The 115,343-nt window shown below is 73.7% G+C and carries 77 protein-coding genes, 1 pseudogene and 2 riboswitches (2 of these 80 running past the window's edge); of the genes and pseudogenes, 26 read left to right on the top strand and 52 right to left on the bottom strand.

Annotated elements, in window-relative coordinates:
- Both AC6JBM_RS04060 and AC6JBM_RS04055 read right to left on the bottom strand, forming a co-directional pair.
- Positions 1-630: the start of a tetratricopeptide repeat protein gene (locus tag AC6JBM_RS04060; protein WP_497982273.1), read on the bottom strand. The gene continues 1,179 nt to the left of window position 1, outside the view; 630 of the gene's 1,809 nt are visible here — the first part of the coding sequence; the start codon lies at positions 628-630; its stop codon lies off the left edge, out of view.
- Between the two features lie 207 nt (positions 631-837).
- On the bottom strand, positions 838-7,608 hold the full coding sequence (locus tag AC6JBM_RS04055; protein WP_497982272.1) for an NIDO-like domain-containing protein: 6,771 nt from the start codon (positions 7,606-7,608) through the stop codon (positions 838-840).
- An 839-nt stretch (positions 7,609-8,447) separates the two neighbouring features.
- On the opposite strand from AC6JBM_RS04055, the gene AC6JBM_RS04050 reads away from it, so the two are divergent.
- Complete coding sequence (locus AC6JBM_RS04050; protein ID WP_497982271.1) at positions 8,448-9,581, top strand: alpha/beta hydrolase family protein; 1,134 nt, start codon at positions 8,448-8,450, stop codon at positions 9,579-9,581.
- 29 nt (positions 9,582-9,610) lie between these two features.
- Here the strand turns inward: AC6JBM_RS04050 and qcrB are convergent, their stop codons facing one another.
- Positions 9,611-11,236, bottom strand: a complete 1,626-nt coding sequence (qcrB, locus tag AC6JBM_RS04045) for a cytochrome bc1 complex cytochrome b subunit (protein WP_497982270.1) — start codon at positions 11,234-11,236, stop codon at positions 9,611-9,613.
- 64 nt (positions 11,237-11,300) lie between these two features.
- The gene (locus AC6JBM_RS04040) at positions 11,301-11,492 is read right to left on the bottom strand and encodes a hypothetical protein (protein ID WP_497982269.1); all 192 of its coding nucleotides are present in this window, start codon (positions 11,490-11,492) and stop codon (positions 11,301-11,303) included.
- A 320-nt stretch (positions 11,493-11,812) separates the two neighbouring features.
- Here AC6JBM_RS04040 and AC6JBM_RS04035 point away from each other — a divergent pair, with 320 nt between their 5' ends.
- Both AC6JBM_RS04035 and AC6JBM_RS04030 read left to right on the top strand, forming a co-directional pair.
- Complete coding sequence (locus tag AC6JBM_RS04035) at positions 11,813-15,022, top strand: hypothetical protein (protein ID WP_497986771.1); 3,210 nt, start codon at positions 11,813-11,815, stop codon at positions 15,020-15,022.
- Positions 14,932-15,285, top strand: coding sequence for a hypothetical protein (locus tag AC6JBM_RS04030; RefSeq protein WP_497982268.1), 354 nt, complete (start codon positions 14,932-14,934; stop codon positions 15,283-15,285). The genes AC6JBM_RS04035 and AC6JBM_RS04030 overlap by 91 nt, the downstream gene beginning before the upstream one ends.
- Before the next feature lie 91 nt (positions 15,286-15,376).
- On the opposite strand, the gene AC6JBM_RS04025 is transcribed toward AC6JBM_RS04030, so the two are convergent.
- The 4 genes from AC6JBM_RS04025 to AC6JBM_RS04010 form a co-directional block, all read right to left on the bottom strand.
- Positions 15,377-16,195, bottom strand: a complete 819-nt coding sequence (locus AC6JBM_RS04025; protein WP_497982267.1) for a carbohydrate ABC transporter permease — start codon at positions 16,193-16,195, stop codon at positions 15,377-15,379.
- Positions 16,192-17,121, bottom strand: coding sequence for a carbohydrate ABC transporter permease (locus AC6JBM_RS04020; protein ID WP_497982266.1), 930 nt, complete (start codon positions 17,119-17,121; stop codon positions 16,192-16,194). The genes AC6JBM_RS04025 and AC6JBM_RS04020 overlap by 4 nt, the downstream gene beginning before the upstream one ends.
- Before the next feature lie 69 nt (positions 17,122-17,190).
- Complete coding sequence (locus AC6JBM_RS04015; RefSeq protein ID WP_497982265.1) at positions 17,191-18,513, bottom strand: ABC transporter substrate-binding protein; 1,323 nt, start codon at positions 18,511-18,513, stop codon at positions 17,191-17,193.
- 51 nt (positions 18,514-18,564) lie between these two features.
- Positions 18,565-21,210, bottom strand: a complete 2,646-nt coding sequence (locus AC6JBM_RS04010) for a family 78 glycoside hydrolase catalytic domain (RefSeq protein ID WP_497982264.1) — start codon at positions 21,208-21,210, stop codon at positions 18,565-18,567.
- A gap of 265 nt (positions 21,211-21,475) precedes the next feature.
- Here AC6JBM_RS04010 and AC6JBM_RS04005 point away from each other — a divergent pair, with 265 nt between their 5' ends.
- Positions 21,476-22,516, top strand: coding sequence for a LacI family DNA-binding transcriptional regulator (locus tag AC6JBM_RS04005; protein WP_497982263.1), 1,041 nt, complete (start codon positions 21,476-21,478; stop codon positions 22,514-22,516).
- Between the two features lie 31 nt (positions 22,517-22,547).
- Here the strand turns inward: AC6JBM_RS04005 and AC6JBM_RS04000 are convergent, their stop codons facing one another.
- The 10 genes from AC6JBM_RS04000 to AC6JBM_RS03955 all read right to left on the bottom strand — a co-directional run bounded on the left by AC6JBM_RS04000 (position 22,548) and on the right by AC6JBM_RS03955 (position 35,243).
- Positions 22,548-23,216, bottom strand: a complete 669-nt coding sequence (locus AC6JBM_RS04000) for a VOC family protein (RefSeq protein WP_497982262.1) — start codon at positions 23,214-23,216, stop codon at positions 22,548-22,550.
- Between the two features lie 140 nt (positions 23,217-23,356).
- Complete coding sequence (locus AC6JBM_RS03995; protein ID WP_497982261.1) at positions 23,357-24,280, bottom strand: phosphotransferase; 924 nt, start codon at positions 24,278-24,280, stop codon at positions 23,357-23,359.
- A gap of 128 nt (positions 24,281-24,408) precedes the next feature.
- Positions 24,409-25,650 (bottom strand): RCC1 domain-containing protein, encoded by a 1,242-nt coding sequence (locus AC6JBM_RS03990; RefSeq protein WP_497982260.1) that lies wholly within the window; start codon positions 25,648-25,650, stop codon positions 24,409-24,411.
- Between the two features lie 211 nt (positions 25,651-25,861).
- Complete coding sequence (locus tag AC6JBM_RS03985) at positions 25,862-26,839, bottom strand: ribonucleotide-diphosphate reductase subunit beta (protein ID WP_497986408.1); 978 nt, start codon at positions 26,837-26,839, stop codon at positions 25,862-25,864.
- A 17-nt stretch (positions 26,840-26,856) separates the two neighbouring features.
- Positions 26,857-29,205 (bottom strand): ribonucleoside-diphosphate reductase subunit alpha, encoded by a 2,349-nt coding sequence (locus AC6JBM_RS03980; RefSeq protein ID WP_497982259.1) that lies wholly within the window; start codon positions 29,203-29,205, stop codon positions 26,857-26,859.
- A gap of 118 nt (positions 29,206-29,323) precedes the next feature.
- Positions 29,324-29,534: riboswitch (cobalamin riboswitch) on the bottom strand.
- Positions 29,535-29,623: 89 nt separating this feature from the next.
- Positions 29,624-30,358: a hypothetical protein gene (locus AC6JBM_RS03975; RefSeq protein WP_497982258.1), complete on the bottom strand. Its 735-nt coding sequence runs from the start codon at positions 30,356-30,358 to the stop codon at positions 29,624-29,626.
- A complete protein-coding gene (locus tag AC6JBM_RS03970; RefSeq protein WP_497982257.1) occupies positions 30,355-31,101 on the bottom strand; it encodes an ABC transporter ATP-binding protein in 747 nt (248 codons plus the stop codon). The genes AC6JBM_RS03975 and AC6JBM_RS03970 overlap by 4 nt, the downstream gene beginning before the upstream one ends.
- Positions 31,088-32,734, bottom strand: a complete 1,647-nt coding sequence (locus AC6JBM_RS03965; RefSeq protein WP_497982256.1) for a dipeptide/oligopeptide/nickel ABC transporter permease/ATP-binding protein — start codon at positions 32,732-32,734, stop codon at positions 31,088-31,090. Before AC6JBM_RS03965 ends, AC6JBM_RS03970 begins: the two co-directional genes overlap by 14 nt.
- Entirely contained in the window at positions 32,731-33,708 is a 978-nt protein-coding gene (gene nikB / locus AC6JBM_RS03960; RefSeq protein WP_350623902.1) for a nickel ABC transporter permease, read from the bottom strand. The genes AC6JBM_RS03965 and nikB overlap by 4 nt, the downstream gene beginning before the upstream one ends.
- Positions 33,693-35,243: an ABC transporter substrate-binding protein gene (locus AC6JBM_RS03955; protein WP_497982255.1), complete on the bottom strand. Its 1,551-nt coding sequence runs from the start codon at positions 35,241-35,243 to the stop codon at positions 33,693-33,695. Before AC6JBM_RS03955 ends, nikB begins: the two co-directional genes overlap by 16 nt.
- Positions 35,244-35,281: 38 nt before the next feature.
- Positions 35,282-35,461: riboswitch (cobalamin riboswitch) on the bottom strand.
- 130 nt (positions 35,462-35,591) lie between these two features.
- On the opposite strand from AC6JBM_RS03955, the gene AC6JBM_RS03950 reads away from it, so the two are divergent.
- Both AC6JBM_RS03950 and AC6JBM_RS03945 read left to right on the top strand, forming a co-directional pair.
- Positions 35,592-36,089, top strand: coding sequence for a SigE family RNA polymerase sigma factor (locus tag AC6JBM_RS03950; protein ID WP_497982254.1), 498 nt, complete (start codon positions 35,592-35,594; stop codon positions 36,087-36,089).
- Positions 36,086-37,111 carry a hypothetical protein gene (locus tag AC6JBM_RS03945; protein ID WP_497982253.1) on the top strand — a complete coding sequence of 342 codons (1,026 nt, stop codon included), beginning with the start codon at positions 36,086-36,088 and terminating at the stop codon, positions 37,109-37,111. The genes AC6JBM_RS03950 and AC6JBM_RS03945 overlap by 4 nt, the downstream gene beginning before the upstream one ends.
- Before the next feature lie 52 nt (positions 37,112-37,163).
- Here the strand turns inward: AC6JBM_RS03945 and AC6JBM_RS03940 are convergent, their stop codons facing one another.
- The 14 genes from AC6JBM_RS03940 to AC6JBM_RS03875 form a co-directional block, all read right to left on the bottom strand.
- Positions 37,164-37,994 (bottom strand): phosphate ABC transporter ATP-binding protein, encoded by an 831-nt coding sequence (locus AC6JBM_RS03940; protein WP_497982252.1) that lies wholly within the window; start codon positions 37,992-37,994, stop codon positions 37,164-37,166.
- A gap of 55 nt (positions 37,995-38,049) precedes the next feature.
- Entirely contained in the window at positions 38,050-38,985 is a 936-nt protein-coding gene (locus AC6JBM_RS03935) for a class E sortase (protein WP_497982251.1), read from the bottom strand.
- Between the two features lie 128 nt (positions 38,986-39,113).
- Positions 39,114-39,980 carry an Ig-like domain-containing protein gene (locus AC6JBM_RS03930; protein ID WP_497982250.1) on the bottom strand — a complete coding sequence of 289 codons (867 nt, stop codon included), beginning with the start codon at positions 39,978-39,980 and terminating at the stop codon, positions 39,114-39,116.
- Between the two features lie 52 nt (positions 39,981-40,032).
- Positions 40,033-40,329, bottom strand: coding sequence for a hypothetical protein (locus AC6JBM_RS03925; protein WP_497982249.1), 297 nt, complete (start codon positions 40,327-40,329; stop codon positions 40,033-40,035).
- Complete coding sequence (locus AC6JBM_RS03920) at positions 40,326-41,480, bottom strand: WxL protein peptidoglycan domain-containing protein (protein WP_497982248.1); 1,155 nt, start codon at positions 41,478-41,480, stop codon at positions 40,326-40,328. The genes AC6JBM_RS03925 and AC6JBM_RS03920 overlap by 4 nt, the downstream gene beginning before the upstream one ends.
- Before the next feature lie 80 nt (positions 41,481-41,560).
- Complete coding sequence (locus AC6JBM_RS03915; RefSeq protein WP_497982247.1) at positions 41,561-42,988, bottom strand: Ig-like domain-containing protein; 1,428 nt, start codon at positions 42,986-42,988, stop codon at positions 41,561-41,563.
- Between the two features lie 223 nt (positions 42,989-43,211).
- Positions 43,212-44,324 carry a hypothetical protein gene (locus AC6JBM_RS03910; RefSeq protein WP_497982246.1) on the bottom strand — a complete coding sequence of 371 codons (1,113 nt, stop codon included), beginning with the start codon at positions 44,322-44,324 and terminating at the stop codon, positions 43,212-43,214.
- Between the two features lie 161 nt (positions 44,325-44,485).
- On the bottom strand, positions 44,486-47,191 hold the full coding sequence (locus AC6JBM_RS03905; protein WP_497982245.1) for a hypothetical protein: 2,706 nt from the start codon (positions 47,189-47,191) through the stop codon (positions 44,486-44,488).
- Positions 47,188-48,822 (bottom strand): phosphate ABC transporter substrate-binding protein PstS, encoded by a 1,635-nt coding sequence (locus tag AC6JBM_RS03900; protein WP_497982244.1) that lies wholly within the window; start codon positions 48,820-48,822, stop codon positions 47,188-47,190. The genes AC6JBM_RS03905 and AC6JBM_RS03900 overlap by 4 nt, the downstream gene beginning before the upstream one ends.
- On the bottom strand, positions 48,819-50,180 hold the full coding sequence (gene pstA, locus AC6JBM_RS03895; RefSeq protein ID WP_497982243.1) for a phosphate ABC transporter permease PstA: 1,362 nt from the start codon (positions 50,178-50,180) through the stop codon (positions 48,819-48,821). The genes AC6JBM_RS03900 and pstA overlap by 4 nt, the downstream gene beginning before the upstream one ends.
- A 1-nt stretch (position 50,181) precedes the next feature.
- Positions 50,182-51,189 (bottom strand): phosphate ABC transporter permease subunit PstC, encoded by a 1,008-nt coding sequence (pstC, locus tag AC6JBM_RS03890; RefSeq protein WP_497982242.1) that lies wholly within the window; start codon positions 51,187-51,189, stop codon positions 50,182-50,184.
- A 141-nt stretch (positions 51,190-51,330) separates the two neighbouring features.
- On the bottom strand, positions 51,331-51,660 hold the full coding sequence (locus tag AC6JBM_RS03885; protein ID WP_497982241.1) for a hypothetical protein: 330 nt from the start codon (positions 51,658-51,660) through the stop codon (positions 51,331-51,333).
- A 611-nt stretch (positions 51,661-52,271) separates the two neighbouring features.
- The gene (locus AC6JBM_RS03880; RefSeq protein ID WP_497982240.1) at positions 52,272-53,312 is read right to left on the bottom strand and encodes a cellulase family glycosylhydrolase; all 1,041 of its coding nucleotides are present in this window, start codon (positions 53,310-53,312) and stop codon (positions 52,272-52,274) included.
- 80 nt (positions 53,313-53,392) lie between these two features.
- Positions 53,393-54,139: a class I SAM-dependent DNA methyltransferase gene (locus AC6JBM_RS03875; RefSeq protein ID WP_497982239.1), complete on the bottom strand. Its 747-nt coding sequence runs from the start codon at positions 54,137-54,139 to the stop codon at positions 53,393-53,395.
- 267 nt (positions 54,140-54,406) lie between these two features.
- Between AC6JBM_RS03875 and AC6JBM_RS03870 the strand changes: the two genes are divergently transcribed.
- From AC6JBM_RS03870 to AC6JBM_RS03860, 3 genes are read left to right on the top strand one after another with little or no spacing between them, the layout of a single operon-like run.
- Positions 54,407-56,293, top strand: coding sequence for an ABC transporter ATP-binding protein (locus AC6JBM_RS03870; RefSeq protein WP_497982238.1), 1,887 nt, complete (start codon positions 54,407-54,409; stop codon positions 56,291-56,293).
- Positions 56,290-58,074: an ABC transporter ATP-binding protein gene (locus AC6JBM_RS03865; RefSeq protein WP_497982237.1), complete on the top strand. Its 1,785-nt coding sequence runs from the start codon at positions 56,290-56,292 to the stop codon at positions 58,072-58,074. The genes AC6JBM_RS03870 and AC6JBM_RS03865 overlap by 4 nt, the downstream gene beginning before the upstream one ends.
- 27 nt (positions 58,075-58,101) lie before the next feature.
- Positions 58,102-59,790, top strand: a complete 1,689-nt coding sequence (locus AC6JBM_RS03860) for a condensation domain-containing protein (protein WP_497982236.1) — start codon at positions 58,102-58,104, stop codon at positions 59,788-59,790.
- A gap of 20 nt (positions 59,791-59,810) precedes the next feature.
- Here AC6JBM_RS03860 and AC6JBM_RS03855 read toward each other — a convergent pair whose 3' ends face one another.
- On the bottom strand, positions 59,811-60,839 hold the full coding sequence (locus AC6JBM_RS03855; RefSeq protein WP_497982235.1) for an aldo/keto reductase: 1,029 nt from the start codon (positions 60,837-60,839) through the stop codon (positions 59,811-59,813).
- Between the two features lie 118 nt (positions 60,840-60,957).
- Here AC6JBM_RS03855 and AC6JBM_RS03850 point away from each other — a divergent pair, with 118 nt between their 5' ends.
- The 5 genes from AC6JBM_RS03850 to AC6JBM_RS03830 are packed head-to-tail and all read left to right on the top strand — an operon-like array spanning position 60,958 to position 68,063.
- A complete protein-coding gene (locus AC6JBM_RS03850) occupies positions 60,958-62,454 on the top strand; it encodes an AMP-binding protein (protein WP_497982234.1) in 1,497 nt (498 codons plus the stop codon).
- Positions 62,451-62,675 (top strand): acyl carrier protein, encoded by a 225-nt coding sequence (locus AC6JBM_RS03845; protein ID WP_497982233.1) that lies wholly within the window; start codon positions 62,451-62,453, stop codon positions 62,673-62,675. The genes AC6JBM_RS03850 and AC6JBM_RS03845 overlap by 4 nt, the downstream gene beginning before the upstream one ends.
- A gap of 5 nt (positions 62,676-62,680) precedes the next feature.
- Positions 62,681-63,538, top strand: a complete 858-nt coding sequence (gene surE, locus AC6JBM_RS03840; protein ID WP_497982232.1) for a 5'/3'-nucleotidase SurE — start codon at positions 62,681-62,683, stop codon at positions 63,536-63,538.
- The gene (locus AC6JBM_RS03835) at positions 63,535-64,911 is read left to right on the top strand and encodes a condensation domain-containing protein (RefSeq protein ID WP_497982231.1); all 1,377 of its coding nucleotides are present in this window, start codon (positions 63,535-63,537) and stop codon (positions 64,909-64,911) included. The genes surE and AC6JBM_RS03835 overlap by 4 nt, the downstream gene beginning before the upstream one ends.
- Positions 64,908-68,063 carry an AMP-binding protein gene (locus AC6JBM_RS03830; RefSeq protein WP_497982230.1) on the top strand — a complete coding sequence of 1,052 codons (3,156 nt, stop codon included), beginning with the start codon at positions 64,908-64,910 and terminating at the stop codon, positions 68,061-68,063. Before AC6JBM_RS03835 ends, AC6JBM_RS03830 begins: the two co-directional genes overlap by 4 nt.
- Positions 68,064-68,104: 41 nt before the next feature.
- On the opposite strand, the gene AC6JBM_RS03825 is transcribed toward AC6JBM_RS03830, so the two are convergent.
- The 3 genes from AC6JBM_RS03825 to AC6JBM_RS03815 all read right to left on the bottom strand — a co-directional run bounded on the left by AC6JBM_RS03825 (position 68,105) and on the right by AC6JBM_RS03815 (position 72,214).
- Positions 68,105-69,028, bottom strand: coding sequence for a TauD/TfdA family dioxygenase (locus tag AC6JBM_RS03825; protein WP_497982229.1), 924 nt, complete (start codon positions 69,026-69,028; stop codon positions 68,105-68,107).
- Positions 69,025-70,236, bottom strand: coding sequence for an SDR family oxidoreductase (locus AC6JBM_RS03820; RefSeq protein ID WP_497982228.1), 1,212 nt, complete (start codon positions 70,234-70,236; stop codon positions 69,025-69,027). Before AC6JBM_RS03820 ends, AC6JBM_RS03825 begins: the two co-directional genes overlap by 4 nt.
- 307 nt (positions 70,237-70,543) lie before the next feature.
- The gene (locus AC6JBM_RS03815) at positions 70,544-72,214 is read right to left on the bottom strand and encodes a condensation domain-containing protein (RefSeq protein WP_497982227.1); all 1,671 of its coding nucleotides are present in this window, start codon (positions 72,212-72,214) and stop codon (positions 70,544-70,546) included.
- Between the two features lie 128 nt (positions 72,215-72,342).
- Here AC6JBM_RS03815 and AC6JBM_RS03810 point away from each other — a divergent pair, with 128 nt between their 5' ends.
- Entirely contained in the window at positions 72,343-73,077 is a 735-nt protein-coding gene (locus AC6JBM_RS03810; protein ID WP_497982226.1) for an SDR family oxidoreductase, read from the top strand.
- A 53-nt stretch (positions 73,078-73,130) separates the two neighbouring features.
- Here the strand turns inward: AC6JBM_RS03810 and AC6JBM_RS03805 are convergent, their stop codons facing one another.
- Complete coding sequence (locus AC6JBM_RS03805) at positions 73,131-73,847, bottom strand: phytanoyl-CoA dioxygenase family protein (RefSeq protein WP_497982225.1); 717 nt, start codon at positions 73,845-73,847, stop codon at positions 73,131-73,133.
- A 334-nt stretch (positions 73,848-74,181) separates the two neighbouring features.
- Between AC6JBM_RS03805 and AC6JBM_RS03800 the strand changes: the two genes are divergently transcribed.
- The 4 genes from AC6JBM_RS03800 to AC6JBM_RS03785 are packed head-to-tail and all read left to right on the top strand — an operon-like array spanning position 74,182 to position 79,283.
- A complete protein-coding gene (locus AC6JBM_RS03800; protein WP_497982224.1) occupies positions 74,182-74,913 on the top strand; it encodes a phytanoyl-CoA dioxygenase family protein in 732 nt (243 codons plus the stop codon).
- Positions 74,914-74,917: 4 nt separating this feature from the next.
- Entirely contained in the window at positions 74,918-76,186 is a 1,269-nt protein-coding gene (locus AC6JBM_RS03795) for a MupA/Atu3671 family FMN-dependent luciferase-like monooxygenase (RefSeq protein WP_497982223.1), read from the top strand.
- Entirely contained in the window at positions 76,183-78,351 is a 2,169-nt protein-coding gene (locus AC6JBM_RS03790) for a penicillin acylase family protein (protein WP_497982222.1), read from the top strand. The genes AC6JBM_RS03795 and AC6JBM_RS03790 overlap by 4 nt, the downstream gene beginning before the upstream one ends.
- Positions 78,348-79,283, top strand: coding sequence for a TIGR03621 family F420-dependent LLM class oxidoreductase (locus tag AC6JBM_RS03785; RefSeq protein ID WP_497982221.1), 936 nt, complete (start codon positions 78,348-78,350; stop codon positions 79,281-79,283). The genes AC6JBM_RS03790 and AC6JBM_RS03785 overlap by 4 nt, the downstream gene beginning before the upstream one ends.
- A gap of 12 nt (positions 79,284-79,295) precedes the next feature.
- On the opposite strand, the gene AC6JBM_RS03780 is transcribed toward AC6JBM_RS03785, so the two are convergent.
- The 5 genes from AC6JBM_RS03780 to AC6JBM_RS03760 form a co-directional block, all read right to left on the bottom strand.
- Positions 79,296-81,086, bottom strand: coding sequence for a 1-deoxy-D-xylulose-5-phosphate synthase (locus AC6JBM_RS03780; protein WP_497982220.1), 1,791 nt, complete (start codon positions 81,084-81,086; stop codon positions 79,296-79,298).
- The gene (locus AC6JBM_RS03775) at positions 81,083-85,609 is read right to left on the bottom strand and encodes a type I polyketide synthase (RefSeq protein WP_497982219.1); all 4,527 of its coding nucleotides are present in this window, start codon (positions 85,607-85,609) and stop codon (positions 81,083-81,085) included. Before AC6JBM_RS03775 ends, AC6JBM_RS03780 begins: the two co-directional genes overlap by 4 nt.
- On the bottom strand, positions 85,606-90,906 hold the full coding sequence (locus AC6JBM_RS03770) for an AMP-binding protein (RefSeq protein ID WP_497982218.1): 5,301 nt from the start codon (positions 90,904-90,906) through the stop codon (positions 85,606-85,608). The genes AC6JBM_RS03775 and AC6JBM_RS03770 overlap by 4 nt, the downstream gene beginning before the upstream one ends.
- A gap of 117 nt (positions 90,907-91,023) precedes the next feature.
- Positions 91,024-91,761 carry a thioesterase II family protein gene (locus AC6JBM_RS03765; protein WP_497982217.1) on the bottom strand — a complete coding sequence of 246 codons (738 nt, stop codon included), beginning with the start codon at positions 91,759-91,761 and terminating at the stop codon, positions 91,024-91,026.
- A gap of 3 nt (positions 91,762-91,764) precedes the next feature.
- Positions 91,765-92,907 (bottom strand): phosphotransferase, encoded by a 1,143-nt coding sequence (locus AC6JBM_RS03760; protein WP_497982216.1) that lies wholly within the window; start codon positions 92,905-92,907, stop codon positions 91,765-91,767.
- A gap of 372 nt (positions 92,908-93,279) precedes the next feature.
- Here AC6JBM_RS03760 and AC6JBM_RS03755 point away from each other — a divergent pair, with 372 nt between their 5' ends.
- From AC6JBM_RS03755 to AC6JBM_RS03740, 4 genes and pseudogenes are all read left to right on the top strand, one after another.
- Positions 93,280-95,028, top strand: coding sequence for an AMP-binding protein (locus AC6JBM_RS03755; protein ID WP_497982215.1), 1,749 nt, complete (start codon positions 93,280-93,282; stop codon positions 95,026-95,028).
- The gene (locus AC6JBM_RS03750) at positions 95,025-96,365 is read left to right on the top strand and encodes a condensation domain-containing protein (RefSeq protein ID WP_497982214.1); all 1,341 of its coding nucleotides are present in this window, start codon (positions 95,025-95,027) and stop codon (positions 96,363-96,365) included. The genes AC6JBM_RS03755 and AC6JBM_RS03750 overlap by 4 nt, the downstream gene beginning before the upstream one ends.
- A gap of 22 nt (positions 96,366-96,387) precedes the next feature.
- Complete coding sequence (locus AC6JBM_RS03745) at positions 96,388-97,719, top strand: condensation domain-containing protein (RefSeq protein ID WP_497982213.1); 1,332 nt, start codon at positions 96,388-96,390, stop codon at positions 97,717-97,719.
- Positions 97,713-98,789, top strand: a pseudogene (locus tag AC6JBM_RS03740) (MFS transporter); the annotation flags it as partial. The gene AC6JBM_RS03745 and the pseudogene AC6JBM_RS03740, both read left to right, overlap by 7 nt.
- Positions 98,790-98,960: 171 nt before the next feature.
- Here AC6JBM_RS03740 and AC6JBM_RS03735 read toward each other — a convergent pair.
- Genes AC6JBM_RS03735 through AC6JBM_RS03710 form a run of 6 tightly spaced genes read right to left on the bottom strand, consistent with a single transcriptional unit; the run spans position 98,961 to position 107,191 of the window.
- On the bottom strand, positions 98,961-100,820 hold the full coding sequence (locus tag AC6JBM_RS03735) for a CocE/NonD family hydrolase (RefSeq protein ID WP_497982212.1): 1,860 nt from the start codon (positions 100,818-100,820) through the stop codon (positions 98,961-98,963).
- 9 nt (positions 100,821-100,829) lie between these two features.
- Complete coding sequence (locus AC6JBM_RS03730; protein WP_497982211.1) at positions 100,830-101,831, bottom strand: LacI family DNA-binding transcriptional regulator; 1,002 nt, start codon at positions 101,829-101,831, stop codon at positions 100,830-100,832.
- Positions 101,824-102,726 carry an ABC transporter ATP-binding protein gene (locus AC6JBM_RS03725; RefSeq protein ID WP_497982210.1) on the bottom strand — a complete coding sequence of 301 codons (903 nt, stop codon included), beginning with the start codon at positions 102,724-102,726 and terminating at the stop codon, positions 101,824-101,826. The genes AC6JBM_RS03730 and AC6JBM_RS03725 overlap by 8 nt, the downstream gene beginning before the upstream one ends.
- Entirely contained in the window at positions 102,723-104,672 is a 1,950-nt protein-coding gene (locus AC6JBM_RS03720; protein WP_497982209.1) for a dipeptide/oligopeptide/nickel ABC transporter permease/ATP-binding protein, read from the bottom strand. The genes AC6JBM_RS03725 and AC6JBM_RS03720 overlap by 4 nt, the downstream gene beginning before the upstream one ends.
- Positions 104,669-105,619: an ABC transporter permease gene (locus AC6JBM_RS03715; RefSeq protein ID WP_497982208.1), complete on the bottom strand. Its 951-nt coding sequence runs from the start codon at positions 105,617-105,619 to the stop codon at positions 104,669-104,671. The genes AC6JBM_RS03720 and AC6JBM_RS03715 overlap by 4 nt, the downstream gene beginning before the upstream one ends.
- Before the next feature lie 24 nt (positions 105,620-105,643).
- Positions 105,644-107,191, bottom strand: coding sequence for an ABC transporter substrate-binding protein (locus tag AC6JBM_RS03710; RefSeq protein WP_497982207.1), 1,548 nt, complete (start codon positions 107,189-107,191; stop codon positions 105,644-105,646).
- A gap of 165 nt (positions 107,192-107,356) precedes the next feature.
- Between AC6JBM_RS03710 and AC6JBM_RS03705 the strand changes: the two genes are divergently transcribed.
- The 3 genes from AC6JBM_RS03705 (at position 107,357) to AC6JBM_RS03695 (ending at position 110,662) form a co-directional block, all read left to right on the top strand.
- Positions 107,357-109,309, top strand: coding sequence for a CocE/NonD family hydrolase (locus tag AC6JBM_RS03705; RefSeq protein WP_497982206.1), 1,953 nt, complete (start codon positions 107,357-107,359; stop codon positions 109,307-109,309).
- A 36-nt stretch (positions 109,310-109,345) separates the two neighbouring features.
- On the top strand, positions 109,346-110,326 hold the full coding sequence (locus AC6JBM_RS03700) for an AraC family transcriptional regulator (protein WP_497982205.1): 981 nt from the start codon (positions 109,346-109,348) through the stop codon (positions 110,324-110,326).
- Positions 110,327-110,443: 117 nt separating this feature from the next.
- A complete protein-coding gene (locus tag AC6JBM_RS03695) occupies positions 110,444-110,662 on the top strand; it encodes a CsbD family protein (RefSeq protein ID WP_497982204.1) in 219 nt (72 codons plus the stop codon).
- A 68-nt stretch (positions 110,663-110,730) separates the two neighbouring features.
- Here AC6JBM_RS03695 and AC6JBM_RS03690 read toward each other — a convergent pair whose 3' ends face one another.
- The 4 genes from AC6JBM_RS03690 to AC6JBM_RS03675 all read right to left on the bottom strand — a co-directional run.
- A complete protein-coding gene (locus tag AC6JBM_RS03690) occupies positions 110,731-111,528 on the bottom strand; it encodes a hypothetical protein (protein ID WP_497982203.1) in 798 nt (265 codons plus the stop codon).
- Positions 111,529-111,643: 115 nt separating this feature from the next.
- Positions 111,644-112,600: a formylglycine-generating enzyme family protein gene (locus AC6JBM_RS03685; RefSeq protein WP_497982202.1), complete on the bottom strand. Its 957-nt coding sequence runs from the start codon at positions 112,598-112,600 to the stop codon at positions 111,644-111,646.
- Complete coding sequence (locus AC6JBM_RS03680; protein WP_497982201.1) at positions 112,597-114,069, bottom strand: sulfatase family protein; 1,473 nt, start codon at positions 114,067-114,069, stop codon at positions 112,597-112,599. The genes AC6JBM_RS03685 and AC6JBM_RS03680 overlap by 4 nt, the downstream gene beginning before the upstream one ends.
- Positions 114,066-115,343: the 3' portion of a glycoside hydrolase family protein gene (locus AC6JBM_RS03675; protein ID WP_497982200.1), read on the bottom strand. Its footprint extends 333 nt past the window's final position; only the last 1,278 of its 1,611 coding nucleotides appear in the window; its start codon lies off the right edge, out of view; it ends in the stop codon at positions 114,066-114,068. The genes AC6JBM_RS03680 and AC6JBM_RS03675 overlap by 4 nt, the downstream gene beginning before the upstream one ends.

Here is a 115,343-nt window from a genome sequence, read left to right as displayed (position 1 = left end):
GGCAAGGTCGGTCTCGGGTGTGACGGCGGCCCGGCCGCGCCGCGCGATACGCACGGCGTGGTGGTAGAAGCCGCGCGCCAGACTGTCGCCCAGCATGGCCCGTAGGTTGGCCGGCCGGGATTCGACCTCCGGCTCGGGCGCTCCCCCGTCGTGCAGGTGCAGGTCCATCGGAGTCGACGCGAGCTGGCGCGTGAGCGTCGCGAGGAGTTCCGCGGTCGTCTCGTCGGCCGCGCCGGCGTGGACGAAGTGGACGGTCAGGGGACGGCGTACGGCGCACGCGGCCACGAATTCCGCCGCCCCGAACGAGAGGGCGGCCGTACGCCGGGCGGGGTGGAACCGGATCGGCTGCTCGTCCGCCGCGGCCACCGTGGCCGGATTCAGCGCCGGGACGATGGCGTGCAGCTCAAGGGCATGGCGGGCGGCCTGCCGGGGATGATCGCGGGCGAGGTCGGCGAGGAATGCGTCGGCCCCCGCATACGGGCCGAGGTCGCGGTGGCAGTTGTAGGGCGGACGCCCGGAGGCGCCCGCCCGGCCGCGTCTTACCAGCACCATTCCAGCCAGAGCCGCCGCGCTCCGGACAACAGGCGCACGGCACTCTTGTGTCGGATCGTCATTTTCCGCACTGGCCACCTCCGGCAGGGATCACAATGAAGTGATCAGCATCATAGAGCGGTTTATCGATGGATGGGAAGATCGCTCCGCGAGTTCGGTGGTGCTACGAGCGCCGATGGCGATCTGCACCTGCGCGGACCTGGCGCCGGGGTGGTGCCTGCAGTCGCCTGCGGACACCCACCCCGGCATATGGACGGTCGTCAAGCCGTCATCGTCGTCGGTCCATCACCGGCAACGGAGGGACCAGTACAGGACCCGCCCCCGGTGTCTGCGCTTGTCGATCGACACCGCGACATCGACGACGAGCCCGTCCTTCCTCCTGCAGAAGTACCAGTAGACGAATGTGCCCACGCCGGCGATCGCGGCGAAGATCGCGGCGGCTACGCCGAAGCCCACGCTACCCGGTAGCCCCACGACACTCGTCGCAAGAATCGCCGAGACCGCCCAGGCGACGCCGCTGAGTGCGGCGAAGCCGAAAATTACCGCCCAGACGGCCCAGTCGCTGAAGCTGCAGCGGATGCCGATCTGGGCGTAGCGCCCCCACCAGGGGTTGCTCGACCACATGCGGCGACATGGGGACTGACCGTTCGTGTCCTTGCAGTTGACGGCGTCGCCCCGGCAGTAGTCGTACGGGTTGGCGTTGCCGCCGTAGACCGGGTCGGTGGACAGGAACCGGCCGGTGCCCGGGGAGTAGACGCGCGCCCCCATGAGCACCATGCCGCCCGGATTGTTGGACCAGCGCTGGTCCGCCCCCAGCCAGCCGTAAGGCCGGTCGGTGTCGGACGGCGAGTGCGGCTGGCCCTGCTCGGTGAAGTCGCCGGCGAAGGTCAAGCCGGACCCGGTCGGTGCGACGCCGCCGACGAGGTCACCCTGCAGGTTCGCGATCTGCCAGGTCATCCCGGTCGCCGTGGTGTAGATGCCGACCACGCGGCCGAGCCCCTTCACCGTTCGCAGGACGGCACCGTCGGCGACCGTCCAGATCGGACTGTCCGAGTCGTCGCCGTAGTGCTGAACCTGCGTCAGCGTGCTGGCGCCGTCGCTGTCCGCGAGGGTGGCGAACCGGTTGGGCAGGACGTCGAGGGTGTATGTCGACGTCCGGGTGTCCTGCGCGATCGTGCGCACCATGTCGTTGGCGTGGTACGTCAGTGTCGTCGCGCCACCGCCGGCGACGGTGGTGTCGGCACCGGGGACCGTCGAGGTCCGGCCCAGCGAGTCATAGGCGTATCCGGTGGTGTTGACCCGGCTGGCCGTGTCGTAGGTCCAGTTCGTCGTCGACGCCGGTGTCGACGTCTGGCAGGCGCCACCGGCCGCGGCGGCATAGGTCGTCGCGGCGGTGCGGTTGGATGCGGTGTTGTAGGTCTGCACCCGGCTGGTGCACACCCCGGCGACCGTGTCGCGGACCGTGGTGACCCGCCCGGCGTTGTCGTAGACGAACGACTGGCTGGACTGCGATGAGGTGCGGTCGCGGATCTCGTCGTGCACCGAGCTCTGGAAGCTCTCGGTGAACAGGACGCAGCTGCTCTGACCGCAACCCGGCTGGTTGTAGGTGATCGTGTTGGCCGCGCCGTCCTCGCGGTACCCCGTGGTGACGACGACGCCGTTCGCCCACGACTCCGAGACCAGGTTGCCGTCGGCGTCGTAGGTGCCGGAGATGATGCCCGCCTGGCCGTCAGTGACCTGGGTCGCAAGGCTCCGGCGCTCGGTGCCGCCGTCGTAGACGTAGGCCCGGCTCGCCTGGCCGTCCGACGACGCCGAGACGCGGGAGAGCAGGTCGTAGCCGCGGGTGGACACCGTACCGGCGGCGTCCGTGTAGGACGTCAGCCGGCCGAGGGTGTCGTAGGCGCGGATGATCTGCGCGGTCACGTTGCCGGAGCCGTCGAGGCTCTGGGTCCGTACCGCCTGGCCGCTCGCGTTGTCGTAGACGGTCTTCGTCGTCGCGACGGCCTGTCCGGTGCCGGCCCCGCCGGTGACGGACATCGTGGAGCTGCGCCCGGCGCCATCGTAGGCCGTGGTCGTGGTCCGCTGGACCCCGGCGCCGGTCTTCTCGGTGACGACGCGCGGCTGGTTGTAGATGCTGTAGGTCGTCACGCTGACCGGCAGTTCGGGGCCACTCGCCGGCTGACCGCCGGGCTGAACCCGGCACGGCAGGTTGGCCCACTCCGGGTGGCTGTCGCACTCGGTGTAGCCCGAGCCGGTACCGGCCCGGTAGTAGACGGTCACCCGGGTCGCCGGGGTGTTGGTGGTGGCCCCGCCCGCCGGTTCGGTGGTGCTGGTGACCTGGCCGGTCGTCGCGTCGTAGGTCGTGCGGGTGGCCAGGGCCAGCCCGCCCGGGTCGACCGTCGTGATGACCTCGCTCTTCAACGCCCAGTCATACCCGGTCGTCACCGTGTGCGCCTCGGCCGTGGTGCACTGGCCGGTGCCGTGGCAAACCGAGGTGGTCTCCGTCGTCACCAGGTCGAACGGTCCGCCGGTGTTCGGCGCCCCCTGGTCGTAGGCCCGGGTCGTGTGGGTGCGTCCACGCACGACCGACCCGCTGGACAGCATCACGTCGTGCTGGGGGCCGAGCGTGTCGAGCAGGAGCCGCCCGTCGGCACTGTAGGTGCTCTGGGTGCTCAACGTTCCGGCGAGCGCGGCCTCCTGGGTGGCGGTGTCGCTGCCCGACGCGTTGAGTGCCCTGGCCCGGTTGCCGGCGGTGAGCTCGCGGATCGTGTTGCCGGAGCTGTCGAACCAGTTGGCCGAGGTGAAGCCGCCCGGGCTGACGGTGTTCACCAAGCGGCCGTTGGCGTCCATGTAGGCCAACTGGGCCCGGTCATAGGAGCCGGGCAGCGAGCCGGTGGCCTGGTTGCCGGTCGGGATCTGCCCGGCGTCGAAGATGGCCGTGGCGTCGACCGGTTGTTCGGTCTGACCCCAGCGACTGGTCTGCGCCGCGGACAGGTCGTAGGCCGATCCGGTGCCCGAGATCGGCACCTGGTACACGACGGTCTGGCGTGCGGTGCCGGCGGTGAGCGCGGAGCGGCTGACCTGTGCCACGCGGCCCTTGCCGGCGTCGCCGGGGACGGTGGTGTAGGTCAGCTGCCAGGCCTCCTGGCCCGCCGGGGTGATCGTGGTGATGATCCCGTCGGCGTCGTAGTCGTAGGTCTGGGCCAGATGGTGGGTTCCGCCCGCGTCGGTCCAGTCCAGGCGCGGGTCCCAGGCCGAGCGGAGCCGGCCGTTGCTGTCGTAGGTGTAGCGGGCGACGACGATGGTCCGCATCGCGGCCGGTGCGGCGTCGGGGTCCCACGCGGTGAACGTGACCTGGCTGAGGCGGCCCGTGGAGTCGCCCCACTGGGCCTGGCCGGTGCCGGTCGCGGTGGTGCTGGTGGCGTAGGCCAGGTCGAGGGCCCGGCAGCCTTTGACGAGCGTGGCGCACGACACTCCGGCCGGGACCGGGGCGAGCATGCGGGTCGGGCGGACGACGTCGGTGCCGTTCACGGTGACCTTCTGCCAGCCGATGCTGGTGGTCTGGTTCGAGCCCGGCGTGGTGACCGCGGTCGGGTTGTAGACCCCGGCGGCGGCACCGCTGATGCGGGTGAAGACCGTTGCGTCACCTTCGATGTCCCGCAGGGTGTACGAGTCGGTGGCGCCGGCGTACGTCAGCTGCAGCTGCCGGAAGCCGTTCTCCGCCTCGTAGGTGCGGTCCGCACCCGACACGGACTTCAGGACGAAACCGAGCGGATCTCCGTCGGCCAGGCCGACCTGGACCAGCGAGCCGGTCACGGTCAGGTCCGTGTACTTCGAGTCGGCGCTCTCCACCGAGGCGGTGGAGACCCAGCCGGGCCCGAACATGCCCGCCTTGTCGGTCGCGGTGGCCCGCCGGGTGTTGAACGCCCGGCTGAGCGTGAGATCCGAGCCGTACGAGGCGATGGAGACGTCGGCACCGCCGACGGTGTAGTTGCCCGTCAGCAGGTTCACTGAGCCGGGCCCCACCTGCGCCGCCGAGGCCGCGCTCTGGTTGCGGTCGTAGGTGATCTTCACGGGTGCGGAGGCGCCGCCGGTGAACAGGGCGCGGACCTGCAGCGGCCCGTCGAGCGGGTCGGGCCCGGCCTCGGCCACGTTGACGGTGGCGTCGAGGTACCAGGTGACCTTCGGGAACTCCCCGGACGTCTTCGTCAGCGGCCAGGTGATGGTGCCGCCGGCGGCGAGGGTGACGTCGCCGAGCGGGATGGTCAGCCAGGTGTCGGTGTCGCCGCGGCGCCACTGGTAGGTGACACCCGTCGCGGCGGGGCTGGCCGCGGTGGTCAGGGCGACCTTCCCGGCCGTGATGTCGCCGGTCTTCGGGCCCGTGAGACCGCCGTGGCCGACGTTGAACTGGTAGGACGAGATCGGTGACTGGTTCCCGGCCCGGTCCTGGGAACGCACGTAGAGCGTGTGCGGCCCGTCGGTGTCGGGGGTGATGGACACGGTGGCGTTGCCGCCGAGCGCGGCCGCGTTGACCACTGTGGACGGCGGGTTGGTGTCCACGCCGTACTGGTAGGACGCCACGTCCGCGACCCCGGACGGAGTGAACGTGAAGTTCGCCGCCGTGCCCGCCGACACCGGCGCGGTGCCGGCGTTGTAGGTGAACACGACCGCGGTGTCGTTGTTCACCGAAGCGGCGTGGAACGAGTACTGGGTGGCGATCGTCCCGTCGCCGTTCTCGATCCCGACCAGCGCGCCGGAGCCCTGCTCGAAGGCGTTGTCGATCCCGGAGTAGTTGAACGTCACCGTGCCCGACGCCTCCGAAAACAGCACCTCCGCGTTCTGCCGCCGTGACGTGAACCCGTACTGGTACGGGTTGTTCCACTCGACCAGGAACTGCCGGTTCGGCGCCGTGCCCAGCGTCGCGGTGCGGATCGCGGCGCTGCCGTCGACGACCATGTCCTGGGCGAAGACGTACACGGCCGCGTTCGGGTCGGCGCTGTTGGGCAGCGGCACGATGTCGTCCGGATGCGACCCGTTCGGGTTGATGAACGACAGCATCCCGTTCGTGTCGACCCACGCGGTGGAGTACGTCTGGCCGTAGTAGGTGATCGGGAACGGCAGGCTGATCTGCCCGACCGCGTCATCGCCGGTCAGCGGCACCGTCGTGGTGCCGTTGACGTACGGGGTCGAGGTGGTGGAGGTGGTGTAGCCGGTCAGTTGCCCGGTCCACGCACCCGCCGGGAACGTCGGCGACGACACGCCCGGCGCCGAACCGGGCTCACCCGTGTCGACCGTGAACTCACACCACGACCCGTACGCGCCCGTCGTGCCGCCGTCGGTGCCCTTGACCCGCCAGGAGTACGTGCCGCCGTTGGCGAACGCACCCGACGGTACCGTCGCCTCGAACGCCGTCCCGGAAGCCTGCGGACCGACCGTCGTCGACCCGATCATCGCACCGCCGGTGGTCCACCACTCGAACGTCGCCGACACCGGCGAACCCTCGGGGTCGGTCACCTTCGTCCGCAGCTTCGGCTGCGTGGTCCGCACGAACGGCCGGTTCGCGCCCGAGATGCACTCCGTCGACGGTTCGGTGGACTGCGAGGTCACCTGCGGCGTCGCGTTGAACGTGACCGTCGCGGACGGCGGGTTGGAGCCCTGCGAGGACGAGAACCGCTTCCAGCCGTTGTGGTTGGTCTCGTTCGCCGCCTTCAGGCCCATGCCGGTGGTCGTCCACCCGCTGCCGGCCGCGGTCTGGAACAGCGCGGTCGCGTCCGCCGACACCCAGCCGTCGTTGCACGACGAGCTGTAGCCCTTCGTCTGCGTCGACGAGGACTTGTAGGCGTACCACACCGGCTGCGCGTTGTCGCGGGTGCTCGTGTTCGCCGGGGATGTGGTCCACATGTCCCACTGCGCCGGCGAACACGACCAGGAGTGCGTCTCCCACAGGTTCAGCGTCGCGGAGTTGACCTGCGCACCGTTGAGGAACGCGGTGTTCCAGTTGATGAACGACCGCGCGACCCACGAGCCGCCGTCGTCGGAGTAGCCGAGCTTGAGCTCGGTGCTGCCCGACTGGTCGGTGGTGTAGCCGGTCTGCACGAACGTGTCGAACGTCAGCGTCACCGACGGGTCGATCGTGATCGGGAACGTCAGATCCTTCGACGCCATCAGCGCCGGATCCGGCGTCAGCTCCAGCGCGACGTCCTGGCCCCGCTGGGTTGCCTTCAGGCCGACCGCCCCGACGTGCAGGGGGTCGAGGGAGTGCTCACCGCGGGCCGCGTCCCACATGGTCGGCTGCGGGATCCGGCCCGCCGCCCGGCCCTTGCGGTCCTTGAACACCAGACCACCCGAGCCGTCCGGCACCGCGTCGAGGCCCGGCGCCCGGTAGCGCAGGTTGAGCTTCCCGGACCGGGACAGCGCCTCACGGGTCTTCACCACGTAGTACTGCTCGTACCCGCCACGGGTCGACTCGACCACCAGGTCCACGCCGTCGGTCACGTCGGCATAGGTCGCCTTCGTGCCCTCGATCCGCGGTTTCGGCAGCCGGCCATGCCACTGCAGCGCGACCGTGTCGTCACCGCCGCCGAGCCGGACCAGCTCATGGTCGCCCTCGCCCTGCTGGCCGGCAAGCCTCAACCCACGCGGATGCGCCTTGGCCGAGACTCCGCCGTCGGCGTCCACCTGGAACGACGGGTCGACGGCCTTCCAGCCGCCTTTGCCGTCTGGCATCCGGACCGGGCCGGCGCTCTGCTCAGCAGTGAGCGTGCCGTCCGGGTTCGCCCACAGCTGCAGCGTCTCCGACTTCTCGCCGGCTACCTCCACCTTCGCGCCGCACAACCGCGCGGCCATCGACGCCGACACCCGATCCGGGCGGCTCGCCGGACAGGCCGGCTTTGCGGGCGGCGCCGCCACCACCGGTTGCGGTGCAGCGACGGCCGTGACGAGAGACGCGGCTAGGACCAGTGGCATCGCATGACTGAGCAGTCGGCCGCGTCCGCGGCTGTAAAAGTTGCCGACCTGCGTCAATTTGCCTGGATGCAGCCACAAGTGATGGCGCATCGGCGACCTCCCCGTTAGGGCCGATAAGTGACGCCGAGGCTACGTAGTAGTTTGGAAATACGTCAATGCATGAACCTTACGCCAGCATTTTCGTCAACCCGCTTGGCGAGGGGCCATGAGCTTTGGCTATGACGCTGGGTAATCAGATTAGGTGCGCCTTTTGCACAAACTCGCGATACCTCCTAAAATCCTACAAATCCGGAATAACCGCATCGTATATGATGGAAAGGTTGCATGCTCACACGTTTTGAGCTGGGGATATACGATCCCGACGGACACACACAGGCCGATCAGCAGCAACCCGAACGATCCGTTGCGATCATCCAGAGCTACATAGAGCGTTCACTGACCCATGCCGCCAGACCGGCCATTGACAGCGAACACCTGCCTGGAATCGCATTCCCTCAAGATGCTGGACGCCCTTTCAAAGAGGCACGCATTTCGTTTCGAGGAATAGCGAGAATAGGCAACCGGACATGGCTGGCGCCGACGGGTGAACCGAGGATCACGCTGATCAGGGCGGCCGGAACGCGATGATCCCGGCCTGCGGGCTCCCGTTCAGCACCCACGGCCTCGAGGTCAATCGGCCCCGACGCTCCGGCCGGCCCTCCTCGCTCTCCACCAAATCTGTCGCTTGCGCAAATCAGTTTTCTACGGAAACCTATTGGCATGACAGCCGATGCGGCCCCCGCCGGCAGCGACCCTCGCCGTCTGCGCCGACACACGTGGGCATCCCGTTCGACCACTTCGGCGCGATCTGGCGCCTCGGCGTGCTGATCTACCGGCCGGCTGCAAGCACTCATCGCGCGTGTCGAGACCACCGACACCCCGGAGGACTGATGACCATCGCCCTGACCCGCCGGAACCTGCTCACCACCGCACTCGTCGCCGCGGCCGCCGCGCCGCTGGCCGGCGCCGGCCGCGGGTGGGGGGCCGCGCCCGGCCCAGCCCGGCTCACCCTGCCCCGGCCCACCGGCCCGCACTCGATCGGCACCGCGACCCTGCACCTCGTCGACGGCAAGCGGCAGCTCATGGCCAGCGTCTGGTACCCGGCCGTCGGCGACCTGCGCCGCCACCCGGTCGCCCCGTGGATGGCCGCCACGCCGCTGCGCGCGTTGCTGGCCGACAACGGGTTCGACCCGGACATTGCGGGGCCGCTCACCGCCGGCCACGCGGGCGCCGCGGCGCTGCCCGGCCGGGCGCCCGTCGTCGTGTACTCCCACGGCGCCGGCGGCCACCGCTCCGAGACCACCATCGTGGTGCAGGAGCTGGCCAGCCACGGCTACGTCGTGGTCACCGTCGACCACGCCTACGACTCGTACACCGAGCTGCCCGGCGGCCGCCTCGTCGTCCCCGACGACGACCGGCCGGTCACCCCGTGGGACCACGCCCACGACATCCGGTTCGTCCTCGACCGCGTCGAGGACCTCGCCGCCGGCCGCAACCCCGACGCCGAGCGCCGCCCGCTACCGCCCGGCCTCGGCGCCGCGCTCGACCCTGGCCGCATCGGCATGTTCGGCTGGTCGAAGGGCGCGACCGCCACCGCGCTGGTGATGCACGAGGACCGGCGCGTCCGGGCCGGGCTGAGCTTCGACGGTCCGATGGAGTCCGCGCCGCGGCCCGCCGAGCTCGACCGCCCGTTCATGCTCATGTCCGCGCAGTTCACCCGGGCCGAAGAGCCCGTCGAGGAATTCTGGTCGCTGCTGCACGGCTGGCGGCTCAATGTGCAGGCCGAGGGTGCGCCGCACACCGGGTACTGCGACCACCAGTGGCTGATCCCGCAAGCGGCCCGGAACATGGGCATGAGCGACGAGGAGCTCGAAAACTGGATCGGCACCCTGGACCCGGCGCGGGCGGTGCGCATCCAGCGCGCCTACCCGCTCGCCTTCTTCGATCTGCACCTGCGCGGCCGCCGGCAGCGCCTGCTCGAGGGCCCGAGCACGGCCTTCCCGGAGGTGCGGTTCATGGGCTGACGCCCGACCACGGTACCCAGCCGCCCGGGCTACTCGGGCTCGCGCGTCGAAGATCCGTCGTCGCCGCGCTCCTCGGACTCGCGCCGAGCCAGCGAATCGGGGGCCTTCTCGATCGGGAAGAAGAAGCCCTTCACCGTCGGGGCGAGCGCACCGATCCGGTTCATCTTCTTCGGGACCACCGCGCCCGAGTACTCCAGGCGACGCTCCTGCGGGGCGCGCCGTCCGTCGCCGTCCGACGGGAGCGGCTGGTGGACCTCGACGAAGCGGCCGTCGGACAGGCGGCGGATGATGCCGGTCTCGAGGCCGTGAGCCAGCACCTCGCGGTCGTGCTGCTGCAGGCCCAGCGCGATGCGGTACGACACGTAATAGGCCAGTGCCGGGAGCGTCAGGATGCCGATGCGACCCGCCCAGACCATCGCGTTGAGGCTGATGTGGAACTTGTCCGCCAGCAGGTCATTGCCGCCGGAGATCAGCAGGATCGCGTAGAACGTGATCGCCATCGCGCCGAGCCCGGTGCGGGACGGGTTGTCCCGCGGCCGCTGCAGCAGGTTGTGGACGGCTCTGTCCTTCGAGAGCCGCTGCTCGATGAAGGGATAGAGCATCGGCAATATCGCCATGAGGCCGGGCAGCACGACCGTGGGCCAGAAGATCGGCGGGAGGGTGTACCCGTTGCCGAACAGGGTGAACCGGATCTCCCATCCCGGCATGAGACGGGCCGCGCCGTCGAGGAACATGACGTACCAGTCGGGCTGGCTCGCCGCCGAGACCACCGCGGCCTTGTACGGCCCGTACAGCCAGATCGGGTTGATCTGCACGAGGCCGGCCAGCGCCGCGATCATCGCGAACACGAACATGAAGAAGCCGCCGGACTTGACCGCGAAGCCGGGGAACATCCGCACGCCGACCACGTTCTCGTTGGTCCGGCCGGGGCCGGGCCACTGCGTGTGCTTCTGCTTCACCAGCAGGCCCATGTGGACACTGATGAGCGCGAGCAGCACGGCCGGCACCAGCAGGACGTGCACGATGTACAGCCGGGGAAGGATGATCTCACCCGGGAACTCGCCCCCGAACAGCGAGGTGGTCACCCAGGTGCCGACGATCGGGATCGACAGCACGATGGCGCTGGCGATGCGCAGGCCGGTGCCGGACAGCGCGTCGTCGGGCAGCGAGTAGCCGGCGAAGCCCTCCAGGAAGGCCATCCAGAACAGCAGGATACCGACGATCCAGTTGGCCTCGCGCGGCTTGCGGAACGCGCCGGTGAAGAAGACGCGGAACATGTGCACCACGATCGCGGCCACGAACAGCAGGGCCGACCAGTGGTGCATCTGCCGCATGAACAGGCCGCCGCGGATGTCGAACGAAAGCTGCAACGTCGTGTTGTACGCCTGCGACATGTCCACCCCGCGCATCGGCGGATAGCTGCCGCTGTAGGTCGTCTCGCGCATGGACGGGTCGAAGAACAGCGCGAGGAAGGTACCGCTGAGCAGCAGCATGATGAACGAGTAGAGCGCGATCTCGCCCAGCAGGAACGACCAGTGGTCCGGGAAGACCTTGTTGAACAGGCGACGCAACGGCGTCGCCGCCTGGAAACGCTCGTCGACCGCTCTCGCCGAGTTGGCCGGCAGAGCCCGCAGATCGGTCTTGCGTCGTCTCATGGCAGCTCCCAGAAAGGAGGTCCGGCCGCCCGTGATCCGCAGCCACGACCGGAGGCCGGTGGACTCACCCCTTGCCGGAGTGCACGCCAAGCTGCCGGCCGAACTCCGGATGATCGACCCGTAGCTCGTAGGGCTCGGCGAGCGCCCGCCTGGCGTCCGCCTCCTCTCGGAGGCATTCCTCGGCCTTCTCGCCGATGCCGTGCTGACGGGCCTGCTCGGCGAGGCTCCGTTGCACCTCGAACGGGTTGGCAGCCATGTCGCGCAGCTACCCGCTGCCGCGACGTCCAAGCCCGGGCCGCGCCGCGGAGTTGGGTCACCTCCGGAGGCGCGATCGCCCCGGCCGAGGCCATCACCTTCCGCCGCGGGCGTGGCGGCCCGGGGCGCGCGGCCGGCCGGCTGGCCGGTCACGCCGGCCGCCCAGGCGCTGGTCGCCGAGGTGCCCCGGCTCTGGCCGCACGAGTCGTGGAGCGCGAAGGAGTTTCGCCGTCCGCCGGACGCCGTCTGTTCATGCCCCGTTCCGGCACGGAGCTCACGGCGCGGGACGGCGATCAACGGGCAGGCGGTGCTCGGATCGTAGTGGCCGACACCGCCGGGGTCGACGCCGTCGAGGGGTCGGTGCGGGCGGCCGACAACTGCCTGGACTTCGTACGGTACTCCGGCGAGCCGGGCGTCGGCGCACCGGCGACGAACGACCTGCAGTACGTGCCCTTCGGGCGCGACTCGGCCACCTACGCCGTCACCCGCACGACCAGCGTGCCGCGGGAGCTGAGCACCGCGCGGCTCCGGGCGATCTACTCGTGTCAGGACACCGCCGTACATCCGCTGCTGCCGCCGAAGGGATCGCAGCTGCGTGCGTTGTGGCTGTCGATGCTGTCGATCAGTGAGCCGCAGATCGACCACGACTGCACCTGCGCCGGGACGGTCGCCCGGGACAACGACGCCTCGACTCTGGACAACACGTCGATCGTGCCGTTCTCGACCGCGCAGTACATCTGCCAGCTCGTCCGTGAGCGCAAGGCGGACACCCGCGCGAACGCGGGCCTCGGCGTCATCACCGGGCAGACCGGCGGCACGGGAGCGCCGATCGTTGCCAGTGCCGACCCGATGTACGGCAGCATGGCGGCGGCCGTCCAGCTCGGGTCGGACCTGCCGGCGGCGTTCACCTTCGTGCAGATGCAGCGCGTCTACCGTTGCCTCACCACGACGATCGCCGGGATCCCGGTCACCCCGGCGCTGCCGCCGAAGAACACCGTGCTGCGCGGGTACTGGCTGAACAAGATGGGCATCTGGGAGGAGGACATCACCAACGGCGACTATCCGTGCCTGCGCACGCTGAGCGCTGCGGCCAACGACCTCCGGGCGCTGCCGAACAACACCCTGATGCCGGTCACCATCAGCGAGTACGTCAAGCAGATCCTGGGGCAGAGCACGGACCAGCGGGGCACCGCGGCGCTGGTGCCCATGGGCTCCGACGACGGGGCCGACCCGGCGCCGATCGTGCCCAACCTGGACTACAGCCCCGCGCTGGTCCACACCGTCGGCGTCGGTGTGCCGCGGGCCAAGCTCGCCACCAGCCCGTGGCGGGAGGTGTTCGCCGGCAGCGCGTCGCTGGTCTGCCAGCAGCGGGCGACGATCGAGGCGTTCGGCTTCGCCGCGATGCCGGACGGCACCTGCGGCGGCGGCACCGACACCGGCCAGGACAACCCGTCCGATCGCCGCCTCGCCGGTGTCGGCTCGACCACGACGGCGGCCGTCATGCGTTCGCTCGGCGACGCGGTGCGGCTCGACGGCGCGCCGGTACTCGCCTCGTTCGACAGCTCCGGCAAGACCCCGGTGGCCACCAAGCCGGGGTGCACGAGCTACCGGCCCGTCAACGACATCCAGGGCATCGCGCAGCTCAACGCCGACCATCAGTGCCTCGACTACGTCCGTGTCTCCAACATAGACACCGCGGCGATGCCCGGCGGAGCCTCCCTGGTGTTCGCGCCGTTCGCCTTGGACAGCATCACCTACACCGTCGCCGCGGGCGGCACCGTGCCGCGGACGATGACCAAGGCGCAGCTGCAGTCGGCGTACCGCTGCACGACCGCCGGGGTGACGCCCCTGCTGCCGGGTGCGGGCTCGCAGCTGCGGGTGGACTGGTTGCGATACCTCGGCCTGACCGAGGCCCAGATCAGCGCCGCCACCTGCGTGCGCTCCACCGACGCCGGCGGCGCCCCCATCATCGAGAACGACGGGCGGGTGCTCACCCCGGACGCGATCGTGCCGTTCTCGACGGCGTCCTACGTCGCGCAGGCCGGCACGACGGCGCCGGACCGCCGGGGCCGCGCGGTGCCCGGCAAGGTGAGCGACCCCGCCGGGCCGGGGCCTGTCCGCGCCAACACCGGCGCGTACCCCGACGGCGTGACCTTCGCGGTGCGCGGCGACATCGCGATGCCGCGCCGGCTGTCCTCCAGCCAGCTGTACGCGATCTACACGTGCGCCGACACCAGGTTCACCCCGACGCTGCCGGCCTCGGGCGAGCTCGACAAGGCGTTCGCCGCGCTGCTCAGCTTCGCGACGCTGCCGGCCTCCGACCCGCAACCGTGCGGCTCGGTGCAGCGCGGGTCGAGCACGCCGGCCTCCGCCACCCAGGTCAGCTTCCGGGCGCAGGTGCCGGAGGACGACGGCGGTGTCGTCGGCAGCGGATCGACCCTGACCGCCTGGCACGGCAACTGCAAGGTCACCGGGACCTTCAGCAACGCAACCGACAGCAGCCAGATGGTCATCCGGGCCACGGCCAGCGGCCCACGCTGCCGGGTGCTGATCAACGCCAGGTACTTCGACCAGGCGACCGGCGAGACGCTGGATCCGGACTTCCGCGAGATCGACTTCGCCAACGGCGGCTCGACGACGCTGCTGCACAGCCCGGGTACCCAGGTGTACCAGATCGACGGCCGGTCCAGACTGATCGGTCACTACCTGCGAGACGTGAACATCGGCGTGACCGACGTGTCCGCGGGCGCGCCGTCGGGCAGCTCCTCGGCGAGCATCGTCGGCGCGGGGGCTCCGAGCGTCTACGGCGTGGAACTGCACAGCCCCGGCGGCCAGAACTCCGTCGAGGTGCAGTGGCAGAAGGGCGTCGACCGGAAGGCGTTCCGGATCATGCGGCGGGACGTGCTCACCGAGTCGTCGTACCGGGTCATCGCCGACCTGGAGAACGATCCGTTCGACGGCGAGGACACCATGACGTTCAAGGACGAGACGACGGAACTGCTGCACCAGTACGCGTACAAGGTCGCCAGCCTGTGGCCGCTCGGCGAGATCGTGGGCGAGCCGTCGGTCGAGCTGCGGATCACGCCGTCCTCCGCGCAGCGGGTCAAGCACTACGTCGCGCTCGGCGACTCGTACTCATCGGGCGAAGGCGGGGAGAACTACTTCGGCGGCGACGGTTCCGGCTGTCACCGGTCCAGGGGCAGCTATGCGATGCGACTGACGGATCCGTTCGACAGGGACTACTCGCAGAGCCCGTACCCGAGCGCCGTTGCGCTGTCGCAGCTCGCCACGGACGGCAAGGCACGGGTCGACGTCATCGCCTGCTCGGGCGCGCTGGCCCGCAACGTCATCGCCGATCTCGGGCCGATCGCCCCGATCCCGTACGGCAATCTGACGATCAGCGGCCGGCCCGGCAGCTGGCGGCAGAGCGAGATGGAGCCGTGGCAGTCGCTGTACCGCACGGGCCGGCCAACTGCGCCCTGCTGCACTTCCCGCCGACCACGTCGTGGAACCTCACCGGCGCCGAGATGAACATGATGAACCGGCTCGGCGACCGGTTGAACGGCGTGATCCAGGACGCGGTCACCGCCGCCGGGAACCGGTACGGGCGGATTCGCTACGTCGACGTGCGGCCGCTGTTCGCCGGCCATGGCATGTGCGCCGTGCCGTCGCCGTGGATCCGGGCGCTGTTCCCCGACAACTACAGCAACGAGGCCGCGCACCCCAACTCCGAGGGCTGGTGGCAGGAGGCCGACTTCCTGGCCCGGACGTTCTGGGGCAACGGCCAGGGCTGACGGGACGCCGTCGACGGCCCCGGTTCCGCACACTCGCGGGCCGGGGCCGTCATCGGCGACGCCCGTTGCCGGCAGCCTCATCCGGCACGGTTCAACCCTTGATCGCGCCCGAGGTCATACCGGCGACGATCTGGCGGTTGAAGAACATGAACATCAGCAGCGGCGGGACGGTGATGAGCAGGACGTCCATGAACAGCAGGTTGTACTGGGTGGTGAACTGGCTGGAGAAGTTGTAGAGCGTGAGCTGGACGGTGGCGTTCTGGTCGCCGGGCAGGAAGTACAGCGGGTTGGTGAAGTCGTTGAACACCGCCACCGACTGCACGACGACAACGGTGATGGCGACCGGGCGCAGCAGCGGCAGGACGACCCGGAAGAACAACCGCAGCGGGCCGGCGCCGTCGAGGACGGCGGCCTCGTCGAGCTCGCGCGGAATGCTGGAGATGAAGGCCCGGAACAGCAGGATGCTGAAGGACAGGCCGAAGGCGATCTCGATGAGGATGAGCCCGGGCATGGTCTTGAACAGGCCGAGGTGTTGCAGGACCCAGATGGTGGGCACGACGGCGGGCGGGATGATGAGGCCGGACAGCACCAGGAAGTTGATGACGCCGGTCCACCGGCCGGCCCGGCGTTGCAGCACGAAGGCGACCATGGCGGCGAGCACGACCATGCCGGTGACGCTGGCGACGGTGAGAATGGTGCTGTTGATGAAGGCGATGATGAGCATGTAGTCGCGCGCCTTGACGACCTCGACGAAGTTGTCGACGAGGCGGAAGTGCGACGGCCAGGAGAAGTCCGGCAGCGCCGACTGCTGCCGGTCCTTCAGCGCGTTGACGGCGATGAAGGCGAACGGGACGACGAACACCACGCCGGAGACGAGGATGGCGGCGAGCCCGGTGAGGTGGCGTCTCACTGCTCGACCTCCTTGCGGTTGAGGAACCAGAAGAGCGGCACGATGACGGCGGTGACGACGAGGAACAGCACGACGTTGCCCGCGGTGGACAGACCGTAGAAGCCGGCCTGGTACTGCTTGTAGATCACCGATGCGATGACGTCGGACGTGAAGCCGGGCCCGCCGCGGGTCATCGCCCAGATGAGGTCGAACGAGCGCAGCCCGCCGATCAGCGACAGGATGATCACGGTGACCGTGGCCGGGCGGGCCAGGGGCAGCACGATGTGGCGGAACCGGCCGAACGCGCTCGCCCCGTCGACGGAGGCGGCCTCGAAGTACTCCTGCGGAATCGACACGATGCCGGCGATGTAGATGAGCGTGGCGAGGCCGACGCCTTTCCACACGTCGACCAGGGCCACCGACAGCAGGGCCCACTTCGGGTCGGTGAGCCAGCCCGGGCCGTCGATGCCGAGCGCGCCGAGGGACTGGTTGATGAGCCCGTGCTCGGGGTTCATGAGGACCGTGAACGTGATGCCGACGCCGATCGTGCTGACCAGCACCGGAAAGAACACGACCGAGCGCAGGTAGCCGCGGGCCGGGATCCGCGAGGTCAGCAGCACGGCGAGCAGCAGCCCGAGGACGACCTTGAGCCCGGAGGTCACGACGGCGTAGACGATGGTGTTGGTGAAGCCCTTGACGAGCGCGGGCTCGTCGAAGAACTGGCGGAAGTTGTCGAGGCCGATGAACTCGTGGTCGAACAGGGTCCAGCGCGTGAGGCTGAAGTAGAACGACGCGAACGTCGGCACCAGGAACAGCGTGCCGTAGACGAGCGCGGCCGGCAGGTAGAACCAGTACGGGTACGGGCTCTTGACCGTCGTACGGCGGCGCGGCTCGGCGCCGGTGTGCTCCCCCGCTTCGGCGGGGTGCGGTCGCGTGGTGGTAGTCATGATCGCCGGGGCCTCCTCCGCCCGCACCCGTGGCCCCGCGGTGCGCGGGACCACGGGCAGGGGTCGTTCCTACCAGCCGGGCAGGCCGAGCTGCTGGGCCTGCTTCTTGACGTCCTGGTCGTAGAGGGCCGCGGCGGCGTCGGCCTTGCGGATGCCCGAGCCGACCTCGACGGTGATCTGCTCCAGCGACGGGCCCTTCACCGGCGAGAGGAACTCCAGCGCCGGGCTGTTGGCGCCGCTGTCGAAGTACGGCTGCATGTCCTTGATCGGCGCGGCCACGTCCGGTGCCAGGGCGCAGCCCTTGACGAGGAACGGCCCGTTGGGGGTGCTGGCCTTCGCGATCGCGTCGCAGCCGTCTTTGCTGGCGACGAACTGCAGGAACTTGCGGGCGGCGTCGAGCTTCGCGCCGGTCGTGGTCTTCGGGACGTACACCCCGGCGGGTTCCCACACCGTCAGGCCGTTCTTGGCCGCGTCGTCGCCGGGCAGCGCGAAGAAGCCGACGTCGTTCACCTTGTCCGGCGACTGCGACACGAGGGTGGCGACGGCGAACGTGAGCATCGGGTAATGCGCGCCGGTGCCGTCGGCGAGGTGCTTGATGCCGGCCTCGAGCTTCGTGGAGGCGAAATCCGAGGTGAGGTACCCCTGGTCGTGCACCTCCTGCAGGCGCTGGAAGCTGCGCAGCGCGGCCGGGGTGCTCGCGTACTTGGCCTTGCCGGCGGTGTACTGCTCGGCGAAGTCCGGCTGGGCCGCGGCCACGTTGTGGAAGTCGGCCAGCACGATCAGCTGCGACGTCCAGGTGTCCTGGTAGGTCTGGATCACCGGGGCGATTCCGGCCGCCTTGATCTTGGCGTTGTTGGCCTCGAAATCGGCCCAGGTCTTGGGCACCTGGAGGCCGAGCTTGGCGTACACGGCCTTGTTGTAGAGGATGCCGCCGCCGGTCGCCCCGCCGAACGGCACGCCGTAGAGCTTGCCGCCGGCCGAGACCGTCGACGTGAACGTCTTGTCGAGGTCGCCGACGTAGGGCTGGTCGTCCAGCGGTACCAGGTTCTGCTCGGGCTTGATCGCGGCGAACAGGGAGCCGGAGTTGTACATGAAGACGTCGCTCATGTCCCCGGTGGACAGCCGGGTCTTGACGATGTTGTCGCCCTCGGTGCCCTGCGGGCGGGTCTCGACCTTCACGGTCACGCCGGTGTTCTTGGCGTTGAAGGCGTCGGCCAGGCCCTGGGCGGTCTTGAGCGAGGAGTCCGAGTTGTCGGCGAGGAACGAGATGGTGCTACCGGAGCCGCTGTCGCTCGAGCCGAGATCGCCCGCGCTGCAGCCGCTGAGCACCAGGGCGCCGACCGCGAATGCCGCCAGCGCGCCGATGCGCCGGCGCGGCAAGACTCTTCTCATGTTCGGGTCCTCCGTTTTCAACGCGATGGGGGGGTGTGTGCGGTGGGGGTGTCAGCCGTTCGCGTCCTGCGCGAACGGGTGGACGACGGGGACGGGAGACGGATCGTCCCCGGCGTCACGGAACGAGCAGCTGAAGGTGTGCGCGCCGGACCCGACCTCGACCGGGTCCCCGGCGGGTAGCTCGACAACCGCCGTGACGCCGGGCGGCAGGGTGATGTCGGCTGTGAGGATGCCGCCGGCCCGTCGCCAGGCGACCCTGATCGGCCCGTACGGGCTGTCGTGCGTGGCCTCGGCATGGGCGAGGCCGCCGCCGGGGCGGGGCCGGACGGCGACGCGGCGGTACCCGGGCGCGGCCGGCGCCAGCCCGGCGACGGTGCGGTGCAGCCAGTCGGCGACGGCGCCGAAGGCGTAGTGGTTGAACGAGGTCATGTCGCCCGGGTTGACGGTGCCGTCGGGCAGCATGCTGTCCCAGCGCTCCCACATCGTGGTCGCGCCCATCGTGATCGGGTACAGCCACGACGGGCACTCCCGCTGCAGCAGCAGGTGGTACGCGGAGTCCTCGGCGCCCACGCCGGTGAGCGCGTCGCAGATCAGTGGCGTGCCGGCGAACCCGGTGCCGACGTGGTGGCCCTCCGCCTCGACCAGCTCGACGAGCCGGCGCCCGGCCCGTTCCCGCTGCTCGTCCTTGGCCAGCATTCCCGCGGTCAGCGCCATCGCGTACGCGGTCTGCGCGTCGCTGGCCAGCCGCCCGCTCGGCGTCACGTACTCGTCGTGGAACGCCTCCGTGACGGCGTTGGCGTGCGCCGTGTACCGCGCCTGGTCGGCTCGTTCGCCGAGGACCCCGGCGATCTCGGCCAGCCGGCGCGCGCTGTGCGCGTGGGCGGCCGTGGCCACGAGGTGCGGGTCGGTGCGCGCCGCCGCCGGGCTCTCGGGCGGGGCGGCCGGGTCGAGCCAGTCGCCGAACTGGAAGCCGGAGTCCCAGCGGCGGTGCTCGCCGGACAGCTCGGCGACCTGATCGACCCAGGCCCGCATGCTGTCGTACTGCGTCCGCAGCACCCCCGCGTCGCCGAAGCGCTCGTGCAGCACGTGCGGCGCGACGACGGCGACATCGCCCCACACCGCGGCCGGCATCGGCGGCCCGAGCAGCTCCAGCCACGGGACGTAGAACGGCACGGTGCCGAGCTCGGCCTGCTCCGCCGCGAGGTCGGCCAGCCACGACGTCAGCAGCCCGGCGCAGTCGTAGAGGAACGACGCGGTGGGCGCGAACACCGCCAGGTCGCCGGTCCAGCCGAGCCGCTCGTCGCGCTGCGGGCAGTCGGTCGGCACGTCGAGGAAGTTGCCGCGCATGCTCCACACCACGTTGTCGTGCAGACGGTTGAGCAGCGGATCGGAGCACGTGAACCAGCCGGTGCGGGCCATGTCGGTGTGGCAGACGACGGCCCGCACGTCCATGACGCCGAGCTCGCCGGGCCAGCCGCTCACCTCCGCGTACCGGAACCCGTGCACGGTGAACCGCGGCTCCCACTCCTCCGTCCCGCCGCCGCGCAGGACGTACTCGTCGCGGGCGGCCGCCTCGCGCAACGGCCTGAGATAGAGCTCGCCGTCCTGCAGTACCTCGGCGTGGCGCAGCACGACGACGTCGCCGGCGTTGCCGCGCACCCGGATCCGAAGCCGGCCGGTGATGTTCTGCCCGAAGTCGAGGATCGCGCGCCCGTCGCGCGTCACCGTCACCGTGGCCGGGTTCAGGGTCTGCGTCCGGCGGACCGGGGGGCCGTCCGGGGCGACGAGGCGGGCGGCGTCGAACGGCAGCTCCTCCACCGGCGACCAGGCGGCGTCGTCGAACCCGGGAGCCGACCAGCCTCGCTGTTCGAGGCGGGCGTCGTAGCGCTCACCGTCGTAGAGGCCGGTCGCGGTGATCGGCCCGGGCGCCGACCGCCATCGCCCGTCCGAACCGATCACGTGCCGGGATCCGTCCGCGCAGCACACCTCCAGCTGGGCGAGCAGGCCCGTGCGGTCGCCGTAGACCGCGCGGCGACCGCCCCGGAAGCCCAGGCGCCCCCGGTACCAGCCGTCGGCGAGCCACGCGCCGATCACGTTCGCGCCTTCGGTGAGGTGACCGGTGACGTCGAACGTCTGGTACCGGAGCCGGTGCCGGTAGCTGGTCCACCCCGGCGCGAGCACATGGTCGCCGACGGCCCGGCCGTTGAGCTCGATCTCGTAGACGCCGTGCGCGGTCACGTAGAGCCGGGCGGACACGACCCGCGCCGGGAGGCGGAAGTCCCGGCGCAGCAGGACGGCAGGCCCGTCGGCGTCCGCCGGCAGCGGCAGCCGCGCGGCGATCATCGCGGCCGTCCAGTCCGCCGGGTCCAGCAGACCCGCCTCCACGACCAGCGCATCGCTCCACGGCGACGGCTCGTCCGCGCCGGCACCCCACACGCGAACGCGGACGGACCGCCGCTCCCGGGACGCCAGCGCGGCGGCGGGCCACGCCACCAGAACCTGCTCGGCCGAGGCGACCCGCCCAGAGGTGAACCCGGCCTCGGCGTCGTCCAGGCCGCGCACGGCGATCTCGTACGCGGCCTGGCTCCAGTCCTCGCCGCCGTGCTCCACCCGCCAGGACAGCCGGGGCGTCCTCGTGCCGATGCCGAGGGGCTCGCGGTGATGGTCGGCCCGCAGACCGGCGACACGCAGGGACACGTGAACTCCTGAAACGATTCAAAAGTGGAACGACGCGACTGTCGGCGCCGGGCGCGACGAGGGGGTGTGTGCGGCCCGGGCATGCAGAGTTGCAGCCATGTTTCGTAGAGCGTTCTCCATTGTTGTGGCGGTCACAGAGGCTGTCAAGGCCGACGTTCAGCTCCTATCCGTAGATCAGTTTTCACCGCGTGCCGCGAGGAACGATCCGATCCGTCAGCTCGCTACACTTCGCTTGCTGTAATACGTTCTACAAGGGAGGCACTGGATGGCTGCCGCGGAGCCGCTGCCCCGACGCGCCACCATCACCGACGTCGCCAAGCGGGCGAACGTCTCGACGGCGGCCGTGTCGAAGGTGCTGCGCAACGCCTACGGCGTCAGCCCGGCCATGCAGGAACGCGTCCGCGCCGCCATGGCCGAACTCGACTACCGGCCGCACGCGGCCGCCCGCGGCATGCGCGGCCAGACGTACACCATCGGTGTCGTGATCCCCGACCTGCGCAACCCGTTCTTCCCCGAGCTCGTCGAGGGTGTGGCCGGCCACCTCGACAGCACCGACTACCAGGCCGTGCTCGGCCCGGGCGGCAGCACCGCCGAGTCGCAGTCGCGCATCATCGACGCACTCATCGACCGGCGGGTCGACGGCCTCATCATGATCGCCCCGGTGCTGCCCCGCAGCCGCCTGGAGCAGACCGCGCGCACCGTGCCGGTCGTCGTCATCGGCAGGCACGGCAAGTCGGCCGACTACGACGGCGTGGTCGATGACGACCTGGTCGGCGCCGGGCTTGTCGTGGACCACCTCGCCGACCTCGGCCACCGGCGCATCGCCCACATCGAACACCGCGACACGGCCCGCGGCATCCCGACCACCATGCCGCAGACGGTCCGCGCCGAGGGCTACCGCCAGGCGATGCGGCGCCGCGGCCTGGAGGCCGAGATCGACATCGTCGCCTCCACCTACAGCGAGGCCGGCGGCTACACCGCCGCCGTCGAGCTGCTCGCCCGCCCGGTCCGCCCCACCGCAATCTTCGCCGGCGCCGACGTCGCCGCCATCGGCGTCCTCAACGCCGTGCACGAGGCCGGCCTGCGCATCCCCGAGGACCTCTCGGTCGCCGGCTACGACAACACCACCGTGGCCGCGATGGGCCCCATCTCGCTGACGAGCATCGACCAGGACGGCCACCTCATGGGCGACAACGCGGCCCGCCTGCTGCTCGAACGCATCGAACGCAAGCGCGACCGCGCCGTCCTGCTGTCCTTCTCCCCCACCCTCGTCGCCCGTCGCAGCACCGCCGCCCCGCGCGCGTAGCCGGGCGCCGGGCGGGCCACGGTGCGGCCGGTCAGCGGCGGGCGGACCGGTTGCGCAGGAACTGACCCAGCCCGTCGCCGTCCTCGATGGCGATGAACGCGCCCCGGACGCTGAAGAGCACCTCTTCGCCGTGCTCGGTGCAGCCCCAGACCGAGTCGCCCCAGGAATCGGTGAGTTTGACCTGGGCGGCGGCACCGCACGGGGCCCCACCGGCCTGGCCGACCTGGCAGCGCTCCGGGGCACCCCCGCGCTGGCTGACGGCCTCCGCCGCGCGCTGGATGAGCCCGAACTTGGCCTCGGCGCCGGTGGCCGCCTGGCGATCGGCCTCAGGAACGGCGGTGCGCTGGCCGAGGAGCACGACGTTGCCGTCCGGATCCTGCACGCGGGCCTCGCCGCCGGGAGCGTGGTCCGGGTAGCCGATGCGCTCGGCCGGATGGCCGGCGTCGGCGAGGCTCTGGAGGGTCCTCTCGAGGTTGTCGACGTAGAAGTACACCAGCAGCGGCAGCTCGACGGTGATCAGCCGCGGCTGGACGGCGGCCAGGAGGATGGCGAGCTCGCCGCTGCGCATGTGGCGCCAGCTGGCGGCCGCGTCTGCGCCGGAGCGCAGGACGGACCAGCCCAGCGACGTATAGAACGCCTGGGATCGCTCGATGTCGGCGACGTACAGCACCGGCACCGACGCCTCAACCGTTGGCAGCACGGCCGAGACTGTACAGCCCGCCGCCGGCAACCGCCGAGCCGTCCGGCCGCCGTGATCCAACCGATATGTATTTGTCGGCCGGCAACGATACCGTGCCGCCGCTGGCGCATGCTGCGACACGCCCCGCTCACGCGGCCGGACTACTCGTGGAATCGGGTCCGGCGCTCGCGCAGGACCCGATCGAGTGCCGCCCGGCCCGCCGGACCCCAGGCCGGCTTGCCGCCGGGCAGCCCGCGGTCCCCGTTCTGGCCCATCAGCATCAGGAAGAGGCTCTTCACGACGGCCAGCCCGCGGGCGCGCCGGACCGACGCCTCGTCAGCCTCCGCGTACGCGGCGAAGAAGCGCGCGGCCGCGCCCGCCGGCAGCAGGACCCAGGCGGCCGCCAGGTCCGACGCCGGGTCGCCGGCGAACAGTTCGCCGAAGTCGACCACGCCCGCCAGCGTCCCGTCCGCGACGACGACGTTCGCGGGATGCAGGTCGCCGTGCACCCACACCGGCGGACCCGCCCACGCGGGGGCCGCGACGGCGTCGTCCCAGACGGCCCGGACGTCGGCGGCGTCGGAACCGATCGCGTCGGCGTCCACGGCGTGGAAGAACCGCTCGAAGCCGTCCGTGCAGTCCTTGGGGTGCGCGCCGCGGCCCGGGTCGGCCGGTGCGTCGGCGGGCGCCGCCACGTGCAGCGCCCGGAGGAACGCCGCCAGGGTGCCGGCCGCGTGCTCGCCGCGGGTGATCGACCCGTGGTCCAGCGGCAGGCCCGGAACCCACGTCATGACCGTCCACATCTTGGGACAGCGCTCGGAGGGTGTACCACTGCGCACCGGGACGGGGATCGGCAGCGGCAGGCGCGGGGCGAGCAGCGGCAGCCACCGGCGCTCCTTGAGCTGGCGATCGGGGTCGGTGTCCATGCGCTGGATCCGCACGGCCAGTTCGTCGCCGAGGCGCCACATCTGGTTGCCCCAGCCGCCGTCCACCTCGCGGAGGGGCAGCTCGGCCAGGTCCGGATGCTGGTCCCGCAGCAGGTCGCGGATGAGGCCCGCGGAGAACTCGGTCTCGGTCCCGGTCATGCGGAGTAACCGTACCGGGTTCGACCACGGCCACGCTGTCCGCCGACCCTTTCAGGTCCGCCACGAATACACGAACGCCTCGCCCGGGCCGATGGGCCCGGGCGAGGCGGGTGTTGCGTGCGTGCGGGTCAGACCGCCGGTACGGTGACCGCCAGGACGTCCCAGTTCGCCGCGGCGACGCTGACGATGGCGCGGCCCGGCACGCTGACCACGGTCGGGCTCACCAGCATGGTGGTCGTGCCGGTCCCGGCCATGCCGAACATGTTGCAGCCCCAGACCAGCATCGATCCGTCGGCCCGCACCGCGTACGTGACCGGCGCGTTGTCGTTCTCCACGTCGACGATCTTCGGCTCACCGGCCGGGCGGACCAGCTCCGTCGGCACCGCCACGCCGCCCGACACGCCGAGCGGGGTGAGCTGGTACTGCGTGTTGTCCCCCCACAGGTACAGCCGGCCGTCCCCGGTCAGCGCGGACATCGCCGAAATGCCGGCCGAGATGTCCACCACGTCGCTGCCCGGGCCGAGATCGGTGACCTGCACCGGCACGTACGCCGAGGTCGTCGAGTTCAGCGGGCCGTACGGCCGGCCGAGCGCACGCGCCTCGCCGCCGCAGGAGAGCACCGCACCGTCGCCGCGCCGGAACAGGGCCACGCCGCCGGCGACCGCGATCTGCCGGATGTCGCTGAGCCCCGCCACCGGCGTCGCGAACGGCGTCGTGCCCGCCAGCGCGCCGTCGCACTTCACCGCGCCCCAGGCGGTGACGGTGCCGTCGGCCATCAGCGCGTACGTCGCCTCGACGCCCGACTCGACGTCCACCGCGCCGGTCAGCGGCAGGCCCGGCGCGGTCAGCACCCGCTCCGGATACGCCCGGACGCTGCCCGTCGAGCCGTCGCCGAGCTGCCGGTTCACGTTCGAGCCCCAGGCGACCACCGTGCCGTCGGCCAGCACCGCCGCGATGGCGCTTTCCATGTGTACCGCGACGTCGACGACATCCGTGAGCGTGCCCACGCCGCCGATGCCGAGCACCGGCGCCGCGGGGCGCGTGCTCGCGATCGTGGAACCGTTGCCGAGGGCGGAGTTGAGGTTGTACCCCCAGGACAGCAACCGCCCGTCGGCCAGCCGGGCGTAGCCCGCTCGGCCGCCGCTCTGCAGCTGCACGACGTCGCCCGGCAGGGCCGCCCGCTGTGGACTGTTGTACTGCGCCGCCCCCGTACCGGCACCGGCCTGGCCGAAGGTGTTGGCGCCCCAGCCGTACGCGACACCCGGCTCGGAGCCGCCGGCCGCGTAGCCCGGCGCCGCGCCGAAGGCCAGCGACGAACCGACCGCGACGACGGCACCGGCGACGCCGATCAGCGCCTTGGACCTCATCATGTTCCCCACATCCTGTCCGGAAAAGATTGATCATTGGCGATTGCGTCTGACAGGAAGCAGGTTGCGGGCCGCCTCTTGGAGCTGACTTGTCCCCCGCCCAAGGCTGACTTGGAACACAGCGTCACTTCCGCGACACTCCAGAAGCCGGGCGGCGGTCCATAGTGGATCGTGATGAGCGCCGGGCTCCTGCGACGGGCTACGGCGCCGCGAATCAGAAGTCGTCGTCGAAGGAAACGGTGCCGGTGACGCCGACCTGGTAGGCCGAGACGCGGCGCTCGAAGAAGTTCGACAGCTCCTGCACGTCCTGCAGTTCCATGAAGGCGAAGGGGTTGCGGCTGCCGTACAGCGGCCCGATCCCCAGCAGCGCGAGCCGCCGGTCGGCGACGTGCTGCAGGTACTCGCGCATGTCGGCCAGGGACATGCCCGAGACACCCTGCCCGAGCAGGTCCGCGGCGAACTGGACCTCGCACTCGACGGCCTCGGCGAGCATGTCGCGCACCTGCGCCGCCATCGTGTCGTCGAACAGGTCCGGCTCCTCCGAGCGGACGGTCTGCACCACGTCGAAGGCGAACGCCATGTGCATGGACTCGTCGCGGAACACCCAGTTGGTGCCCGAGGCGAGGCCGTGCAGCAGGCCGCGGGAGCGCAGGTAGTACACGTAGGCGAAGGCGCCGTAGAAGAACAGGCCCTCGATGCACGCCGCGAAGCAGATCAGGTTGAGCAGGAACGCCCGGCGGTCGTCGCGGGTCTTGAGCTCCCGCAGCTCGCCGAGGGAGTCGATCCAGCGGAAGCAGAACTCGGCCTTGCGGGCGATCGACGGGATGTTCTCCACCGCCGCGAACGCCGCGAACCGCTCGGCCTCGTCGGGCACGTAGGTGTCGAGCAGGTTCAGGTAGAACTGGACGTGCACGGCCTCCTCGAACAGCTGCCGGGACAGGTACAGCCTTCCCTCGGGCGAGTTCACGTGCTGGTACAGGTTCAGGACGAGGTTGTTGGCGACGATCGTGTCACCGGTGGCGAAGAAGGCGACCAGACGCGAGACCAGGTGCCGCTCGGCCGGGGTGAGCCTGGCCAGGTCGGGCAGGTCGCTGTGCAGGTCCACCTCCTCGACGGTCCACGTGTTCTTGATGGCGTCCTTGTACCGGTCGAAGAAGTGCGGGTACCGCATGGGCCGCAGCGTCAGGTTCATGCCGGGGTCGAGGAGGCTCACTGGCACGCCTCGCACGACTCGGGGTTCTCCAGCGAGCACGCGACCGCCTCGGCGGCGGGCGCGATGATCGACACCGTCGCCTGCTGGATTCGGGTGGCCGGCCGGGATCGCAGGTAGTACGTCGTCTTCAGGCCGGACTTCCACGCGTGCAGGTACATCGAGGACAGCTTCCCGATCGTGGGCGCGCTCATGAACAGGTTCAGCGACTGCGACTGGTCGATGAAGGGCGCCCGGGCCGCGGCGAGATCGATGAGCGAGCGCTGCGGCAGCTCCCACGCCGTGCGGTACAGCTCCCGCACGTCCGCCGGCAGCTCCCCGAGGTCCTGCACGGAGCCCTCGGCCCGCTTGATCCGCTCCCGGATCGGCGCCGTCCACAGCGCGCGGGCCTTGAGCTCCCGGACCAGGTACGAGTTGATCTGCAGGAACTCCCCCGACATCGTCTCGCGCTTGAACAGGTTGGACACCTGCGGCTCGATGCACTCGTAGCAGCCCGCGATCGAGGCGATGGTCGCGGTCGGCGCGATCGCGATGAGCAGCGAGTTGCGCAGGCCGTGTTCGGCGATCTGTGTGCGCAACGCCGCCCAGCGCTCGCCGTCCGTGCTCATGCCCCAGAGGTCCGGGTGCAGCACGCCGGACGCCGCGCGGGTCTCGGCGTACGCCGGGTGCGGGCCGAACCGCGCGGCCAGTTCCGCGGACGTCTCCAGCGCGGTGAGGAAGATTTCTTCCTGCACCCTTGTGGACAACTCGCGCGCGGCCGCGGAGTCGAACGGTAGCTTCAGCGCGAAGAAGGCGTCCTGCAGGCCCATCAGGCCGAGACCGACCGGCCGCCACCGCGGGTTCGACGCGCCCGCCTGCTGCGAGGGGTAGTAGTTGATGTCGATGACGCGATCGAGGAACACCACGGCGGTGCGGACCGTCTCACGCAGCCGCTCCCAGTCGACGCCGGCGGCGCTCACGTGCGCGCCGAGGTTGATCGAGCCGAGGTTGCACACGGCGGTCTCGCCGTCGCTGTTGACCTCGACGATCTCGGTGCACAGGTTGGACAGGTGGATGGTGTTACCCGGCGCCCCCGTCTGATTCGACAGCGCGTTGGAGCGGTCCTTGAACGTCATCCAGCCGTTGCCGGTCTGCGCGAGGGTGCGCATCATCTTCCCGTAGAGCTCGCGGGCCTTCACCGTGCGCACGGCGCGCTTCTCCGCGGCCCGGTAGGCCTCGTCGAAGTCGGCGCCGAACAGGTCCGGCAGCTCGGGCGCGTCGGACGGGTCGACCAGCGACCAGTCGGCGTCGGCCTCGACCCGGCGCATGAACTCGTCCGGCAGCCAGTTGGCCAGGTTGAGGTTGTGCGTGCGGCGGGCCTCCTCGCCGGTGTTGTCCCGCAGCTCGAGGAACTCCTCGATGTCCGGGTGCCACGGCTCCAGATACACGCACGCCGCGCCCTTGCGCCGCCCGCCCTGGTTCACCGCGGCGACACCCGCGTCCAGCGTCTTCAGGAAGGGCACGATCCCGTTGGATTTCCCGTTGGTACCGCGAATCAGCGCGCCCCGCCCGCGCACGCGCGACCAGGAGATGCCGATGCCGCCGGAGAACTTCGAGAGCTTGGCGACCTGGTGATACCGCTCGTAGATCGAGTCGAGCTCGTCCTTCGGCGAGTCCACAAGGAAGCACGAGGACATCTGCGTGTGCCGGGTGCCGGAGTTGAACAGCGTCGGCGAGGACGGCAGGTATGCGAGGGACGACATGAGCCGGTAGAAGCCGATCGCCTCGCCCGGCGTCTGCGAGAGCCCGCAGGCGACGCGGAGCAGCCAGTACTGGGGCGTCTCGACGACGAGGCGGGTCTCGGGGTGGCGCAGCAGGTAGCGGTCGGCGACGGTGCGCAGGCCGAAGTACTCGAAGCGCAGGTCCCCGCCGAGATCGACGGCATCGTCGAGCTTGCGGGCGTTCGCGGCGACGAACGCGGCCGTCTCGTCGCCGATCAGGCCCAGCTGGTGGCCGTAGCGGATCGACTGGCTGAAGCTCGCGACCGCCTGCCCGCGGACCTCCTTGTCCACGAACGCCGCGAGGAGCCGGGCGGCGAGCCTGGAATACTGCGGCTCCTCGCCGATCAGCTCGGCCGCGGTCTGGATCGACAGCCGGTCCAGCTCGGCCGTCGTGGCCCCGTCGTAGAGGCCGCTGATCGTCTTCGTGGCGACCCGCAGCGGGTCGATCTCGTCGAGGTCGGCGACCCACCGCTCGACCGCCTTGACGATCTTGTTGACGTCGACCGGTTCCAGATCACCGTTGCGCTTGCGGACCTGCATCGCGTGCCGCCGCTGCTCCGGCGCGGCCGCGTCCTGCGTGACCGTCATGAGTCCCCCTCGTCACCCGTGGTTGGCGCACAGGGGACGACGCCACGGGGAGACGGCACGCCGTCACCCGCGTTGGCGTCGGCCGTCCCGCGCGGCCTCCGACCACCGCACGCCCGGTTTGGCGCACGGTGCGCTGGCAGGTCTTCGGACTCGCGGGCGCGGCCTCTCAGCCACCTACCGGCCGTCGCTTCCCAGGCCTCGCGGCCCAGTGCTTCGTTGACGGCTTTCGTTCCCACTCACCGCTGCGGGGCAGTCCCGGATTCACACCGGGTTCCCTGTTGCCACGGCCGTCCCGCGGGGGCGGCCGAACCAGCTGCGAGCAACACCATATATGGGAGGCATCGAGAAAGCGAACCACCATATGGTGTGTCGGCGTGTCGCGCGGGTCGCATCACCGTGCGTCACTGCCGACCGGCGGTCACGTGGTCGGGGTGTCCACCATGCGGCGGGCCCGGGCCGCTCGCTCCGGCGCCGGGAGCACGCTGCAGGTGGCGCAGAAGCTGCCGTCGCCGGTCTTGTACATCAGGCAGCAGGTGCGCCGATGGTGTACCTGCCAGCGGCTGTCACCGGCCGCCAGGTCCGCCACCACGCACAGGTCCCGGGTGCGCGGATGCCGGTCGAGCAGCGCGACGGTGTCGGTCACGAAGCGGGCCGGGTCGTCCTGCGTCCAGGAGATGCTGCGCATCGCGGTGGCGATACCGCTGGCGACGTTGCCCCACAGGGTGCGGCGGCCCACGCGGGTGACGCGGTGCCACGCGTCGATCGCCGGGGCGAAGTTCTCGTCCAGCATGCGCTCGACGAGCCAGCCCGTCGTCGTGTCGTCGCGGGGCCGGTCGCCGGCCGCATCACCGGCGAACGCGGCGTTGTCGAGGCGGCCGCCGGCGATGTGGATCCAGGTGCCGGCCGCCGCCGCGTCGACGATGCGGTCCTCGAGGAAGCAGCGGGCGAGGACGGGGCCGGTGACCTGGTTGACGTACTGGCAGAACAGCAGCGACGCGGCCGCGACGAGATGGCCGGTGTCCCGGGCGCGGGCGTGGTCCGCGACCAGCTCGTGCAGCATCGGGCCGGTCAGGACCGTCGCGTGGTGCCAGCCGGGTCCCTCGGGCACCCCGCGGGGTGCGGTGAACCGGGCACCGAGTTGCGGCCTGCTCATGCCGGGCCGTACTTCAGGGTCGGGGTGTCGGCGACGAGGTCGCGGCTGTGCGGGTGGACCGGGTTCGCGAGCAGGTCGGCGGTGGCCGCCTCCTCGGCGATCCGGCCGTGGTGCAGCACGATGACGCGGGTGCACAGCGCGGCGACGGCGACGAGGTCGTGGGAGATGAACAGGTAGCCCAGCCCCTCGGTGCGGTGCAGCTCGGCGAGCAGGTCGCGGATCTGTGCCTGCACCGGCAGGTCGAGTGCGGACAGCGGCTCGTCGAGCACCAGCAGCTTCGGCCGGGGTACCAGGGCGCGGGCGATGCAGACCCGTTGGCACTGGCCGGTGCTCAGCTCGTGCGGGTACCGGTGCCGGAGTGCGGGATCGAGCCCGACCCGCTCGAACAGCTCGGCCGCGGTCCGGCCGCCGGGGAAGTTGCGGGCGGGTTCGCCGACGCTGCGCCCGGCCGTCCACCGTGGATTGAGGGCGGCCCGCGGGTCCTGCTGGACGAGCTGGATGTCGCGGCGCCAGCGGCGCTCCCGGCCGGTGTGCCACAGCGAGCGGCGGATCGGCAGGTCGTTCCAGCGCAGGGTGCCGGTCGTCGGCCGGACCTGTCCCACGACGCACTGACCGACGGTGGTCTTGCCCGCGCCGGATGCGCCGACGAGGGCGACGGTCTCCCCCGCCGCGACCGTGAACGTGACGCCGGCCAGCACCTGCCGCCGGCCGTACACTTTGGACAGTCCGTCAACGCGCAGCATCGACGAGCCTCCGGGTGTACGGGTCGGCGGGTGCGGCGAAGACGTCCGCGGCGCTGCCCTGTTCGACCAGCCGCCCCTCGCGCAGGACGGCGACCCGGTCCGCGACCTGCGACACCAGCCGCAGGTCGTGGGAGATGAACAGCATGCCGATGCCGAGGGTGCGGCGCAGCGCGGCGAGCTCGGTCAGGATGCGGGCCTGGGTGCTCACGTCGAGGGCGGTGGTCGGCTCGTCGCAGATCAGCAGCCGGGGCCGGTTGATGACGGCGATGGCGATGCAGACCCGTTGCCGCATGCCGCCGGAGAGCTGGTGCGGGTACGCCCGCAGCAGCTCCGGGTCGAGCTGGACCCGCTCGAGGGTCTCGGCCGCGCGCCGCCGGGCCTCGGCCCGGCAGACGCGATGGTGGGCGCGGACGGTCTCGGTGAGCTGGGTGCCGATGGTCAGGACCGGGTTGAGGGCCGTGAGCGGGTCCTGCGTGATCAGGCTGACGTGCCGGCCGCGCACGCGGCGCCAGTCGGCGTCGGTCCAGCCGCCGGTGTCCGCGCCGAAGAGGGTCAGGCCGCCGGACACCGCCAGTGGCGGGCGGAGCAGGCCGAGCAGCGCTCCGGCGAGCGTCGACTTGCCGGAGCCGCTCTCGCCGACCAGGCCGAGGCACTCCCCCGCGCGCAGGTCGATGCTGACGCCGTCGAGGATGCGGGTCTCGCCGGCGTCGACGGTGAGACCGCCGAGGCGGGCCAGGACCGGCTCGTCCAGCGCGAGGACCGGCCGGGCGCTCCGGCGGCCGCGGGGGGCCGGCAGCCGCGGGCGGCGGGGTTCGAGCGCGTCGCGGACGGCGTCGCCGAGGTAGGTGACGGCGATGACGACGGCGACGATCGCCAGGCCCGGCGCGAGGAACATCCACGGCGCGTCCTCCACGAAGCCGCGCGCCTCGTTGAGCATGGCGCCCCACTCCGGGTCCGGCGGCCGCACGCCCAGGCCCAGGAACGACAGGCCGGCGATGGCGATGACGACCTCGCCGACGTCGACCATCGCGAGGATCAGGACCGGCCCGGCGAGCCCGCCCAGCACGTGCGTGCCGACGATCCTCCAGTGCGGGGTGCCGGCGATGCGGGCCGCGGCGACGTACGGCTCGTCGCGCAGCTGCAGCGCATAGCCGCGAACGACGCGGGCGTAGCCCGGCCACGACACGACGGTGACGGCGAGCACGAGCCCGGCGAGGCCGGCGTCGAGCAGCGCGGCGACCGCGATCGCCAGGATGAGCCGCGGGAACGCCAGCAGCACGTCGACGATCCGGGTGACGACCAGGTCGAGCCAGCCGCCGAGATAGCCGGCCGCCGCGCCGACGAGCGTGCCGGCGACCACCGTGACGGCGACGGTGACCGCCGCGGTCGCCAGGGAGGCCCGTCCGCCGAACAGCACGCGGGCGAGCAGGTCACGGCCGTAGTTGTCGGTACCGAACGGGTGGGCCGCGGAAGGCGGCAGCGACGCGTCGAGGTAGTCGACGGCGGTCGGGTCGGCGCCGGTCAGCCACGGCGCGGCGGCGACCGCCGCGACCACCACGGCGAGGACGAGCAGCAGCAGACCGGCCGGCCGGTCCTGACGCGGGACGGCCAGGAGGCGGCGCAGGGTTCTCACGCGGCCCCCTCGACGCGCACACGCGGGTCGATCAGCCGGTAGCCGAGGTCGACGACGAGGTTGACCAGCACGTAGGCGAGGGCCATGGCGAGCGTGAACGCCTGGATGACCGGGTAGTCCCGGCCGGTGATGGAGTCCACGACGTACCGGCCGATCCCCGGCCAGGAGAAGACGGTCTCCACGACGACGGCCCCGCCGAGCAGCCCGGACACGATGAGCCCGGCGTTGGTGAACACCGGCAGCAGGGCGTTGCGCAGGGCGTGGCGGAGCACGATGAGCCGCCACGGCAGGCCCTTGGCCTCGGCCGCGGCCACGTACGGCTGGGACAGGGCGTCGAGCAGGCCGGCCCGCAGCAGCCGGGAGACCGCGGCGGCGAGGCCGAGGCCGAGGGTCACGGCCGGCAGGACCAGGTGCGCCGGGGTGCCCCGGCCGTAGGTCGGCAGCCAGCCGAGCGCGACGGAGAACGCGTACATGAGCAGCAGCCCGAGCAGGAAGCCGGGAACCGAGACGCCCAGCAGCGTCAGCAGGCGGGCGACGCGATCGGCGGCGCGGCCGTGCCACACGGCACCGGCGATTCCGGCCGGTACCGCCACCACGACCATGACCACCAGGGCCGCCGCGGCGAGTTCGAGCGTCGCGGGCAGCCGCATCGCCAGCTCGTCCGTGACCGGTGCGCCGCTGCGCAGCGACGTCCCGAGGTTGCCGGACAGGACGTCGCCGAGCCAGTCCGCGTACTGCACCGGGTACGGCCGGTCGAGGCCGAGGTCCTGACGCAACGTGGCCAGGTCCTCCTCGAGCCGGCTGATGTCGGCGCCGGGCTCCACCATGGACAGCAGGATGGCGTGGCTCGGGTCGCCGGGGATCAGCCGGACCATCGTGAACAGCACGATCGAGATGCCGAGCAGGACGGGCACCGTCGCGGCGAGCCGCACGGCGAGGTAGCGCAGCATCGCGCCGGCTACCGGGCCAGCCACATGCCGGGCAGGATGCGCCGCGACAGGTTCGGGTCGGCGCCGTGGACCCGCGGGGTGTAGGCCGCGCCCCACTGCGTCGAGGCGTACAGGTACAGCAGCGCGACGTCGTCGAGCAGGATCCGCTGCACCTGCTGGGCCAGGTCGGCCTGCTTCGCCGGGTCGAACTCGGTGCCCAGCTGGTCGACGAGGGTGTCGACCCTCGGGTTGCTGTAGCCGCCGTAGTTGGACACGACGCCGGTGCGGTAGAACGAGCGCAGCTGCCCGGCGATGTCCCCGGTGGCCGAGCCGCACGAGCAGTAGGTGGCGATCTCGAAGTTGCCGTCGAGCATCATCTGGTTCGAGGCGGTCGTCTCCACGGGAGCCAGCTCGGTGGAGATGCCGACCTTCTTCCACTGGCTCTGCAGCGCGATCGCCAGCGGCTGGAACACCGTGTATGTCAAGATCTTGAAGTGCAGGCGGGTGCCGTTCTTCGCCCGTACGCCGTCGGGGCCGGGCAGCCAGCCGGCGGCGTCGAGCAGCCCGGCCGCCTTGGTCACGTCGGTCGCGGTGCCGGTGCTGATCGCGTACGGCAGTCCGGCCGGGAAGTGCCCGGTGGCCGCCTTGGCGTAGCCGTGGTTGAGCCCGTCGACCAGCTCCTTGCGGTCCGCGGCCAGGTCGAGCGCCTGCCGGACCGCCTTGTCCCGCAGCGCGGGGACCTTCTTCGTGTTCAGCCAGATGTTCCTGGTGGTGGGCGCCGGGGAGTGCACGGTGAACTTCGTGCCGGACTTCTCGTACTGCAGGCGCTGGTCGATCTCGACGTTGAACTCCGCGTCGGCGTCACCGGAGCGCAGCGCGAGCATCCGCGCCTGCGCGTCGGTACCCAGCCGCGCCTCGATCCGCTTGAGCTTGACGCCGCCCTCGGGCTTGTCCCAGTAGTCGGGGTTCGCCTCGGCGATCAGCGTCTCGCCGGGGACGAACTGGACCGGCTTCATGAACCCGGTCAGATCGGGGTTGCGGTTGAAGTCGTCGCCGCGGCGCTCGGCCTCGGCGGCGTTGTGGATGCCGTACGTCGTGAGCCGGAACGCCAGCCCCGGGTCCGGGGTCTTCGTGGTGACCCGCAGCGTCGTGGCGTCGACGGCGGCGAACTCCATCGCGCCGAGGATCGACTTGGCGCGGGTGTTCTTCGCCTTGTGCCGCTCCAGCGATGCCCGCACCGCGGCGGCGTCCACCGGCGCCCCGCTCCAGAACTTCACGCCGCCGCGGAGGGTGAACTCCCAGGTCGTCGGGGTGACGGACTTCCAGGCGGTGGCCAGGCCGGGCCGCAGCGTCGCGTCGTCGTTCTGCACGACGAGGGACTCGGCGAGGCCGTTCTCGAGGATCCGCTGCGCGTCGATGTGGATCGGGTCGAGCGAGCGCGGCATGTTCACGGTCAGGAACCGCAGCGTCTGCTCGGCCGCCGGCTCGCCGGACGGCGCCGCCGGGCCGCTCGCGCCGCAGCCGGACAGGAACAGGGAGATGGCGACGGCAAGTGCCGCCGCACGGGAAAAGGACCGCATGCGGGAGTTCCGCCTTCCAGCACCTCGTGGACGGTGGTGTACACGTACGTGCCGTGGCCGGTCTCCTGGCTGACGGGAGGCGCGTTCCCGGCCGGCCTTCCCAGGCATCGCTGCCCAGTGACCCCACGAGGGTGAAGGCCGGGAACTCCCGATCACAGTGGCGAGGGCCGCGCCGGCATCACACCGGCTTCCCGATCACCACGGCCCCGGCAGCCTAAGGCGGTCGTCGCGGTCCCGACAAGGAAGATCCAGCATGAAACTGCCCACAGCGCGCCGGCCGCCCTCGCCGTTGCCGGAGCGGTCCCGTGCAACGAACGCCGGGCGTGGCTTCGTGAACGGGGTGTGCAGGTGACGTTCGAGGAATTCCTCGCCGCCCGGTTGCCCGCCCTCACGCGGTACGCCACGGCGCTCGCCGGTGATCCCGACGCCGGCGCCGACGTGCTGCAGGACGTGCTCGTGAAGGCGCAGCCCCGGTGGTCGAAGATCGCTGAACTGGAGTCCCCGGAGGCGTACGTCCGGCGGATGGTCATCAACGAGCTGACCTCGGCTCGAAGACAGCTCGCGGCGCGGCTGCGCCGGGAGCGCGTGCACCACGCCGCCGAGCCGGCCGCGGCCGACGGCCATGACGAGCGGATCGCGCAGCGGGACGCGCTGGTCCGGCTCATCCGTGACCTTCCCGCGCGCCAGCGGATCGTGATCGTGCTGCGGTATCTCGAGGACATGGCCGACGCCGACATCGCCGTGCTCATGGGCTGCTCGATCGTCACCGTCCGCACCCAGGCCATGCGTGGCCTGGCCACCCTGCGCGCAGTACTGCCCCAACCCAGCCTTGAGGAGCAACGATGAGCTACGAGGACGACGCGATCCGCGGCGCGATCGCCACCATCGCCGACCGGGCCCACGCACCGCAGCGCATCGCGGCGGCCCTCGACGTGCGGACGCGGGTCATACGCCAGCGCCGCCTGGTGCTGCGCGCCGCCGGGGCCGCGGTGGCGGTGGCGGCGGTCGGAGGCGGCCTGGAGGTGTACCGCTCGACGGCCAGGCCCGGGCGGCCCGAGGAGCCCGGCTCCCCGAAGGCCCCGGGCGGCTTCCCGAAGGTCTCGGGCGGGCCGGGCGGCGGCTGGCTGGAGGCCACCGCGACCTGGCGCCCCGGGTTCCTGCCCGACGGCTACGGCCAGGTGATGGCCTCGGTCCTGGTGTCCGGCGGCGCCGCGGCCGCCACGAGCCGCGGCTGGGCCCCCGCGCCGGGCACCGACACCACGGGCGCGACCGTGACCCTGATCATCGGCGACGACGACCCGCTCCGTCACACCGGGGGGACCGTGTCGATCAACGGCGTCGAGGCCGAGGTGCTGGACCGCATCGAGGCCGCGTCCGGCGTGACGTGGGTGCCGGCGGGCGGTCAGCGGGTGACGGTGATCGTGACCGGCTCGGACCGCACGGTGGAGCGCGACATGGCGGTCGCGGTGGCCGAGTCCCTGCGCCCGGACTCGACGAAGATCGCGGTGGGCCCGCGGCTCGGCTTCCTGCCGGACCCGTTCACGTCGGGGTCGTGGTGGTACACGGCGCGCGCCGACCTGTACGGGCCCGCGTGGACCGTCGACCTGGCGGTGAACGGCCCGGGCAGCTCGCTGACGCTCGTGTGGGGCCCGGCGGTCCGACGCTCGTTCGACCCGGCGGGTGCGCAGCGGGTGCGGGTGCGCAACGCCGACGGCCTGCTGAGCCGGGACGGGAACGAGCTGTTCGTGCCGCAGGACGGCTACAACCTGGAGATCACGGCTCCGCAGGCCGGGCTGCAGCTGCCGAGGATCGCCGAGGGCCTCGAGGTCGGCCCGGTGCCGGACATCAGCTGGTACGGCTCCCGCTGATCGGCGCCCGCCGCGGGACGGCCGCGTGGACCCCACGCGGCCGGGCCCGCCGTCAGCCGAAGCGGCCGCGCACGTAGTCGGCGGTCCTCGGGTCGCGGGGCGCGCCGAACATCGCCGGCGTCGGGCCGAACTCGACGACCCGGCCGGGCTGGTGCTCCTCGGCGAGGAAGAACACGGCCTGCTGCGAGACGCGGGCGGCCTGCTGCATGTTGTGCGTGACGATGACGATCGTGACGTCCTCGACGAGCTCGGCGATCGTCTCCTCGATGACCCGCGTCGAGGTCGGGTCGAGCGCCGAGCACGGCTCGTCCATGAGCAGCACCTTCGGCCGGATGGCGAGCGACCGCGCGATGCACAGCCGTTGCTGCTGGCCGCCGGAGAGCGCGCCGCCGGGCTGGCGGAGGCGGTCGCGGACCTCGCGCCACAGCCCGGCGCGCACGAGGCACTCCTCGACGATCTCGTCCTTGACCGCGCGCGAGGCCCGCCGGCCGGTCAGCTTGAGGCCGGCGACGACGTTGTCGTAGATGGACATGGCCGGGAACGGGTTGGGCTTCTGGAAGACCATGCCGATCTGGCGGCGCGCCTCGGTGAGCTTGCGGCCCGGATCGTAGATGTCCTCGCCGTCGAGCAGCACCTGCCCGGCCATCGACGCCGACGGCACCAGCTCGTGCATCCGGTTGAGGATCCGCAGGAACGTCGACTTGCCGCACCCCGACGGCCCGATCAGCGCGGTGACCTCGCCCGCGCGCATGTGCAGCGAGACGCGGTCGAGGACGAGGTGGTCGCCGAACCAGGCGGTGACGCCGACCGCGCGGAGTCCGGCCAGCTGCCGATGGCTGTGGTACGAGTCCGCTACGACGAGCTCTGGTTCGGCGATGTCCATGGCGTTGCGTCTCCTCCGCTTCGATCTTCCCGGCCGGTCTCGCTCGCGCGCCGGCTCACAGCAGGTTGGGCAGCATCCGGACGGTCTGCTCGGCGACCATCAGGCCGAAGACCGCGAGCAGGGGCAGGAAGACCACCCAGGTGCGCACGGCGCCCCAGCGGTGCCGGGACCACACGAAGCCGACCGCGCCGGCGACGAGGCCCTGCAGGCCCATCACGAGAATCCACAGCGACGACGTGTCCCCGGCCAGCGCCTGCTCCTGCGGGCTGATGGAGCCCGGGCGCAGCGGGCGGGGCGGGCTCGGCCGGACCTGCGACACGAGCACCGCGTCGACCCGCAGCACGCCGTCGGGCAGGAACGGCACGCCGACGGCGGTGACGAGCGTGAGCCGCCCGGCGCCGGGCGCGACCGGCGGCGGCACCGCGTCGCCGGCGCGGCGGCTGCCGGTCACGCGGTACGTGGACTCGCCCTGCCCGGTGAGCACGGTGATGCGGTCGTCCGGCTGCAACTGCTCGATGCGGCCGAGCGGGCCGCCGTACGCCGCGGCGCGGCCCATGATGATGGCGGTGCCGGCCTGGCCGGGCAGCGCGCTGTCGCGCTGGTGCCCGGGCCCGTACATGAGCACGCCACTGGTCGTGCCCTCCGACACGACCTCCTCCAGGTGCAGCGCGGGAATGCGCAGGACGCCCACCGGCGTGCCGAGCGGGATGAGGGTGCCGTCGCGGAGCTGGCCCACGGGCGCCGTGCCCCGGGCGAGGTCGACGCGCAGCGTGTCCATGCCGGCCTTCTGCTTCGAGGCGTGCACGAGCTGGCTGATCCCGGTGATGTTCACCGCGAGCCCGAGCAGGACGGAGGCGAAGACCAGCAGCGCGGAGCCGGCGAAGTACCGCCAGGCGGGGGCGGGCTCCGGGGCCGGCGGCGGGTACGCGGCCGCGTACCGCGCGGGCTCGTAGTCCGGCGGCTCCGAGCGTACGGGCAGCAGTGCGGTCACGGGCCGGCCTCCCTGAGCTTGTGGTCCGGTGCCGGGGCGGCTGCGCGCTCCGGCACCGTTGATGCGGGTGGTGCTGGTGTTGCGGGTGGTGCTGGTGTTGCGGGTGGTGCGGTTCGTCAGGGCCCGGATCAGGCGGTGACGTGGATCGTCACGGCGCTCGACGTGCCCGGGCGGACGTTGGCGTCACCGGAGTAGACCGCGACCAGCTGGTGGTCGCCGGCGGGGCTGAGGCCCGGGACGATCGCGACGGCCACGCCCAGGACGAGCCGGGCCGAGGCGACGACCGCCGAGCCGTCCTTGATCTGGATGGTGCCGGTCGGGATCTTGCCGTTGGTCGCGGTCACCTGGACCAGCGCGACCAGCGGCTTGTTCACCTTGACGGTGGTCGGGAACGCGAAGAACCCGCTGCCGGAGGTGGCCCGGCCGTCCCACCGCCACTGCAGGGCGTCGTAGAACCGGTCGGCCGGCCAGTCGGCCGGCTGCGCGGCGCGGGTGGCGGCCGAGATGTCGATCGGCGTCACCCAGGAGGCGAGGAGGTTGAAGTCGGCGTCCGCGCAGGCGCCGACGATGCTGAAGGCACCGGTGGCGACGGTGGTGCCCACCGGCTTCGCGGCGTCCTCCGGCGAGAGCCCCACGTCCGACGTGTTCGCCGGGAGGATGCCCTTGACGATGTTCTGCACGCCGCCGTCGTTGAACGTCCCGGCCTGCACCGGGATGGCGAGGTCGCTGCCGAGGGTGACGACCGGGGCCAGCGGCGCGCCGTTGACCACGATGTTCGCCTCGTCGCCCACCTTGGAGAGGGCGTCGACGTAGTACGTGGAGCCCGCGGGGCAGTTGGTGGCCGGGACGGCCAGCGTCACGGTGTCGGCGGGGTTGCCGGCGCCGAACTGGAAGCTGCCGGAGAGCGGCTTGACGGTGACGGTGCTGCCGCCGGTGGCCGCCTGGGCCGGAGCGCCGAGCGCGCCCAGCAGCAGCGACGACGAAACCGCCGCCACGATTAATGCCCGCTTGGACAGGTTCACAGGGAGGGGTCCTTTCGGTGCGCCGCTACGCGGCAGGGGGTTGGTTGGACTTGCCGTATCGCCGGCCGAGGACCACGAGCCCGAGGCCGGCGACGATCAGTGCGGCGGCGCCGCCGGCCAGCCCGGCGAGGGCCGGGCCGGTCTTCGGCAGGTCGCCCGAGGGCGGTGAGGACGGGGTGGGGCTCGGCGTCGCGCCCGGAGGCACGCTGACGGTGATCGTCACGGAGCCGTTGTCGTCGGCCGCGGCGGCTCCGGCGGCGAACAGGCTGCCGAGCAGCAGCAGGGCGAGCGCGGTGACGGCAAGGCCGGTTCGACGGATCACAGCTTCTCCTCCATTCGCGCCGGCTCGGACTCGAGCTCGGGACGGGATGCCGCCAGCCGGTCGGCGGCGGCGCGCCGCTCCTCGAGCCGGCCCCGCTCGACGGCCGCGGCCAGGGTCCGCGCGGCGGCCCGGCGGCGCCGGCGCAGGACGATGACGGCCAGCACGACCAGGGCGGCGAGCAGGACCAGCAGGACGAGCTGGCTCCACGGCATCGCGAACAGGCCGGCGCGGCGCCGGCCCGTGCCGAGGCCGGCGGCGGACAGGGACTCGGTGTACCTGTCGCCCTTGACGGCGGACGGCGTGACCGTCACGTCGGCGCCGAGCGGGCCGAGCGGGGCGACGCCCCGGATGGTGACGGTGTACTGCAGCGACTGGCCCGGCAGCAGCTCGGCGACGGGCGGCCCGGCGGCGCTCGCGAGCCGGCCTCCGCTCGCCCCGGTCACCGCGGCGAGCTGGGCGGCGGCCAGCCGGACGTTGCCGGTGTTGCGCAGCGTGTACTCCACGGTGACGTCGCCGCCGGCGAACGGGTTCGGCGAGTGGTGGTACCGCGCGTCGATCCGGGTGATCCCCAGCGACGGCGCGAGCTTGCCGTGCACCCGCAGGTAGATCCGGGCGCCGATCCGGTTCTCCACGACCACGGGGCCCTGGCCCGCCCGCTGCAGCGCGGCGACGATGCCCCCCGCGTGGTCGCCGGGGGTGCCGTTGGCCGGAATCGCCAGCGTGAACGGGACGTTGACGGTCGCGTTGGCCGGAATCGTGACGGTGGACTGCGTCAGCGCGACCCAGGCACCGACGTCGGTCGGCTTCCGGTCGCCGGCGAGCAGGTCGAAGCCGCCCGTGGGCGTGTTGACGGCGTCGCTGGCGTAGACGCGGAAGGTCGCGGGCGCGGCGCTGAAGTTGCTGACCGCGACGACATCGCGCAGCGTCTGGCCGGGGTCCGCCTCGAACGTGAACGCGGCGCGCCCGTCGGGCCCCTTGTCCGTGCCCGGCGCCACCGACCAGGTGACGGAGCTCTTCGCCGCCGGCGTGCCCGGGCCGGGCGGCGGGCTCGGCGGCGCCGCGCCCGCGGGCTGGGCCACTCCCAGCAGCGCCGGCAGGGCCGCGACGACGGCAACCAGCCGGATCCGGCGCAGCGTGCGGGATTGCCTCATGAGGTTTCACGTCCGTTCGCGCTCGCGGTCCTGGTCCGGGCGGGCGGCCGGTTCGCCGCCCACCCGGTGGTGCGGCCGGGTCAGATCGCGGTGATCGTGACCGTGGCGTGGTACGTGTCGCCCGGCGTGGTCGCCGGGAACTGCAGACCCAGGTCGGCGCCGAGCTTGGCCGTGCCGATGCCGCTGCCCTCCGGCGCCGCGGCGAGCGTCGCCCCGGCCCCGATGAGCCCGGGCGTGCTGCCCGGGGCGATCGCCGTACCGGCCGTCACGCCCTGGCCCTGGCTCTGGGACAGGACCTGCGGGGTCCAGCCCAGCGCGGTGCCGGGGAACGAGTGCTCGGCGTTGTCGCCGACGAAGGTGTCGGAGACCTTGCCGTTGACGTTCCAGCCGAGCGTGTCGCCCGTCCGGTTGTCGGTGACGGTGACCAGCGCGACGCCGGCCTGCTCGGTGACGAAGTCGTCCCCGACCCGCGAGGCCTCCGGCAGCGCGACGGTGCCCGTCGCGTCGACGGTGAGCGTCAGCGCTCCGGTACCGGTGGACGGCACGGTCGTCTGCAGGGGGACGGTGCCCGACTGGCCACCGCCGCCCCCTTCCTGGGTGATCTGGTAGCTCAGCGCGGTGGTGGAGCCGGTGTAGGCCGCGGTGTCGTCCGGCGTGAAGACGGCCTTCAGCGTGTGGCCGCCGACCGCCAGGGTGTTCGTGCTCAGCGATGCCGCGCCGGCCGTGACCGCCTTGGCGCCGAGCGAGGTGGCGCCGTCGAAGAACTCGACGGAGCCCGCCGCGGCCGGCGGCGTGACGGTGACCGCGAGGTTCACGGTCGTGCCCGCCGTCGCCGACCCGGCCGGCGACGCGGTCAGCGCCACCGACGTGGGCGTCGCCTCGCCGCCCGGCGTACCGAACGACCAGCTCCACTGCAGGTTGTCGTACGGGCGGTCGCCCGGCCAGCCCGAGGGCTTCGGGGCCCGGGTGGCCGCCTGCAGGTGCACCGCCGCGATGTCCGACTGCCCGGTGATCGCGCCGTTCGGGTCCAGGCACACCGAGAGGATGCTGAAGTCGCCCTCGGCGATCTTGGTGCCGGCCGGCCTTGCCGCGTCCTGCGGCGACAGCTGCTCGTCGGTGGTGCCCGCCGGCAGGATCGTCTTGACGATGTTCTGGATGCCGGGGTCCTGGAACGTGGCACCGTGCTGCGGCACCTGCAGGATCGGGGTGTTGCTGTCGCGCACGACGATGCCGTTCACGGTCATCGGCGCCCCGCTCTCGAGCACCGTGTCCTCGAGCCCCGGCAGGCTGAACGCGTCCAGGTAGAAGTCCGACCCGGCCGGGCAGGCGCCGCCCGGGGTGATCTGCAGCAGATCGGCGTCGTTGCCCACGCCGAACTGGAACTGCCCTGACTGCGGCGCGAAGGACAGCGCGCCGGTGCCGGCGGCGGCCATCGCCGGCGTCACGGCGACGCCGACGAGCACAATCGCTCCCACAGACGCCGCGATCAGGCGATGGGTGTTGTTCACGATAGGTTCTCCTCTCTGCCGAGCCATCGAGCGATGGCGGCATTCGGCCGGGCCGTCGAACCTGCTGCGCGGGCGCGCGGCCCCCGCGACCGGGCGTCGAGCGCAGCGTCGTCCGGCCGGACCCGGCGGGCTCGGCTGGACAGGAGCGTGGTGGCCCCGGGCCGGATGGCCGTGCGGGGAGGCACGGCCATCCGGTGTTTCCGGTGTGGCGATGGGGCGACGACTACTTCTTGCCCTTGATGCTGGTGTCGCCGCAGTTCGCGTTGGTCAGGAAGCCGAACAGGTTGATGGTCGACTTCGGCGTGCCGGTGCAGACCAGCGCGCTGTTGCTGACGAAGATCTCCTTGAGCGCCGGGTCGGCGGTGAGGCCGGTGACCGACGTGGTCTTGAAGACGTTGTAGACCGAGCGCTGGTACGCCGACGGCCAGCTCGCGTTGATCTGGCCGCTGACGATCGGCGCCTGGCTGGCGAGGCTCAGCAGCTTGGAGCTGCCGCGACGGTCGGTGACGCCCGTCGTGACGTGGTTGGTCTGCGCGATGTTCTGCGCGATCGAGATCGGGATGATCTCGGTGTACAGGGTGGTGCCGACGGTCGGGTCGGTCAGGACCGTGCCGTCGTGCTCCTGCAGCGCCGAGCCGTCGGAGATCTTGGTGTCACGGACGCAGCCGCCCGACGCCGGCGCCTTGTTGACGTCGGCCTCGGTGATCCCGACGGCGGTGAGCCAGAACGAGCGGGTGCCCGAGTTGGCCTGCGGCACGTACGGCGCGATGGTGTAGGTGGTGCTGCCGACCGTGATGGTCTTGGTGACGCACTTGTAGATGTCCTGCAGCTGGGCGATGGTCAGCCCGCTCGGGTACTTCTGGTCGAGCCCGCCGCCGGACTTGACCCCCGGCGCGACGGCGTCGATGCCGAACGGGATGAAGGTGAGGTCCGTGTTCGACGTGTCGTTCGGGCCGCGCGAGGAGCGGGCGAAGGTCAGGGCGTTGGCCGGGACCGGGCCGGTGCCCTCGCCACCGAGGTTCAGGGAGTCACGCAGGGCGGTGATGCCGGCGCCGGAGCCGTCCGGGCGGGCGAACGAGCCGGTGGCGCAGTTCGTGGTGATGGGGCTGGTGCCGCGGGCGTTCCACGACTCGAACTTCTTGCCGCTGCTCGAGACGATGATCTCGGACAGCTTCTGCATGACGTCCTGCGTCGTGTCCGAACCGGCGCCACAGTAGACGGCGCCCGTGGGCGGCGCCGGGTCGGCCGAAGCCGGGCCCGCGGTCAGACCGACGACGACCAGCGTCGCCATCGGGATCGCGGCGGCCACCGCGATCGCCTTGTTGAGCTTGAACACTGCGGTTTCCTCCTCAGGAACCGCCTACCGGCCTGTCCGGTAGACTGCACTCCCGGTCTGCCCCTCCCTCTCTGAGGGGCAGGCCGGTCTTGCCACCGCCCGGGGGTGCCGGGCGGAGCCTCTGCGGGCCGCGTCGTGTGCGGCCCTCGGGAAGGTCTGCGCTAGGTGCCACTCGGCCGGCGCCGGGGCCGCACGAACGGCGCCGCGAAGGCTGAGGCCAGCCCCGCGCCGAGTCCGAGGAGCAGGACCCACGGGGGCAGGACGGCCGGATCGTCCGGGGTCCGTCCCGACTGCACGACCGCGACCGGCTCCGGGCCGCGGCTCGACCGGGCCGGCGCCGCCGAGGGCACCGAGCCGCGGGCGGGCACGCTGCCGGCCGCCGACGGTGCCGTGCCCGCGTTGCCGCCGTTGGTGTTCGGCTGCGGGCCCCCGCCCTCGTTCGCCGGCGGTTCGTCGTCCGGGTTGCCGTAGCCGGCGACGTGACCCGTCCGGATCTCCGTGGCCGCGGCCTTCGCCTGCAGCTTCAGGGTCAGCGGCAGCGGCGTGTAGCCCGGCGGCAGCTGCCCGAAGGCCAGGCCCCGCGTCTGGCCGGCGCCGGCGGCGTACTCGACGAACTTGGCGAGCTGCTCGCGGGCCGTGGGGTCGGCCGCGGTGTCGATGTCGGCGACCGAGACCGCCGCGTAGGTGAGCATGGGCAGCGGGTAGGCGCCCGCCGCCGACGCGGCCGGGTTGGCGACCTTGACCCGGGGATCGTCCGGGTCGCCGGCCATCGCCGCGGCGGCGGTCTGCAACGACGCGTCGCCGGGGGCGACGAAGTGACCGCTCGCGTTGCGCAGGCTCGCCGTGGACAGGCCGAAGCGGGCCGCCTCCGCGGTGGAGGTCACCGAGATCATGAACCGCTCGCCGACGTTCTGGGTGCCGATCTTCGTCCAGTGCGCGATGCCCGGCCCGTTGGTGATGGGGTCGCGGTTGTCGACGTCGTCCGGGCGGTACCACCGCGACGGCGCGACGCCGCCGGGCTTGCCGGTGAGCGTGCGCCGGGCGGCGTCGGCCAGGTTCTCCGCGTAGGGGGCGGCGTCGATCACGCAGACCGGTGTCGCGCCGTCGGCCTTCTCCTCGGCGGTGGGCGCGGTGCACGTGGGGTCGGAGGCCGGGAAGTTCTCGACCGGCAGCGCGATGCCCTTGTAGTTGGGGTTGACCGTCATGCCCCACGGGTCGGCCTGGCCGTCGAGGAAGGCGCGCGCGTCCTTGTCGGCGTTCACCCACTCCCACAGCGCCCGGGTGGCGTCGGCGTTCTCCAGCACGACGACCGGCGCCGCGGACGACGGCCCGCCCCGCGAGCCCAGCCACTTGATCTCCGGGTTGACGGCGACCACGTCCGGGTCCTCGAACAGCGTCGCCGGGTTCTTCGCGAGGTAGGCGGGCTTGCCGGAGGTCTTGTCGAGGTCCGGAACCGCGTACCGGTACGACTCGCTCAGCAGCTTGGCGACGATGCGCGGCGTGAGGTTGAGCCGGGGCAGCCGCGAGCCCCGGATGTCCTGCTCGGCCTGCGGGGTGTCGGGGGTGGTCACGTACCGCTCGATGTTGAAGGCGACGGCCACGCCCGACAGCGCCACCGGTGCGTAGGCGATGGGATGCTCGTCGTCGCGCCGGGCGGGCCGGCTGACGAGCGCCGCCCGCGTGCTGCCCGGGATCGAGCTGACGATCGTGTTGCGGGCGACCGTCTCCGCGACCGTCGTGAGGCTGTACGGCACCTTCTCGGTCGAGCACAGCGTCGGCGCCCAGTTGACGAACGCGATCTGGGCCGCGTTGCTGCCGATGATCCGGCGCTGGGCGGTGCCGAGCGGGCACGCGTCGCCGACCGGCCGGAAGTCGAGCCGGGCCGCCAGCCGGTGCTTCCAGGTGGCCGCGGTGAGCGGCGAGGAGAGGTTCCGGCCGGTGCCGCCCGGCCCGGTGACGCTCGTGCCGGGGGCGTAGCCGTCGTCGATCTCGCCGCGCGGCACGATCACCAGCCAGCACGGGCGCCCCGTCGGGTGGCCGGAGTCGCCGACCGGGGCGCCGCAGCCCAGCCACGGCGACTCCAGCGAGGTCTGCAGCTCGAAGGTCTGCTCGCCCGAGCCGTCCAGCCGTGCGGTGGCGTACGGCTGCTCGTTGGACTCGGCGTCGCCGAACACGCCGCCGCCGGCCCGGTTCACCGCGCCGCCGAACGGCGCGACGAAGCCCTTGTCGCCCGCGGCCACGTCGGGCCAGCCGCTGGCGACCGGGTAGAACGGCACCGAGCCGCCGGTGATGTTCCCGGCGTTCGCGAAGTAGTTCAGCGGCTGGCCGCCGCGGCCGGTGGCCGCCCGCTCGTCGACGTCGGCCCGCAGCGCCGTGCGGGTGCGGGTGTAGCCGCGCAGCGGGCCCCCGGCGGCCGGATCGGGGTGGTTGATCCGGCCGAGGTCGGTGTCGTCGTACGCGCCGAACTCGCAGGTCTCCCGGGCGGGCGCCGGCCGGCCGGCCGGGGCGGCCGGGTCGTCGCCCCAGCACTGCATGATCTGCAGGTAGCTCGAGAAGAACTCGGTGGAGAACTGCCGGGCCGGCAGGCCGGTCCAGCTGACGGTGATCGCCTGGTTGGTCAGGTCCCTGGTCTGCGACACCGTCACCTTGAGATTCGGAAACGCGCTGTCGCCCTGGAGCGTGACCGCCGAGTCGGTGACCGGCGTGCCGGTGTACTCGACCTTGCCGATGCTCGGGTCGTCGGCCGCGGACACGGCCGAGATGTAGCCGACCTCGCCGAGGAGCATGACGGCCACGCCGGTGGCGACCCCGATGAGGGTCCGGCGGCGCCACGACATGGTGCGCGGCAGGGCGGGGGTCGGGCTCACGATCGCCTCCGCAGGATCCAGGACGCCAGGCCGGGTCCGAGCACGAGCACGAGCACGGCTATCCCCGCGATGACCATCAGCGTCTGGCTGGCGGTCCAGCCGCCGCTGGACGGCAGGGCTATCGGCACGGCCGCCACGTTCGGGTCTCCCCCGCCGCTGCCGCCGCCCGTGGTGACGTACTGGTCGGTGAGCGGGTCGTAGCTCACCGACGGCGCGGCGCTGGGATCGCCCGCGGCGCCCGGGGAGCCCGCGCCGCCGGTGCCCTGCCCGCTGTTGCCGGCGGTGTTCTGCCCGCCGGAGGCCGCCTGATTGACCGGCGTGCCCTGGTTCTTCTTGCCGCCCGTGCCGGTGGTGCACTGGCTCGGGCCCTGCTTGTCGCACGCCTGCGGCTGGGGCGCGATGTCGGCCAGGCGATTGTGGCCGTCGGGCGTGAACGTGGGGTTGTTGCACGACTCGAGCGGCTTGCTGGCCGGCTCGGCGCCGGGGATCTTCTTGATCTGCTCGAAGCTCGCCTCGACCAGGTTCTTCGGCAGCGGCGAGTAGCCGAGATCGGGCGCCTGCTGCTGGCCCTCGCACTCGAAGAAGGTGCTGAACCTGGCCAGCGTCCGGCCCTTGTCGGTGGAGAAGTTGCCGGTGACCGTCGTGGGCAGGATGAAGTACGAGTACGACGACATCGGGTACGCCCGCGGGTCCGTGAACGTGTAGACGTCGGAGAGGTCCTGCGTGAGGTACACGGAAGGATCTGCGCTGTTGTTGTTGATCTTTGCCTTGAGCAGCGCGACCGCGACGTTGAGCGGCGTCGGCTCGACGTAGTAGCCGCCCCGGTTGAGCATCTTCACGACCGGGTAGTTGGCGTTGATCGCGTAGGAGTACTGCACGTAGCCGATCGCGCCCTCGGAGTAGCTCTGCGCGACGTAGCTGGCCACGCCCAGGTCGCCGGCCTTGGACACGGCGCCCGGGAAGTTCGGCCAGTACGACGCCGCGCCGTTGCCGCAGCCCCGGCTCCGGCAGAAGTTGCTCCACACGGACGCCTGCTGGGCCTGCATCCACAGGCTGAACTGGGCGCTGCTGCCGGAGCCGTCGGAGCGGATGACCGGCACGATCTTCTGGGCCGGCATGGTCAGGCCCGGGTTGTCGTTCTTGATCGCCTGGTCGTCCCAGCGCGTGATGCCGCCGGTGAAGATCTTCGCGATGACCTCGCCGGACAGCCGCAGGTTGGTGACCTGCCGGCCGGCGATCTTCAGGTTGTACATGAAGCTCGTGCCGCCGGCGACGATCGGCATGTACGCGTACGTCCCCGGCGTCGGGTTCTCCGGCGAGCCGCCGTCCGTCGGGTGCTGCTGGAACGGGATGTCCGAGGCGGCGAAGTCGACGGTGTGCTGCAGGAAGCGCTGGCGCCCGTCCGAGGAGCCGTTGGCGGCGTAGTCCACCCGGATGCCGTTCTGGTGCACGGCGCTGACCCACTGGTTGATGGCGTTCGCCGCCCAGCTCGAGCCGGCGCCGTTGATCGGCACGTTGCCGTCCGCCCGGGCCGGCGGGGCCGCGCCCAGGACGATGAGCAGGCTGCCGAGGCCCGCCAGCACCGGCCGCCAGGCCGATCGGGCCCGGCGGGCGGCGTCGCTGCGGTTCATGAGGCGTCTCCAGGGTCGCTCGGGTACGACTCGTGGTCGTCGTGGGCCGTCAGCTGATGGCGCGCCGCTTCCTGGCGCCGCATGCGCTCGAGGTCCTCGGCCGAGCGCCGGGTGTTGCGCCGGGCCTGCAGGGTGCCGACCCGGCCGGGCGGGCGGCCGGCGAAGGCCCGGGCCAGCGCGAAGAGGGTCACCACGATCACCATGAGCAGGGCCGCGGCGCCGAAGCCGCGCTGCTGGTAGAGCGGCTCGCCGGACCGGACGAGCTGGAAGGTGAGCAGCGGCAGCGACACCTGCGGGCCGCTGAACGGGTCGGCGTTGAGATACACCGTGTAGCCCGCCGTGAGCAGGACCGGGCTCGTCTCGCCGATGCCGCGCGCGGTACCGAGGATGATGCTGGTGAGCAGGCCGGAGCGCGCGGTCGGCAGCACGACATACCACACCGTTCGCCAGCGCGGCGCGCCCAGCGCCTCCGACGCCTCGCGCAGGTTGCCCGGCACCAGCCGCAGGACCACGTCGGCCGCCCGGATGATGATCGGCAGCATCATCACGCTGATCGCGCAGGCGGCGGCGAAGCCCGACGACGGGAAGCCTGCGATCAGGATGAGCGTCGCGTAGATGAACAGCCCGGCCACGATCGAGGGCAGCGCGGTCATCGCCTCGACGATCGTGCGCACCAGGCGGGCGCCGCGGCCGCCGATCTCGGTGAGGTAGACGGCGCAGGCCAGCCCGAGCGGGATGGTGATCAGCAGCGCGATCGAGATCATCTCGAGGGTGCCGACGACGGCGTGCAGCACGCCGCCGCGCTCGAGCGAGTCGCGCGGGCCGGTGCCGGCCAGGTCCTCGGTGAAGAAGTTCAGGTGCCACAGCGCCGGCAGGCCCTTCCAGAGCGTGAAGCCGACGACGTCCAGCAGGCCGATCAGCAGGACCAGGCCGGCGCTGCCGAGGATCACCGTCCAGACCCGGTCCAGCGCCTCCGGGCCGCCGCCGGCGAGCCGGGACAGCACCGCGTAGGCGGCGATGAACACCGCGTACGCCACGATCACGAAGCCGGCGAAGCCGCTGAACGGGGCGAGCCAGGCGAACAGCAGGACCGCCACGCACACGCCGGTGCACAGCGATCCGAGCAGGTTGTACGCGTCGTCGGCCCGGATCGCGTGCAGTGCGCGGCGCACCGGCACGGGCCCGAGGTCGCGCGGCAGGACGGTCTGCGCCCCGGCCGGCGGGTCCTGCACGGTGGGCTCCCACATGTCGACCTGGGTGTCCGCCCGCCCGGCGACCGGCTGCCACGAGGTCGCGGTGCCCAGCTCCGCGTCGGCGCGCTCGCGCTCGCCGGGGTGGCCCATCGAGTCGACCGTCATCTCAGGCCTCGCTCTGCGCGCCGGAGCGGGACCGCGCGACGATCGTCGAGGCCGCGAAGTTCACGACCAGCGTGATGAGGAACAGCGCCAGGCCCGCCGCCATGAGCGCCGACAGGCCGAAGCCCGACGCGTCGCCGTACCGCAGCGCGATGAGGCTGGAGACCGAGTTCGTGCCGACCTGCAGGATGTGGATCTGCACGTCGAAGACCTGGGAGATCACCATGTAGACCGCGATCGTCTCGCCCAGGGCCCGGCCCAGGCCGAGCATCGTGCCGCCGATGATGCCGCCGCGGCCGAAGGGCAGCACGACCGAGCTGATCATGCCCCAGCGGGTGGCGCCGAGCGCGTACGCGCCCTCGCGCTCGCCGGCCGGGGCCTGGCTGAAGGCCTCGCGCATCACCGAGCACTGGATGGGCGCGACCATCAGCGACACCGTCAGCCCGGCGACGAACGCGCTGGCGGTGTAGACGCTGGCCGAGCCCAGCGGGTCGGTGGGGTCCGCCCCGTCGACGTGCAGGATCGGGATCCAGCCGAACCAGGTCGCGAGCCACCGCGCCACGCCGACGACGGCGCCGTTGAAGAACAGCAGGCCCCACAGGCCGTACACCACACTGGGCAACGCCGCCATGAGGTCGACGAGGGAGACCAGCCACGGCTTGAGCCATCGCGGCGCCACCTCGGAGATGAACAGCGCGGTGCCGATCGCCAGCGGCACGGAGACGCACACGGCGACGAGCGCGATGAGGACGGTTCCGGTGAGCACCGCGGCGATGCCGAACTGCCGGACGTCGGGCTGCCACTTGGCGGTGGTGAGGAACCCGAGGCCGGCCGCCCGCAGCGCCTCGGCCGCCCGCAGCGCCAGGAACAGCCCGATCGCGGCCATGACACCGAAGACGAGCAAGCCGGTGAGGCGGGAGCCGCCGCGGAACAATCGGTCGGCGAGGGCCGACGAGGCACGCACGGCGCGCGGGCGCGGTTGCTCCTCGGCCGTCGTCGATTGCTGGCTCATCGGTCCCCTCCCCGGCTGCGTGTCTGTCACTGCCGAACGTGGCATCGCCCGATTCCCGGCTCGGTTGCCGCCCGGAAAAGGTCATGCGGACACGCGGCGGCGAGCGCCGTCGCGTGGGATTGGCGGATGTCGGTCGTGTGGTCAGTCGGTGGTCGGGCGCCAGAACCGCCCCCGGCGACCGAGGGTCTCGTCGATGACGGCCGATGTGGCGCTGTCCATGAACCGCCGGGTGGCGGCCTCGCAGGTGGTCCGCAGCTCGTAGCCGTGGGCGGCTACGGCCAGCACACCGAGCTCGGCGTCAATGATCGACCAACGCCATCGGCGAGTCACATCGCGAGCCACCGCGACGGTGCCGGCGGCGGCGCGGCTGCGGACGTGCTGCGCGGCCTCGGCCGCCGCCTGCACACCGGCAAAACTCACCGGCGAAACGCCGAGAATCCGGTTGTTGGCGCCAACCAAGCGCCAGATCACCTGGCCACCACGCGTCCGATGGAATTGGTATCGCACTAATCAGCTCGCACCTCCGTGGTACTGGCACGCCATTGTCGAGGCAACGTGCTCAGGTCTCGCGAACGCATCGATGCTGCGTCACGGTGGTGTATCGGCGAAACGCGGAACGGGTGAACAGGGACGTAATGAGATTGCTCCGCCCGGTAAAACCGCCGATCTTGAAGTCGCGCGGATTCGCTAAAGGCGGCATTGACCTGCACTAACGGTCCGCTTAAGGTCGACCGGCCCCCGCCGGGGCCCGGAATTTCGCGTCACGTGACGGATGGCGGCCCATTGGCTGTCGGCGGCGATTTGCGACTGATAAGGTGTCTGCCGGTCAGCCCAATCGAAGCCGATGGCACCTGGGCCCTATTGGCGTACCCAGATTCAAATCACTGGAACGAGCAGGTCAACGCCACCAGCCGAGATCACCGCGCCGAGCGGTTGAATTGGCGATCTTCCATATCTAGAGATCAACGGCGTCCCTCCGCCGACCCTCCGGGACCACTATCGTTCGGAACCGAATGCCTGACCTCGCGATATGCGTCCGGCCGCATTCTCTCCAGCCCGCCCGAAAATTTTCGCGACCCGCCCTACGGCGTATAGACAGTCGCCTCGCGAGAGGTCTGCCGGATGCCGTTCGGGCCGTCGAACACCCGCCGGCCCCACCAGGTCATCGACTTGGCGTCGAACCGGTTCACCATGTCGAGGTTGCTCACGTCCCCGCTGTTGCCGCTCCAGGACCACGCGAGATAGCCGATGCCGTGCGCCTGCGCCTCGGCCATGACCGCGTCCTCGTCGACGTCGCCGTCGTGGTGGGTGTACGCGAACTCGGTCACCGCGATGGGCAGCTTCGCCTTCAGGTACCGCCCGGCGTAGTCGTGGATGTTCGTGGCCCGGCCGAATGCGCCGTAGATGTGGATCGAGAAGACGGTGTTGTGCCGCGGGTCGGCGGCGAAGACCTCGGCGGCGTGGTCGCGCATGGTGAACGACAGGTCCTGGCCCCAGTCGGGCGCGTCGACCAGCAGCGTCTGCTGGATGCCCGCCCGGCGCAGGCGGCGGATCGAGTCCGTGGTGTCGCCGGGCCAGGTGCGGACGTTGTCCAGGACGTACGGTTCGTTCGCGACGTCGACGACGGCGTAGCGCTCCTGGCCGATGAGCGCCTTGCGAATGCCGATCCAGTAGTCCACCGCCCGCGCCTGCGGAATGGCCTCCGGCCGGTAGCCCCAGCCCGTGGTGTCGTTGACCACCAGGACGCAGATGAGGCGGTTCTGCCGGCACAGGGCGATCACGTGCGCGACATCGGCCGCGTCGTTGCGCTTCGCGACCACGCCGGTGGACAGCTCGACCCGGACGGTGTTGGCGCCCATCGCCTTGACGTCGCTGAACACCTGAGCCGTCTTCTCCGGGAACACGGCGTGGTTCTCACCCACGCCGCGCATGACGAACTCGTGGTTGTCGGCGTCGTAGAGGCGCCCGTCGCGCACGTGGAAGCCGGGCCGGACCGCCGCATCGCTCGGCCGGGGGGAACCACCGGGCCCCGGCTCCCCGTGCGTGTGGTGCAGCCGCCCCACGAGGACGAGCGCGGCCACGACGGCGAGCGACGTCCCCGCGACGGCGGTGCGCTTCCTCATGAACCACCTCGGACGGGATCTCCCGGCAATCGCCTGGCAATGTCGTAGCGCAGCCGGAGCACTTCCCCGAGGCCGGTCGTCTAATCCGGCAGCACGGGCTTCTCCCAGACGGAGACGTGCTGGGCGCTCTCGCTCGTGAACGGCTCGCGGTGCCAGTTCGCCCACCGGTCGCGCAGGTGCAGGCCGGACATCTGGGCCATCAGGTCCAGCTCGGCGGGCCAGACGTAGCGGAACGGGATCGAGCGGAAGCCGCCGCGGCCGTTGACGACCTCGACATAGTTCGAGCTCATGGACTGCGTCGCGACGTCGTACAGGTCGTAGGCCCACCGCGTCTCGCTCACGTGGAACGGCACGGCGTCCTGCCCGGGCGGGAGCCGGCGCAGGTCCGGCATCATGACCTCGATGACGAACCGGCCGCCGGGCTGCAGGTGCGCCGCGACGTTGCGGAAGCAGGCCACCTGCGCCGCCTGCGTCGTCAGGTTCATGATCGTGTTGAAGACCAGGTAGGCCACGGAGAAGGCGCCGTCCACCCGCGTCGTGGCGAAGTCCCCGATCGTCACCCCGACCGCGTCACCACCGGGCTTCTCGCGCAGCCGGGCGACCATGGCCCGCGACAGGTCGATGCCGTGCACGGCGACGCCGCGGGCCGCCAGCGGCAGCGCGATGCGGCCCGTGCCGATGCCCAGCTCCAGCGCGCGGCCGCCGTCGGCGAGCTCGGCGAGCGCGTCGACGATCGGCTCGACGACCGCCGGGTCGGCCATGTCCGCCGACGACTCGTCGTACCTGGCCGCGACCTTTTCCCCGAAGTACCCATCCTGATCGATCACCGCAGGACCCTATCGCGGGCGCCCCCGCGCTCACCGGCCGCCGGTCGCCCGTCGAACAGGTGTTCCAGCCCCCGATGTTTCGCAATGATGTCGATCGTTGCGGGGGTCACGGACACACATAGGCCGATCCGGATTGATAGGTTGGATCACCGCACCGCGGGGAGCGCTCTCCCGGCGGGCCGCGATACCGCATGTTCAGGGGGGAGGCGCCATGCGTGCGCGATGCGCGAGACGTTCACGGCCGGCAATGCCTACGGGGTGTGACGCATGACCGCGGCGCTGCCCGGTGAGCTGTTCGAGGATTTCCGCGGCCGCGTCCGGGACCGGTGGCGGATCATCCGGCTGGTGCCGACCGGCGGCGCCGCGGCGGTCGGTGCCGCGCTGCTCATGCAGGTCGTCGCCGGCGCGCTGCCGGTCGCGTTCGTGGTGCTGACCGGTGCGGTGATCCAGCGGGTGCCGGAGACCGTGCGGGCCGGGATCGGGACGCCGCAGTGGCACGGGCTGCGCAACGTGCTCGTCGCCGCGGCGGTGGTGTTCTTCGCCCAGCAGGCGCTGCTGCCGGTGCAGGCGTGGGCCGGTGAGCTGATCCGCCGCAGGATCGACGACATCGCCTCGGACCGGGTCATGGCCGCCTCGTTCGCCACGCACGACCTCGGGGTCCTGGAGGACCAGGAGGTCATCGAGTCCGCCGCCAACGGTGTGGAGATGCTCAAGGTCACCGTGTGGACCCCGGGGGCCGCCTGCACCGGCGTGATCGCGCTCGTCTCGCGCTACCTGCAGACGATCCTCGCCGGCGCGGTCGTCGGGTGGATCTTCAGCTGGTGGGCCGGTGCGCTGCTGGTCCTGGCGGGGCTGACGATCCGGTTCGGGTACCGGCTGGGGCTGTCGGTGTTCGTGAAGTCGTGGCGGACCGTCGACGCCGAGCGGCGCAAGCGCTGGTACTTCCGCGACCTGCTGCTCGAGCCGCGCGCCGCCAAGGAGGTGCGGGTCTTCGGCCTGCTGCCGTGGCTGCGGGAGCGGTTCACCACGACGGCGCTGGAGTCGGTGTACCCGACCTGGGCCGTCCGGCGGCGGATCTTCTACGGGCCCTACGTGCTGTACACCCTCGTCGCCTTCGCCGCGACCGCGGGGGCGCTGGCGATGACCGCGAACGCCGCGGCCGGCCAGGTGCTCGCCATCGGCAGTGCCGCGCTCGTCGCGCAGGCCGCGCTGTCCTCGCTGCAGATCGGCGGGTTCATCGCCGACTCCGACGTGCAGACCGAGTACGGCACCGTCACCTCCCAGGCATTGCAGCGCTTCGAGGACACGGTCGCCGCGCGGGCCGGTGCCACGGCCGCGGACCGGGACCCGGCGGGCCTGCCCCGGACCGGGATTCGCTTCGAGGGCGTCACATTCGGCTACGGCGACGGCGCTCCGGTGCTCAAGGACCTCGACCTGGACGTGCCGGCCGGGCAGTCGCTCGCCGTGGTCGGGCTCAACGGCGCCGGGAAGTCGACGCTGGTGAAGCTGCTGTCGCGGTTCTACGAGCCGCGGCAGGGGCAGATCACCGTCGACGGCATCGACCTGCGGGACTTCCCGGCGCAGCGCTGGCAGCGCCAGATCGCCGCGGTGTTCCAGGACTTCGTGCAGTTCGAGCTGCCGGTGCGCGACAACGTCGGCTTCGGCGCGACCGGCCTGCGCGGCGACACGGCCCGGATCGAGTCGGCGCTGGAGCGGGCGGGGGCCGCGGACATCGTCCGGGGGCTGCCCGACGGGCTCGACACGATCCTGTCCCGGCAGTACGAGGGCGGCACCGACCTGTCCGGCGGGCAGTGGCAGCGCATCGCCATCGCGCGGGCGTTCATGGCCGTCGACCGGGGCGCCCGGCTGCTGGTGCTGGACGAGCCGACGTCGAACCTCGACGTGCGGGCCGAGGTCGAGTTCTTCGACCGGTTCCTGGAGCTGACGCGCGGCCTCACCACGATCGTGATCTCGCACCGGTTCTCCACTGTCCGGCGCGCCGACCGGATCGTCGTGCTCGACGACGGGCGGGTCGTGGAGTCCGGCAGCCACCAGGAGCTCGTCGACGCCGGCGGCCGGTACGCCGAGCTGTTCCACCTGCAAGCGGCCCGGTTCACCGACGACGCGGCCGACGTCGAGGAGGCAACCCGATGACCGAGTTCGCCCGCAACATCGCCGCGATCCTGTCCTCCGCGCGGCAGGCCAGCCCGTCCCGGCTCGCCGTGTCGCTGGTCCTCATGATCCTCGGTGCGGTGAGCGGGCCGCTCATCGCGCTCACCCTGAAGCAGATGATCGACGCCTCGATCGACCACCGGGTCGCCTGGGCGGTCGGCGCGTCGGTGGTCTTCGCGTTCATCGCCCTGGCCCACCTGACGATGGAGCACTTCGCGCACATCTTCTTCTTCGAGCTGTGCGACCTGCACGCGATCCGCGTCGAGTCCGAGCTCGGGCAGCTCGCCCTCGGCACGCCCGGCATCGAGCAGCACGAGCTGTCCGACTTCGCCGACCGGATGGAGCTGCTGCGCAAGGAGAGCGGCTCGATCGGCGAGGCGGTGCAGGCCGTGCTCACCGCCATCGCGCTGGCCGTGCAGATCGTGCTGACCGCGGTCCTGCTGGCCTACCTGCAGCCGTTCCTGCTGCTGCTCCCCCTGGCCGCGATCCCCCCGGTGATCGCCGGGCGGATGGCCGAGCAGCGCCGCCAGCGCGCCGAGCTCGCCACCGCCGAGCAGGAGCGGCTCAGCACGCACCTGCTGGAGCTGGCCGTGCGGCCCGCGGCGGCCAAGGAGATCCGGATCTTCGGCCTGCAGGACGAGCTGCGCTCGCGGCGGGCGGGACTGCGCCGCGACATCCACGCCCGGCTGCGCAAGGCCGAGACGACCGGCATGGTGCTGCGCATCCTCGGGCAGCTGGTGTTCGCCGCGGGATACGTCGGCGCGGTCGTCCTCGTCGTGCGCGAGGCGATCGCCGGGCGGCGCAGCACGGGCGACGTCATCATGGCCGTCGCGCTCGCGGTGCAGACCAGCGCGCAGACGGCGAACGCGCTGAAGCTCGCGCAGGACCTCCAGCGCCACGCGCGCACCGTGCAGTGGGTGTCGTGGCTGCACGAGCGGGTCGCGAAGCTCCAGCCGCCGCCGGCGGACCTGCCCGCCCCGGACCGCCTGGAGCAGGGCATCGTGTTCGACGAGGTGTCCTTCCGGTACCCCGGCAGCGACCGCGACGCGCTCAGCCACGTGAACCTGCGCATCGCCCCCGGGACGACCGTCGCGATCGTCGGCGACAACGGCGCCGGGAAGTCGACGCTGACGAAGCTGCTGTGCCGGTTCTACCGCCCCTCCGGCGGCGCGATCACCGTCGACGGCGCGGACCTGTCCCGCATCGACCCGCAGGCGTGGCTGTCGCGGATCGCGGCGAACTTCCAGGACCACGTGCGCTTCGAGCTCGCCGCCGGGCAGGTGGTCGGGCTCGGGGACCTGCCGCGCGGCGACGACGAGGAGGCGGTCCGCCGGGCGCTGCACCGCGCCGACGCGACCGGCGTCGTCGACGGCCTGCCCGACGGGCTGGCCACCCAGCTCGGCAAGTCCTACGCCGACGGCGCGGAGCTGTCCGGCGGGCAGTGGCAGCGCCTGGCCCTCGGCCGGGCCATGATGCGCGAGGCGCCGCTGCTGCTCCTGCTCGACGAGCCCGCCTCCGCCCTCGACCCGCAGGCCGAGCACGCGCTGTTCGAGCGCTACGCGGAGTCGGCCAAGCAGGCCGCGGCGGTCAACGGCGGGGTCTGCGTCCTGGTGTCGCACCGGTTCTCCACGGTGCGCATGGCCGACCTCATCGTCGTGCTCGACAGCGGCGGCGTGGTCGAGCAGGGCAGCCACGACGAGCTGATGCGCCGCGGCGGGCTCTACGCGGAGCTGTTCGAGCTCCAGGCATCGGTGTACCGGTAGGCAGTGATACCAGACGGGGAGGGCACGATGACGACACCGGGCACGACGGTCTCCGTCCGCTTCGAGGGCGGGCGGGGCGGTGAGGCACCCCTGACGTGGGCGCAGCGGTTCATGTACGACGTGGTCGAGTCGCTGCGCGGCCAGGACACCCACCTCAACTTCCACATCCGCGCGGACGTGCCGGCCGGCGCGTCCACCGAGGCGGTCGGCGCGGCGGTGCGGACCCTCGTGGAGCGCAACGAGGTGCTGCGCACGCGCTTCCACCCGGGCCCGGACGGCGAGCCGGTGCAGACCGTCCTGCCGTCGGGGACCGTCGAGATCGGCCTCGTCGACGGGGTCGGCCCGGACGGGGTGGAGGACTTCTGCGCGGCGGTGCGCTTCGCCGACCACGAGTGGCCGCTGCGCGTCTCGCTGCTGTGCGACGACGACGAGCCCCGGCACCTGGTGGTCACGGTCGGCCACGCCGCGGTCGACCAGTGGGCCGCGGCGCTGCTCGGCGACCAGCTCACCGCGCTGCTGGCCGGCGACGCGCTCAGCGCGCCCCCCGAGGGCGAGCAGCCGCTGGACCGGGCCCGGTTCGAGGGCTCGCCGGAGGGTGAGCAGCTGCGCGAACGGACCCTCGGGCACCTCGAGGCGCAGCTGCGCGCGGCCCAGCAGACGCTGTTCCCCGCCGCGTCCCGGGCGCCGGAGTCGCCGCGGTACTGGATCGGCGAGCTCGACTCGCCGCTGGGCGGCATCGCCATCCGCAAGGCCGCGCGCCGGCTGCGCGTGCCGGCCACCGCGGTCCTGCTCGGCCTGTTCGCGATCTTCGTCGGCGAGCGGGGCCGCACCGGCGCGCCGCTGATGCTCATCATCGCCGGGAACCGCCACACGGAGGCGGCGATGCGCTACGTCGGGCAGCTCGCCCAGTTCACCGCGACGACGGTGCCGGTGGACCCGGACAGCGTCGCGGCGACGGTGCGCGCCGCGTCGCGCGGCCTGCTGGAGTCGTACTCCTTCGGCCAGTACCCGACGCTGGAGCTGGAGCGTCTCGTGGAGACCGTCGGCACGCGGCGGGGCGTGGCCCTCGACCTCACCACGACCCTGAACGTCCACCACAGCGACGCGGACATGTCCCCGGTGAGCGACGAGGCGTTCGCCGAGGCCGTGGCCAAGTACGCGGACGCGACCACCTTCGGGTGGCTGTCGAAGCTGGAGGTGGAGAACTACAAGCTCTACCTCGACGCGCGCGTCGACGACCGGCTGCACCTGTGGCTGCGGACCGACACCGCGGTCATCTCCCCCGCCGGCACCGAGGCGCTGCTGCGCGGCATGGAGCACGCCATGGTCCGGCTCGCGACCGGCGACCTGAAGGTCGAGGAACTCATGGCGCAGACCGGTGCGCCCGCGTCCCGCCCGGCGTCGGGCGACGAGCGCGTCGTGGACCACAGCCTGGTCGACCTGCGCGACTGCCTCCGGCTCGTCACGGACGCGACCGGAGCACCGGCCGCGGTGAGCGTCGAGGACGGCGACCGGCTCACCGCGTGGGTGGCACCGGCCGACCCGGCGACGGTGACGCCGCAAAGCCTGCACGCCGCCTGCATGGCCGCCCTGCCGGGCCGCCGGACGGCGATGGCGCCGCAGCACTACGTGGTGTGCGCGGAACCGCCCGCTGACCCGGCCGACCTCGGCCAGTGGCGCGCCCTGCCGGTCGTCGCGTCGGCGACCGGCCGCTGATGGCGCACCCCGCGGCGGCCTCAGCCCGCGCGGCGCCGGGCCGCCGGGTCGGTCAGCGACGGCGGGCGGTGGCCGGCGTCGGCGGGGTTGACGTCGGTGCCCGGCGGGACGATCTCGTCGATGCGGTCCAGCAGGTCGTCCGGCAGGTCGACGTCGGCGGCGCCGAGCTGGGACTCCAGGTGCTCCATGGTGCGCGGGCCGACGATCGCCGAGGTGACCGCCGGGTGCCGCAGGACGAACGCGACGGCCAGGTGCACCAGCGACAGGCCGGCCTCGGCGGCGAGGTTACCGAGGCGCTCGGCGGCGACCAGCTTCGCGGCGTTGGCGGGGTGCCGCGGGTCGTAGCGGTGCGGGGAGCGCGCGGCCCGCATCGACACCGGCCCGGCGTCGCGGTGCTTGCGGCCGGACAGCCAGCCGCCGGCGATCGGGCTCCACGGCAGGACCGCCAGGCCGTAGCGCTCCGCCAGCGGCAGGACCTCCCGTTCGACGCCGCGGACCAGCATCGAGTACGGCGGCTGCTCGCACACCGGCCGCTCCCGGCCCCGGGTGCGGGCCACCCACTGCGCCTCGACGAGCTCGCCGGCCCCGAAGGTGGAGGTGCCGACGTAGCGGACCTTGCCGGCGGCGACCAGGTCGCTCAGCGCGCCGAGGGTCTCGTCGATGTCGGTGTGCGGGTCGGGCCGGTGCGCCTGGTACAGGTCGATGTGGTCGGTCCCGAGACGGCGCAGGCTGTCCTCGGCGGCCCGCACGATCCAGCGGCGGGAGCTGCCCGCGTGGTTGCGCCCGCCGGGCATCTGCCCGTGGAACTTCGTCGCGAGGAACACGTCGTCGCGGCGGCCACCGGCCAGGGCCCGGCCGACGATCTCCTCGGACTCGCCGGCGGAGTACACGTCGGCGGTGTCGATCGCGTTCACGCCCGCGTCGAGGGCCGCGTGGATGATCCGCACGCTGTCGTCGTGGTCCGGGTTTCCGGACGCGCCGAAGTTCATCGCGCCGAGCGTCAGGGTGCTCAGCTCCACCCCCGTGCGCCCGAACCTCCGGTACCGCATCCCCTGCCCCTTCCGCCGGTCCGCCGGGCATCGCCGGCGATCACTCGACCATATTTGCTCTTGCCGATAGCATGCTCCCATTCGCGGCCTGCCCGACGAACACCACACGGGGACCCACATGACCTTCGCACCTGACCGGATCACGATCGGGGAACGCATCGGCGCGCTCGCCGCCGAGCACCCGGACACCCTGGCGATCGTGTCGGTCGCGCCCGACGGCACCCGCCGGACGCTCACCTGGGAGCACCTGGAGCGCGTCACCAACGTCGCGGCCCGCGGCCTGCTCGAGCGGGCCCGCACGGCCGGGGTGAGCCCGGCCGGCCCGGTCGGCATCGCGCTGCCCAGCGGCCTGGACCACGTCATCGCCACCCTCGCCGCGTGGAAGGCCGGTGCGCTCGTCGTGCCGCTCAACCACGAGGCCACCGAGACCGAGCGCGCGGCGCTTCGGGCCAAGCTCGCCGGCGGCATGCTCATCGGCGGCCGCGAGTGGGACGGCGAGGAGACCGCCACCGTCGCGGGCGGCTGGTGGCGCGACGACGACGGGCTCGGCGACGGCCCGGTCGAGGCGGCCGGGGTCCCGCGGTCGGCGTCGGCCAGCGGCGGCAGCACCGGCCTGCCCCGCATCGTCATCCGCCGCCGCCCGTGGGTCTACGACCCGGAGCGGCTGCTCTCCGACGCGGACCGCGAGACCGGGCTGCGCTTCGGCCAGGCTCAGCTGGTGACGCTGCCGATGTACCACGCCGGGTTCACCGGGCTGCACCACGGCCTCGTGCTCGACCACACGATCGTGCTGCTGGAGCGGTTCGTGCCGACGCTGTTCGCCGGGCTGGTCGAGGAGTTCCGGGTCAACTGCTTCCGGATCGTGCCGACCCAGATGCGGATGCTGCTGGAGGTGCCCGCGTTCGCCGAGGCCGACCTCACCAGCATCGAGGCGGTGCACCAGGGCGCGGGGCCGTGCCTGGTCGAGGTGAAGCGCCGCTGGCTGGAGCTGGTGCCGCCGAAGGTCGTGTTCGAGGACTACTCCAGCGTCGAGCGGCTGGGCCTGGTCACCATCCGCGGCGACGAGTGGCTGGAGCACCCCGGCAGCGTCGGGCGCCCCACCGACTGCGAGGTGCTGGTCCTGCGCCCCGACGGCACCCCGGCGCAGACGAACGAGGTCGGCGAGCTGTACCTGCGCTCGGCCACGACCGCGCAGCCGGAGTACCTCGGCGACGGGCCGCCGCTGCGCTCCCACGGCGACTTCCTCACGCTCGGCGACGCGGGCCGCATCGACGAGGAGGGCTACCTGTTCCTCGTCGGGCGCACCAGCGACGTGCTCAACGTCGGCGGCGCCAACGTGTACCCGTCGGAGATCGAGGCGGTGCTGCTCGGCCACCCCGCGGTCCGCGACGCGGTCGTCGTGGGCAAGCCGCACGAGTACCTCGGCGAGGCCGTGCACGCGCTGGTCGCCGCGGCCGACCCGCAGTCGCCGCCGGACCGGTGGGACCTCGACGCCTACTGCCGCGAGCACCTCTCACTGGCGAAGGTGCCGCTGTCGTACGAGTTCGTCGACGATGTCGGGCGCACGAGCGCCGGGAAGCTGCGGCGCGGTGCCGCGACGGGAGGAGCGCGATGAGCGACGTCGAGACCGGGGTCTACGAGATCGTCGGACGGGTCCTGGGCTCCCGCGAGTGGACGCCGAAGAGCGACTTCTTCGACGTCGGCGGCAGCTCCCTGGGCGCGATCCAGATCGTGGGCATGGTCGAGGAGCGCTTCGGCGTGCGGGTGTCGCTCACCGACTTCTTCGACGCGCCGGACCTGGAGACGTTCGCCGCGCTCGTGGTCGAACGGCACTGAGGCGCATGCGGATCCTGGTGACCAACGACGACGGCGTCGCCGCGCCGGGCCTCGCGGTCCTCGCGGCGGCGGCCGTCCGCCGGGGCCACGAGGTCGTCGTCGCCGCGCCGCTGAGCGACCACAGCGGCGCGAGCGCGTCGCTCGTGTTCGACCTCGCCCGGGGCGTACCGGTGCGCCGCTGCCGTCTCGAAGGTGCCGGTCTCGACGGTGCCGGTCTCGAAGGTGCCGGTCTCGACGGTGCCGGTCTCGAAGGTGTCGAGGCGTTCGGCGTCGACGGCAGCCCCGCCCTGGCCGTGCTGCTGGCCCGGTCCGGGGTGTTCGGGCCGCGGCCGTCGATGGTGCTGTCCGGCGTGAACGCGGGCGCCAACACCGGCCGGGGCGTCCTGCACTCCGGTACCGTCGGCGCCGCCCTGACCGCCGCGACGATGGGCATGTCCGGGCTCGCGGTGAGCCTCGCGGCGGCCGAGCCCGTCCACTGGGACACCGCCGGCCTCGCCGCCGGGGCCGCCATCGACGCGCTCGTCTCGGCCCGGGCCCGCACGGTGCTCAACGTCAACGTGCCCGACATCCCGGCCGCCGCGGTGCTGGGCGTGCGCTGGGGGCGGCTCGCCGCGTTCGGCCCGACCCGGCTGTCGGTCGGCATGGCCGGCGAGGACCACGTCGAGCTGGCGGAGCGGCCGGGCACGCTGCCGCTGGACCCGGAGACCGACGCCGGCCTGGTCGCCGCCGGGTACGTCTCGGTCACCCCGCTGCAGGGCGTCACGGCGATCGACGACCGCGGCGACGCCGACCTCGCGGCCGCGATGCACGGGCCGCTGCGCGACGCGCTCGCCCCGCACGGGACACCGGCGGGAGCCCGGTGACGGCGGCCGACGACCTGCGGGACCGGCTCGCGCGGCTCGACCCGAGGCAGCGGCGCGCACTGCTCGATCGGATCCGGCCGGCGCCGCTCACGGCCGCCCAGTTCGGGATCTGGCTGTTCGAGCAGCTGAACCCGGACACGACCGCGTACCACAACCCGGCCGCGCTGCGGCTGCGCGGCCCGCTCGACCTCGGTGTCCTGCGCCGGACCCTGGAGGTGGTCCAGCAGCGCCACGACGCGCTGCGGCTGCGCCTCGACGAGGACGACGAGGGCATGCCGGTGCAGCGCGTCGCGCCGCGGGCCGAGGTGGCGCTGGACGTCGTCGACGCGGCCGGTGACCCCGAGGCCGCGGTGCTGGCGTCGGTGCGGGCCCCGTTCGACCTCACCGCCGGGCCGGTGTGGCGGGCCCGGTTGGTCCGCGTCGCGCCCGACGATCACATCCTGGTCATCACGTTCCACCACATCGTCTCCGACGGCTGGTCGCTCGGCGTCGTGCTGGCGGACTTCGCCGTCGCGTACACCGCCCTCGCCGCCGGCACCGAGCCGCCGCTGCCGCCGGTGCGCCCCGGCTACCTGGCCACCGTGCGGGCCGCCGCGGGACCGTCCGGTGCGGACAGGGCCCGGCTCGTCGCGTTCTGGCGCGGGTACCTCGACGGCGCACCGTCCCGCGTGACGCTCCCGGCGGACTCGCGGACACCGGCGAGCGGCTACGCGGGCGGCTCCGTGCCGTTCACCCTCGACGCCGCGGACACGGCCGGGCTGCGGGCGGTGTGCCGCTCGGCCGGCACGACGCTGTTCGCCGGGGCCACCGCCGTGTTCCTGGTCTGCCTCGCGCGGCTGTCCGGCGCCGACGACCTCGTGGTCACCACCCCGGTCGCGGGGCGGGACGACGCCGCGACCCAGTCCCTCGTGGGCTGTTTCCTCAACACGGTACCGGTGCGGGTGCGGCTGCGCCCCGGTGCCACCTTCCGCGACCTGGTCGCCACGGCCGGACGTTCGCTCGGCGAGGCCCTGGCCCACGCGGCGCTGCCCTACGCCGACATCGTCACGGCCGCGGCCACGGGCCGGGGCGAGTCGGCCGTCAGCAACGTGATGGTGCTGCACGGCAACGCCCCGACCGCGTTCCCGCCGCTGCCGGGGCTGCGCTGCGAGCGGTTCCGGGTCCCGGTCGCCGCGTCCAAGCACGACCTCGCCCTGCTGCTCACGCCCGGCGCCGACGGGCTGAGCGGCGAGCTGGAGTACAAGTCGGAGCTCTTCACCGCAGCGACGGCAGCGCGGCTGGCCGCAGCGTTCACCACCGCCGCCCGGGACCTCACCGGCCGCCCGGACGTGCCGCTCGACGGGCCGGAGGACTCGAGCACGGGGGCACCATGACACACATCGACCCGGCGCCCGGCGAGGTGCCGCACGACGCCGCCACCGTGCACGACGCGGTGTTCCGGCACGCCGCGGCGCGGCCGGACGCGCCGGCGGCGGAGGGGCCGGACGGCGTGCTCACCTTCGGTGCCCTGGCCGCCGCGGCGCGCGGGGTGGCCCGGGCGCTGCTCGAGGACGGGCCCGGCGGCACGGTCGTCGTGCGGGGCGGGACGGGCCCGCAGTACCTCGCCGCGGCGCTCGGCGTGATGGCGGCCGGCGCGGCCGTCGTGCCGGTGGGGCCGGACGACCCGCAGGCCCGGGTCGCGGCGATCCTGCGGGACAGCGGCGCCCGCGCCGTGCTCGACCTCGCGACCCTCCGCCTCGACCCGCACGACGCGCGGCTTCCGCCGGTGGACGGCGGGGAGCTGGCGTACGTGCTGTTCACGTCGGGCTCGACGGGCCGGCCCAAGGGCGTGATGGTCGAGCACCGCAACGTCCTCGCGTACGTGCGGTTCGTCGCCGGCGCCTACCGCGTGGACGGCACGGTGCCGGCCCTGCCCGCGCTGACCCCGCCGTCGTTCGACGCCTCGGTCCTGCAGACCTGGGCGCCGCTCACCCGCGGCGAGCCGGTGTGGCTGCTGCCGCACGGCACCCGCGAGGACCCGGCGGCGCTCGTCGCGGCGCTGCGGGAACGGCCCGGGAGCGGCCTGCACTGCGTGCCGTCGCTGTGGGAGGAGGCCCTGCGCGAGGTCGAGGACGGCGGCCCGCTCCCGCTGCGGGCGCTGCTGCTCGGCGGCGAGGTCGTGCGGCCCGAGCTGTGGGAGCGCACCCGCCGCGCCCTGCCCGCGACCCGGCTGGCCAACGTCTACGGTCCGACCGAGGCGACGGTGCAGGCGACCGGCGGCTTCCAGGCGGCGGGCGAGCCGCTCACCACCGGACGGCCGATCACCGGTACCACCGTCACGGTCCGCGACGAGCACGGCGCGGTGCTGCCGCCGGGTGTGCGCGGCGAGGTGCACATCGCCGGCGCCGGGGTCGGCCGCGGCTACCTCGGCCGGGACGACCTCACCGCCGAACGGTTCCGCGTCGAGGACGGCGTGCGGGTGTTCCGCACCGGCGACGCGGGCACGCTCGGCGCGGACGGCACGCTGGTCGTGCACGGGCGCCTCGACGACCAGGTGAAGGTCCGCGGGTACCGCATCGAGCCCGGCGACGTCGAGGCGGCCCTCCTGCGCCACCCGGCCGTGGCGGCCGCGGCCGTCACCGTGCAGCACCCGGGGTCGAGCTCGGCCCGGCTCGTCGCGGCCGTCGTCGCGCGGCCCGGCGCCGGTGACCTGCGCGCCTTCCTGGAGACCGAGCTGCCGGCGTACCTGGTGCCGACGCTCGTGCGCGAGGTGCCGCGGCTCCCCCATGCGGCGAGCGGCAAGGTGGACCGGGCCGCCGTGGCCGCGCTGTTCGACGCCGCCGCACCCGACGCCGGCACCGATGCGCGGCAGGCCCCCGGCGACGAGATCGCCGCGAAGGTCGCCGCGATCTGGGCCGAGCTGCTCGGCGCCGCGCCGGACGGCCCCGGCGACGACTTCTTCGACCAGGGCGGGCACTCGCTGCTCGCCACCCGGTTCGTGGCCCGGCTGCGCAAGGCGTTCGGCCGCCCGATCCCGCTGCGGACGGTGTTCGACCTTCGCACCTTCGGCGCGGTCACCGCCGCCGTGCGCGAGCTGGCCGGCGCCGGGACGGCGACCGCCTCCCCCACGCGGCCGGACACCGCGGCCGCCCCGGCACGGCCGCCCGCCCCGCTGGTCGAGCCGGTCCCGGTGCCCGCCGACCGGCCCGTGCCGCTGTCGCTGCAGCAGCGGTCGCTGTGGCACGCCGAGCAGGTCGCCCCCGGCATGGCCACGGCCCACGTCGTGCTGCCGCTGCGGCTCACCGGCGACGTGGACGAGCGGCGGGTCGCCGGCGCGCTGCGGGAGCTGGCCGCGCGGCACGAGGCCCTGCGCACGGTCGTGGACCCGGGCCGCCGCGACGGCGACGGCGAGGAGGACACCCTGCGGGTCCGGCCCGAGGCGGTGGTACCGCTGCGGGTGCACGACCTGCGCGACGCCGGCGAGGCCGGGCAGCACCGGCGGGGCCGGTCCCTCGCCTGGCAGGCGTACCGCACCCCGTTCGACCTCACCGCCGAGCCGCCGGTGCGGGCGGTCTGGCTGCGGCTCGCCGACGCCGAGTCGGTGCTGCTGCTCGTGCTGCACCACATCGCCTGCGACGGTGCGTCGCTGCGCATCCTCGTCGCCGACCTGACCCGCTCGCTGAACGGCACCGGCTCCGGCGCCGGCACTGAGCCCCGGGCCACGTACCGCGACTTCAGCGCCTGGCAGGCCGCGCGCCACGCCGCTGGGGAGCTCGACGCCCAGCAGGCGTTCTGGGCGGCCCGGCTGGGTGCGCCCCGCGACGCCGTGCGGTGGCCGCTGCCGGAGCCGGAGCGTCGCACCTACCGGCACGCGATCACGACCTGCGACGCCCCGGCGGCGCTCACCGGGGCCCTGGAGTCGCTCGCCACGGCGCACCGGACCAGCCCGCTCGTCGTGGTCTGCGCCGCGCTGGGGGTGCTGCTGCAGCGGCGGTACGGCACGAGCGAGCCGGCGACGGGCATCCTCACCGCGAACCGCACCCACGCCGAGTTCGACGGCACCGTCGGCCTGTTCGCCACCACGCTCGTGCTGCGGACCCCGGTGGCCCCGGACGCGCCCTTCACCGAGGTGCTGGCCGTCGTACGGGAGGCCGCCCTGCAGGCCGCGGCCCACCAGGAGGTGCCGCTCGACGTGGTCCTGGAGACGACCGGCGCCGTGGACCCGCCGATGGACGTGGCCCTGGTGATGGACATCGACGACGACCCGGTATCCACATCGGACGGTCCCGGCGGCTCGACCGGCGCTACCACCGGCTCTACGGCCGGCGCTACGGTCGGCGTGCAGGTCGTGGTGCCGGAGGCCGATGACGTGCCGACCGGCGTCGCGCTGGCCCCGACGCCGCTCACCGTGTTCGTCGCCCGCCACGGTTCCGGGCTGCGCCTCGCCGCCGAGTACAGCACCGACGTCTTCGAGGAGAAGGAAGCCCTCGCCCTGCTGGAGGCGCTGCTCGGCATCCTCGCCGACGCGACCGCAGGGCACCGCTGAGCCGGACGTGGGGGATGCACCGGCGTCCCCCACGGGGCCGGTCAGACCGGGTCGCCCATGGCGACGACGATCCGGCGCTCGCCGGTGAAGGACTCGCGGCCGTGGGCGGCGAGCATGTTGTCCACGACGAGGACGTCGCCCTCCCGCCAGGGCAGTGCCGCCTTCTCCGCCTCGTACGCCGCGTCGATCTCGGCGGCGACGTCGTCGGGGATCGGGGTGCCGTCGCCGTAGCGGGTCTCGTACGGCAGGCCGTCCGGGCCGAACTCCTCCTGCATCAGCTCGCGGGTCTCCTCCGGCAGGAACGACGGGTGCCAGAACCGAACGTGGTTGAACCAGGCCCGCTGCCCCGTGTGCGGGTGGGTGGCGAGCACCGGGCGGACCTGCCTGGTCCGCAGCACGTCGTCGCCGACCCACTGGGCGTCGACGTCGGCCTCGCGGCAGTACCGTTCGACCTCCGCCCGTGACTCGGTGCCGAACGCGCGCTGCCAGCCCAGCCCGAACCACGGCCCGAAGTTGCGCAGCAGCATCCAGCCGCCGCGGTCCTCGAAGGTCCGCACCAGCGAGGCCGGCAGCCGCCCGAGCACCCGGCGCACGTCGGCGACCGGGGTGGCGCCGCCGGTCTCGGGCGCCTGCTGGCAGCCGAAGAGCAGCAGGCCCGGCCACGAGGTGGCGTACGAGTTCTCGTTGTGCAGCGGGATGACCTCGGCGGCGGGAAACTCGGTCGAGGTGAACACGTTGTCGCTGAGCTGCCGGCGCGGCGTGGCTCCCTCGACGTAGCGCGCGGGCTCGGTGAACACCGCGCGGCGGCACTGCTCGAACCCGTCGGTGTCGGTGACGCCGAAGCCGCGCAGCAGGACGGCCCCCGCCTCGTGCAGGTGCCCGGTCAGCCGCTCGCGGTGCTCCGCGAGCCACTCGAGCACGCCACGGCCGTCGCTGTCGACGACGACGGGCAGCTGTACGGTCACGGCCCTTCCTCCCCATCTTGCTCCTGGCCATCCGTCGCCGGCGTCGCGACGTACCGCAGCAGCAGGTGCCGGTCGAACGGCTGCTCGGTCACGCCGTACGGGGCCAGGGCGGCCCACGTGCCGTCGTCGGGGCGGGGCGCCCCGGACGGCAGCGACGGCGCGAACGCGGCCATCCGCGCGAGGTCCGGTGTCCCGGCGAGCCGGTCGCGCAGCAGGTCCCACCAGAGCGCGGGCTCGACGACGTCGAGGCGATGGCCGGCCCGGCGCAGCCAGGAGAACACCTCGGCCCAGCGCACGCCGGTGCTCGCCGCGATCTGCAGCGTGTGCCGGTCGGCCGCCCGCAGGTCGTCGCGCGCGAGGGCGGCGACCGCGTCGGCGGCGACGTCGACCGGGACCCAGCACAGGTCGCCGGGGATGTGCGGCGCCGCCCGCAGCTCCAGGCAGGCGCGCACGAAGATCCAGCGGAAGTCCCGCTCGTTGCTCGACGCGGTGCCGCGATGGCCCGCGAGCGCGCCGAGACGATACGTCCACGCGCGCAGCCCGCGCTGCCGGGCGGCGTCGACGAGGCGTTCGGCGACCCACTTGCTCTGCGCGTAGCCGTTGCCCAGGCCGGGCAGCGGCACCGCACCGGCGGGGGCGGCGGCCCCCGGCACCGGCACGGCGGCGGTGGTCGAGACGTGGTGGAGCGTGGCGCCCGCCTCGGCGGCGAGGCGCAGGACCGCGGCGGTGCCGAAGACCGTGCTCGCGCGCAGGGACGCGTAGGGCAGGCTGCCGTTGACGTTCGCGGCGGCGTGGACCACCCGGGCGGCGCCGGCCCGGATCTCGCGCCGGCGGTCCTCGGTGAGGCCGAGGCCGGGTTCGGCGATGTCGGCGGCGATGGCGCGGAGCCGGTCGGTGCCCGCGCGGTAGCCGGCCCGGGCGAGCGCGCCGGTCAGCCGGGCCCGGGCCGCCTCGTCGCCGGGGGCGCGGACCAGGCACAGCACGTCGCCCTCCCCCGCGCGCAGCAGCGCGTCGACGAGGGCGGCGCCGAAGAAGCCGGTGGCGCCGGTGACCACGGTGGTGGTGCGCACCCCGGGCTGCGGCGCGGCGGCCGGGACGAGCTCGTCGGCGAGCCGGGCGTCGGCCGCCATGACCGCGGCCAGACCGCCGTCCGCGGCCGGGTCACCGTCCGTGGACGGGGCGCCGGCCCGCGGGTGGGTACGGGTCATCGCCCCGGTTCGGGCTCGGTGGGTGTGGCGGTCGCCGAGGCCTCGCCCGCGGAGGCGGACTGGTCGGCGTCGGCGTCCTGCAGCGACTGCTGGTAGAGCTCGCGCACGCGGCGCATCTCTTCCTCGGACAAGAACCTGGAGAACGAGCTCGGCATCATGACCTCCCGGGTCCGTGCCGGGGGCAGCCCACACGACATCGCCGTCGCTCGATCCGCCCCCCGCGACGTATCGATCTCGGACGCTAGCAACGGGCCGCTACACCGTCAAGGGCGTCGATGCTGGCCGCGGTCCATCCACTTCGGACGGTTCAGCCGCGCAGCAGCCGCGCGACCGGGACGTGCGGATCCTCGCCGACCCTGCGTACCACCTCGGCGAACCGGTCCGCGAGCGCCCGCGCGGCCGCCGCGTCGACGGTGTCGGTCTGGTACGCCAGATGTCCGGACAGCCCGTCGGCGGACTCGCGAAGCTCCAGCGTCAGGTCGAACGTCGACGGGTTGACCTCGCCCTCGTCCTGGCCGAGCAGCTCGGGGCGGCGCTGGACGAGCACCAGCTCGTCGCCGAGCGGCCGGTCGGCGCCGACCGCCGGGTGCAGGGCGATGCCGTAGCGCATGCCCTCGGACAGCTCCCGCATCACCTCGCCGCCCATGGTCAGGCAGACGTGCTCGAACGGGTACTCCTGATGCGCCATGGCGGTGATCCCGGCCGTACGGCACCGGGCCAGCACCTCGTGGAACGTCGGCTCGCCGGACACGTCGACGACGACCGGCACCACCGTGCAGAACATGCCGACGACGTCGTTCGTCGCCGCCCAGGTGCGGTTGGCGGTGATCGTCGCCACCGGCAGCCGCTCGCACCCGAGCCAGTCCGCGAGCACCACCCCGAACGCGGCGACGCAACAGATGAACGGCGTCGTGGCGGCCGCTCCCGCGAGCGCGGCGAAGCGCCCCGAGTCGTCCCGCCCGATCGCCACGCCCTGCCGCCGCGACATGAACGTCGGCTCGGCCGGGCTCCCCGCCGCGCCGTCCGGCCGCGGCGGCGCCGGTGGCCGGGGCGTGCCGCCGCGCACCGCGTCCCGCCAGAACCCGAGGTGGCCGGCCACCTCGGCGGCGCCGAACCGGCCGCGCTGCCAGCGGGCGAAGTCGGCGTAGGAGATCCGGGAGGCCACGGGCGGGGCGTCGCCGGTCGCGTCCGGTCCGGCGGTGAGGGCGGCGCGGTACAGCGCGGCGAAGTCGTCCAGGAGAACGTCGCGTGACCAGCCGTCGAAGTTGATGTGGTGGACCGCGATGATGACGTTGGCACGGCCGCCGGGCAGGTGCGCGAGCATCACGCGCAGGCCCAGGTCGGCCGCGAGGTCGTAGCCGCGGCGGCTGAACGTGCGGGCCAGGGCCTGCAGGCGCTCCGCGGCCGGCGCGTCGGCGAGGTCCGTCAGGTCGTGCTCGGCGAGCTCGACGCCGGCGTGCGGGCGCACGTGCTGGGTGATGCCGCGCGGGCCGTTCTCGTAGACGGTGCGCAGCAGGTCGTGGCGGCGGACCAGGCCGAGCAGCGCGCCCGCGAAGGCGCCCGCGTCGAGGCGGCCGAGCAGGTCGAAGCGCACGAAGGAGACGTAGATGTTGCTGCCGGCCACGAGCTGCTCGATGCGGTACTGCCACTCCTGCTGCCAGGACAGGGGCGCCGCCGCCGTACCGTCCGCCGCCTGCACCGGGCCGCAGAGCGTGGCGTACGCCGGGTCGCAGACACGTTCCGCGAGCGCGCGGGGCGTCGGGGCCTCGTAGACCGACTGCAGCGGCAGCGCCACGCCGAGCCGGTCGGCGAGCAGGCCCACCGCGCGCACCGCCGCCAGCGACTGACCGCCGAGGGAGAAGAAGTCGTCGTCGGGGCCGATGTCCTCGCGCCCCAGCAGGTCGGCCCAGGCCTCGCGAATCCGGCCGGTGACCTCGTCATGCGACAGGCTTCGAATGTCCGTGCCGGTGCCAGCCATGGAACGTGACTGTAGCAGCGCAACGGCGCGCGCATTGACCCCCGACGATCGGAGCAGCCCTCGCGGGAACGCCGCCCCACCTATACTCGTCGATGATCACCGGACCCTGGCGAAACGGGAGGCATGCGATGGGTGTGTTGGACGGCAGGCGGGTGCTGGTCACCGGCGGGTCGGCCGGCCTGGGTGCCGCCGTCGCCCGGCGGGTGGCGGCCGACGGCGGGCGGGTCGCGGTGCTCGGCCGGGACGCCGACCGCCTCGAGGCGATCGCCAAGGAGCTCGACGCGGTCACCGTCGCCGCGGACCTCACCGACGGACCGGCCGCCGCGGCGGCCGTCGACACCGCGGCCGAACGGCTCGGTGGCCTCGACGCGCTGGTCAACAACGCCGGCACGTTCCGGCTCGGCCTCGTCCGCGACGGCGAGCCGTCCGACTGGGCGGACATGGTCCAGGTCAACGTGCTCGGCCTGCTCGCCGTCACCCAGGCCGCGGTGAAGCACCTCGAGGCGGGCCGGGCGCCGCAGATCGTCAACGTCAGCTCGATGGGCGGCCGCCGGGTGGCCCAGCCCGCCCAGGGCGTCTACGCCGCGACGAAGCACGCCGTGCACGCGCTCACCGAGAGCCTGCGCCGGGAGCTGTACAGCTCCGGCATCCGCGTCACCGTGATCGCGCCCGGCTTCGTGCACACCAACCTCGGCGCCTACATCCGCGACCCCGACGTGCGGGCCAACATGGAGCACGGCCAGCTGCACCAGGGCCTCGACCCGGCGGACGTGGCGGCGCAGATCGCGCACGTCCTGTCCGCCCCGCCGGACGTGCACCACGTCGAGATCGCCCTCATCTCGACGCGCCAGCCCCCGGGCTGACCGCCCGCGACGTCCGCGACGCCCCGGGCGCCCGGGGCGTCGCGGCCCGCCGGCTATCGCGTCGCGGGCTCCAGGGTGTACGTCAGGGCCATCGCCAGCCGCGGACGCTCGGAGGCGTTGCCGTCGCTGCCGTGCACCATCATGTCGTGGTGCAGCGCGCCGGAGCCGCTTTGCAGCTCGGCGACGAACGGGTCGGGCATCGCCGCGACGAGGTGCGGCGGGATCGCGCGGAAGAACTCGTCGCCCTCCACGCCGCCGTGCTCGACCAGGCCGTCGTGGTGGGAGCCGATCCAGTACTTGAGCGCGCCGTTGTCGGCGGTCGCGTCGTCGAGGCCCAGCCACAGGTTGACGCCGACGATCGGGCGGCCGACGTAGTACACGCCGTCCTGGTGCACCAGCGACGGGCTGCCGACCCGGGCCGGCTTGTGGAACGTCTCCATCGAGGCGAAGGTCGCCGTGCGCCCGGTGACCCGCTCCACGATGTCCTTGAGGTCCGTGCGCGCCGCGAAGTCGGTGAAGAACGGGTCGACCCGCTCCAGGAAGTACATGCCGCGCAGGGTGCCGTCGGCCTCGCGGCGGGCCCAGTCCTCGGGCAGCGCCGGCAGCAGCCACTTGGCGTACCGGGCGATGTTGCCGCGCACCTCGGCGACCTCCTCGGCGCTGAGGACGTCCCGCATCAGCACCACGCCGTCGCGCTCGTACGACTCGGGCAGCGCTGCCTCGTCCGTGTCGTGCAGTCGCAGCTCGTGCTGCGCGGCCGTCGATCCCATCCAGCCCACTCCCTCTCGCCGATGCCAAACGATGCCGGCAAACGAGGTCCGTCGATGACGAACACGGCGGGGCCCGGCGTCCCCGCGCGCCGCGTCCCGATTCTTGCCCGGCACGACCGACGCCTGCAAGAGCGCGGATTCATTGATCGTAATGCGGCCCCGGGGCGTGACGGCAGCGACATCCTTGGATAGGGTGACGCCACGGCCCGCGCCGACGCGGGCCGTTCCGCCGTGCCGTGCATGACCGGCGCCGCGACGCACGCATGCCGCGTGGCACGGGGAGCACCGACGGGGCACTGGGATGCACCTCACCAGACGGGGAGCCGGAGGGCGCATGGCCGAGACAACGATCCAGCACTGGCGCGACACCGACCTCGACGACGCCGCGCGCCGGTTCGTCGAGGACGGCGCACTGTTCGCCGGGCAGGTCCTGACGCAGGACGAGCTCGCCGAGGTCCGCCATCATCTCGACCGCTACGCGAAGTACGTGATCCCCCGCCTGCCGGAGGAGATCGTGCGCAAGACCGTCCGCATCGAGGAGGACGGCGTCTCGGTGCGCAGCGCGTACTTCATGGACCAGATCGACGAGTGGTTCGCGGAGTTCGGCAACCGCGAGGACTTCAAGGACCTGCTGCGCCGGGTCACCGGCTGGGAGCCCGAGCTCTACGTCGTGGAGACGTTCAACAAGCCGGCCGGCATCGGCTCGGCCGCATCGGCGCACCAGGACTGCGCGTTCCTGCCGCTGGAACCGATGGACGTGGTCCACCTGTGGATCGCCATCGACGACGCCACCATCGAGAACGGCGCACTGCGGTACTGGATGGGCAGCCACCGCGGCGGCCTGCGCGAGCACATCCCGGCGCAGTGGGGCCAGCAGGTCGGCCACGAGTTCGTCGGCGACTCCGGCGAGGCGACCGTCATGGAGGTGCCGGCCGGCTGCGCGGCGATCCACAGCGGCCTGATCATCCACGACAGCCCGCCGAACACGTCGTCGAAGCGGCGCCTCGGGCTGCTGTGCGGCTACCGCGGCGCGCACACGCGCTACCTGACCGAGAACGCCGGGTGAGCCGGTGACCTCCGCCGACAACGAGCAGCTGCGGGCGCGGCTGGCCCAGCTCACCCCGCAGCAGCGCCTCGAGCTGCAGCGCCGCCTGCGCGAGACCCGCCCCGCCGGGGCGAGCACGCCGGCGCCCGCGCCGACGCCGGCGCCGTCGCCACGGGGGGACGGTTCGCGGGCGCCCCGATTCAGCCTGTTCTTCTTCTCCTCCGACGCGCAGCACCCGGCCGCCGCGACGTACGACCTGGTGCGCCGCTGCGCCGCGTTCGCCGACGAGCACGGCTTCCACGCGGTGTGGATGCCGGAGCGGCACTACGACCCGTTCGGCGGGCCGTACCCGGACCCGGCCGTGCTCGCCGCCGCCATCGCCGCGACCACCCGGCGCCTGCGCATTCGCGCGGGCAGCGTGGTGCTGCCGCTGCACGACCCGCTGCAGGTCGCCGAGCGCTGGGCGATGGTCGACAACCTCTCCGGCGGGCGGGTCGACATCTCGCTCGCCTCCGGCTGGCATCCGCAGGACTTCGTCGTCTCGCCCGGGACGTTCGAGCCGCGCAAGCAGGTGCTCGCCGAGCGCCTGACCCAGCTGCGCACCCTGTGGGCGGGCGGCACGCTCGAGCGGACCGACGGCGCCGGGACGACCGTGTCCGTCGCCGCCTACCCGCGGCCCGTCCAGACCTCGCTCGACGTGTGGCTCACCAGCTCCAGCAACCCCGCGACGTGGCGCACGGCCGCGCGGATGGGCACCAACGTGCTGACCGCGCTGCTGGAGCAGAGCGTCGAGGAGCTCGCGGAGAAGGCCGCCGTCTACCGCGAGGCCCGCGAGGCCGAGGGCCTGGCGCCGGACGCGGGCGAGATCACCGTCATGCTGCACACGCTGGTCGGCACCGACGTCGACGCGGTGCGCCGCCTGGCCCGCGAGCCGCTGCAGCGCTACCTGCGCTCGCACGTCGACCTGTTCGAGAAGCTGGTCCGCAGCCGCGGCCTCGACATCAACCTGGACCAGGTCACCGAGCAGGACAAGCAGACCCTGGTCGAGATGGCCTTCGAGCGGTACTTCACCACCAACGGCCTGTTCGGCACCCCGGAGACGGCCCTGGAACGGGTCAGGGCGCTGGTCGCCGCGGGCGCGACCGAGATCGCCTGCCTGGTCGACTTCGGCGTGGGGCACGACGCGGTCGTCGAGCACCTCGTCCACCTGCGCCGCCTCGCCGACCTGGCGACCGCCGAGTTCGACGCCGGTCTCGAAGCCGCGCAGCCGGCCACCGTGCCGGCCGCGGTGTGAGCGGCGGCTCTGACGGCGAGGTCCGGGTCAGCACCGACGGCAAAGGTGTGCCGGTCGTGCACGGCCCGGACCGCGTGGCGGTCGCCCGCGGCCTGGGCTGGGTGACCGCCCGGGACCGGCTGTTCCAGCTCGACCTGTTCCGCCGCCGCGCGACCGGCCGCCTCGCCGAGGTCTTCGGGCCCGGCCTGCTGGCCCACGACACCGCCCAGCGCACCCTCGGCATCCGCATCGCCGCCGAGCGCGCCCTGCGGGACCTGCCGCCGCGGCAGCGCGCCCTCGTCGACGCGTACACCCGCGGCGTGAACGAACGGCTCGGCTCCCTGCCAGACCCGGACCTGCCGGTCGAGTTCGCGGTCACCGGCGCCGCGCCCGAGCCGTGGCGCCCCGAGGACTGCACCGCGGTGGCACTGCTGCTCGCGCAGATGCTCGGCGGCGACGGCGCGGAGCACCGCATGCGCGCCGTGATGGAGGCCGCCCTGCCCGCCGCGCTCGTGTCGTTCCTGCTGCCGGAGCGGGGGCCGTACGACGTCGGCATCGACGGCCGCCCGGCGCCCCCACCGGACCCGCCGGACCCGGCCCTGCTTGCGACGCTGGCCGGCATCGCCCGTGCGACCCGGCCCGGCCCGGGCGCCGCGCCGGTCGTCGGCGCGGACGAGTCGCCGTTCGGCTCCAACGCCTGGGCGGTCTCGGGAAGCCGGACCGCCGACGGCCGGGCCGTGCTGGCCAACGACATGCACCTGCCGCTGACCGCACCGCCGCTGCTGTACCGCGTGTCGCTGCGCTACCCGGGCCACGAGGTCGACGGTCTCGTGGTGCCCGGCGTCCCGGCGGTGATCGCGGGCTCGACGGGCCGGATCGCGTGGGGCGCCACCCGGCTCACCGCCGACAACGCCCGCCTGGTGCCGATCGGCGACGACGAGCCGCTGACCGTGCGTACGGAGCGCATCGAGGTCCGCGGCGGCGAACCGGTCGAGGTCGGCGTCCGGGAGTCCCGCTTCGGTCCGGTGTACGGGCCCACGCTCCTCGGCCGCCCGGTGGCGCTGCGGTGGCGGCCGCTGGAGCCGGGCGGGCTGGACCTCGGCCTGGCGGACCTCGCCGAGGCGGGCACGGCCGAGGAGGCCTGCGACGTCGCGAACCGGGCCGCCGGGCCGCCGCTGAACATCGTGGTCGCCGACGCGGACGGCCGGGTCGCCTGGACGGTGACCGGCAGCTTCCCCGGCGCGGCGCGGCTGCCGCGGCTCGTGGACCCGCCCGGCGGTCTCGTGGTGGTCGCCAACAACCTCACGCCGCAGCACGCCGCCGCCGCGCACGTGGCGGCCAACGGGTTCAGCGCCTGCCGGGCGCGGCGGATCGTGACGCTGCTCGAGACCGGAGAGCCGCTCGCCGAGCCGGACCTCGCCGCCGTGCAGCTCGACACCGACGCCGGCTTCTTCACCTTCTACCGCGACCTGGTCCGCGCGGCGGTACGCGAGGCCGGTGACACCCAACCGGCCCTGTCGGACGCCCTCGAGGCGGTCGAGGCGTGGGACGGCACCGCCGGTGCCGGGGCGCGCGGGCTGGGCCTGCTGATCCTGCTGCGGGAGAACCTGCGCGAGTCGCTGTTCGCGGCGCTGCTGCAGCCGTGCCGGGCGCTCGACCCGGGGTTCCGCTATACCTGGTTCGACCACGAGCTGCCGCTGCGGGCCCTGCTGCGGGCCGAGCCCGCGGTCGTGCCGGCGCCGTACCGGACCCGGGCCCGGTTCGTCCTCGGGCAGCTGGAGCTGTCCGCCGCCATGCTGCTCGTCGCGGCCGGGTCTGGTCCGGCGCCGGCGCGGGTCGCCGACGTCGTATGGGGCGCGCTGAACCGTACCGGCGCACGGCACCCGCTCTCGCCGCTGCTGCCCGACCTGGCCGCCGTGCTCGACCTGCCCGACGCCGCGCTGCCCGGCTGCGCCGAGTCCGTGCACGCCGCGCACACCGGCTTCGGCCCGGCGATGCGGCTCGTGGCCTCGCCCGGCCGTCCCGGCGACGCGATCCTGCACCTGCCGGGCGGGCAGTCCGGCGACCCCCGGCACCCCAACTACGCCGACCAGTTCGACGACTGGCTGCGGGGGCGGCCGGCACCGCTGCTCCCCGGCGAACCGCGCGACGACGTGGTCCTCACGCATCTTCAGGAGGCTCGATGACCCAGCCGTTCACGTTCTCGGTCGCGACCGGCGGCGAGACCTCCGGCGGACCCTCCAGGAAGGCGTGGCTGGAGCTGGCCCGGTCCGTCGAGGGCCTGGGCTACGACGCCCTGTACCTCAACGACCATGTCGAGCAGCCGCTCGCGGCGCTGCCCGCCCTCGCCGCCGCGGCGGCGGCGACCACGACGCTGCGGCTCGGCCCGCGGGTCGCCAACAACGACGTGCGCTCGCCGGTGCTGCTCGCCCACGAGATCGCCACCCTCGACGTGCTCAGCGACGGACGGGCCGAGCTCGGCCTCGGCGCCGGCTGGCGGGCCGAGGACCACCGCGCGGCGGGCGTCCGCTTCGACGACGGCCCGCGGCGCGCCGCCCGGTTCGCCGAGAGCGTCGCCGTCGTCGACCGGCTGCTGCGCGGCGAGCCGCTGTCGTACACCGGCGCGCACTACACCGTCGAGCTCACCGAGCCCTTCGTCACCGTCCAGCGGCCCCGGATCCCGCTCACCGTCGGCGCCGGCGGCCCGCGCCTGCTGCGCCTCGCCGCCGAGCACGCCGACACGGTCAGCCTCACCGCCCGCAGCCTCCCCGGGGGCGGCGCCGACGAGGCCGACCTCGACCCTGCCCGCCTCGACGAGAAGGTCGCCGTGGTGCGCGCCGCCGCGGCCGCGCACGGGCGCAGCCCCCGCCTGCACCACGTCGTCTGGGAGTGCATGATCACCCCGCAGCCCGGCCCGCTCCTGGAGATGTACGCGGGCGCGATGGGCATCACCGTGGCCCAGCTGCGCGCGCAGCCGAGCCTCATCATCGGCTCGGTCGAGTCGGTCACCGAGGACCTCCTGGCCCGCCGGGAACGCTGGGGGCTGTCCTCGGTGTCGGTACCGCACACCGCCGCGCAGCACTTCGCCCCGGTCGTCGCCGCCCTCGCCGGCCGCTGACCGGCCGCCCGCTCAGGAGCGGCCGGCGTCGAGGGCGGCCAGCACCCGGGCGGTGACCGCCTCCGGGTCGAGTCCGCTCGAGGCCCGCAGGGACGGCACGTCGCCGTGCGGGAGGTAGCCCACGGGCACGCCGCAGCGGACCACCGGCACGTGGACACCCGCGTCGGACAGGGTCTCCAGGACGGCGGTCCCGAGGCCGCCGGCCCGGCAGTGGTCCTCGACCGTGACGACGAGCCGGTGCGCCGCGGCGACCTCGGCCAGGCGGTCGTCGACCGGGTGCAGCCAGCGGGCGTTGGCCCGGGAGACGCGCAGGCCGGCGTCCGCGAGGCGCTCGGCGGCGGCGGCCGACACCGCGGTCATCTCCCCCGCCGCGACGAGCAGCACGTCGCCGGAGGTGCCGTCCCATGCCCAGTGCGGGGCGGACAGCTCCCCCGGACCCGCGCCGGGCCGGCCCTCGGGGAGGTTGCGGTGGTAGCGCACCAGGGTCGGGCCGGAGCGCTCGACCGCGGCCCGCAGCAGCGCCGCCATCTCGGCCGCGTCGGACGGGGTGGCGACCGCGGCGCCCGGGACGTGCCGCAGCAGCGCCACGTCCAGGAGCCCGTGGTGCGACGGCCCGTCGCCGCCGGTGATCCCGGCCCGGTCGGCGACGAAGACGACCGGCAGGTCGTGCAGGCCGACGTCGAACAGCAGCTGGTCGAAGGCGCGGCCGAGGAACGTCGCGTGGATCGCCACGACCGGCCGCATGCCCGCCATCGCGAGGCCCGCGGCGAGGGTCACCGCGTGCTGCTCGGCGATGCCGACGTCGAGGATCCGGCCGGGGAACCGCCGCGTGAACGGGTCCAGCCCGGACGCGCTCGTCATCGCCGCGGCCACCACGACCACCCGATCGTCGGCGGCGGCGAGCTCGCACAGGGTCTCGTTGAGCACGTCACCGGCGGGGCGCCGGCCGGCCGGTCCGGCCGCGGCGGTGCCCGTGTCGGCGTCGAACGGGCCGACGCCGTGCAGGTGGTCGACCTGGTCGCGCTCGGCCGGCGCGTAGCCCTCGCCCTTGCGCGTGACGACGTGCACGATCACCGGGCCGGTGGTGTCCCGGGCGGTGCTCAGGACCCGCTCGGTCGCGGCGACGTCGTGCCCGTCGACCGGGCCCAGGTACCGGCAGCCGAGCACGGCGGCCGACCGCTCCCGGCCGTCGGCGCGCAGCTCGGCGAGCAGCTGCGCGACGGCGCCGGTGGTGGGTGCGTAGCTGCGGGCGTTGTCGTTGAGCACGACCACGACGTCGAGGCCGCGGTCGGCGATGTCGTTGAGCGCCTCCATCGCCATGCCGGCCGTCAGCGCCCCGTCGCCGATGACCGCCACCACCCGCCGCCGCCGTGTCCCGGCGCCGTCCGGGGCGAGGCGGAACGCGGTGGCGAGGCCCGCCGCGTAGGACAGGGACGTCCCCGCGTGCGAGTTCTCCACCCAGTCGTGCTCGCTCTCCGTGCGGCACGGGTAGCCGGACAGCCCGCCGAGGGCCCGCAGCGACGCGAACCGCTCGGCGCGGCCGGTGACGACCTTGTGGATGTACGACTGATGGCCGGTGTCCCAGAGCAGGACGTCCTCGGGGCTGTCGAAGACGCGGTGCAGCGCGAACGTCAGCTCGACGACGCCGAGGTTGGGGCCGAGGTGCCCGCCGCGGGCCGCGACGCTGCGCACGACGAGGTCGCGGGCCGCGCGGGCCAGGTGGCCGAGGCGTTCCGGCCCGGCGGCGCGCAGCTCGGCGACGGTCAGGCCGCCGAGGTCGAGTTCCAGGTCGGCGGCGGTCACAGGGCCGGGCCGTCCTGCCGGCCCGCCGGCTCGCGGTCGCCGAGGTCCTGCTGCTCCAGCTCGTTGAGCAGGTCCTCCATCTCCTGCGCGGAGCCGGCGGCGAGCAGCGCCTCGATCTCGCCGTCCTCCACGACGTCCGCGGAGGCCGGGGAGCCGGCGGGAGCCGGGGCGTCGGCGGCGGGAGCGCCGCCGCCGGCCAGGTGCTCGGCGATGGCCGCGGCGAGCGAGGCCGCCGTCGGGTCGCGGAACATGTCCGACATCGGCAGCGAGGTCCGCAGCTTGTCGCGCAGCAGCGAGATGAGCTGCATCGCCATGAGCGAGTCGCCGCCGAGGTCGAAGAAGTTGTCCAGGACGCCGACGCGCTCGATGCCGAGCAGCTGGCCCATCACCTCGACGACGAGCCGCTCGTCCTCGTTGCGGGGCGCGACGTAGACGGTGTCGACGTCGGGCCGGCCGTGCCGCTGCGGCGCGTCGCCGCCGGAGGGCTCCGGGGCGGGCGCGGCCGGGATCGGCTTGCGCGCCGCCGCGACGCGGGTCGCGAGCGGGCCGGTGGAGACCGCGAACGTGCCGGCCGGGCGGTGCAGGGCCGCGTCGATCGTCACGGTCAGCTCGTCGGCGTCGATGGCGTAGCGCTCCCGCTGCCCGCCGAGGGACTGCTCCCCGGGGCGCCGCCAGTGCTCCCAGGCGACCGTGGTCCACCGGGCGGCCCCCTCGGAGCCGGCGCCACGGGCCGCGGCGAAGGCCTCCGCCCACAGGTTCGTCGCGGCGTACGGCGCGGTGGCCATGCCGCCGAGCGCGGTGACGAGCGACGTGACGAGCAGGCACGCCCCGACCGGCAGCCCGTCGGCGGCCGCGGCGAGGGCGCGCAGCCCGGCGACCCGGGTCCGCAGGTGCGGCGCCAGGCTCTCCGCGGTCATCTCGGCCAGGCCCGCGACGCCCTCGGTGGCCGAGGGGCCCGCGGCGAAGAGGACCGCGTCGACGCGTCCGTGCCGGTCGGTGGTGCGGCGCAGGATCTCGCGGACCGCGTGCTCGTCGGCGCAGTCGGCGGTGACGACCTCCACGGTGCCGCCGAGGCCCTCCAGCTCCCGCAGCGAGGCGGCGTCGCCGGTGCGGATGTCGGCCAGCACGACGTTCGCGCCGGCCGTGCCGAGCAGGTGCGCGGCGGCGGTGCGGCCGAAGAAGCCGAGCCCGCCGAGGATCACGTAGGTGCCGCCCGGGCGCGGGGCCGCCGGCGCCCGGTCGTCCGGGCAGGGGGCGTAGGTGCGGGTCCAGCGACGGCCCGCCCGGTACGCCACCAGCTGCGGCGCGCCGTCCGTGGCGAGCTCCGCGGCGAGCGCGTCCACGCCGGCCGCCACCGGGTCGGCGGCGCCGAGGTCGATGCCGCGCGAGCGCAGCTGGGCGTGCTCCTGCTGGGCGAGCAGCGCCACCGTGTGCAGCGCGGCGAGCCCGGGCGAGACCGGGTCGTCGCCGTGGACGTCGAACGCGCCGCTCGTGACGACCACGAGCTCGACGACACCGTCACCGGCGTGGCGGCGGGCCGCGTCGACGACCGGGGCGAGCGCGGTGAGGCCCTCGAGGCCGGCGCCGGGGTCGCCGGGCAGCAGGACCACCCGGTCGACGCGATTCCCGCCCGTCTCCGCGAGCCGGGCCGCGAGGGCCGCGGCCGAGGCCACGACGGTGCCGCCCAGCCGCTCGGCGAGCGGGCCGGCGAGTCCCGTGCCGCCGTCGAGCAGCAGCACCCGGCCGGGCTCGCGGGCCGCGGTGACCGGCGCGCTCTGCGTCCACACCGGCATGTGCCACCAGCCGTCCGGGGACGGGATGCGCGCGTCGCCGGAGACGGCGGCCGGGGCCGTGGCCGCGGCGGGCGCCTCGGCGAGCGGGGCGACCCAGTGCCGCCGGCGCTCGAACGGGTACGTGGGCAGCGACAGCCGCAGCCGCCGCGTCCCGGCCCACAGCCCGGACCAGTCGACCTCGATGCCGGCCGCCCAGAGCGCACCGACCGCCGACAGGACGCTCTGCCGGGCGTCGGCGCGGTCCTGCGCGCCGGGCACCGGCCGGATCGCCTCGGCCCACGGACCGGCCCCGCGGGTGAGCCCGGTGAGCACGCCGCCCGGGCCGGCCTCCAGCAGGACCAGGTCGGCCCGCTCGGCGAGGGTCGCGACGCCGTCGGCGAAGCGGACCGTGCCGCGCACGTGCCGGGCCCAGTAGCCGGGGTCGGTCGCCTCCTGCGGGGTGATCCAGGTGCCGGTGACGTTGGAGATCCACGGCTCGGCCGGCGCCCGCAGCTCGACACCGTCGAGGGCCGCGAGCAGCGCGCCGAGGGCGGGCTCGGTCATGGCCGTGTGGAACGCGTGCGAGACGTGCAGCCGCTGGGCCGGGATGCCGGCGGCCTTGAGCCGCTGCTCGGTGGCGTCGACCGCCTCGGCCGGGCCGCCGACGACGATGACCGCCGGGCCGTTGACCGCGGAGATCTCGGCGCCGTCGGCCAGGTACTGCGCGGCGTCGGCCGGGGCGAGCGGCACCCCGAGCATCGCGCCGCCGGGCAGGGCCGAGAGCGCGGCGCCCCGGGCGACGACGAAGCGCAGGGCGTCGGCGAGGCGGAAGGTGCCGCCGACGGTCGCGGCGACGAGCTCGCCGATGCTGTGGCCGAGCATCGCCGCCGGCCGGATGCCCGCGGTCGCGAACAGGCGCACCAGCGCGTACTCGACGACGAACAGCGCGGGCTGGGCGAAGGCGGTGTCGCGCAGCCGGTCCGCCAGCTCGGTCGTGGATCCCTTGGCCAGCAGCAGCTCGCGCAGCCGCGCCGCGAAGTCCGGCTCCAGCGCGGCCAGGCACTCCTCGACCGCGTCGCGGAAGGCGGGCATCGTCTCGTGCAGGGTGCGGGCCATGCCCGGGTACTGGGTGCCCTGCCCCGGGAACAGGAACGCGACCCCGGACGCCGGCGGGTCGGCGCGGTGGGTGAGCACCCGCTTCGACGACGGCGCGTCGAGCGCGTAGGCGGCGTCCTCCACGTCGCGGGCCAGGACGGTGCGCCGGTGCGGCATCGGCCGGCGGCCCATCTGCAGGGTGTACGCGACGTCGGCGAGGTTGGCCGCCGGGTGCTCGCGCAGCCAGCGGGCCAGCCGGGCGGTGGACTCGTGCAGCGCGGTGGACGTGCGCGCGGAGAGCACGAGCAGCTGGCCGCGCTCCGCGGGGTCCGAGGGCGCGGGCCGCGGTGGTTCCTCGATGATGACATGCGCATTGGTACCGCCCATGCCCAGCGAGTTGACCGCGGCGAGACGCGGGCCGTCGGACTCCCACTCGGTCAGCGCGTTGTTGACGTAGAACGGGCTGTCGTCGAGGCGCAGCTGCGGGTTCGGGCTGCGGAAGTGCAGCGTCGGCGGGATCAGCCCGTGCCGGACGGTCTGCACCGCCTTGATGAACCCGGCGATGCCGGCGACCGCGTCGAGGTGGCCGATGTTCGTCTTCACCGAGCCCAGCGCGCAGTACTGCACGCGGTCGGTCCACTGCCGGAAGGCCTGGGTCAGCGCGGCGACCTCGATCGGGTCGCCGAGCGGGGTGGCGGTGCCGTGGGCCTCGACGAACCCGATGTCGGCGGGGTCGACGTCGGCCGCGCGGACCGCACCGGCCGCGGCCTGGGCCTGGCCGAGCACGCTCGGGGCGGTGAAGCTGGCCTTCGTGGCGCCGTCGTTGTTGACGGCGCTGCCCTTGACGACCGCGTAGATGTGGTCGCCGTCGCGCAGCGCGTCCGCGAGGTGCTTGAGCACGACGACCCCGGCGCCGCTGCCGACGACGGATCCGCCCGAGTCGGCGTCGAAGGCGCGGCAGTGCCCGTCCGGCGACGAGGTGCCGCCGGGCTGGTGCAGGTAGCCGCCGCCGACGGGCATCCGGATCGACGAGCCACCGGCCAGGGCCATGTCGCACTCGCCGCTGAGCAGTGCCTGGACCGCGACGTGCACCGCGACGAGCGACGACGAGCACGCGGTCTGCACCACGCAGCTCGGGCCGCGCAGGTCGAGCTTGTACGACACCCGCGAGGTCAGGTACTCCTTGTCGTTGCCGACCATGATCTGCAGGTCGCCGACGACGTCCACGACACCGCCGCCGGCCATGAGGTTCATCGGCAGGTACGTGTTCATGGTGCTGCCGCCGTAGACGCCGATGAGCCCGGCGTAGCGGCGCGGGTCGTAGCCGCTGTCCTCCAGCGCCGCGTGCGCGCACTCGAGGAAGACCCGGTGCTGCGGGTCCATCACCTCGGCCTCGCGGTTGCTGTAGCCGAAGAATGCCGCGTCGAAGTCCTCCGCTCCCTCGAGCACGGCCGATGCCTTCACGTACCGCGGGTTCTCCAGCAGGTGCTCGGGCACGCCCCGGGCGCGCAGCTCCTCGTCGCCGTGCATCGCGATGGACTCGATGCCCTCGCGGAGGTTGCGCCAGTACTCGTCCGGGTCCGCGGCACCCGGGAAGCGGCAGCCGATGCCGATCACGGCGATGTCGGCCGGGGAGGTCACCACATGCTCGGTCACTCAGATACTCCTTGCGGACGTGCGGATCGGTCGGCCAGGCCCCGCTGCCGGCCGCGGGCTTGCCGCCGGGCGACCGGCCGGGCCGGTGGCGCGGCATCGGTGCCGTCGCCGCCGGACGAGCCGGGTGCCGCGGCCGGCGCACCGGCCTGCCGGGCGAGCAGCTGCTCGACGTGCTCGGCGAGCAGCCGCACGGTCGGATGTTCGAAGAGCGTGTGCAGCGGGAGCTTGCCGACGCCGACGCGCTCGGAGACCGCCGCGAGCATCGGGACCACCGCGAGGGAGTGCCCGCCGAGCTCGAAGAAGTTCGCGTCCGGGTCGACGCGGTCCAGGCCGAGCTGCTCCTGCCAGGCCCCGGCGACCGCCGATCGCACCCCGCCGTGCCCGGTGACCGCGCGCTCCTCGCGGGAGCGGCGCAGCAGGGCGTCCTCGTCGAGCTTGCCGTGCGCGGTCCGGGGCAGTGCCGCGACCCGGATGATCCGCCCCGGCACCATGTACGCGGGCAGTCGCCGGGCGAGCTCCGCACGGGCCGCCGCGGGGTCGCAGGCGGTGCCGACGACGACGCCGACGATCCGGGCCGGTTCCGCGCCGCGGTCCAGCAGGGCGACCGCGTCCTCGGCGCCGGGACAGTCGCGCAGCACGGCCTCCACCTCGCCGAGCTCGATCCGGTAGCCGCGGATCTTCACCTGGTGGTCGAGGCGGCCGAGCAGCAGCAGCTCGCCGCCGGTGACGAGGCCGACGTCGCCGGTGCGGTACATGACGCCGGAGCCGGCGACGGGGTCGGGCAGGAACCGGGCCTCGGTCTCGCCGGGACGGTTCAGATAGCCCGCGGCGACGCCGGGGCCGCCGATGTACACCTCGCCGACGAGACCGGCCGGAAGGAGCCGGCCGCGCTCGTCGAGGACGTAGACGTCGCTGCGCCCGGTGGCCGCGCCGACCGGCAGGGCACCGTCGGCGGGCGGGCCGCCGTCGGCTCCGGTGATCCGGGCCCGGTCCACGAAGTGCATCGTGCAGTTGATGCTCGCCTCGGTCGGCCCGTACCCGTTGATGATGCCCGTGCCCGGGCCCAGCAGCGGCAGCACGTCGCGGACGGCGGCGGCGGTGAGCATCTCCCCGCCGAGCACCAGCAGCCGCAGCCCGGCGAGCGAGACGCCGTGCGCCACCAGCTCGCGCAGGAACGACGGGGTGGCGAACAGGGTCTCGACCCGGTCGCGGCGCAGGAACGCGCCGAAGGCGTCGGGCGCGTAGCGCTCCACGGGCTCCGGGACGCACAGCGTGCCGCCGAACAGCACGGTCGTCATGAGCTCCTGCAGCCCGAAGTCGAACGACAGGGCGAGGGTCTGGGCCAGCCGCATCCCCGGGCCGGCGCCGAGCCCCTTCACCTGCCAGCGCAGCAGCGGCAGGACCTGCGCCGAGGTGATCGGCACGCCCTTGGGCCGGCCGGTCGTGCCGGACGTGTACACCACGTAGACCACGTCGCCGGCGTCGAGCACGGGACCGCCGTCTCCGGCGGGCTCGGGCGCGTCGGCGCCGGGCCGGGTGACGACGGGCAGAGTGACGACGGGCAGGCTGACGACGGGCCGGGCCGGGCCGGCGAGGCGGGCCAGCCGCTCGGCGTGCCCGTCGTGCTCGTCGGCGAGCACGGCACCCAGGTCGCAGTCGTCCATCATGTACGCGAGGCGCTCGTCCGGGAAGTCGGCGGGCAGCGGCACGATCCCGTAGCCCTTGGACCACGCGGCGAGCATCCCGGTCAGGAACCGCACCGGATCGGCGAAGCACAGGCCGACCAGCGGGGTGCCGACCGCGGCCGAGGCGCGCACGGCGGGCAGGACGGCGGCGGCCGCGGCCGCCTGCGCGGCGAGCCGGGCGTAGGTCCAGCGCTCACCGGCCCGGGCCACGGCCTCGGCGTCCGGGCGCAGGGCGGCCTGCTCGGCGAAGAGCGCGCCGAGCGCCCGCGGCGGCTCGTCGCCGTCCGGCGCGGGCAGCACCGACATCGGCGGCGCCGCGAGCGCTCCCGGCGGGCCGCCGTGCCAGGCGAGGGGCGCGTGCGGGGCGGTGGCGGCGTGGCGCACCAGGCTCGTGAACAGCTCGGCCAGGAGGGCGCCGGTGGCGTCGTCGAAGACCCGGCCGTCGTAGGCGAACCGGCCCCGCAGCTCGTCCCCGGCGGCGGTGAACGCCACGTCGAGGTCGGCGAGGGGGCGCGGGGTGCCGGCGAGGTACGGCGTGAACCGCTGCGCCCCGGCGGTCACGACCGCGCCGGGCAGGTCCAGCCCGGCGGCGCCGAGGCCGGTGACGCCCGGCTCCGGGTCGTCGAGGAGGTCGAACAGGGCCGGGAACAGCGCCGCGGCGGCCGTGCGGGAGCGGCGCAGGTGCCGGGCGACGACGGCGAGCGGCACGCGGGCCGCGTCCATGCCGTCGAAGAGGGCCTGGCGTGCGGCCCGGACCGCCGCCGCGGGCGTCGTGCCGGGCGGCAGGTGCAGGCGGATCGGCAGGGTGTTCACCAGGTACCCGACCGCGCCACGGCGGCGGCTGCCCTCCCGGGCCGCGAACGGCACCCCGACGGCGATCGTGTCGTTGCCGGTCAGGCCGGTGAGGAACAGCCCGTACAGGCCCAGCAGCACCGCGAACAGCGTGGTCCGCTCGGCCTGGGCGAGCGCGTGCAGCCCGGCCGTGGCCGGGGCGTCGAGCCGCATGGTGACGGCCGCGCCGGGTGCGTCGGTGCCGCCGCGGGGCGCGGGGACCGGCCAGCGCACGTCGGGCAGGTCGCGCAGCCCGGCGGCGAGGCGTTCGGCGAGCGCGGCGGTCCCGGGTGCCCGCAGGTACGCGGCCTCCTCGGCGACGACGCCGGCGAACGCGGCGGGCGGCGGCGGCAGCGCCTCGCCGCGGCAGACCCGCAGGATCTCGTCCATCACGCGGGCGATGGAGTGCAGGTCGGCCACGAGGTGCGAGACCCGCAGCACCAGGACGGGAGCCACGCCGGGCGCGGTGAGGACGGTGCACCCGAACAGGGGGTCGGCGGCCAGGTCCAGGGGTGTGCCGAGCAGCCGCCGGGTCCGCGCCTCGAGCTCGTCCGGCGCGGCCAGCTCGTGCACGGTGCACCAGGCGGCCTCCCCCGGTTCGCGCACGGTCAGCGTCTGCTCGCCCGGCTCGCCCGCGAACCGGCTGCGCAGCGCGGGATGCCGGGCGACGACGGCGGAGACGGCCCGCGCGAACACGGCCGGCTCGAGGTCTTCGGGCAGCCGTACCGAACGCGCGATGGTGTAGTCGGCGGCGCCGCGCGCGTCGACGGCGCTGAGGAACGCGAGCGCCCGCTGCCCGACCGTCATGCCCCCGTCGCCGTCCGGGCCGGGCTGGTCCTGCTCGCCGTCGCCGTCCGGGCCGGGCTGGTCCTGCTCGCCGGTGCCGTCCGCGCCGCCGGTGTACCGCGCGAGCTCCCCGGCGAGGGACGCCGGGGTGGCGCCGCCGAGCAGGACCGACAGCGGCACCTCGGCGCCGGTGCGGGTCGCCAGCTCGTCCTGCACCCGCAGCGCGCGCAGCGAGTCGAGGCCGAGCGCGGTCAGCGGGGTGCCGGGGCGTACCGACGCCGGCTCCACGCCGAGGACGGCGGCGATCGCCTCGCCGATGCGCGGGTCGACCGGGCCGGTGGCGGCCCCGTCCCCGGGCGCCGCTCCGGCGGCGACGGTCAGGACCGGCAGCTCACCCGCGAGGTACCGGCGGCGGCACTCGGACCGGCGGACCTTGCCGCTCGTGGTACGGGGCACGGCCCGGGGCGGGACCAGCACGACGTGGTCGAGGTGCACGCCGTGGGCCTCGCTCACCGCCGCGCGGATCGTGTCGGTGAGCCGGCCGGGGTCGGCGTCGCCCCGCACGGCCTGCACGAGCACGAGGTCGTCGCCGTCGGTGAAGACCGCGCCGACGCCCGCCGGGAGGCTCGGGTCGGCGGTCTGGGCGGTCGTCTCGATGTCGTTCGGGTGGTGGTTACGGCCGCGCACGATGATGAGGTCGGTGGCGCGGCCGGTGACGAAGAGCTCGCCGTCGCGGACGAACCCGAGGTCGCCGGTGCGCAGGTAGGTGTGCTCGCCGACGCGGCAGCCGAACGTCGCCCCGGTCTGCTCCGGGCGCCGCCAGTAGCCCGCGGCGACGTTCGGGCCGCGCACGAGCACCTCGCCCTCGACGCCGTCGCCGGCGGGGACGCCGTCGCGCACGACGAGGACCTCGTCGACGCTCCACGGGCCGCACGAGACCACCTCGGTCGGGTGGCCGTCCCCGCGGTCGAACGGCACGATGCGCGGCGCCCGGCCGGGCGCGACGCCGCTGACGAGCAGGGTGGCCTCGGCCATGCCGTAGGAGGGGGCGAACGCGGCACCGTCGAACCCGCTGCCGGCGAACACCTCGCTGAAACGGCGCACGGTCGCGGGGCGCACCGGTTCGCTGCCGTCGCAGGCGACCCGCCACGAACGCAGGTCGAGCCCGTCCGGCACCCCGTTCGCGGCGGCGATCTGGGCGCAGAGGTGGTAGGCGAAGTCCGGCGCGGGGCTGATCGTGCCGCCGTACCGGCTGATCGCGCCGAGCCACCGCAGCGGGCGGCGCAGGAACGCGGTGGGCGGCATGAGCACGGCGGTGGCCCCGGCGTAGAGCGGGTGCAGCACGGCGCCGATGAGGCCCATGTCGTGGTAGAACGGCAGCCAGCTGACCACCACGTCGGCGGGGGTGGTGCCGAAGACCCCGGCGATCTGCGCCTCGTTGGCCATGAGGTTGGCGTGGGTCACCATGACGCCCTTCGGGTCGCCGGTGGAGCCCGAGGTGTACTGCAGGAACGCCAGGTCCCGCACATCGGCGGCCGGCGCCCCATCCGCCGGCTCGCAGCCGAGGGCCTCGCCGAGCGGCCGGACCACGGCACCGCTGCCGGTCAGGTCGTCCCCGTCGCCCGGCACGTCGTGCAGCACCAGCGCGGCGCCCGCGTCGGCGATGATGCGGCGCAGGGCCGTGAGGTGCGCGGCGGCGGCGCCGGGCGGTGCGACCGGCACCGCGACGCACCCGGCGTGCAGCACGCCGAGGAACGCCGGCAGGAACGCGAGTCGTGGCGGTACCAGCAGGACGACCCGATCGCCGCGCGCGCAGTGCCGGGTCGTGTAGGCCGAGACGCTGCGGACCTGCCGGTCGAGCTCGCCCCAGGTCAGCGCGCTGGTCTCGGCCTCGCCGTCACCGAGGAACCGGTAGGCGACCGTGTCCGGGCTGCGCTGCGCCGTCTCGCTGAGTAAATCGACAATCGTGCATGCTAAAGCCTCCCCCGAAGGCACGATGCGAAAGCCCCCCTTTGGCGTCCGGCTGATAGCGCTCTCTCGCGTGCTATGCGCAGCCTTCCGTGCAGGCCGTCCACCTGTCAAGCATCGGCGTATGGAGATGCGTGAGAGGGATTACCCGGCGGCGGGGGCGGCCAGCAGGCGCATGACCTCGGCCGGTCGCTCGTGCACGAGGAAATGACCGGCGTCGAAGCGCTCCACCGTGCAGGCGGCCTCCGTGAGCGCGGACCACGCCCGCGCGGAGTCCTCGGACAGGTGCGGGTCGTCGACGCCGCGCAGGACCGTCACGGGCATGCGCAGGGGCTCCCGGACCCGCGGGACGTAGGTCTCGGTGACCGCGAGATCGGCCCGGATGAGCGGCATGAGCAGGTTGCGCATCTCCTCGCTGGCCAGGATCTCCGGCGGGGTGACGCGCAGCGCCGAGAGCAGCTCCACCACGGTCGAGTCCGGGCTGTCGTGGACGCGGGGCAGCGTCCGCGGCACGTGCGGCGCCGGGTACGACGCGACGAACAGGCGCACCGGCGGCCGGCCGCGCTCGCTGAGCCAGTGCGCCAGCTCGAACGCGACCAGCGCGCCCATGCTGATGCCGAACAGCGAGTACGGGCCGCGCAGGGTGGGCAGGATCGCCGCTCCGGCCTGCTCGGCCATGGCCACCGCCGAGGTCAGCGGCGGCTCCTCGAAGCGCTCCCGGCGGCCGGGCGGCTGCACGGGCACGACGGCGATCCCGGGCGGGGCCTGCCGCCGCCAGGGCCGGTAGATGGCCGCGCTGCCGCCCGCGTACGGCAGGCAGTACACCGGATGCGCGTCCGGCGACCCGGGCGGCAGCGGCAGCCAGGGGTTGACGTCGGGCACGGCCTACGGCTGGGCCGCGGCCGGGAAGAGCTCGGCGGCCAGCGCGCGCGCCTCCGCGGCCCACGCCACCAGCATGCGGAACACGTTGGCCCGCTCCGCGTAGAGCCGGTCCGCGTCGACCGCCTGACTGCCGTAGACCTCGTGGTTGTCGCGGGTGGCGCGGGTCAGCATCACCGGGATCAGCCACGTCCACTTGGCCGCCATCACGCACATGCCGAGCCGGACCGCCCGCTCGTCGGCGTCGTACCCGGCGTCGCGCAGGCCCTGCACGTATCCCCGGAAGACGCCCTCGTCGAGCGCGGGCAGCTCATCGGACGGGCGCAGCAGGTCCAGGGCCGTGTCCGACACGAAGTTGCCGATGTCGCCGCCGACCCAGCCCTCGCCGGCGAAGGCCCAGTCGACCAGGACCAGGCGCCCCTCGTGCTCGAAGACGTTGTTGGGCCACAGGTCGTGGTGGCACAGCGTGTGCGGCAGCGCCTCGCCCCAGCTCACGAACTCGTACCGCTCCCGGCACAGCCGCAGCACGTCCTCGCGCAGCTGCCCGCCGAAGTGGGTCCGCATGAGGCGGGTGTCCCAGGCGTCGGCGTTCTCGAGCATCTCCCAGTTGATGTCGGGCGACGTCGCGTCCGGGGTGTCGAGGTAGTCGCGCAGGACGTTGCGGCTGAACGGCACCGCCGACTTGCGCCAGGCGTCGTCGACCAGGCAGGTGCCCTGCGCGCGGCCGAGCTGCCGGGCGTGCTCCTCGGTGCGCCGCACGGTCCAGGTGGCCCCGCCGTTGCCGGACACGTCCTGCATCCAGAGGCTGATCTCGCCGCCCCCGCGCCGGAACGCGCCGAGCAGGCCGGGCAGGGCGATCCCCGCGTCGGTGTAGGCCTGCGGCTGGCCGGCCTCGTAGAACAGCGCCTCGCGCTCCCAGAACCGGTAGTTGGCCGGGTCGTGCGAGCCGCGCCAGACCTTGCCACCGGCGTCGGCCGCGGGCGCGACGACCTTGACGACCGCGCGGGCGTCACCGGCCTGAGCCCGGAAGACTCCGGAGGTCACGCCGATGCGCTGGCCATGCGCGAGCGGGGTGAAACTGACGTCGTCCCGGCCGAGCACGCTACGCGCCTCGGCGGACAGCTCGGCGTCGATCTGAGTATCCGGCAACTCGCCCTCACGGTGACAGCAGGCAACAGAACCGGCACATCGTAACGTAGCGATCCGGTCACCAGTGGCCCCGTTTTCGAAAAACGATTTCCCGGCACGGATCGGCGCGGCAATGATCGAACATTGACCGACGATATTGGTACGAGTCTTTGAAGTAAATTCCCGAAGACGGCGGAGTAACGCGCAGGCCGCATTGATCGACATTCACGATTCGGCAACAATGGCTTTACAAGCTGGGCATACGTCCTCCCGATGGCCCGCGAAAGGGATACCGGGAATCGCTTTTCGGATTGCCGCCCGTCGCCGCGCACACCTAGCGTGATGCGCGTTGTGGCACCACCTCGGAGCAATCTTGAGCGAGAGGAATCATCGGTGACGCAAACCCACGAAGCGGTGCGGTGGACCATTCCCGATCAGCTGCGCCTGCGCGCGGCGCAGCGGCCCGGCGCGGTGGCGCACGAGGTGGCCGGCGGGGTCGCCCTGACCTTCGGCCACTGGGACGCCGCCTCCGACGCCGCCGCCCACGGGCTGGCCGCGCGGGGCGTGACGCCCGGCTCCCGCGTCCTGCTCAACGTCTCCGCACGCCACTGGACCGACTACGCCGTGGCCTGGGCCGGCGTGCTCAAGGCGGGCGCCGTCGCGGTGCCGGTGTCCCCGTCGGCCGGGCGCGAGCAGGCCACGGCGGCCTTCCTCGCGTCCCGCGCGGTGCTCGTCGTCGGCGACAGCGACCTCGTCGACGGGCCGCGGTGCACCGTGGCCGAGCTGATCGCGGACCGGCCGCAGACGCCGCTCGCCGTGGCGGTCTCACCCGCCGACGACGCCGAGATCATCTACACCTCGGGCACCACCGGGCGGCCCAAGGGCGTCGTCGCCACGCACGAGAACCTGCTGTTCTCCCTGATGCGCTCGCGGGCGCGCGCACCGCGCACCGCGCTGCACGCGCTGCCGCCGGGCACGACCGTCGGCCAGGGCCTGCTCGTGCAGCCGCTCGGCCCCGCACCGCACCGCACGCTCACGCTGCCGCAGTTCGTCCCCGCGGAGGTGCTCGAGGCCATCGACCGGTTCCGGCCGACGGATCTGGTGCTGGTGCCCGCGATGGCGATCGCGCTGGTCACCGCCGGCGCCCGGGGCGACTACGACCTCGGCAGCGTGGAGCAGGTCCGCACCACCAGCGCCCCGATCCACCCGGCGACGCTGCAGGCCCTCGCCGAACTCTTCCCGGCGGCGCGCATCCGCAACGTCTACTCGACCACCGAGTGCTGGCCGCGCCGGATGGCCACCGACTTCGACCGCGCCCGGCCGCGCTCGCTCGGCCGCCCGGCCGCCGGGTCCGAGGTGCGCATCGTCCTGCCGGACGGCGGCCTGGCCCCGGCGGGCGTGGCCGGCGACGTCCAGCTGCGCAGCGACGCGCCGCAGCGGCGCTACGACGGCGAGACCGCGGAGTCGGCGGTGTTCCTCGACGGCGGCTGGACCCGCACCGGCGACATCGGCCGCGTCGACGCCGACGGCTACTTCTATCTGGTCGACCGCAACCCGGACCTCGTCAACACCGGCGGGCTCAACGTGTCCACATTGGACGTCGAGGCGTCGCTGATGGAGTTCCCGGGCGTCGTGGAGGCCGCCGTGTGCGGCGTGCCCCACCCGGTGCTCACGGAGTGCGTGATGGCCGCCGTCCGGGCCCGGCCCGGCCTCGACCTCGCGGCCCTGCAGGAGTTCGCGCGCGAGCGGCAGGGCGCGGCCGCGCCGCTGCGGATCGTCGTGGTCGAGGACATGCCGCGCAACATGATCGGCAAGGTCGACAAGCGGCAGCTGCGCAAGGATCTGGAGCAGCACGCGGACGCCCGGCCCTACGAGCCGCCGAGCACGCCGACCGAGGTCCGCGCGGCCGAGCTGTGGTCGGTGGCGCTGGACGTCGGCCCGGTCTCCGCGGGCGACGACTTCCTGCAGCTCGGGGGCGCGTCACTGGCGGCCATGGAGGTGGTCAGCGAGCTGTCGGAGGAACTCGGGCGCCGGGTCACGGTCCGCGACCTGCTCGACAGCACGAGCCTGCGGGAGTTCGCCGCACGCGTCGACGCCGCCGCCCCGGCCGACGGCGACGAGCTGAGCGGGGTGCCCGCGTGAGCGCGGCGACGACCGGCGCGGTCGCCGGGCCGCCCGCGCCGGCTTCGGCGGTGAGTGCGCCACTGTCGTACAGCCAGGAGTCCTTCCTCGCCGAAGGCGAGTCCGCGGTGAACGTGCCGGCCGTCGTGGAGCTGCCCGGGCCGGCCCCGGCCGAGCGCGTGCGGTGGCTGCTCGACGAGCTGACGGCGCGGCACGGCGCCCTGCGCACCGTGCTGACCCGCGGGGCCGGTTCCGGCTCGCCGGTCGAGCAGCGGGTCGCGGACGCGGCCCGGCTGGAGCTGACCCGCGAACGCCACGACGGCCGCGCGGGCGAGCTGCTGCCCGGCTGGCTGCTGGCCGGCTCGCAACGGCCGTTCCGGCTCCTGGACGCTCCCCTGGCCCGCGCCGAGCTGCACGCGGCGGACGACCGGCACGTCCTGGTGCTGTGGCTGCACCATGCCGTCAGCGACCTGAGCACGAGTCAGGTGCTCGCCGACGAGGCGGCCCGGCTGTGGCGGGGCGAGCGGCTGCCCCGGCCGGTGACCCACATGGCCGACTACGCCCGGCAGGAGCGCGGTGTGCGGCCGACCGCGGCGCAGTGGCGCTACTGGGAGGCGGCCCTGACCGGGTGCGACGACACGTTCGGCCTGCCGTACCCGGCCGGCCCGCACGCCGGCCACCTCGTCGAGCGCCCGGCGCTGCCCGTGCTGCCGGCCGACGTGGTCGCCGCGCTGCAGCGGCTCGCCGCGGGCGGGCGCACGACGATGACCGCGGTGCTCGCGGCTGCGGCCGTCGCCGCGCACCACGAGTCGGCGCGGGCCGAGCGGGTCGTGATCGGGCTGACCGTCGGCAACCGCGACCAGCCGCACCTGCGCCCGGTGGTCGGCTGCCTCGCCGACCAGCTGCCGCTGGTGGTCGGCCTCGGGGGCGGCCCGACCTTCCGCGGCTTGGTCGGCCGGGTCCGGGAGGCGCTGCTCGACGCCTACGAGCACCGGCTGCCGCTGGGGTGCCTGGCCCCGCTGCTGCCGCGGCGGCAGGCCCCGGTGTTCGCGGTGAACCTCAACTTCCTGCCGCCGGCCCCGCGGCCGGCCGGGGCCGCACCCGCGGCGCCCGGCGACGAACGGGCCGTGCCCTACGGCATGGTCAAGACCCGGCCCGACGGGTGGTGGCTCGGGGACGCGACCGTCGCCTACCGGCCGCGCATCGACGGCGGCCGGCTCACCGGCGAGGTGGAGGGCGACGGCGAGCTGCACGGCCCCGCGCGGGTGCGCCGGTTCGCCGAACGGTTCAGCGGCGTGCTGCGGCGGGCCGCCCGGGAGCCGGACCTCGGCCTGGCCGCGCTCGTGGCCGGCCTGTGAGCACCGAAGGGAGATCCCGGTCATGACCCGGACACTGGCCGAACCGGCCCACCGGCCCGCCAGCTACTACCAGCGGGACTGGGTGCGCGCGTGCGCGGCGGGCCGCTCGTACTACAGCCTCCCGATCGCCTGGGACGTCGAGGGCCCGCTCGACGCCGAGGCGGTGCGCGTCACGCTCGCGGGCCTCACCGAACGGCACGCCGCCCTGCGCACCGGGTTCCGGATCCGCCCCGGCGGCCCCGATCCCGACGTGGACCAGATCGTCATGCCGTCGCTCGAGGCCGACCTCACGGTGATCGACCTCGCGGGCGCGGCCGATCCGGGCGCGAGCGCGGACGCGCACATCGTCGCGCAGTCGCAGCGGCCCCGGGTGCTGGACCGCCCGCCGCTGTGGCACGCCTCGCTGCTGCGGCTCGGCCCGGACCGCTTCGTGCTGGCGCTGTTCGTGCACCACCTCATCTTCGACGGCTGGTCGCACGGCGTCCTGCACGACGAGCTGGTCCGCTGCTGCCGGGCGGTGCTGCAGGGCCGGGCGGCGCGCCTGCCCCGCCTGGCCCTGCACCTGGGCGACCACACGGCGGCCGAGCGGGCGGCGCGCGACGCCGGCCACGAGCGGTGGTGGCGCGAGCGCCTGCGCGACCTGCCGCCGCTGGCCCCGCTGCCGCCCGTCGGCGGCCGGTTCATCTGCGCACCGATCGCGCCGCTGCCCGCCCCGGCCGCCGAGGCGCTGCGCCGCGCCGCGGCCGAGCACGGCGGGGGCCTCAGCACCGCGCTGCTGGCCACGCTGTTGCTGGCCCGCCGCGCGCACGCCGGCGACGACCAGGTCGTCGGCGTCACTCGCGCGGGCCGCGACCGGCCGGGCGCCCAGCGGGTCGTCGGCCCGCTGCTCGACCATCTGCCGGTGCGGGTCGACGTGTCGCGCTCCCGGGACTTCCCGGGGCTCGTCGCCGACGTGGCCCGCGCGTACCGGGAGGCGCTCGCCCACCAGCTGCCGCTCGGCCGGATCCGTCAGGTGGTCCCCGACGACCTGACCGCGCGCCGGCAGCGCCTCTTCGACACCCGGTACAACTACCTGCCGGCGGCCGCGCCCCTGGCCGCGACGCTGAGCGCGCCGGACGGCCGGGCGGTGCGCATCGCCGCCCGCCCGATCGACCCGATGCGGCTGTCCCCCCGGCACACCGAGGACCACCCCGAGGTGCTGCCGCTGTCGTACAACCTGCGCCGCGACCCCGACGGGGCCCTCGGCGGCGACGTCTGCGGGCACGACGGGCTGTACCCGCCCGAGCGGCTGGCCGCGGTCGCCGGGGAGTTCGCGGCCGTCCTCGCCGAGGCCGCGGCGGCGCTGCGATGGTGACGGCACCGGCCCGGGCGGCGACGGCGGCGGCGCTGCCCGGCCGGCGGCGGGCCACCGTGCTCATCGCGTGCGTGGCGAACTTCGTCGTGCTCGCCGACGCGACGATCGTCAACGTCGCGCTGCCGGCCATGCGGCACGACCTGCGCATCGCCCCGGCGCAGCTGCCGTGGGTGGTCGACAGCTACACGCTGGTGTTCGGCGCCTGCCTGCTCCTCGGCGGGCTGGCCGCGGACCGGGCCGGGCCCCGGCTGCCGTTCGTCGCCGGCATGGCCGTCTTCACCGCGGGCTGCGTGCTGTGCGGCCTGGCGGGCGACGCCGGGGCGCTGTTCGCCGGCCGGGCGGTGCAGGGCGCCGGCGGGGCGCTGTTCAGCCCGGCCGCGCTCGCGCTGGCCATGGCGGCGGCCGGGACCGCGGCCGAGCGCGTGCGGGTGCTGGCGCTATGGGGCGCGCTCGGCGCCGCCGCCGTGGCCGCCGGTCCGGTGCTCGGCGGGCTCGTCACCGCGTCCCTCGGCTGGGCCGCGCTGTTCTGGCTCCCGGGCCTGCTGTGCGGGGCGGCCGCGCTCGCCGCGCTGCGGCTGCCGGCGGGCGGCGGGGACGTGCACGCGGGACCGGCCGGCGGCGACCGGGCACCGGACCGCGCGGCGTTCCCGGCCCGGCGGGTGGCGGCCGCCTGCGCCGCGACGGCGCTGTCCTGCGGGGCGCTGGTGGGGGTGAGCTACGCCGCCACCCTGTGGCTGCAGGAGGTGCTGGGCTTCGGCGTGGTCACCGCCGGGCTGTTGCTGCTGCCGCTGAGCCTGGGCATCGTGGCCGGCTCGGCCGCCGCGCCCGCGCTGCTGCGGCGGTGCGCGCCGTGGCGGCTCGCGGTGGCCGGGTCGGTGGTCACGGCCGCGGGCATCGCGGCGCTGATCCCGATGACCGCGCGGTCGCCGGTGGCGTGGCCGGTCGCGGCGCTCGCGCTGCTGGCGTTCGGCTTCGGCGCGCAGTCCGTGCCGGTGACGCTCGCCGCCACGGCCGTACCGCGCCGCGCCGGGCTCGCCACGGCCGGCTACCAGACGGCAGGCCAGCTCGGGGGCGGCGTGGGCCTCGCCGCGCTGGCCGCGCTCGCGGTCGCCGCCGGCGGGGCCGCGCCCGCCGGGGCCGGCACGATCCCTGGCTACCGGGCCCTGTTCGCCGGGGCCGCGCTGGCGGCCGTCGCCGCGGCGCTGCTCGGCGCCGGGATGCGGGAGTCGGCGGCGCCGCGCTCAGAAGTCCCAGCGGCGCCGGAGGATCTCGGACCCGTCGACGGTGACGCGGGCCGTGGCGGTGCCGGCCTCGCGGGTCAGCCGCAGCCGGACCTCCGTGCGGACCCGCTCGCCGGTGGGCAGCACGACCGTCGTGTCGGCCGCGCCCTCGACCCGGGTCGCCGCTGAGGCGTCCCGATCGGCGGCGGCGCGGACCCGATTGGCCGCGTCCACCCGCACGCCCCCGCGCGGCAGCAGCGCGCTGGTCTCGTCGCCCAGCACGACCGTGACCCGCTCCTGGGCCGGTTCCCGGACGATCTGCCACTGCGGCCGGTGCGACAGCCACGGCGACCCGGCGCCCCGGCGCGCCGGGGCCGGCACCGTCGCCGGCTTGCCGGCCCCGGCGGGCGCCACGGGGATCGTGAGGCCGGCCCGGCCGACCCGCAGCGTCCCCCCGCCGGCGACCGGCCACAGCCGCGGGAAGGCGCTCTCGCTCACCGCCACGCGCAGCGCGTGGCCGGCCGGCAGCTCGTGACAGGCCGGGTCCAGGACGATCCGCACCGCCGAGCGCTCGGCCGGGACGTCGGCCAGGATCCCGCCGGTGATGAGCACCGAGCGGCCGGCCGGGTCCACGTCGGTCAGCTTGACCACGACCCGGCGCGCCGACGACCAGGTCAGGTCGAGCGTCACGACCGGCCGGCCGAGCAGCAGCAGCGGCTCGCGGACCGGCTCTGCGGTGACGGTGGCCGCGCGGGTGTCGTCGTCGTGCTGGTCGAGGGCCCGTTCGGCGCCGGCCGCGGGGATGCCCCACACGCCGCTGAGCGCGCCCACGGTGGCGTCGGGCGGGGCGCTCACGCCGTCGCCGGCCCGCAGCGGGACGGCCTCGGACGCCACGTCGCCCGGCGGCCAGGCGTCGAAGTCGTGCCAGCCGGCCTCGGCGCCGGGCAGGTGCAGTGTCACGGGCGGCTCCGAGTCGATGCCGTTCGCCTCGCCGGCCAGCCACCGCCGCCACCAGCGCAGCGCCAGCGCACACGTGTCCGAGGGGTGCTCCGGCGCGTCGTCGGGGATCGTGTGCGACCACGGCCCGACGAGGAGCTTGCGCGGGCCGCCGAGCCGCTCGAAGGCGCGCAGCGAGCCGTCGCAGAACATGTCCCGCCATCCCGCCACGCACAGCACCGGCACGGTGATCGCCGCGGCGTCGACCACCCGCTCGCGCCACCGCGGGTCGCCGGCCGGGTGCCGGTACAGGTCGGCGAGGTAGGGCTGCGCGTCCTCGGCGCGCCGCCGCCAGCGCCGCTGCTCGTCGGCCGCGTGGAAGTCGCCGACCGGCGGCAGGACCTGGTTGTGCAGGGTGGCCAGGCCCCACATCGCCAGGGCGGTACAGCAGCCGGGTGCGCCCCCGGGGTGCACGAAGTCGCGCTCCGGGTCGAGCATGCCCAGCACGGACACCACCGCCCGCAGCGCCGGTGGCCGGCGGGCGGCCGTGCGCAGCGCGAGCAGGGCGCCGTAGGAGAAGCCCCACATGCCGACCGCGCCGGTGGACCACGGCTGCCCGGCGGCCCAGCGCACGAGGTCGACGCCGTCGTCGGCCTCGGCCGGGTCGAACGGCGGCCGGGCGAGGCCGTCGGAGGAGCCGAGCCCGAGCGGGTCGGCGAGCACGCAGGCGACACCGGCCGCGGCGAACTCGTGCAGCACCGCGCGGACCCCGAGGCCGCCGAGCGCGTCCTTGCGGTACGGCAGCAGGCAGACCACCACCGGGGCCGGACCGGCGCCGCGGGGCAGGAACAGGTCCGCCGACAGCGTCACGCCGGGGGTCGCCGTGGGCACCCGGGCGTCGTGGCGGACCTCGACGTCGTACCGTTCGCCGTTCGCCGATCCCATCGGCCCTCCTCAGCTCGAGTCGCGCACGACCAGGCGAAGGCCGAGCGTGATGTGCTGCACCGACGCCGACGGGTCCGCGATGCGCTCGGCGAGCAGCCGGGCACCGATCCGCCCGGACTCCTCGAACGGCTGGCTGACGGTCGTCAGGCCGGCCGCCTCGGCGACGCTGCCGTCGTCGAAGCCCGCCACGGCGAGGTCCTCCGGCACCCGCAGCCCCTGCCGGCGGGCCTCCAGCACCAGGCCCGCCGCGAGCAGGTCGTGGTGGGCGAAGACCGCGGTCGGCGCCGGGCGCAGGGCGAGCACCTCACCCAGGGCCCGGCGGCTGCTCACGATGTCGTTGCCGGTCAGCACCGTCGGCACCGCGGCCGCGTCGATCCCGGCGCCGGCCAGCACGCCCAGGAAGCCGCGGTTGCGCCGCTGCCCCTGGGAGAGGAACGCCTGGGACTCCTGCGGCTCCTGCAGGAAGGCGAACGACGTGTGGCCGCGCTGCAGCAGGTGGCGGGCCAGCATGGCGCCGCCCTCCTGGTCGTCGATGTTGACGGTGCTGAACTCCGGCCGGGCGCTGTCCACCAGGACCGTCGGCAGCCCCCGGGCGCCCAGGTGCTCGGCGAGCTCGTCGTCCAGCGGCAGGCCCATGATGAGCAGCCCGTCGAGGCGCCCGGTCACCGGCAGCGTGCGCAGCAGCGGCGACACGCTCGCCGCGGCCGACTCGTGGTCGTAGACCACGACGTCGCGGCTCGCGCCGTCGGACTCGGCCAGCACGCCCATGAGCCGGCGGCGGAACGAGTCGTAGGAGGTGAACGGGGCGAGCACGCCGATCCGCCCGACGCCGCGCCGGGCCTGGGACACCGCGACGCCCTTGGGCACGAACTGCAGCTCCTCGATCGCGCGCAGGACGCGCTCGCGCGTCTTGGCGTTCACCCGGCTCGGCCGGTTGATCGTCTGCGAGACCGTGGAGATGCTCACCTTGGCGTAGGCGGCCACGTCGTAGATGGTGACGGCGTCAGACACGGCTGGGCTCACCCGGCTCCCAGCCCTGGGGTCGGGCGGGGTGTTGGGCAGGGTGTTGGGCGGGGTGTTGGGCGGGGTGTTGGGCCAGGTGGCCGGCCGCCGCGCGGCGCCGTCGCTGCTCGACCGGGTCGGGCACGGGCGCCGCGGCGAGCAGCGCCTGCGTGTAGGGGTGCTGCGGCTGTTGCGTCACGCGGGCCGCCGGGCCGGTTTCCATCACCCGGCCACGGTAGAGCACGACCACCCGGTCGGCGGCGTGACGGATCAGCGCCAGGTCGTGCGTGATGAACAGGTAGCCGATCCCGGACTCGCGCTGCAGGCCGCGCAGCAGGTTGAGCACCTGCGCCTGGACGGACAGGTCCAGGGCGCTGGTGGGCTCGTCGCACACGATGAGGCGCGGGCCGGCGACGAGCGCCCGCGCGACGGCGATGCGCTGGCGCTGACCGCCGGAGAACTCGTCCGGGTAGCGCTCGGCCGCGTCCTCCGGCAGCCCGACCCGGCCCAGGACCTCGGCGACGCGCTCGCCGGCGCCCGCCGCGCCGCCGTGCGCGAGCAGCGGCTCGACCAGCGTCTGGCGGATGGTGCGGGACGGGTTGAGCGAGCCGTACGGGTCCTGGAAGATCGGCTGGATGTAGCGCGTCAGCTCGCGCCGGCGGCGCCGCCCGGCCGCCGTGATGTCCTCGCCGTCGAAGCGGACGCTGCCCCCGGTCGCGGGGACCAGTCCCAGCACCACGTTGCCGATCGTCGACTTGCCCGAGCCGCTCTCCCCGACCAGCGCGACCGTCTCGCCGGGCGCGACCGTCAGGCTCACGTCGCGCACCGCGTCCGGCGGCCGGCGCCGGCCCCGGCCGTAGTTCACGGTCAGCCCCCGCAGCTCCAGCAGCGCCTCGCCGTTCACAGCGCCGCCACCTCCTCCGCGCGGATGCAACGGGTCACGCGGTCGCCGGACCCGCCCGTCAGCGGGATGGTCCCCGCGGCGCACTCGTCGGCCGCGAACCGGCACCGGGGGCGGAACCGGCAGCCCGGCGACCATCGCCCGGGCGACGGGACGGTCCCGGCGATGGTCGGCAGGTCCTGCCCGGCCACCGCGAGGTGCGGGTTGGCCTCGAGCAGGGCGCGCGTGTACGGGTGGCGGGGGTCGGCGTAGAGGTCCTCGACGCCGGCCTGCTCGACGACCTCGCCCGCGTAGACCACGACCGCGCGGTCGCAGATGTCGGCCAGCACGCCCCAGTCGTGCGTGACCAGGATGACGGCCATGCCGAGGCGGCGGCGCAGGTCGCGCAGAAGGTCGAGGATCTCGGCCTGGACGGTGACGTCCAGCGCGGTGGTGGGCTCGTCGGCGACGAGCAGGTCGGGCTTCCCGGCGAGCGCGAGGGCGATCGCGACCCGTTGCGCCATCCCGCCGGACAGCTCGTGCGGGTAGCGGCGCGCGACCCGCTCCGGGTCGGTGAGCCGGACGGTGCGCAGCAGTTCGACCGCCTCGCGGGCGGCCTGTCGCCGGCTCATCGGGGTGTGCCGGCGGATCACCTCGGCGACCTGGCCGCCGACGCGGAACGCGGGGTCCAGGCCGCTTCCCGGCTCCTGCGACACCAGCGCGATGCGCCGGCCCCGGACGCGGCCGAACCCGCGCTCGTCGAGCCGGGTCAGGTCGAGGACCGGCCCGGCGCCGGGGCGGAAGCGGGCGGCGCCCGCGGTCACCGCGCCGCCGGCCGGCAGCAGGCCGAGCAGGCTGCGCGCGATCATCGTCTTGCCCGAGCCGGACTCGCCGATGACGCCGACGCACTCCCCCGCCGCGACCGAGAAGCTCACGTCGCGCACGACCGTGACCGGGCCGCCGGGTGCGGAGAACTCGATCGTGAGCCCGTCCACCGACAGCAGTGGCTCGATCGGGCACTGCCCTGCCGCCCGCTCCTGCGGGGCGGGCGGCGCGGTGTGCGGCCGGGCCGGGCGCGGCCGGGCCGCCGGCTCGCGGTGCTCGGCGGTGACGTCGCGGACCGCGTCGCCGAACACGCCGAGGGCCAGGACGGTCAGGGTGAGCATCGCGCCGGTGGGGACGGCCAGCCACAGGTCCTCGCCGGTGACCTGGGCCGCCTGCGCGATCATGTTGCCCCAGCTCGGGCCCTCGGTCTCGGGGGCGCTGAGGCCGAGGAACGACAGCGCGCCCTGGACCAGCACGGCGGTCGCGGCGAACAGCGAGACCTGCACGAGGATCGGGCCGGCGAGGCGGGGCAGGACGTGGCGGACCATGATGCGCGCCTCGCCCAGGCCGGACAGGCGCGCGGCCCGCACGTACAGCTCCCGCTTGACGCTCATGGTGACCCCGCGGGCGACGCGCAGCAGCATCGGCGCCGAGATCACGCCGAGCACGACCATGGTGGCGGCCGTGTTGCCCGGGAAGACCGCGAGCACCATCAGCAGCATGACGATGCCCGGCAGTGCGAGCAGCAGGTCGGCCAGCCACGAGATCGCGCGGTCGGCCCAGCCGCCGAGGTGCCCGGCCGTGACGCCGAGGGTCACGCCGAGCACGACGAACACCGCGACCGCCTCGACCACGCTGACGAGCGTGACCTGGGCGCCGTAGAGCAGCCGGCTGAGCACGTCGCGGCCCAGCCGGTCGGTGCCGAGCCAGTGCGCCGCGCCCGGCCCGGCCAGCGCCGCGGCCAGGTCCTGCCGCTCGGGGTCGGCCGGGGCCACCCACCGCACGCACACCGTGGCGGCGGTCAGGGCGAGCAGGAACGCACCGGCGGCCAGCCCCGGGCCGGAGCGCCACAGCCGGCGCCAGCGCGAGCGCCGGGCGGGACGCCCGGACGGGGGCGCGTCGGTCGCGATCAGGGAGATGCTCATGCGGCACGCACCTTCGGGTCGAGCCAGCGGTACGCCAGGTCCACCAGCAGGTTCACGATGATCACGACGACGGTGAAGCAGAACGCCACGCCGGTGATGACCGGCAGGTTGTGGCCGCCGGTCGCGGTGACCGCCTGCTGGCCGAGGCCCGGCACGGAGAAGATGCCCTCGATGAGCACCGCGCCGCTGAGGAGGTTGACGAACAGCAGCCCCAGCATCGTGACCACCGGAATGGCGGCGTTGCGCAGCGCGTGCTTGTAGAGGATCGAGCGCAGCGGCAGGCCCCGGGCCCGCAGCATCGTGACGAACTCCTGGGACAGCACCGCCGCCATCGAGTCGCGGGTCTGCTTGGCGACGAAGGCGATCGACCCCGCCGAGAGCGTGAGCACCGGCAGCGCGATGGCGCGCAGCCAGCCCGCCGGGTCACGCCCCGGGTCGACGTAGCCGCCGGAGGGCAGCCAGGCCAGGCGCACGGCGAACAGCTCGACGACGAGCAGCGCCAGCCAGAAGCTCGGCACCGCGAGACCGGTCAGCGACACCGCGTCCAGCAGCCGGCCGGCCGGGCCGCGGCGCCGCGCGCCGGCGACGCCGAGCCAGGTGCCGGCGACGGCCGAGACGAGCACCGTGCCGACGATCACGGACAGGCTCGGCAGGAGCCGGTCGCCGACGATCTCGGCGACCGGCTGCCCGCTGAACAGGTCCCGGCCCAGGCTGCCGTGGAACAGCTCGCCGAGCCAGTGCCAGTACCGCACGTACAGCGGCTCGTCGATGCCGAGCAGCTCGCGGGTGCGGGCGTACTGCTCGGGGGTGTAGCTGCCCGACTGGCTGCTGAGGATGGACGTCGCCGCGTCCCCCGGCGCGAGCGACACGAGCACGAAGGACAGGGCGGTGACCACGAACAGCAGCGCCACCGACGAGGCGAGCCAGCGCAGCACGGCGCGGAGCATGGCGGGCCGACCTTTCTGCGCCGGCTAGGCCGCCGGCACGATCTCGTAGAGGGACAGCAGCGGCTCCTTGGGCGAGGTCGCGATCCCGCCGACCGTGTTGCGCGCGTAGTACGGCAGCCCGGTCATGACCACCGGCACGAACCACGCCTGGGTGGTCAGGTACGCCACGACGCCGCGGTCCGCCGCGGTCTTGGGGTCGCCGGTGCTGCTCGCCGCCTCGTCGTAGCGCGACTGCAGGGCCGGGTCGGCGTACTTCAGCGGATTGAACGCCGCGGAGGGCAGGAACAGCGACGGCCCCTCCATCCAGATCGGGATCTGGCCGAAGGCGGTCATGAACGCGGGGAACTTCCCGCCGAACGCGTCCGCCGCGTACTGGTTGGCGTTGGCGTAGTCGGTGATGCGCAGGTCGACCCCGATCTGCTTCCACTGCTGCGCCAGCGCCTGCGCCACCAGGTGCAGCTGCTGGTACTCGGGGGTGACGACGGCCAGCGTGAAGCCGCCGCCGTAGCCGGCCTCGGCGAGCAGGGCCTTGGCCTTGTCGACCTGGTAGGGGTAGGCGGCGGCGAGGCTGTCGTCGTATCCGTAGCCGCCGGGGACGCTGACCTGGTGCGCGGGCTCCCCGACGCCGCCGAACAGCGCCTTGGCGATCGCGGCCCGGTCGGTGGCGAAGTTCAGCGCCTGCCGCACGCGCACGTCGCCGAGCGGCTTGGCGAGCGTCCCGCCGCGGTCGGCCAGCACCACGCCGTTCCACAGGAACAGCGAGGAGGCGACGGTGAGCCCGGCCTGCTTGGCGGCGGCGACGGTGGACGGGTCGCCGACGGCGACGTCGGCCTGGCCGGTCTTGAGCGCGTTGAGCACGGCCTGCGGGGTCGTGATGACCCGGATCACCACCTTGCGCCAGCGCACCGCCGGGGCGTTGTAGTAGTGCGGGTTCGGCACGTAGGTGTAGTGGTCACCGGCGACGGTCTGCTGGGGGTCGAGCATGTACGGCCCCGCACCGACGGTCGTGGTGCCCAGCGCGCCCGGGTCGGCCAGCCCGCCGCTGCCGATGACCCCGCCGATGATGAAGTCCTGCGTGAGCATGACCGGGAAGTCGGGGTTCGGCGCCGGCGAGGTGATGGTGACCGTCGCGGGGTCGGTCGCGGTAAAGGTGCAGCCGGCCAGCAGCGGCGCCATCTGCCCGGCCGAGCTGACCACGTACTTGAGGTGGTCGACGACGTTCTGGGCGCTCAGCGGCGAGCCGTCGGAGAAGGTGACGCCGGGGCGCAGCTTGAGCACGAAGGTCTTGTTGCCCGTCCCCTGGTACGACCACGACTCGGCGAGGCCGGGCGTGAGCGTGCCGTCGGACTTGCGCACGATGAGCGGCTCGTAGGCCAGGTTCTCCAGCCAGCTGTTGTTCTGCGCGGTCTTCGCCGGGTCCAGGGTCTGCGGCGGCGAGGCGGTGACCACGGTCAGCGTGTTGCCGACGGTCGGGTTCGCCTCCGGTGTGGAGCCACAGCCGGAGACCGATAACGCGGCGATGAGCGACAGGGCGGGTATGGCCCGGTCGATGACTCTGCGGCACGTCCGCACGACTCCTCCTACGGGTAGCTGCGGGTTCGCGGGGCCTGTGAGTGGGGTGTTACACCGACGCAATGCCTAGGTAACAACGGCCGTCGATCAAGTGTCAAGACCTTTCTGCGAAGCACTTCGCATCGCTATGGTGGAGCTCCGGTCCCGCGAGCCTCGGAGGACGACGTGTTCCTTGATCGCGACGGCGCCACCTTCCGCACCCGGGTCCACCGCGACATCCGGATCCCCACCGCCGATCCCGCGGTGACACTCTCGGGCGACCTCTACCGCCCGGTGACCGGCGAGGCCGTGCCCGGTCTGGTCACCGTGCAGCCCTACCGCAAGGACTTCCTCGCCGGCTCCTCCTACGCCGGACCGGCCCGGTGGTTCGCCGAGCGGGGCTACGCGAGCCTCGTCGTCGACCATCGCGGCACCGGCGCCTCCGACGGCCGACGCCGGGCCGAGTTCGACCGCGGCGAGGGCGACGACGCGCTCGCGGCCATCGACTGGATCGCGGCCCAGCCCTGGTGCACCGGCGCGGTCGGGGCCTGGGGCGTGTCGTACGCGGCGAACACCACCCTGCGCGTGGCCAGCCTGCGCCCCGCGCACCTGCGGGCGGCCGTCGCCATCGCGCACGGCCTCGACGCCGCGCGCGACAGCATCCACCCCGACGGCGCCCGCGGCGACCTGCACGCCCTGGCCAACCGCGGCAGCGCCATGCTGCTGCAACAGCTGCTGCCGCCGCTGGCCGGCTACGCCGCCGCCGACGCGCAGCACCGCTGGCGGACCCGGCTGCGCACGCAGCGGCCGATGGTCCTGGACTACGCCCGGTCCCCCGCCGGCGACCCGGTCTGGGCCGAGCGGGCGATCGACGGCAGCCGCATCGTCGTGCCGGTGCTGTGCGCCGGCGGCTGGCGCGACAGCTTCACCCACGCGGTCATCGACGCCTTCGAGCGCATCCGCGGCCCGAAGCGGCTGGTGATGGGGCCGTGGGGTCATGTCATGCCGCAGGACTCGGCCCACCACCCGGTCGCCTTCCTCGAGCTCATGGCGCAGTGGTGGGACCACTGGCTGCGCGGCGTGCCCAACGACGCCATGGCGGCCCCGCCGGTCGTGCTGCACCTGGACGGCCCGCGGCCGCGCTGGCGCGGCTACGCCCAGTGGCCCCCGCCCGGACGCAGCACCGTGCTCGCCGCCGACGGCGACGCGCTCGTGCCGGCGACGCCGGACGCCCCGCACCGGCCGCCCGGCCCGCACGTGCCCGACCCGAGCGTCGGCACGCTGCGCGGCCTCGCCGGCATGGGGCTGGGCGAGGCGTGCCCGCCGCAGGACCAGCACGACGACGACCTGCGCTCGCTCTGCGCGACCGGCGCCCCGATCGAAGCCGACCTGCTGCTGGCCGGGCGCCCGGAGGTGCTCGTCCGGTTCGCCCCGGACGAGCACGGCCGGATCGTGCCGCCGCCCCGGCTCGTCGCCCGCCTCTGCGGCGTCGACCCGAGCGGCCGCTCGACGCTGATCACCGCCGGCACCCTGCGGCCGGGCACCGCCGAGGCGGAGCAGACGATCCCGCTGCGCCCGGTGCACCACCGGGTGCCGGCCGGCACCCGGCTGCGCATCGCGCTCGGCACCGCCGACTTCCCGCGGCTCACGCCGCTGTGCGGCGAGGACGCCGTGCGCGTCGCCGGGCTGCGGCTGGTCCTGCCGGTCGGCGACGAGCACACCGGCACGGACGTGGAGCTTCCACCGGCGGACGCGACCGGCCGCCCCGCCACCGCGGCGCCGAGCTGGCGGGTCGAGCGCGATCACACCCGCGGGGCGGCGACGGTGAGCGTCACGAGCGAGGTGCCGCACACGGTCAGCACGGACGGGCACGTCTACCGCCTCACCAGCCGCCTGCGGGCGCACCTGCCGGGCGGCGCGCCGCAGGCCGTGGTGACCAGCGGCACCCAGACGGCGGAGGTGTGGCTGGAGACCGGCGAGCGGGTCTTCGCCAGCGCGTCCGTGCGGTGCACGCAGGACGCGCTGCGGGCCCACGGCGTCGTGCGCATCGGCGCGCTCACGCTCTTCGAGGCGACCTGGACGGCCGAGCTGACCCGCGAGGGGCGAAGGCCTTGTTCGTCAGCCGTAACCGTCAGGTAACCATGGGTATCGGTCCGCGTGCCACGCTCGGAGCCGATGTCCGAGTTGCCTCTGGACCGGCACGTCGTCGCCCGTGGCACCGACCGCGACGACGTGAACGGCCAGTTCGCCCGCGAGCTGCCGGACCACCGCCTCGAAGACGGCCCCGGGGGCCTGCGGCTCGACGCCCGGCTGCACGCCGTGCGGCTGCCGCACGTCGTCGCGCTGTACCTGTCGTACGGCTGCGAGGTCCGCTGCTCCTATGACAGCACCGCCACGTCGGTCTGGATCCAGCTGCCGGTCTCGGGCAGCCTGCGGGTGCGGGCCAGCGGCACCGAGCTGCTGTGCACCACCGCCCAGGCGTCGGTGACCTCCGGGTCCGGGCGGGTGGCGATGGCGTGGAGCCGCGACTGCGCGGCGCTGGCCTTCCACATCCAGCGGCGCGCGCTGGAGGACGAGCTGGAGTCGCTCATCGACGGCCCGGTCGGGCCACCGCTGCGCTTCGAGCCGGTGATGGACCTGGCCGGCGAGCGCGTGCGGTCCTGGTTCGCGATCGCCACGGCGTTCACCCGGGAGCTCAACGCCGGCGGCGGCCTGCTCGAGCACCCCCGGCTGGTGCTGCACGCCGAGCGGCTGCTGCTGCGCGGGCTGCTGCTGTCCCAGCCGCACAGCCACTCGGCGCTGCTGCGCGACGATCTGCCGGAGTCCACGCCGTGGCACGTGCGCACCGCCGTGCGGCTGCTGGAGGACCGGCCCGAGCGCGACTTCAGCGCCGCCTCGCTGGCCCGGGACGTCGGGGTCAGCCCGCGCGCGCTGCAGGACGGCTTCCGCCAGCACCTCAACGCCTCCCCCATGCAGTATCTGCGCACCGCGCGGCTCAACCGGGTGCGCGCCGACCTGCTGGCCACCACGCCGGCGACCGCGACGGTCGCCGACGTCGCGCACCGCTGGGGCTTCACGCATCTCGGCCGGTTCGCGCAGTACTACCGCGCCCGCTACGGCGAGTCCCCGTCGGACACGCTGCGCGCCGCCGGCTGAGCGCGCCACCCTGGCCGGTGGGTCTGCGGCGGGTGGGACGGCACCGCCGCGGGGTGTTTCGCGGCCGCCGGTGCGGGCAGTCGGATGAGCAACGGCGCCGGTGCGGTCCGCATCGGCGTGAGCGACCGACGACGGGAGGGCTCGATGAGCTTCCAGGACAAGGTCCAGCACAAGGCCGAAGAGGCCAAGGGCGCCGCCAAGGACAAGGTCGGCGACATGACCGACGACGAGCGTCTGCAGGCTGAGGGCCGGTCCGAGCAGAGCTCCGCGAACGTGAAGCAGGCCGGGGACAAGGTCAAGGACGCGGCCGCAAAGGCCAAGGACGCCCTGAGCTGACCCGGCGCCAGCCGCGACAGGCGTTCGCGGGCAGCGCGGCGAGAAGCGGCCGCGCTGCCCGCGGGCGGTCAGCTCGGTACCGGTACCCGGACCTTGATGCAGTGCACCGGCGGGTTCAGGCCCCGCTGCGACCAGGTGCAGCCGTTGCCCCATGCCGCACCGGTGACGTGGGTCTCCGGCAGGCTGTCGATGAGGTCGTAGTCCGAGCAGTGCGACAGGTTCGACGCCGGGGTGGCGCCGAGGATCGCGCCCGAGCCGCAGGCCGGCTCCAGCAGCGTCAGCCACGACCGGATCAGGCGCTGCCCCGCCGGGGTGTCGTCCCACCCGAAGTAGTCGAGGTGCACGCCGCCGATGGTGATCCAGGCGCCCCAGTCCTCGCCGTCGTAGCCGTCGTAGTACCTCCACCGGGCGCCGTTGCCCTCGGTGCGGATGAAGGCGTCCGTGTACGACGAGGGCACGTCGATGACGTTGCAGTTGGTCTTGCTGTCGTGGGCGGTCGAGTCGCGGCACAGCACCGCGGTGACCGCCCCCGTCGAGGTGGGCAGGCCGCTGACCTGCACGGTGGTGCCGCTGCCGCACGACCAGTGCTCGGTCGTGGCCGCGGCGGTCCACTTCACGTAGGCGCACTTGCCGTCGGCGGCGGTGTCGGTGACGTTGAGGACGAAGGCGCGCGTGCCGACGGCGTCCCAGCCGTTGGCGACCAGCCGGGCGCCCGGCACGTCGAGCTTGACCTGGATGCTGGTGCCGCCGGTGTACTCCCACGAGCCGGACCAGCCGGCCCCGGAGACCGCGGCGAACGCGGGCTGGGGAACGATCACGGCCACCGCCACGACAGCGGCGGCGATGAGCACTCGAGTCGATCTCATAGCCGCCGAGTGTGCACAGCCGCACACGCGCGGTCGCGTGACTGTCGCCGTTGCGACGACCCGTCCGCAACCGCGTGCGGCCACGGCCCGGTCAGGCGCCCGGTCAGGCGCCCGGTCAGGCGGCGCAGCGGAAGCCCACGTGGCCGGTGGCGCTGTCGGGGGTGGACGAGGTGCGGGCGGCCACCCGGTAGCGGTTGCAGTACGACTCGTGGCACAGGTACGAGCCGCCGCGCATCACGCGGGCCGTGCCCCCGGGCGGGCCCGCCGGGTCGAGCCGGGTCGCGTCGGAGGGCTCGGCGTGCCAGGCCGGGCTGAACCAGTCGGCGCACCACTCCCAGACGTTGCCCGACGTGTTGTACAGGCCGAAGCCGTTCGGGCGGTAGGCGTCCACGGGCGCGGTGTCCAGGTATCCGTCGGCCGCCGTGTTGCGGCGCGGGAACTCGCCCTGCCACGTGTTGCAGCGGTGCGTCCCGCGCGGCGTGAATTCGTCGCCCCACGGGAACCGCGCCTGCTCCAGGCCCCCGCGGGCCGCCTTCTCCCACTCGGCCTCGGTGGGCAGGCGCTTGCCGGCCCAGGCCGCGTAGCAGGCGGCGTCGGTCCACGACACGTGCACGACGGGGTGGTTGCGCCGCTCACCGATGCCGGAGCCCGGGCCGGCCGGATGGCGCCAGTCCGCCCCCTCGACCGGCAGCCACCACCGCGGCACCGCCGCCGACCGGGCGGCCAGCACGCGCTGCGCCGCCTCGCCCCGCACCAGCAGGTGGAACACGAAGCTCCAGCCGAAGCGCTCGGCCTCCGTCACGTAGCCGGTCGCCTTGACGAACCGGGCGAACTGCGCGTTGGTGACCGCCGCCGGGTCGATGTGGAACGCCGACACGCGCACCTCGCGGACCGGGCCCTCCCCGTCGTCGGGGAACGCGTCCGGGTCGTCGCCGCCCATGAGGAACGGGCCCTCCGGGATCGCCACCATGCCCTTGAGCACCTCGGCGCGGGTGCGGTGCGGCACGGCGAACGGCATGTCGAAGGTCACGTCCGGGGCCCGGTCGTCGGCGGGCGGGTTGCAGCAGCTCACGCCGACAAACCTACGTCGAACGGGAGCCCGCTTCCCGGGTCGCGGCAGATCTCGCGCAGCCGTGCGTAGAGCGCGGCGACGACGGCCGGGTGCACGTCCCACAGGTTCGTGGTCTCGCGCGGGTCCTCGGCCACGTCGTAGAGCTGGCCCTGCGGGTGCGCGGCGTCCCACGGCGGGGCGGCGTGCGCCTTGCCGGTGCCGGTGGCGAACAGGTCGCTGATCGAGGGCTCGGAGAAGCCGCCGCCGGAGCCGGCCGAGAAGATCGCCTTCCACCGCCCGGCCCGCAGCGCGAACCGGCCGCCGAGGCTGTGGTGGACGATCGGGCGATCGGGATCGCCCGGCTCCGCGCCGGTGAGCACGGGCAGGATGTCGCGGCCGTCCTCGCACGCCACGGACCGCCCGGCGGCCGCGGCCGCGGTCGGCAGGACGTCGGTCAGGCAGATCGGGGCGTCCACGACCGAGCCCGCCGGGATGCGGCCGGGCCAGCGGGCGATGAACGGCTCGCGGTGCCCGCCGTCCCACAGGTCGCCCTTCTGCCCGCGCCAGTCGCCGTTGGGCGCGTGCCGCGCGGGGTCGCCGTCGTCGGTGAAGTACGTGACGGCGCCGTTGTCGCTCGTGACGATGAACAGGGTGTCGTCGAGCCGGCCGGTGCGCTCCAGGGCGGCGCGCAGCTCGCCGACGGCCCAGTCGACCAGGCACACGCCGTCGGCCCGGTCGCCGAGGCCGGAGCGTCCGGCGATGAAGTCCGGCGGCACGTTGGGCCGGTGCGGGGCGCTGGGCGCGAGGTAGCACAGGAACGGGCCGGTCTGCTCCTCGACGAAGGCGACCGCCGCGCGGGTGAAGGCGACGTCGGCGTCCTGCTCCCGGAAACCGTCGGCCTGCAGGCCGGGGCGCTGCTCGGTGAGGTACACCTCCTTCTCCTTCGACGGCACGCCGACCGTGCGGTCCTGGTCGATGAACGCGTAGGGCGGCATGTCGAGCGAGCCGGCGATGCCGAAGAAGCGGTCGAAGCCCAGCGCGGCCGGGCCCCCGGTGACCGGCGCGGTGTAGTCGATGTCCCGGCCGAAGTCGGTCTCGACGTCGTCGTGCAGCGGTGCGCCGGGGGTGAACGCCGAGCGGACCGAGCCGTCGGTGTGCCGCCAGCCGAGGCCCAGATGCCACTTGCCGAAGGCGCCGCAGGTGTACCCCGCGTCGCGCAGCACGCTCGCCAGGGTGGGGCGGCCGGGCTCGATGATGGCCGGCCCGTGCCCCATGAGCACGAAGCTCTTCAGCGGCCCGCGCCAGGCGTAGCGCCCGGTCATGAGCGCGTACCGGCTGGGGGTGCACACCGCCGAGGCGGAGTGGCAGTCGGTGGCGCGCACCCCCTCGGCGGCCAGCCGGTCGACGTTCGGGGTGGGGATCGCCGAGCCGTAGCAGCCCAGGTCTCCCCAGCCCATGTCGTCGGCCAGCACGACCACGACGTTGGTCATGTCCAGCAGCTCCCGTCGGCGCTCTTGACGATGCGGACCGCGTTGGTGGTGGCCGGGTCGATGGTGAAACGGCTCGCGTCGGCCTGGCACGCGCCGTCGGTGAAGACGTTGACGAAGTTCACGTTGCGCGCCTTGTGGGTGCTGTCGATGCCCTGGACGATGCTCGGGTACTGATAGTTCGTCTGGGCGTGGATGTTGCGGAAGATGAGCTGGTCGAGCTCGCCGTAGCCCAGCGCCGGGTCGTACCACTTGTTGTTGTCGACCGCGAGGTAGAACAGCCGCCAGTTGGCGTTCTCGACGCGGATGTTCTCGAACAGGTAGCGGCTCGGCGTGCCGGGACCGGCGTGCAGGGCGCGGAAGATGCCGGACTTCTGGATCTGGTAGTGCTCCGCGTGGATGACGTCGTTGTCGTACACGTGGAAGTTGGTGGGGCTGTTCGCCAGGTTCCAGCTGATCATGAACGGTGCGCCGTTCTCCAGCTGCCAGACGGTGTTGCTGCGGGTCACCTGGTCGCCCCAGAACAGCTTGATCGAGTCGTCGTTGGACTTGACGAAGTTGTTCTCCACGAGGGACTTGTTGCCGGCGACCATGCCGTCGGTGCTGTACCACCACGACATCGTCTTGACGTTCTCGATCGTCGTGTACTGCGCGAGGGCCCGGACGTTGAACCGGGGCGCGTTGACGAACGTGACACCCTCGACGAGCAGGTTCTGCGAGGACTGGTCGGCGATGTCGATCATGCCGGGCTGGTTCTTGTTGAGCTCCTGGTCGCCGAGGTCCATGAACTTGCCGTCGAACACGCCGCGGCCCTTGATGGTGACGTTGCTGACCGGCCCGTTGGCGATGAACGCGCCCTTCACCCAGGCGCCGCCGGCGAGGTAGATCGTCTTGCCCGAGGTGATCACGTTGCCGGAGCCGATGTTGTGCACGCCGGGGCCGAAGTAGAGCACGTTCGGGTCGCCGGTCGCGGGCGGCACGTCGTTCTCCGGCGGGTTGGCGAAGACCAGCATCGGGTGCGGGATCGGGTTGTGGATGTTCGGGGCGAACTCCACCGAGACGTTCTTCGGGTTGGACATGGTGAACGTGCAGGTGTTGCCGGCGAACGAGGTGGCGATCGCCGCGGACTGCGGCCGCACCTGGCAGCCGGTCAGCCCGCTCTGCCCCACCGCGGTCACCCGCACCGTGACGGACCCGGCGAAGGAGAAGCTCGTCCAGGAGGTGTCGGCCTCGCGGTTGGTGTCGGTCTTCGCGGCCGTCGTCTTGTAGACGAACGA

It is taken from the genome of Dactylosporangium thailandense (genome assembly GCF_059739745.1).
Note: the sequence above shows the minus strand (reverse complement) of the source record. Positions and strands in the feature narration are given on the sequence as shown.

Excerpts from the sequence above, each read along its gene's own strand:
- AC6JBM_RS03845 (WP_497982233.1), top strand. The coding sequence starts at position 62,451 with ATGAGCGACGTCGAGACCGGGGTCTACGAGATCGTCGGACGGGTCCTG.
- pstA (WP_497982243.1), bottom strand. The coding sequence starts at position 50,180 with ATGACGGTCGACTCGATGGGCCACCCCGGCGAGCGCGAGCGCGCCGAC.
- AC6JBM_RS03855 (WP_497982235.1), bottom strand. The coding sequence starts at position 60,839 with ATGCGGTACCGGAGGTTCGGGCGCACGGGGGTGGAGCTGAGCACCCTG.
- AC6JBM_RS03995 (WP_497982261.1), bottom strand. The coding sequence starts at position 24,280 with ATGACCGGGACCGAGACCGAGTTCTCCGCGGGCCTCATCCGCGACCTG.
- AC6JBM_RS03820 (WP_497982228.1), bottom strand. The coding sequence starts at position 70,236 with ATGACCCGTACCCACCCGCGGGCCGGCGCCCCGTCCACGGACGGTGAC.
- AC6JBM_RS03735 (WP_497982212.1), bottom strand. The coding sequence starts at position 100,820 with ATGGGATCGGCGAACGGCGAACGGTACGACGTCGAGGTCCGCCACGAC.
- surE (WP_497982232.1), top strand. The coding sequence starts at position 62,681 with ATGCGGATCCTGGTGACCAACGACGACGGCGTCGCCGCGCCGGGCCTC.
- AC6JBM_RS03860 (WP_497982236.1), top strand. The coding sequence starts at position 58,102 with ATGACGACACCGGGCACGACGGTCTCCGTCCGCTTCGAGGGCGGGCGG.
- AC6JBM_RS03805 (WP_497982225.1), bottom strand. The coding sequence starts at position 73,847 with ATGGGATCGACGGCCGCGCAGCACGAGCTGCGACTGCACGACACGGAC.
- AC6JBM_RS03980 (WP_497982259.1), bottom strand. The coding sequence starts at position 29,205 with ATGACGGTCACGCAGGACGCGGCCGCGCCGGAGCAGCGGCGGCACGCG.
- AC6JBM_RS04015 (WP_497982265.1), bottom strand. The coding sequence starts at position 18,513 with ATGAGAAGAGTCTTGCCGCGCCGGCGCATCGGCGCGCTGGCGGCATTC.
- AC6JBM_RS04005 (WP_497982263.1), top strand. The coding sequence starts at position 21,476 with ATGGCTGCCGCGGAGCCGCTGCCCCGACGCGCCACCATCACCGACGTC.
- AC6JBM_RS04040 (WP_497982269.1), bottom strand. The coding sequence starts at position 11,492 with ATGGCTGCCAACCCGTTCGAGGTGCAACGGAGCCTCGCCGAGCAGGCC.
- AC6JBM_RS03680 (WP_497982201.1), bottom strand. The coding sequence starts at position 114,069 with ATGACCAACGTCGTGGTCGTGCTGGCCGACGACATGGGCTGGGGAGAC.
- AC6JBM_RS03810 (WP_497982226.1), top strand. The coding sequence starts at position 72,343 with ATGGGTGTGTTGGACGGCAGGCGGGTGCTGGTCACCGGCGGGTCGGCC.
- AC6JBM_RS03690 (WP_497982203.1), bottom strand. The coding sequence starts at position 111,528 with ATGAGATCGACTCGAGTGCTCATCGCCGCCGCTGTCGTGGCGGTGGCC.
- AC6JBM_RS03785 (WP_497982221.1), top strand. The coding sequence starts at position 78,348 with ATGACCCAGCCGTTCACGTTCTCGGTCGCGACCGGCGGCGAGACCTCC.
- AC6JBM_RS03715 (WP_497982208.1), bottom strand. The coding sequence starts at position 105,619 with ATGCTCCGCGCCGTGCTGCGCTGGCTCGCCTCGTCGGTGGCGCTGCTG.
- AC6JBM_RS04055 (WP_497982272.1), bottom strand. The coding sequence starts at position 7,608 with ATGCGCCATCACTTGTGGCTGCATCCAGGCAAATTGACGCAGGTCGGC.
- AC6JBM_RS03815 (WP_497982227.1), bottom strand. The coding sequence starts at position 72,214 with ATGGCTGGCACCGGCACGGACATTCGAAGCCTGTCGCATGACGAGGTC.
- AC6JBM_RS04020 (WP_497982266.1), bottom strand. The coding sequence starts at position 17,121 with ATGACTACCACCACGCGACCGCACCCCGCCGAAGCGGGGGAGCACACC.
- AC6JBM_RS03800 (WP_497982224.1), top strand. The coding sequence starts at position 74,182 with ATGGCCGAGACAACGATCCAGCACTGGCGCGACACCGACCTCGACGAC.
- AC6JBM_RS03975 (WP_497982258.1), bottom strand. The coding sequence starts at position 30,358 with ATGAGCAGGCCGCAACTCGGTGCCCGGTTCACCGCACCCCGCGGGGTG.
- AC6JBM_RS03945 (WP_497982253.1), top strand. The coding sequence starts at position 36,086 with ATGAGCTACGAGGACGACGCGATCCGCGGCGCGATCGCCACCATCGCC.
- AC6JBM_RS03880 (WP_497982240.1), bottom strand. The coding sequence starts at position 53,312 with ATGAGGAAGCGCACCGCCGTCGCGGGGACGTCGCTCGCCGTCGTGGCC.
- AC6JBM_RS03990 (WP_497982260.1), bottom strand. The coding sequence starts at position 25,650 with ATGATGAGGTCCAAGGCGCTGATCGGCGTCGCCGGTGCCGTCGTCGCG.
- qcrB (WP_497982270.1), bottom strand. The coding sequence starts at position 11,236 with ATGAGACGACGCAAGACCGATCTGCGGGCTCTGCCGGCCAACTCGGCG.
- AC6JBM_RS03970 (WP_497982257.1), bottom strand. The coding sequence starts at position 31,101 with ATGCTGCGCGTTGACGGACTGTCCAAAGTGTACGGCCGGCGGCAGGTG.
- AC6JBM_RS03745 (WP_497982213.1), top strand. The coding sequence starts at position 96,388 with ATGACCCGGACACTGGCCGAACCGGCCCACCGGCCCGCCAGCTACTAC.
- AC6JBM_RS03870 (WP_497982238.1), top strand. The coding sequence starts at position 54,407 with ATGACCGCGGCGCTGCCCGGTGAGCTGTTCGAGGATTTCCGCGGCCGC.
- AC6JBM_RS04050 (WP_497982271.1), top strand. The coding sequence starts at position 8,448 with ATGACCATCGCCCTGACCCGCCGGAACCTGCTCACCACCGCACTCGTC.
- AC6JBM_RS03985 (WP_497986408.1), bottom strand. The coding sequence starts at position 26,839 with ATGAACCTGACGCTGCGGCCCATGCGGTACCCGCACTTCTTCGACCGG.
- AC6JBM_RS03865 (WP_497982237.1), top strand. The coding sequence starts at position 56,290 with ATGACCGAGTTCGCCCGCAACATCGCCGCGATCCTGTCCTCCGCGCGG.
- AC6JBM_RS03850 (WP_497982234.1), top strand. The coding sequence starts at position 60,958 with ATGACCTTCGCACCTGACCGGATCACGATCGGGGAACGCATCGGCGCG.
- AC6JBM_RS03700 (WP_497982205.1), top strand. The coding sequence starts at position 109,346 with ATGTCCGAGTTGCCTCTGGACCGGCACGTCGTCGCCCGTGGCACCGAC.
- AC6JBM_RS03830 (WP_497982230.1), top strand. The coding sequence starts at position 64,908 with ATGACACACATCGACCCGGCGCCCGGCGAGGTGCCGCACGACGCCGCC.
- AC6JBM_RS03900 (WP_497982244.1), bottom strand. The coding sequence starts at position 48,822 with ATGAACCGCAGCGACGCCGCCCGCCGGGCCCGATCGGCCTGGCGGCCG.
- pstC (WP_497982242.1), bottom strand. The coding sequence starts at position 51,189 with ATGAGCCAGCAATCGACGACGGCCGAGGAGCAACCGCGCCCGCGCGCC.
- AC6JBM_RS03920 (WP_497982248.1), bottom strand. The coding sequence starts at position 41,480 with ATGAGGCAATCCCGCACGCTGCGCCGGATCCGGCTGGTTGCCGTCGTC.
- AC6JBM_RS03720 (WP_497982209.1), bottom strand. The coding sequence starts at position 104,672 with ATGAGCATCTCCCTGATCGCGACCGACGCGCCCCCGTCCGGGCGTCCC.
- AC6JBM_RS03940 (WP_497982252.1), bottom strand. The coding sequence starts at position 37,994 with ATGGACATCGCCGAACCAGAGCTCGTCGTAGCGGACTCGTACCACAGC.
- AC6JBM_RS03955 (WP_497982255.1), bottom strand. The coding sequence starts at position 35,243 with ATGCGGTCCTTTTCCCGTGCGGCGGCACTTGCCGTCGCCATCTCCCTG.